This window comes from Cryobacterium sp. Hh7 (genome assembly GCF_004403155.1).
Lineage (GTDB): Bacteria > Actinomycetota > Actinomycetes > Actinomycetales > Microbacteriaceae > Cryobacterium > Cryobacterium levicorallinum.
In genome coordinates, this window is sequence record NZ_SOHG01000061.1 from 54,499 (window position 1) to 169,841 (window position 115,343).

General features: G+C 63.1%; 95 protein-coding genes and 4 pseudogenes (2 of these 99 only partly in view). 29 read left to right on the forward strand and 70 right to left on the reverse strand.

Translation table 11 applies throughout. The features are described 5' to 3' along the window. A protein-coding gene (locus E3T43_RS15855; RefSeq protein WP_134473121.1) for a hypothetical protein crosses the window boundary here: on the reverse strand, window positions 1-296 show its 5' portion. The gene continues 163 nt to the left of window position 1, outside the view; the window shows 296 of its 459 coding nt (coding positions 1-296); it begins with the start codon at window positions 294-296; its stop codon lies off the left edge, out of view. 48 nt (window positions 297-344) lie between these two features. Next, window positions 345-1,811, reverse strand: a complete 1,467-nt coding sequence (locus E3T43_RS15860) for a sugar transferase (protein ID WP_134473122.1) — start codon at window positions 1,809-1,811, stop codon at window positions 345-347. Window positions 1,812-2,005: 194 nt separating this feature from the next. On the opposite strand from E3T43_RS15860, the gene E3T43_RS15865 reads away from it, so the two are divergent. After that, window positions 2,006-3,844 carry a DUF4012 domain-containing protein gene (locus E3T43_RS15865; RefSeq protein WP_134473123.1) on the forward strand — a complete coding sequence of 613 codons (1,839 nt, stop codon included), beginning with the start codon at window positions 2,006-2,008 and terminating at the stop codon, window positions 3,842-3,844. On the opposite strand, the gene E3T43_RS15870 is transcribed toward E3T43_RS15865, so the two are convergent. From E3T43_RS15870 to E3T43_RS15895, 6 genes are all read right to left on the reverse strand, one after another. Beyond that, window positions 3,841-4,332 carry a VanZ family protein gene (locus E3T43_RS15870; protein ID WP_134473124.1) on the reverse strand — a complete coding sequence of 164 codons (492 nt, stop codon included), beginning with the start codon at window positions 4,330-4,332 and terminating at the stop codon, window positions 3,841-3,843. The genes E3T43_RS15865 and E3T43_RS15870 overlap by 4 nt on opposite strands. A 34-nt stretch (window positions 4,333-4,366) precedes the next feature. After that, window positions 4,367-5,197, reverse strand: a complete 831-nt coding sequence (locus E3T43_RS15875) for a glycosyltransferase family 1 protein (RefSeq protein WP_166791353.1) — start codon at window positions 5,195-5,197, stop codon at window positions 4,367-4,369. 139 nt (window positions 5,198-5,336) lie between these two features. Continuing rightward, window positions 5,337-6,323, reverse strand: coding sequence for a glycosyltransferase (locus E3T43_RS15880; RefSeq protein ID WP_166791354.1), 987 nt, complete (start codon window positions 6,321-6,323; stop codon window positions 5,337-5,339). Window positions 6,324-6,616: 293 nt separating this feature from the next. Then, a complete protein-coding gene (locus tag E3T43_RS15885; protein WP_134473127.1) occupies window positions 6,617-7,804 on the reverse strand; it encodes a polysaccharide biosynthesis C-terminal domain-containing protein in 1,188 nt (395 codons plus the stop codon). Window positions 7,805-7,873: 69 nt separating this feature from the next. Beyond that, entirely contained in the window at window positions 7,874-8,800 is a 927-nt protein-coding gene (locus E3T43_RS15890; RefSeq protein ID WP_134473128.1) for a glycosyltransferase, read from the reverse strand. A 53-nt stretch (window positions 8,801-8,853) separates the two neighbouring features. Next, window positions 8,854-10,110 carry a hypothetical protein gene (locus tag E3T43_RS15895; protein ID WP_134473129.1) on the reverse strand — a complete coding sequence of 419 codons (1,257 nt, stop codon included), beginning with the start codon at window positions 10,108-10,110 and terminating at the stop codon, window positions 8,854-8,856. A gap of 520 nt (window positions 10,111-10,630) precedes the next feature. Between E3T43_RS15895 and E3T43_RS15900 the strand changes: the two genes are divergently transcribed. After that, window positions 10,631-11,893, forward strand: a complete 1,263-nt coding sequence (locus tag E3T43_RS15900; protein WP_134473130.1) for a hypothetical protein — start codon at window positions 10,631-10,633, stop codon at window positions 11,891-11,893. 192 nt (window positions 11,894-12,085) lie between these two features. Then, the gene (locus E3T43_RS19800) at window positions 12,086-12,460 is read left to right on the forward strand and encodes a GtrA family protein (RefSeq protein WP_370449999.1); all 375 of its coding nucleotides are present in this window, start codon (window positions 12,086-12,088) and stop codon (window positions 12,458-12,460) included. On the opposite strand, the gene E3T43_RS15910 is transcribed toward E3T43_RS19800, so the two are convergent. From E3T43_RS15910 to E3T43_RS15935, 6 genes are all read right to left on the reverse strand, one after another. Next, window positions 12,457-13,323: a sugar phosphate isomerase/epimerase gene (locus E3T43_RS15910; protein ID WP_134473132.1), complete on the reverse strand. Its 867-nt coding sequence runs from the start codon at window positions 13,321-13,323 to the stop codon at window positions 12,457-12,459. The genes E3T43_RS19800 and E3T43_RS15910 overlap by 4 nt on opposite strands. An 8-nt stretch (window positions 13,324-13,331) precedes the next feature. Further along, window positions 13,332-14,105, reverse strand: coding sequence for a pyridine nucleotide transhydrogenase (locus tag E3T43_RS15915; RefSeq protein WP_134473133.1), 774 nt, complete (start codon window positions 14,103-14,105; stop codon window positions 13,332-13,334). A gap of 62 nt (window positions 14,106-14,167) precedes the next feature. Then, window positions 14,168-14,977 carry a glycosyltransferase family 2 protein gene (locus E3T43_RS15920; protein WP_134473134.1) on the reverse strand — a complete coding sequence of 270 codons (810 nt, stop codon included), beginning with the start codon at window positions 14,975-14,977 and terminating at the stop codon, window positions 14,168-14,170. Next, window positions 14,964-15,977, reverse strand: a complete 1,014-nt coding sequence (locus E3T43_RS15925; protein ID WP_134473135.1) for a glycosyltransferase — start codon at window positions 15,975-15,977, stop codon at window positions 14,964-14,966. The genes E3T43_RS15920 and E3T43_RS15925 overlap by 14 nt, the downstream gene beginning before the upstream one ends. Beyond that, window positions 15,970-17,073, reverse strand: coding sequence for an FAD-dependent oxidoreductase (locus E3T43_RS15930; protein WP_134473200.1), 1,104 nt, complete (start codon window positions 17,071-17,073; stop codon window positions 15,970-15,972). The genes E3T43_RS15925 and E3T43_RS15930 overlap by 8 nt, the downstream gene beginning before the upstream one ends. A gap of 489 nt (window positions 17,074-17,562) precedes the next feature. After that, on the reverse strand, window positions 17,563-18,924 hold the full coding sequence (locus E3T43_RS15935; RefSeq protein WP_134473136.1) for a hypothetical protein: 1,362 nt from the start codon (window positions 18,922-18,924) through the stop codon (window positions 17,563-17,565). A 41-nt stretch (window positions 18,925-18,965) separates the two neighbouring features. Between E3T43_RS15935 and E3T43_RS15940 the strand changes: the two genes are divergently transcribed. Both E3T43_RS15940 and istB read left to right on the forward strand, forming a co-directional pair. Next, window positions 18,966-20,384, forward strand: coding sequence for an integrase core domain-containing protein (locus E3T43_RS15940; RefSeq protein WP_241979039.1), 1,419 nt, complete (start codon window positions 18,966-18,968; stop codon window positions 20,382-20,384). Beyond that, window positions 20,381-21,145, forward strand: a complete 765-nt coding sequence (gene istB, locus E3T43_RS15945) for an IS21-like element helper ATPase IstB (protein ID WP_134472942.1) — start codon at window positions 20,381-20,383, stop codon at window positions 21,143-21,145. The genes E3T43_RS15940 and istB overlap by 4 nt, the downstream gene beginning before the upstream one ends. Window positions 21,146-22,231: 1,086 nt before the next feature. Here istB and E3T43_RS15950 read toward each other — a convergent pair. Beyond that, a complete protein-coding gene (locus E3T43_RS15950; RefSeq protein ID WP_134473137.1) occupies window positions 22,232-24,430 on the reverse strand; it encodes a glycosyl hydrolase in 2,199 nt (732 codons plus the stop codon). Window positions 24,431-25,099: 669 nt separating this feature from the next. Here E3T43_RS15950 and E3T43_RS19350 point away from each other — a divergent pair. Together E3T43_RS19350 and E3T43_RS19355 are read left to right on the forward strand one after the other, a co-directional pair. Then, window positions 25,100-26,107, forward strand: a pseudogene (locus E3T43_RS19350) (IS256 family transposase); the annotation flags it as partial. Between the two features lie 51 nt (window positions 26,108-26,158). Then, window positions 26,159-27,268 (forward strand): annotated as a pseudogene (locus tag E3T43_RS19355) (IS1380 family transposase); the annotation flags it as partial. A 246-nt stretch (window positions 27,269-27,514) separates the two neighbouring features. On the opposite strand, the gene tuf reads toward E3T43_RS19355, so the two are convergent. From tuf to E3T43_RS16050, 17 genes are all read right to left on the reverse strand, one after another. After that, window positions 27,515-28,708, reverse strand: a complete 1,194-nt coding sequence (gene tuf, locus E3T43_RS15965) for an elongation factor Tu (RefSeq protein ID WP_134473138.1) — start codon at window positions 28,706-28,708, stop codon at window positions 27,515-27,517. A gap of 134 nt (window positions 28,709-28,842) precedes the next feature. Next, on the reverse strand, window positions 28,843-30,957 hold the full coding sequence (fusA, locus tag E3T43_RS15970; RefSeq protein ID WP_092451163.1) for an elongation factor G: 2,115 nt from the start codon (window positions 30,955-30,957) through the stop codon (window positions 28,843-28,845). A gap of 134 nt (window positions 30,958-31,091) precedes the next feature. Beyond that, entirely contained in the window at window positions 31,092-31,562 is a 471-nt protein-coding gene (rpsG, locus tag E3T43_RS15975; RefSeq protein WP_092107221.1) for a 30S ribosomal protein S7, read from the reverse strand. Continuing rightward, window positions 31,562-31,936: a 30S ribosomal protein S12 gene (gene rpsL, locus E3T43_RS15980; RefSeq protein WP_035834602.1), complete on the reverse strand. Its 375-nt coding sequence runs from the start codon at window positions 31,934-31,936 to the stop codon at window positions 31,562-31,564. Before rpsL ends, rpsG begins: the two co-directional genes overlap by 1 nt. A 436-nt stretch (window positions 31,937-32,372) precedes the next feature. Beyond that, window positions 32,373-33,131 (reverse strand): spermidine/putrescine ABC transporter substrate-binding protein, encoded by a 759-nt coding sequence (locus E3T43_RS15985; RefSeq protein ID WP_134473139.1) that lies wholly within the window; start codon window positions 33,129-33,131, stop codon window positions 32,373-32,375. Between the two features lie 54 nt (window positions 33,132-33,185). Beyond that, window positions 33,186-33,686, reverse strand: a complete 501-nt coding sequence (locus tag E3T43_RS15990) for a DUF6121 family protein (RefSeq protein WP_134473140.1) — start codon at window positions 33,684-33,686, stop codon at window positions 33,186-33,188. A 221-nt stretch (window positions 33,687-33,907) separates the two neighbouring features. Beyond that, window positions 33,908-34,981 (reverse strand): hypothetical protein, encoded by a 1,074-nt coding sequence (locus E3T43_RS15995; protein ID WP_134473141.1) that lies wholly within the window; start codon window positions 34,979-34,981, stop codon window positions 33,908-33,910. Window positions 34,982-35,068: 87 nt separating this feature from the next. Next, entirely contained in the window at window positions 35,069-35,767 is a 699-nt protein-coding gene (gene pilO, locus E3T43_RS16000) for a type 4a pilus biogenesis protein PilO (protein WP_134473142.1), read from the reverse strand. A gap of 2 nt (window positions 35,768-35,769) precedes the next feature. Then, window positions 35,770-36,438: a hypothetical protein gene (locus tag E3T43_RS16005; RefSeq protein WP_134473143.1), complete on the reverse strand. Its 669-nt coding sequence runs from the start codon at window positions 36,436-36,438 to the stop codon at window positions 35,770-35,772. Further along, window positions 36,435-37,529, reverse strand: coding sequence for a type IV pilus assembly protein PilM (gene pilM, locus E3T43_RS16010; protein ID WP_134441167.1), 1,095 nt, complete (start codon window positions 37,527-37,529; stop codon window positions 36,435-36,437). The genes E3T43_RS16005 and pilM (E3T43_RS16010) overlap by 4 nt, the downstream gene beginning before the upstream one ends. 64 nt (window positions 37,530-37,593) lie before the next feature. Then, window positions 37,594-39,459, reverse strand: a complete 1,866-nt coding sequence (locus E3T43_RS16015; protein WP_241979040.1) for a hypothetical protein — start codon at window positions 39,457-39,459, stop codon at window positions 37,594-37,596. Next, entirely contained in the window at window positions 39,456-40,136 is a 681-nt protein-coding gene (locus E3T43_RS16020; RefSeq protein ID WP_134473144.1) for a type II secretion system protein J, read from the reverse strand. The genes E3T43_RS16015 and E3T43_RS16020 overlap by 4 nt, the downstream gene beginning before the upstream one ends. After that, window positions 40,133-41,503 (reverse strand): prepilin-type N-terminal cleavage/methylation domain-containing protein, encoded by a 1,371-nt coding sequence (locus tag E3T43_RS16025; protein WP_166791355.1) that lies wholly within the window; start codon window positions 41,501-41,503, stop codon window positions 40,133-40,135. Before E3T43_RS16025 ends, E3T43_RS16020 begins: the two co-directional genes overlap by 4 nt. Before the next feature lie 102 nt (window positions 41,504-41,605). Continuing rightward, window positions 41,606-42,079: a type II secretion system protein gene (locus E3T43_RS19585; RefSeq protein ID WP_134473146.1), complete on the reverse strand. Its 474-nt coding sequence runs from the start codon at window positions 42,077-42,079 to the stop codon at window positions 41,606-41,608. Between the two features lie 303 nt (window positions 42,080-42,382). Beyond that, complete coding sequence (locus E3T43_RS16035) at window positions 42,383-43,612, reverse strand: type II secretion system F family protein (RefSeq protein ID WP_134473147.1); 1,230 nt, start codon at window positions 43,610-43,612, stop codon at window positions 42,383-42,385. Continuing rightward, a complete protein-coding gene (locus E3T43_RS19365; RefSeq protein ID WP_304999041.1) occupies window positions 43,612-45,273 on the reverse strand; it encodes a type IV pilus twitching motility protein PilT in 1,662 nt (553 codons plus the stop codon). Before E3T43_RS19365 ends, E3T43_RS16035 begins: the two co-directional genes overlap by 1 nt. A gap of 732 nt (window positions 45,274-46,005) precedes the next feature. Then, a complete protein-coding gene (locus E3T43_RS16050; RefSeq protein ID WP_134473149.1) occupies window positions 46,006-46,317 on the reverse strand; it encodes a hypothetical protein in 312 nt (103 codons plus the stop codon). Window positions 46,318-46,502: 185 nt separating this feature from the next. Between E3T43_RS16050 and E3T43_RS16055 the strand changes: the two genes are divergently transcribed. Then, window positions 46,503-46,874, forward strand: coding sequence for an HNH endonuclease signature motif containing protein (locus tag E3T43_RS16055; protein WP_134473150.1), 372 nt, complete (start codon window positions 46,503-46,505; stop codon window positions 46,872-46,874). A gap of 58 nt (window positions 46,875-46,932) precedes the next feature. Here the strand turns inward: E3T43_RS16055 and E3T43_RS19000 are convergent, their stop codons facing one another. The 3 genes and pseudogenes from E3T43_RS19000 to pilM (E3T43_RS16070) form a co-directional block, all read right to left on the reverse strand. Beyond that, complete coding sequence (locus E3T43_RS19000; protein ID WP_194088241.1) at window positions 46,933-47,625, reverse strand: hypothetical protein; 693 nt, start codon at window positions 47,623-47,625, stop codon at window positions 46,933-46,935. A 44-nt stretch (window positions 47,626-47,669) separates the two neighbouring features. Next, window positions 47,670-48,329 carry a hypothetical protein gene (locus E3T43_RS16065; protein WP_134473151.1) on the reverse strand — a complete coding sequence of 220 codons (660 nt, stop codon included), beginning with the start codon at window positions 48,327-48,329 and terminating at the stop codon, window positions 47,670-47,672. Beyond that, window positions 48,326-49,183: pseudogene (gene pilM, locus E3T43_RS16070) on the reverse strand (pilus assembly protein PilM); the annotation flags it as partial. The pseudogene pilM (E3T43_RS16070) and the gene E3T43_RS16065, both read right to left, overlap by 4 nt. Here pilM (E3T43_RS16070) and E3T43_RS16075 point away from each other — a divergent pair. Beyond that, the gene (locus E3T43_RS16075) at window positions 49,142-49,405 is read left to right on the forward strand and encodes a hypothetical protein (RefSeq protein ID WP_134441176.1); all 264 of its coding nucleotides are present in this window, start codon (window positions 49,142-49,144) and stop codon (window positions 49,403-49,405) included. The pseudogene pilM (E3T43_RS16070) and the gene E3T43_RS16075 overlap by 42 nt on opposite strands. Window positions 49,406-49,438: 33 nt before the next feature. On the opposite strand, the gene E3T43_RS16080 is transcribed toward E3T43_RS16075, so the two are convergent. The 5 genes and pseudogenes from E3T43_RS16080 to E3T43_RS16105 form a co-directional block, all read right to left on the reverse strand. Further along, on the reverse strand, window positions 49,439-50,272 hold the full coding sequence (locus E3T43_RS16080; protein WP_134473153.1) for an A24 family peptidase: 834 nt from the start codon (window positions 50,270-50,272) through the stop codon (window positions 49,439-49,441). Beyond that, a complete protein-coding gene (locus E3T43_RS16085) occupies window positions 50,269-50,910 on the reverse strand; it encodes a hypothetical protein (protein ID WP_134473154.1) in 642 nt (213 codons plus the stop codon). Before E3T43_RS16085 ends, E3T43_RS16080 begins: the two co-directional genes overlap by 4 nt. Before the next feature lie 50 nt (window positions 50,911-50,960). Beyond that, window positions 50,961-51,167: pseudogene (locus tag E3T43_RS16090) on the reverse strand (ATPase, T2SS/T4P/T4SS family); the annotation flags it as partial. A 296-nt stretch (window positions 51,168-51,463) separates the two neighbouring features. Further along, complete coding sequence (locus E3T43_RS16095; protein ID WP_092453007.1) at window positions 51,464-53,185, reverse strand: GspE/PulE family protein; 1,722 nt, start codon at window positions 53,183-53,185, stop codon at window positions 51,464-51,466. 685 nt (window positions 53,186-53,870) lie between these two features. Continuing rightward, window positions 53,871-54,377 (reverse strand): OsmC family protein, encoded by a 507-nt coding sequence (locus E3T43_RS16105; protein WP_134442804.1) that lies wholly within the window; start codon window positions 54,375-54,377, stop codon window positions 53,871-53,873. 156 nt (window positions 54,378-54,533) lie between these two features. Here E3T43_RS16105 and E3T43_RS16110 point away from each other — a divergent pair, with 156 nt between their 5' ends. Together E3T43_RS16110 and E3T43_RS16115 are read left to right on the forward strand one after the other, a co-directional pair. Beyond that, window positions 54,534-55,841, forward strand: coding sequence for an O-acetylhomoserine aminocarboxypropyltransferase/cysteine synthase family protein (locus E3T43_RS16110; protein ID WP_134470637.1), 1,308 nt, complete (start codon window positions 54,534-54,536; stop codon window positions 55,839-55,841). Then, window positions 55,841-56,410 (forward strand): CoA-binding protein, encoded by a 570-nt coding sequence (locus E3T43_RS16115; protein ID WP_134442806.1) that lies wholly within the window; start codon window positions 55,841-55,843, stop codon window positions 56,408-56,410. The genes E3T43_RS16110 and E3T43_RS16115 overlap by 1 nt, the downstream gene beginning before the upstream one ends. Before the next feature lie 88 nt (window positions 56,411-56,498). Here the strand turns inward: E3T43_RS16115 and E3T43_RS16120 are convergent, their stop codons facing one another. Beyond that, window positions 56,499-57,872, reverse strand: coding sequence for an LLM class flavin-dependent oxidoreductase (locus E3T43_RS16120; protein WP_134442807.1), 1,374 nt, complete (start codon window positions 57,870-57,872; stop codon window positions 56,499-56,501). Between the two features lie 137 nt (window positions 57,873-58,009). Here E3T43_RS16120 and E3T43_RS16125 point away from each other — a divergent pair, with 137 nt between their 5' ends. Then, window positions 58,010-58,600 carry a flavin reductase family protein gene (locus tag E3T43_RS16125; RefSeq protein WP_134442808.1) on the forward strand — a complete coding sequence of 197 codons (591 nt, stop codon included), beginning with the start codon at window positions 58,010-58,012 and terminating at the stop codon, window positions 58,598-58,600. Between the two features lie 70 nt (window positions 58,601-58,670). Beyond that, window positions 58,671-60,728 carry an acetate--CoA ligase gene (acs, locus tag E3T43_RS16130; protein ID WP_134442809.1) on the forward strand — a complete coding sequence of 686 codons (2,058 nt, stop codon included), beginning with the start codon at window positions 58,671-58,673 and terminating at the stop codon, window positions 60,726-60,728. Between the two features lie 441 nt (window positions 60,729-61,169). Here acs and E3T43_RS16135 read toward each other — a convergent pair whose 3' ends face one another. The 9 genes from E3T43_RS16135 to E3T43_RS19370 all read right to left on the reverse strand — a co-directional run bounded on the left by E3T43_RS16135 (window position 61,170) and on the right by E3T43_RS19370 (window position 76,750). Then, window positions 61,170-61,820 carry a hypothetical protein gene (locus tag E3T43_RS16135; protein WP_166791356.1) on the reverse strand — a complete coding sequence of 217 codons (651 nt, stop codon included), beginning with the start codon at window positions 61,818-61,820 and terminating at the stop codon, window positions 61,170-61,172. Continuing rightward, window positions 61,807-62,661, reverse strand: coding sequence for a PP2C family serine/threonine-protein phosphatase (locus tag E3T43_RS16140; protein ID WP_134473156.1), 855 nt, complete (start codon window positions 62,659-62,661; stop codon window positions 61,807-61,809). Before E3T43_RS16140 ends, E3T43_RS16135 begins: the two co-directional genes overlap by 14 nt. A gap of 2 nt (window positions 62,662-62,663) precedes the next feature. After that, a complete protein-coding gene (locus E3T43_RS16145) occupies window positions 62,664-64,292 on the reverse strand; it encodes a DUF5684 domain-containing protein (protein WP_134442812.1) in 1,629 nt (542 codons plus the stop codon). Then, a complete protein-coding gene (locus tag E3T43_RS16150; protein WP_134473157.1) occupies window positions 64,293-66,899 on the reverse strand; it encodes a transglutaminase domain-containing protein in 2,607 nt (868 codons plus the stop codon). Further along, window positions 66,896-68,284, reverse strand: coding sequence for a DUF58 domain-containing protein (locus tag E3T43_RS16155; protein ID WP_134473158.1), 1,389 nt, complete (start codon window positions 68,282-68,284; stop codon window positions 66,896-66,898). Before E3T43_RS16155 ends, E3T43_RS16150 begins: the two co-directional genes overlap by 4 nt. Continuing rightward, the gene (locus E3T43_RS16160; protein ID WP_134473159.1) at window positions 68,281-69,246 is read right to left on the reverse strand and encodes a MoxR family ATPase; all 966 of its coding nucleotides are present in this window, start codon (window positions 69,244-69,246) and stop codon (window positions 68,281-68,283) included. The genes E3T43_RS16155 and E3T43_RS16160 overlap by 4 nt, the downstream gene beginning before the upstream one ends. Before the next feature lie 33 nt (window positions 69,247-69,279). Further along, a complete protein-coding gene (locus E3T43_RS16165) occupies window positions 69,280-75,303 on the reverse strand; it encodes an Ig-like domain-containing protein (RefSeq protein WP_134473160.1) in 6,024 nt (2,007 codons plus the stop codon). After that, entirely contained in the window at window positions 75,303-76,442 is a 1,140-nt protein-coding gene (locus E3T43_RS16170) for a serine/threonine-protein kinase (protein ID WP_134473161.1), read from the reverse strand. The genes E3T43_RS16165 and E3T43_RS16170 overlap by 1 nt, the downstream gene beginning before the upstream one ends. 167 nt (window positions 76,443-76,609) lie before the next feature. Further along, entirely contained in the window at window positions 76,610-76,750 is a 141-nt protein-coding gene (locus E3T43_RS19370) for a hypothetical protein (RefSeq protein WP_241979041.1), read from the reverse strand. Between the two features lie 477 nt (window positions 76,751-77,227). Here E3T43_RS19370 and E3T43_RS16180 point away from each other — a divergent pair, with 477 nt between their 5' ends. Genes E3T43_RS16180 through E3T43_RS16190 form a run of 3 tightly spaced genes read left to right on the forward strand, consistent with a single transcriptional unit; the run spans window position 77,228 to window position 80,337 of the window. Next, window positions 77,228-77,950 (forward strand): hypothetical protein, encoded by a 723-nt coding sequence (locus tag E3T43_RS16180; RefSeq protein WP_134473162.1) that lies wholly within the window; start codon window positions 77,228-77,230, stop codon window positions 77,948-77,950. Beyond that, window positions 77,898-79,067 (forward strand): HNH endonuclease signature motif containing protein, encoded by a 1,170-nt coding sequence (locus E3T43_RS16185; RefSeq protein ID WP_134473163.1) that lies wholly within the window; start codon window positions 77,898-77,900, stop codon window positions 79,065-79,067. The genes E3T43_RS16180 and E3T43_RS16185 overlap by 53 nt, the downstream gene beginning before the upstream one ends. Beyond that, window positions 79,051-80,337 (forward strand): IS256 family transposase, encoded by a 1,287-nt coding sequence (locus E3T43_RS16190; RefSeq protein ID WP_134442731.1) that lies wholly within the window; start codon window positions 79,051-79,053, stop codon window positions 80,335-80,337. The genes E3T43_RS16185 and E3T43_RS16190 overlap by 17 nt, the downstream gene beginning before the upstream one ends. Window positions 80,338-80,492: 155 nt before the next feature. Here the strand turns inward: E3T43_RS16190 and E3T43_RS16195 are convergent, their stop codons facing one another. Together E3T43_RS16195 and E3T43_RS16200 are read right to left on the reverse strand one after the other, a co-directional pair. Next, a complete protein-coding gene (locus E3T43_RS16195) occupies window positions 80,493-80,849 on the reverse strand; it encodes a hypothetical protein (RefSeq protein WP_134442818.1) in 357 nt (118 codons plus the stop codon). Then, entirely contained in the window at window positions 80,752-82,026 is a 1,275-nt protein-coding gene (locus tag E3T43_RS16200; RefSeq protein ID WP_166791357.1) for an FtsK/SpoIIIE domain-containing protein, read from the reverse strand. The genes E3T43_RS16195 and E3T43_RS16200 overlap by 98 nt, the downstream gene beginning before the upstream one ends. Here E3T43_RS16200 and E3T43_RS16205 point away from each other — a divergent pair. Beyond that, window positions 82,012-82,905: a PAS domain-containing protein gene (locus E3T43_RS16205; RefSeq protein ID WP_166791358.1), complete on the forward strand. Its 894-nt coding sequence runs from the start codon at window positions 82,012-82,014 to the stop codon at window positions 82,903-82,905. The genes E3T43_RS16200 and E3T43_RS16205 overlap by 15 nt on opposite strands. After that, window positions 82,902-83,261, forward strand: coding sequence for an EAL domain-containing protein (locus tag E3T43_RS16210; RefSeq protein WP_166791359.1), 360 nt, complete (start codon window positions 82,902-82,904; stop codon window positions 83,259-83,261). Before E3T43_RS16205 ends, E3T43_RS16210 begins: the two co-directional genes overlap by 4 nt. Window positions 83,262-83,271: 10 nt before the next feature. Here E3T43_RS16210 and E3T43_RS16215 read toward each other — a convergent pair whose 3' ends face one another. The 12 genes from E3T43_RS16215 to rpoB form a co-directional block, all read right to left on the reverse strand. Beyond that, complete coding sequence (locus tag E3T43_RS16215; RefSeq protein WP_134473167.1) at window positions 83,272-84,012, reverse strand: type 4a pilus biogenesis protein PilO; 741 nt, start codon at window positions 84,010-84,012, stop codon at window positions 83,272-83,274. A 2-nt stretch (window positions 84,013-84,014) separates the two neighbouring features. Then, on the reverse strand, window positions 84,015-84,680 hold the full coding sequence (locus tag E3T43_RS16220; protein ID WP_134442823.1) for a hypothetical protein: 666 nt from the start codon (window positions 84,678-84,680) through the stop codon (window positions 84,015-84,017). Then, complete coding sequence (pilM, locus tag E3T43_RS16225; RefSeq protein WP_134473168.1) at window positions 84,677-85,723, reverse strand: type IV pilus assembly protein PilM; 1,047 nt, start codon at window positions 85,721-85,723, stop codon at window positions 84,677-84,679. Before pilM (E3T43_RS16225) ends, E3T43_RS16220 begins: the two co-directional genes overlap by 4 nt. A 49-nt stretch (window positions 85,724-85,772) precedes the next feature. Then, window positions 85,773-87,191: a hypothetical protein gene (locus E3T43_RS16230; protein WP_104131539.1), complete on the reverse strand. Its 1,419-nt coding sequence runs from the start codon at window positions 87,189-87,191 to the stop codon at window positions 85,773-85,775. Then, the gene (locus E3T43_RS16235) at window positions 87,182-87,751 is read right to left on the reverse strand and encodes a hypothetical protein (protein WP_134473169.1); all 570 of its coding nucleotides are present in this window, start codon (window positions 87,749-87,751) and stop codon (window positions 87,182-87,184) included. The genes E3T43_RS16230 and E3T43_RS16235 overlap by 10 nt, the downstream gene beginning before the upstream one ends. A 1-nt stretch (window position 87,752) precedes the next feature. Next, on the reverse strand, window positions 87,753-88,169 hold the full coding sequence (locus E3T43_RS16240; RefSeq protein ID WP_134473170.1) for a hypothetical protein: 417 nt from the start codon (window positions 88,167-88,169) through the stop codon (window positions 87,753-87,755). 140 nt (window positions 88,170-88,309) lie between these two features. After that, entirely contained in the window at window positions 88,310-88,717 is a 408-nt protein-coding gene (locus E3T43_RS19590) for a type IV pilin protein (RefSeq protein WP_134442828.1), read from the reverse strand. A 121-nt stretch (window positions 88,718-88,838) separates the two neighbouring features. Next, window positions 88,839-90,068: a type II secretion system F family protein gene (locus E3T43_RS16250; RefSeq protein ID WP_104131535.1), complete on the reverse strand. Its 1,230-nt coding sequence runs from the start codon at window positions 90,066-90,068 to the stop codon at window positions 88,839-88,841. 4 nt (window positions 90,069-90,072) lie between these two features. Beyond that, window positions 90,073-91,428 (reverse strand): type IV pilus twitching motility protein PilT, encoded by a 1,356-nt coding sequence (locus tag E3T43_RS16255; RefSeq protein WP_304999043.1) that lies wholly within the window; start codon window positions 91,426-91,428, stop codon window positions 90,073-90,075. A 19-nt stretch (window positions 91,429-91,447) separates the two neighbouring features. After that, the gene (locus E3T43_RS16260; protein ID WP_134442829.1) at window positions 91,448-93,118 is read right to left on the reverse strand and encodes a GspE/PulE family protein; all 1,671 of its coding nucleotides are present in this window, start codon (window positions 93,116-93,118) and stop codon (window positions 91,448-91,450) included. Window positions 93,119-93,354: 236 nt separating this feature from the next. Next, the gene (locus tag E3T43_RS16265) at window positions 93,355-97,278 is read right to left on the reverse strand and encodes a DNA-directed RNA polymerase subunit beta' (protein ID WP_134473171.1); all 3,924 of its coding nucleotides are present in this window, start codon (window positions 97,276-97,278) and stop codon (window positions 93,355-93,357) included. 42 nt (window positions 97,279-97,320) lie between these two features. Next, a complete protein-coding gene (gene rpoB / locus E3T43_RS16270; protein WP_092451980.1) occupies window positions 97,321-100,812 on the reverse strand; it encodes a DNA-directed RNA polymerase subunit beta in 3,492 nt (1,163 codons plus the stop codon). Window positions 100,813-101,151: 339 nt separating this feature from the next. Here rpoB and E3T43_RS16275 point away from each other — a divergent pair, with 339 nt between their 5' ends. From E3T43_RS16275 to E3T43_RS16290, 4 genes are all read left to right on the forward strand, one after another. After that, window positions 101,152-102,036, forward strand: coding sequence for a spermidine synthase (locus E3T43_RS16275; protein ID WP_134442832.1), 885 nt, complete (start codon window positions 101,152-101,154; stop codon window positions 102,034-102,036). Between the two features lie 202 nt (window positions 102,037-102,238). Then, window positions 102,239-102,658, forward strand: a complete 420-nt coding sequence (locus E3T43_RS16280; RefSeq protein ID WP_241979042.1) for a hypothetical protein — start codon at window positions 102,239-102,241, stop codon at window positions 102,656-102,658. A gap of 103 nt (window positions 102,659-102,761) precedes the next feature. Then, window positions 102,762-103,928, forward strand: a complete 1,167-nt coding sequence (locus tag E3T43_RS16285; RefSeq protein WP_134473172.1) for a sorbosone dehydrogenase family protein — start codon at window positions 102,762-102,764, stop codon at window positions 103,926-103,928. A 64-nt stretch (window positions 103,929-103,992) separates the two neighbouring features. After that, on the forward strand, window positions 103,993-104,505 hold the full coding sequence (locus E3T43_RS16290; RefSeq protein ID WP_134473173.1) for a SprT-like domain-containing protein: 513 nt from the start codon (window positions 103,993-103,995) through the stop codon (window positions 104,503-104,505). Between the two features lie 60 nt (window positions 104,506-104,565). Here the strand turns inward: E3T43_RS16290 and E3T43_RS16295 are convergent, their stop codons facing one another. Then, window positions 104,566-105,831, reverse strand: a complete 1,266-nt coding sequence (locus E3T43_RS16295; protein ID WP_134473174.1) for a hypothetical protein — start codon at window positions 105,829-105,831, stop codon at window positions 104,566-104,568. 30 nt (window positions 105,832-105,861) lie between these two features. Further along, window positions 105,862-106,302 (reverse strand): EVE domain-containing protein, encoded by a 441-nt coding sequence (locus E3T43_RS16300; RefSeq protein ID WP_241979043.1) that lies wholly within the window; start codon window positions 106,300-106,302, stop codon window positions 105,862-105,864. Window positions 106,303-106,346: 44 nt separating this feature from the next. On the opposite strand from E3T43_RS16300, the gene E3T43_RS16305 reads away from it, so the two are divergent. From E3T43_RS16305 to E3T43_RS16325, 5 genes are all read left to right on the forward strand, one after another. Next, a complete protein-coding gene (locus E3T43_RS16305; RefSeq protein ID WP_174844357.1) occupies window positions 106,347-106,889 on the forward strand; it encodes a hypothetical protein in 543 nt (180 codons plus the stop codon). 64 nt (window positions 106,890-106,953) lie between these two features. Beyond that, on the forward strand, window positions 106,954-107,592 hold the full coding sequence (locus E3T43_RS16310) for a DUF1684 domain-containing protein (protein WP_134442837.1): 639 nt from the start codon (window positions 106,954-106,956) through the stop codon (window positions 107,590-107,592). A 372-nt stretch (window positions 107,593-107,964) separates the two neighbouring features. Beyond that, a complete protein-coding gene (locus tag E3T43_RS16315; protein WP_241979044.1) occupies window positions 107,965-109,590 on the forward strand; it encodes a DEAD/DEAH box helicase in 1,626 nt (541 codons plus the stop codon). A 100-nt stretch (window positions 109,591-109,690) separates the two neighbouring features. After that, window positions 109,691-110,188, forward strand: coding sequence for a GNAT family N-acetyltransferase (locus E3T43_RS16320; protein WP_134473176.1), 498 nt, complete (start codon window positions 109,691-109,693; stop codon window positions 110,186-110,188). A gap of 90 nt (window positions 110,189-110,278) precedes the next feature. After that, window positions 110,279-111,268, forward strand: a complete 990-nt coding sequence (locus E3T43_RS16325; RefSeq protein ID WP_134473177.1) for a nucleoside hydrolase — start codon at window positions 110,279-110,281, stop codon at window positions 111,266-111,268. 25 nt (window positions 111,269-111,293) lie between these two features. Here E3T43_RS16325 and E3T43_RS16330 read toward each other — a convergent pair whose 3' ends face one another. Continuing rightward, on the reverse strand, window positions 111,294-111,878 hold the full coding sequence (locus E3T43_RS16330) for an NUDIX hydrolase family protein (RefSeq protein WP_092452005.1): 585 nt from the start codon (window positions 111,876-111,878) through the stop codon (window positions 111,294-111,296). Window positions 111,879-112,178: 300 nt separating this feature from the next. On the opposite strand from E3T43_RS16330, the gene E3T43_RS16335 reads away from it, so the two are divergent. Further along, window positions 112,179-112,844, forward strand: a complete 666-nt coding sequence (locus tag E3T43_RS16335; protein WP_134473178.1) for an alpha/beta hydrolase — start codon at window positions 112,179-112,181, stop codon at window positions 112,842-112,844. A 221-nt stretch (window positions 112,845-113,065) separates the two neighbouring features. Here E3T43_RS16335 and E3T43_RS16340 read toward each other — a convergent pair whose 3' ends face one another. Then, on the reverse strand, window positions 113,066-113,506 hold the full coding sequence (locus tag E3T43_RS16340) for a DUF5997 family protein (protein ID WP_092452082.1): 441 nt from the start codon (window positions 113,504-113,506) through the stop codon (window positions 113,066-113,068). Window positions 113,507-113,573: 67 nt separating this feature from the next. On the opposite strand from E3T43_RS16340, the gene E3T43_RS16345 reads away from it, so the two are divergent. Next, window positions 113,574-114,425, forward strand: a complete 852-nt coding sequence (locus E3T43_RS16345; protein WP_370449995.1) for a LysR family substrate-binding domain-containing protein — start codon at window positions 113,574-113,576, stop codon at window positions 114,423-114,425. Window positions 114,426-114,466: 41 nt separating this feature from the next. On the opposite strand, the gene E3T43_RS16350 is transcribed toward E3T43_RS16345, so the two are convergent. Further along, a complete protein-coding gene (locus E3T43_RS16350) occupies window positions 114,467-114,859 on the reverse strand; it encodes a VOC family protein (RefSeq protein WP_134442844.1) in 393 nt (130 codons plus the stop codon). Window positions 114,860-114,896: 37 nt separating this feature from the next. Then, window positions 114,897-115,343, reverse strand: the 3' end of a protein-coding gene (locus E3T43_RS16355; protein WP_255452968.1) for an ABC transporter permease. Its footprint extends 537 nt past the window's final position; 447 of the gene's 984 nt are visible here — the last part of the coding sequence; the start codon falls outside the window, past its right edge — the gene reads right to left on this strand; it ends in the stop codon at window positions 114,897-114,899.

Here is a 115,343-nt window from a genome sequence, read left to right on the forward strand (position 1 = left end):
GCGGCGTACTCTTCGAGACTGTTGCAGACCAACACGCTGTAGACGCTGACCGTGCTCGCCACGATGTCGTCGAGAATCTGCTGTTCCGTCTTCGCAGTCGGCGAGGGAATGGGCGTCGGCGCAAGCGTCGGGGTAGGAATCGCGCTCGGGGCCGGCGCGGACGCTTCCGGCCCAACGGCCGATTGGGCAGCGGGGGCGGACCCGACCAGTCGCGGCACGATCACCACGGCGAGGATGCCGACCACCAGGATCGCGATCGCCATCAGGATGCGCATTTCAAGTTTCGATATCTGCATGAGCAGACCATAACCGGATCCTCGCAATCCTGCCCCGGGGTCGACCCGTTAAACGGCACCTTCGGGGCGGGCGACGGCCCGAAACGTGCGCCAGAGAATCTGGATATCCGCGGTCATCGACCAGTTCTCGACGTAATACAGATCAAGTCGGATGCTGTCTTCCCAGCTGAGATTGGATCGCCCACTCACCTGCCAGAGCCCGCTCATACCCGGCTTCATGATCAGACGTCGGTGCGCGGCGTCGTCGTACAGGGCGACTTCGGCAGCGCGCTGCGGGCGAGGCCCCACAAGGCTCATGTCGCCGATCAGCACGTTGAACAGCTGCGGCAGTTCGTCGAGCGAGAACTTACGAATGAACAGGCCGACAGAGGTGATGCGCGGGTCATTGGTGACCTTGAACAGCGGAGTGTCAGACGTGCCCTGGGCGTCGAGCAGGCTCTCAAGTTGGTCGTCAGCGTCTTGAACCATGGAGCGAAACTTCAACATGCCAAAGGCTTCACCGGTGCGACCGACTCGTACCTGGCGGTAGATGATATCGCCGGGGCTCGATCGCTTCACGGCTATTGCCACGCCGATGAGGACCGGAGAACTCAGCAGAATGAGCAGCGACGAAGCAACGATGTCAAAACTACGCTTGGTCCAGCGCCGCGCTCCTTCAAAAGCCGGGTAGCTCACGTGGATAAGAGGAAGGCCGGCTACGGGCCGTGCGTGGATTCGCGGGCCGGCTACGTCGGTGAGTGCTGGCGCCACGATGAGCTCGATATCACGTGCGTCGAGCTCCCACCCCACTCGGCGCATCACTTCGGGGTTGATCTCGTCGGCCCCGGTCAAAATGACCGTGTCCGCCTGGGATTCATCGACTATGCGCAGAAGATCGTCATAGCCGCCAAGAACCGGCACGCCATGAATGGGCCGCTTGGAATGACCATCAAGCTGGGTGAGTGCACCAACCAACAGCAGCCCCGGCCCCGGAGCGCGCATGATGGTCTTTGCAACGTGCGTGGCCTTCTGGCGCTCGCCCATCAGGAGCGCCCGCGACAAGTAGCCGCCGGCTTTCTGCTGCTTGCGCAGCCACTGGCGCCAACTCCATCGAGAAAGCACCAGCACAATTAGACCGACAGGAAGCGCGGTGAGAAAATACCCTCGGGCAACTTCCAGCTTGAACAAGAAGGCGATAATGGCGAATGACCCGAATAGACGAATTGTCGCGTCGGCCACTCTTTTGTACTCGAGAGTTCCGCTGCCGATAACCTTATGGTCGCGCGTGGCAAAGACGTCGAGCATCACCATCCAAGAAACTATGAGAACAACCGAAACCGCAAGGTAACTCGCGCGAAGATCAAGACCGCCCTCGGCGACCAGCTGGACCGGCGCAAAGCCAAACCACAACAGTTGTGATCCGTAAACCGCACAGGACACCACGAGAGCATCGGTGGTGAATAGTCGCACAGCAAACGCGCGTTGCCACGACTTGCGTCGTGCAGCACCTACGGTTTGCCTATCGGTCACTGCCACGCGTTTCCCCCCCGGGGTTGCAGATCATCGATTGCACAGAGCGGCGAAACCGACGTCGTTGTCCCTATCGTCTCATATGCGCCGAGTAAGGTCAGGGCCGACTCGCTCATTCAACACCCCCCATTCACGGGTCGTCAACAACGCGTCCGCGAGCGCATGACGAACTCACCGAAACCCTCGTCTAGTCTGGACCAGTGATTTCCAGAGACTCCGGGCGCGCTGCAGCGCGCACTTCCCGTGCCAAAGCCCGCAAAAAGTCCAAGCATTCGACGACGAAGCGCTGGGTGTGGATTGGCACTGGCACCGTGCTCATTCTCATTCTGGGAGCGAGCGCGTGGGTCGCCACGCGCGCTCTGGTCGTCAAAAACGAGCTCGAGAGCGCGCAGTCGCTGATTGACCGCGTGCAGACCGAAGCACAGGACTTCAATCTGGACGCATTAGCCGCGTCAAGCGCAAAATTGTCAGAGCACTCTGCCCGGGCCGTTGCCCACGCTCAGGACCCCGTTTGGCGTGCCACTGAGATGGTCCCCTATCTCGGGGACAACCTGTCTGCCGTTCGAATAGTGGCGGAAAGCATCGACGAAATTGTGCAAGATGTGGCTGCACCGGCCGTCGCGGCCGTCACCGAATTTGATCTGTCCACTCGGGACCCCGACACGGGCGGATTTGACTTAACTCCCCTGACTAGGGCTAGGGAAGTCATTGCGGCGGCCAAGCCAATATTTGCGACTTCGCTCGAAAGACTCGACGAAATCGATCAGGCCAAGACGCTCGGTCCCGTTACGGCGGCAGTGACACGCCTACAGGGTTTACTCACGACGGCAGGTGCTCCGTTGGATTCCGCTGGGGATCTACTAAACGTCGCCACCGCCGCACTGGGCGTGGAGGCACCACGCAATTACCTCCTTGCCTTTCAGAACAACGCTGAGAGTACGGCGCTCGGTGGCAGCGCTGCCTCATATACGTTGCTGTCCGTCGACAATGGCGCAGTGGCAGTTATCGGTCAGGAAGGTAGCTCTACGTTCGTTGAAGGTACCGCAGTCGATGTGGCGGTCGATCAAAGCGCGTTAGACCTCTATAGCGAATACATCCGCAGCTACGTGAACACCTCAACAAGCCGACCCGATTTTCCCACGGCCGCATCGATCATGAGTGCATTTTGGCAGAGGGACCAAGGGAGTGCCGTCGACGGCGTCATCTCGATCGACCCCTTGGCTCTAGCCCTCATTCTCAAGGCAACGGGCCCCATTGATTTGCCGTCTGGAGACATTCTGTCGAGTGAAAAAGCGGTGTCCTTGCTGGTCAATGAAGTCTATTTTCGCTTTGATAGCTTTGGCGATCCGAAACTGGCAGACGCCTTTTTCCAATCAGCGGCATCGGCAGTCTTGACGAAAATCACCAGCGGTGACTTTGATATCAAGGCCATGGTGTCGGCCCTCTCGGTAGGCATTGAACAGGGTTCCGTCATGATGTGGAGCGCGAATGAGAGCGAACAATCTCAGCTGGATGGATACCGAATCCAGGGAGTACTTCCGAAGGCAAACGATCAAAGCACCCTGATCGGCACGTACTTTCGAGACACGTCGGCGTCAAAAATCGACTACTACCTGCAAACGAGCTCCGCCACGACCAGCGATGTGTGCGATGCACCTGAGAATCCAACATTCACGACGTCGGTGACGCTCCACTCAAACCTGACGCCAGATCAGGCCGCAGCGCTGCCGCCCTACATTCAGGGGCTCAATTTCGGCGCCAGGATGTTCAGTACGCAGGTCTTCATCTATGGACCGGTTGCGGCCACCCTGACCGAGGCCAGAATCGATTCAGAGGGCGTTGAGTCTGTTGTCAATGCTGGCAACGTTGACCTCTCTCGACCGGTGGCTTCTTTTACGGTGTATCTCGCACCGGGAGAATCGAGCACTGTCACAGCGACCTTCCTCGGTGCCCCCGGGGGCTACGGCCCCCTTGAAGTACGCGGCACGCCGATGATCAACACGACGGCAGTGTCGGTGGAGCCGGCCAGCTGCGGTTAGCGAACGCGCAACTCCTGCCACAGCGCCCTGGCCACAACTTTCTGATCACGTTGATAGACGGCGGCCCGCAAGGCTACGGCCATGAGGATTCCGACAAGTGCACCCAGAGAGTTGGCCAGAACATCACTGACTGTGGCGAACCGTGACGTGAGCACTGCGGCCTGCGTGAGTTCGATGCAGATAGACAGTGCGGGGCAGATCAACAGAGCGAGCCACCACATTTTGTGCGACAGCATGAGTGCGAAAATGAACCCGAGCGGCATGAACATCACGATGTTGGTGGTGAATTCGAGCTTGTTGTAGCCATACCATTCAGGGATTCCGTTGCGGTGGAGAACTGAAAGCAAGCGGTCGATCGAACTTGCGTAGCCTTGGTCGAGCGGAGTCGGCGACAGTGTCACTCCGAGCACGACGATGAGGCTCGCTGCTAAGCCGAGCGCGCCGATCCACTCGCGAGCTCGGCTTTTAGGGGGCTGCTGGTCGCGCATTGAGAGACCTATCCGTTAATCGATGAACACTCGCCTATTGTTGTTCACAAGCGCGACTAAGCACCGCATTCACTTTATCGGCGACGGTGTCCCAGCTATATCGCTCATCCCACTCCCGCGGCATAGATAGCGGCCCGGTTAGCGACATGGTCTCGAGCTCCTCCATAGCACGAGCCCACTCGCTGGCATCCGTCGCGGAGGAGACAGCCACTCCTGTGCCATCGACTATCTCACTCACGCTCTCACAGCCCGACCAGTACGCGACTCGGGTACCACAACTCATTGCTTCGAGCGGTGGCAAGCCAAAACCCTCGAGCAAGGACGGTTGCAGGGACCCACTCGCCCCGCGGTAGAGCCGAGCCAATTCATCGTCTGGCACCGCTGTACGAACTTCGACTTGTGCGTCAAGACCGGCTCCGCGCACCATCGACGTGGCCAGATCGAAGTCGCCGGTCACTACCAGAAGCTTGTACTGGGGGCGCAGAGCAATGGCTTCGAGTAAAATTCGGAAGTTCTTGTGCGGCTTGTTCATATTGCCCACATAGAGAAACGTGGGGTGGTCAAAATTAGCGGACACTCCTTCAGCCACGAAAGCTTTGGATCGGCCACAACCAACGTTGACTATGTCGACTTTGGGCGACCGCAGCCACAAAGCGATTGCGGTTGCCGAGGCAGTGGAATCCGTCATCACGACTCCGGCATGCTTGATCGCGCTTCGCACGATCGTATTGTAATAAATTGTCTTCGCCAGAGACCGTTCAGATTCGATTTGTAAGTGAATCAAATCGTGAACATTCAAGAGTTGGCGAGCACGAGTAATACCGGCGTTGTAACCCGGGCTGTAAATGACATCCTTCGATGACAAGCGAAGCTTTTGCCTGCTCAAAATATCGCGTGGTGAAGTGTGCGAGGCGACTCCGCCTAGCGGCCTCCAGGGGAGCGTAAGGCGACTAACGACCTCCGTCGCAAATCGGCCGATACCGTGTTCACCCTTCCAACGATTATCAACGATCAGCATTGAGGTCCCTCGCGTTTGATCGTGCCACGGCGTGCGCACCCGGAGTTGCCGAGCTCCCTCCATTCAGTGCGGAACCCATCCAGGCTGAAAAGTTGATATTGAATGACTCCCGCGAGAAGCGGGCGCTCTCACGACGGCAGTCGGCCGAGCTCAGGGTGAGCGCACCGACAATCGCTTCGCCAATCCGGTCTCCTTCCAGGCCCGCAAAGTGGATGCCGGACACGCCCTCGACCACGGTTTCGGCGGAGCCTCCCAGCATATTGGCCACGACGGGTGTGCCCAAGGCCATCGCCTCGACAGGCATGATTCCAAAATCCTCTACGGGGGGAAAGACGAATACGGCTGCTGCTTGGTAGAGCGCGTAGAGCATCGCACTCGACGGATTATCGACGATGAAAACGGGCACGCTTGCAGCCTCACCCTGGGCTTCCAGACGTCGGCTTTCCGGCCCACTTCCGGCCAGGACGACAGGGATTCCCGCGTACTCACCGGCCTCGATGACCAGATCGAGTCTTTTGTAAGGGATGAATCGAGATGCTCCGAGTATGAAGTTCGTGGGCAGAGTCTCGAGCAGAGCGAGCTCCTGGCCGGAAAGTTCTGTGCGCCAGTCGCTTACGGACTGTAGAAGGGTGGTCTCAACGGGCGGATAGACGACGACGGCCGGTCGGTCCCACGTCGCTTCGATCCGCTTCTTCACGAACTCACTGATTCCAGCGACGCTTGTCGCCTCATGCGCGCGTCTTCTATCGATTGGTCGCAGCAGGGCAGAGCCGAGGCGCGCTGCGGCATGACTGCCCCGTTTGTCCATCTCGGGCGTCCAGATATACCGGGCGGGTGTGTAGGCGTAGACGAGTTTCGGCGCGTCGTGACTGGGCCCGCGCGGCTTGATGTGGTGAGCAAATAGATGCGAGCTCGCCAGAACCCAGTCGTACTTCTCGGACACCGGAACCGCTGTCCGCCAAGCGGAAGTCAAGAAAGGAACGGATGCGGCCTTTCGGCCACGCAGAGGTGACCGCGCCAACCACAGTTCTCGTACATGTCGATCCGGAAATCGTTCCGGTGCATTATTCCAGGGCGTCACCATGTCTGCATCTGGATAAAGGGCAGCAATCGCTTCCAGAACATTTTCAGATCCACCGCGTGGCTCGATCCATTCGTGCGCGATTAAGCCTGACACAATTGTCACTCTCCGAATTCGTTTCGAGTCATTAGCTTACGGGTATGTCGTTTGAGCAGGGTCCACCTATCCAACTTGGACGGACACCATCAGTCAGGCGGACGGCCAGACGATCGATAATTCAACAGCCTGCCCAGCAGGACTATTTGGGGCGCCAGGGCTACGAATTCAGCGAACACGAGCGCCCAAGCCGCACCCTGAGCACCAAAAAAACTGACCCCCAGGAATACAGCCGGAATTCCCACGGCCGCGCCAATGATTGTGAATAGTGCTAGGTTCTGGGCTCTTTCCAGCGCTAATAGGCAAACAAGGCCAGTCACCTGCGCCATGACGAGCAGAACGAGGATCAATCCAAACGCTAAAGAAAGCCCGAACGCCGGGATGATCTCTCCCGAGCTCAAGACACCGGCGAACCACGGCAATCCAACAGTGAAGACGGTGCCAGCGGTAACGGTCAGGAGAAGTCCCCCCGCGAATGCCCATCTGATCCTACGAGTGACGGCTGGGTCGTCCGTGCCGGGTACCCAACCCTGAAGAAACTGCACGACCGGCGAGAACGCGGTGGTCGAAAACCGCAAAATCTTGTCAGCGAGCGCATAAGCGGGTAAGGCAGCAGGAGCTACGAGCGCCACGATCGAGATTGGTACCGTGATGAACGCTGCCGACACTCCGGCAATGACCATGCCGTGAGATTGCCCTTTCAAAAGCGCCGAAACTCTTCGCCTGGATAACCGATTCCAGTGAGAGTTGGCCCACCCACCGACTTTGACAGTTGAGAGTACAACGCCGAGTGTGATGCCCACGAGTTGCAAGAGAGGAAAAAAGACGAGGCTTGCACCTAGGAGCAGGGCAATTGCTCCCGCAACCGTGCCGATGACTCTCGGGGCGGTATCAAGTAGGAGAAAGGAGTACGGGCGCGCGGAGCCGGTGAAAAACCAGCCAGCCAGAAGACCATTCATAGCGAAAGCCGCCGCGGTCAGGGCTGCTTCCTCGCGATACGTATCTGCGAATAAGAATGCTAGCCCAACGGCAAATACCACCCCTGGAATAGCCAGAAATGACCGCACTTGCAGAGAATCCGTGTAAATGTGAATCCGAGCGAGCCCTCTCGCCATCGCGACCTGAGTCGGACCCGTCGTGCCCCATCCAAAGCCGATCAGGACCGCGCAGCCGGTTCCAATCGCTTGGCCCAGCGCAATACTTGCCCACGCATGTGCGCCCGAATGCGAAATCATGATCGGAATCGCCACCAAAGTCACGATTGCGGTCAGCCCCACAGAAAGCCCATAGCCCAGGACTGACCCGACATGTTTAGGAATGGTGGGTCTCCCAGGCCGTCGACTCCGTCACTGCGGTCCCGCTAGGGCTAATTGTCGGCTCAGGCTGGCTTTTCCTACTTTTCCGCGCAGCCCGTCAAGCAGTCCCAGGAAAAGTGCACGTGCTTGCTTGCTCTTGGCCGGGCCGAAGAGGAGTGACAGCATTGTGGTGCGAGCCTCTACAATAATTTCACGTGCATTCCAGACCGGATCAGTCCAAAAGTACTCCCGATACAAAACCATCCTGTTGCGGGAGATGTAGTAGCGCCTCAACGGAGTGTGGTAGGAGAACTTGAGCTCGCGACCAAGCACTTTGACCTTGCGGTTGAAGATTTGCACGTCAACAGTGGTGCCGACTTCGTGACTCATACAACACCCTGCACCGATTATTACAAGAGTATCCTCCCTCAACATCCTGAGGACGAATTCTGTGTCCACACAATCGATGAAGAGTGTCTCGCTGAAAGTTCCGAAGTGGCGAAACGAACTCGTCGGAATTAGCATTCCGGACTGGGCGATCTCTAGGGACGTCTTGATTCCTCGAACCTCGCGACGCGGGCTAACCCGCCAGTCGTTGAATTGTTCCGCGCAGACGGACCCGACGGAAACGCCCGCCCTGACGGCATCTCGATACTGGCGCACCGCTCGACTCACGTAGTCATTGCAGAGGCCGGAGTCTTGATCGACCGTTAGTATGAACTCGACATTTGGATCCATGGTCAGCGCCGTCGCGATTCCTGCGTTGAGCGCAGCTGCGATTCCTAGGTTTTCTTGGCGCTGAATACTGATGCCAGCCTGACCGAGAAGGGTCGTCTCCCAGGAATTTGACTTGGATGAGCCATCGTCGACGACGATGACGGCATCCACTTGCCGGAGGAGTTCCAGAATGCGGTCCGGGAAGCTCTCGTCTGGATTGAATACCGGCACTACGGCCATAACAGCGTTACGGTCGCGCATGCAATTTCCAGTGAGGCGCGTGCAGGGCCAGAACGATTGAACTCAGTAGGTGCTTAGCGTCGAACACGTGAAGCACGAAGCAGTCTCTTTCGAAGCCAAGTAAACTGCGCCGGAAGGGCACGTTTCATGGAATTATATTCGTCTGGAAACGCATACTTCATTGCGATAGCAGCGTCTCCTGCACCAGCGCTCACACGCGAGGCCAACGACTTAATTTTCCACTTCTTGAACGCGCGCGCATCGATTGATTCAAAAGGTGAGGGGAGGTTATGGCGCTTGCCCTGCCCGATGAGGTCCTTACGGTAAGCGCGGCGGACTCTCTTACTCAGCACTTTGCCAGTGGTGTCCGCTTCGAACGCATAGCGCGGGTTGGCACCCAGCATGGAGCGTGCGTCGAGCACCCGCGCTGCATAGCGTCGGCTCAGCGAAGTCAGGGCATTGCTGCCCACGCCAGCCTCTTTCATATTGAAATTGAGCCGCACGCTGATCGCGTCCGGATCCTCTGGGTTAAATCCGCTGAAATGGAACAAGCGAAGTTGCTCGCCAGACTGTCGAAGACTCCAAGCCGAACTTTCGTCGTCAAACGACCGTTCATGCAGGTTCCACGGACCGACATTATAGCCATAGTGCCGCAGGGAATGGGCGTTGAAGAGTGTTGCGCCGATGTCCGTCCATTTTTGGTCGACGAAGATCCCCAAAAGCGGATAGATAAGGCATTCTCGTTCCAGGTGGGTCCACCACCAGTCGAGAAACGGAATGGCCTGACGCCCTACCGCACAGAAACCGAGGTTGTGGATACCAACCGTGAGGCTGTGAACCTCAGAGATGTACGCGTCACCGGGTTCGATCGGCTCCAGGAAGTGCGGTGTTAGTACAATCCCCCACTCATCGAGAAGTGGTTCAAGCTCGATGAGTGGCGAGACGACGAAAGTATCCGGATCTAGATATACAGCCTGCTCATAAGCGACCAGCAAGTATTTTAGAAATAGCGGCTTAACGGCTGTCGAGAACTCAACTACGTCGTAGATGGTCGCCAAATCACTGACCTCACGCGGTGGCAGGCCCAAAACCTCCGTAGTTGCAACGGTCAAGCGCGGTCGATCTCTAGACAGATCACTGCGATCCTCATCGATCACCAGAATAACAAAGTCCCGATCGGGTTCCATCTCTCTAATGCTGGAGTAAAGGGCCAATGCCTGGGGTAAATAGTTCTGCGCAACGATTGTGCAATATACGCCGCGCAAGGCGCCGGCAGAGTCTGCGGGGGTCGAGATGTCAGACGACAAGATCGAGCCTTTCTGTTCATCCATTTGGTTCGGTGATCAGAGCGATAGCCCGGCCGAGTGCTCAGGGACACCGCTGAATTGGGTGGTGCCTCGAATTCAGCGTAGCCGCTCGGCGCGGACTACCCTTGCGAAGGCGCACCACGGATAGAGAACGCAATTCAACGAAGAGATCGAAGCCCGAGCTCAGGGGTTCTGACATGAGCGTCCTGAAGAGTTCTATTTTGGCGTAAGTCACAGTCCTGATTCGACGACTTGAACCAACGCGACGCCAATGAACACGGCGTTTCGCGCCCTCCTGTTCGAGCCGCTCGAGTGTACGCGTTGATTCTCTCGAGAATTGAGGAGGAGTTACAGCTCCGATCCGACAAAAGGCGCATGAATCCGAGAAATCAGAACACGGCTCCACCGTCCATGTCCAGTCCTCTGGAACTTGGACAGGCCTGCGGACGATTTGCCGTACTCTTAAGTGAACTGTCCAGCGCACGTGGCACACTCTACTGCGCTGTATTTACAGTCTAATTCACCAAGCGGGGGGCGAACAATAATGCGTCTGGATTTTTTTCTAAAGCCGGTTAACGTCGTCTTGATTTCAGTAATGGCGAGTTTACTCATCTGGGCCGTACCAGGTGAATCTGCGCTACTCCGCGGTTTCGAACAGCGCAGCGCCGTGACCCTGCCTGGCTCGCTGGTCCTGGTTGGGTGGTATGCCCTGTGCATCGCGGTTATTTGGTACGGCGTGAAATTGGGATGTCGAATCCGCCCAAACGCCAGGCTTCAGGAATTTGAAACCTCACCTAAACGAGAATTGACTTTTTACTGGTTTCTCACCTGTGCAGCAACGATCGGAATCGTATTCTCCGTCATCGCGATTGCCCTTGAAGTATCCATCTGGGAAACCATCTCGACTCGCAACGCAAATATTGCTGCTGAAGCGCTGCCTAATCACGCCAGCCTAGCGACACTGAGATATGCAACGGCGGTCGCCGCGCCAATCGGAATCTACCTCTGGCAAAGGAAGTCTGCGTCACTTGCCATGGGAACTTGGAACATACTTTTGCTTCTCGCAAATGTTATTCTGGCGTCTCGAATGTCCCTGATTGTGGCAATAATTATTTACGTGTTCTTGCTCGTGAGGTCCAAGCCCGACTTTAAACTCAAACCTCTCGTGGCGCTCATTGGCATCTTCGCTCTATTCGGCGGTCTCACTTCACTCAACTATGTGCGCAATGCCAACACATACGAACAATTTGACATCACGAGCCCAATCGAAATGAATTTTTATCAAATATCTGCGTATCTTGGCGCCCCCGCTCAGGTGTCGATTGGTGTTTCAAACGCCATCGCCAATGGCGACCTCGTAGTATCCGGCAGCCCGACAACTTCGTTGGCTGCTGTCTTGCCCACTTTCCTGAATTTCGACAAAGATTCCGTCGGTGATGGAACAGTGGCAGGACGTTACGGCAACCTCGTCAGCGTCACGGAGAACTTCAATGCAAATTCGGCTTTCGCGGACGTCTACAGCGCATTCGGCTGGTGGGGACTCTTCTACACTCTCATCGTCCTTTGTGGTGCTGCTTTCCTCTTTGGGATTTTTTCCAGATATCGCTCAGTTGTTGCTGCGATCGCTGCAGTTCTTCTCTACGGATTCGCCGAATATTGGCGCGGATTCATGTTCAATCAAGGAATTCACATCTTCATGCTGCTGGTAGTTGGGTCCGGAATTGGATTCGCAATCTTGTGGCCCCGAGTCACAATGTTTATTCATCATGCCCGCACTAGAGCCAGCCAGATTCGCCAACGACAGTAGCGGCCTGATATTCGACGAGCTTAGTGTCTTCATAGTCAAGCTAATGGCGTTCCACCATCTCGTGGAAGTCAAAGTCTAACCCGCTTCCACGTAAATCAGCGGTAAGTATTATTTATAATATCTTCAATAATCGGAGTGAGTTTGCGTAGGAACCAATTTCCAGAGTTTCTGGCGTTCTTTTGGGGTTCGGCCGTGGGGCTAGGCATTGACCTACTCGGGTTCGGGATTTTCATGTGGACCGGGTTGGTTGTTTGGCAGGCCAATGCCGTCAGTTCAACCCTCTCAATTACGGCGGTCTATTTTCTGGTAACGCGATATTCTTTCAGGGCTCATTCACAGGTGTTCACATATGTGGTTTTCGTCGCCTGGTACGGATGCTCAATTGTGGCTTTCTCCGTTCTCATCCAATATGCGACGACCGCATCTGATTGGGAGCCTATGGTCTGGAAACTTTTATCCGTGCCGGTGTCGTTTGCGATAAATTATATATTTAGCCGATGGTTGTTTCGACGTGGCGGTACAGGGATAGCCTCGACCGGTCCGGTTCCTGCGCAGCTCGAACCCTAAGCAGCATATTCTTTGGTCGTGTAATGTCTGCGTGCGATCTGTACGGCATGGGTGACGTTCGCGGGTGCTGTGCCCGGTTGGCCCGGCCGCATCTCGATAGAAACGAATCCGCTGTATTTAATGTCGCGGAGGGCGTTCGCCGCCGTTTGGTGATCAACGAGCGTCTCTTCGAGCGCGCCAAGGTTAGGAGCGCTAGCGTGGAAGTGTGCGAGATGTGCGGCCGCATTGTGGATTGATTCTGTCAGCGAGTCACCCTCTAAGGTCATGCCGGCAGCGTCTAGGTGCAGACCGAAGCCTCGGTGGTCGACGGCCGTGACCAGATCGAGGCCGCCAGCCGCGGTCGTGATGAAGTTGCAGCCATAGATGCTGGGGTTAGGCTCAATACAGAACTGGGTGTTGTTGTCGGCCGCTACCTGCCCCAATTTTCCGAAAATGTCACAGGCAATGTCGCGTGCCTCAGCCGGATCCATTTCGGGCGGTACGACGCGGTTCCTGGGCGATCCGAATACTAGGATTCCCACGTCGATATTTCCCGCCAGTTCTATGAACCGTGACAGCAGGGTAACGGTCTCCGCCCTCACTCCAGTGTCACCGAAAATTTGAAGATCCGCACGACCAAACAACATCGATTGGAAGGCGACGATTGAAATATCATGATCGGCCCAGAACCGACGGTAGTCCGCCCGGTCGGTCCGGGATGTTGCTGTCGGGTCAGCGAACACCTTGGTAGGCGCGATTTCCACATTGCGCACTCCCAACGACTGCAGCATTTCGGCTACAGCGCCTTCTTCCTCGGCCGGCCAGGCAATGTTTGACACGGCAAGCGAAGATTCGCTCCCGTTGGCCGCTTCTCTGTTGCCCACCTCGGCAGTCAATTCCGCGCCTGTTCGATGTGCACAAATTCAATCAAGTCAGCCATGGTTTCATCACGGCTACGAGTGTATTCTCCCTCTCCACCGAACACCGTCGCGTGCCGGGTGCGCATGTCGTACCTACCCGGGGACGCCCCGTCGGGACGGTTGCTGAAATCGATCGCGAATGCCTCCCGGGCGAGGTCAGCCGTGCGGATGGGTGCGCTGGTGAGATTCACCAATCGCAGTTTTGCGGTCAAGGCCAAAGTGAGGTCGGCTCCGAGGTGGGCCAGGTCATAATACTGAAAGCTGCCGTCAGCGTGGATGCGCTCGAGATTGTTTTGGTGGAGCAGGTCAAAAATTATATTCTTCTTCAACCCGGGGCCAAACAGTCCAGGGAGCCGCACTATGAGTGCGGTGGGGTGCTGCCGTCGTGTGAACTCTTCCAGCTGGTATCGGTGCAGCCCGTATGGGTGAAGGCCGTCGGTAATTATCTGCGTGCGCTCATCTACTCCCACCGGATCTTTGTACACGTCAACGGTCGAAATCAGCACGAATTGTTTCGCGGTGACGCCGGCGATGAGCTGGCGAAGGTCGCTCATATGTGCGAGGTCCAAGGTCGGGTTTTGGTTGATCCTCCATTTCTCGGCTTTTGCTGCCGAGAAAACGACGAGATCGTACTCCCGCCCAAAGCTATCGCTGGCGTTTCTTGTGTTATAAAGATCGTCGAAATGGCGTTCATTCATCAGGTTGCTGCCGACGAAGCCGGTGAAGCCAAACAGGGCGCTGGACATGGGATTCCTTACGTATTTACGCGACCGAAGCGAGTGCTGTGGCCGAGAAAGCCGGTCTGACTTTAGTGCCGATAGCGTCCGACCACCGCACGAAATAGAACGGCCAAAACGTGGCTGTTTCCGCGGATTGGCGTGATCTTCGTGGGAACCTTACCGGTAATCGGGTAGGTACGCGTCACGGGAGTTTCCGTTGTGCGAAAACGGGAAGCGCGGGAACTCTCTATGGCCAAATGGTAGTGCAGCTCGTACGTGACAAAGATTGATCGGAACACGGCAATCGTTGGATCGAGAATAAGCCTCGCGCTGTAGGCGCGGAACCCGTTTGTGGTGTCGGTGTGACGTCGACGTGACGCCAGACTGATCAGCGGCGCATGCAGCATTCTTACCCCGACTAGCCGGGAAAGCGGCGTGTTGACGGCACGCCCGCCAGGAATGAACCGGGACCCCTGAACATGGTCGTACCCTTCGTCCAGAAGTCTAATGAAGTCCGGCAAAGCACGGAGGTCGTCCTTACCATTTCCATCAACGACGATCACCCCGTCGTATCCCTCGTCCATCGCGAACGCTAACCCCATGCGCATCTGCGCGCTCAGCTTGCCCGGCCCGGTCTTCGTCAGCAACGCTGTCACGCCATTTTGTCTCAGGAATTCGAGCGCCAGAGCACCATCCGTGCTGCCCCCATCCGCAACCACCACGTCGACGCCAGCTTCGTCGCCGTGCATTTGAACGATCTGAGAGCGAATCTTTTCGCCTTCGTTGATGACGAACACCAACACCACATACTGGCTGGTCCGAGCGCTGAATACATCCGCCGTGTAGGCAGGCACCTCACGCTCCGGGCCAGTGCCCGGCGGAAGGTCAGGCGCTAACATTACGGCGATGCAAGTCTGCGATGAGAGTCTCACTTTCCAGTTCTTCCATGATGACGTAGCTGGGTTCACGTCGAGTCTCCGTGAGTATGCGCCCCACATATTCCGATTGAACGGCCAGCACCACCGAAATAATGAAAAACATTAGCGACAGCTGTAATGACGTCGTTGTCCACCCCTCCATCACCCCCCCAACAAACAGCGTGAAGGCAAGGACGTACACCGCATAGAAAAGATTGAAGAGTGCAGCTAGGGCCCCAAGTGCGGTTACGACTCGCAATGGGTGTGTCGAGTAGCTTGAGATCATCTCGATTGCTTCCATTGCCCCTGACCGCACGGCCCTCTGACGGGTCGGCCCCAGCCGAGGCAGGTACTCAAAATCTACGATTCGATAACCGACATGACGCATCAAGTGACGCATATACCGATGGCTGCGCGCGGTCGCCGTCAACGAGTTCACCGCGCGCCGGGTCAGCCCAGTCAGGTGCGTTGCGCGGCTCGGGATATCGACATTTAGGTAGCGTCGATTATACCAGTAAAACAAACGCCGACCCAGGCTGCTAGACCACGAACCGCCAATAGCGACCCCGCTGATGCCTTGCACAATATCGTTCCCCCCGAGGCGGAGGATGTCGACAACTTGGGCGACGACGTCGACTGGATCGTGCTCCAAATCCACCACCACCAGGAAATCCCCGATGGCAGCTTCCAGACCGGCGAAAATGGCGCCATCCGTAGAGAACTTTCGCGACAACCGTAAGACGCGCACACAGGCGACCTGTGCCAGCACCTCTCGCAGAAGGACGAGTTCGTCCGGCCCCATACCGTTATCCACAACAAGGATCTCAAAGTTGGAATATCGCACCCGGATGTCCTCGTCAAGCTCGCGCACGAAATCCGCGACATCAGAAGTTTGGCAGCCGACCACAGCGACCACCGATACGAAGATGTCGTCCCGTCCCTTCATCGACGGTCCGAGTGCATCCACTGTTAGATCACGCATATAGTGCAGTCAACTCCTCAAGCACGTCATAAACATTGTCGATTTTTCCGCCCATGACCGTAGTGAAACCCTTCATCCCATGATCCGGGCGGAAAAGTATCGGGCGGCTGTCGTCGTCGTCACTTTTCGTCAGTACGGTCTTCACCTCCCAAATCGATTCTCGATACACCATGTCGTGCAAATCGGGGACGTACCGAACCACATCAGCGAACATCTTTGGGAAACAGGTCGACCGCCCAAGTGTGTTTGACACCTCATCCGGGTCACCCAGGCACTCAACAGCTTCACCCTCGGTCCACCGGTGATGCGGCGTGTATCGCACGTGACTGAGGGAATGTAGCCCTCGACTCGGAAAAGGCATCAGTGAAAAGAACGGCCCATCCATCACCGTCAATCCCACCTCGGTAAACGGCGGGTTCAACGCAACCAGCGCCATCTCCGCAAGCTCGTGCTGCACCGCGACGGTCGGCACCCCCGAAGCAGCGTGCACGCGATTCATCTGTGAATATGTCGCGTTAATTACACGCGGCGACCGATATACACCCGACTTGGAATGAACCCGAAGGCCATCCGGGCACTGCTCAACCCGCGACACGGCATCACCCGTACTCACACGAATGCCCCCCACAGAAGCGATCTGAGCCAGGACCAGATGTCGCAAGATGCGGGAGTCGAAAGCTGGCTCTTTCACCCGAAACGCGGTCTCGACCATGTTCGGATCGAACCAGTCGAGGACATCCGACGAAGCAAGCTCACATACAACTCCGATGCGAGAACAAAACAACTCAAATTGCCGTGCGTTCGTACGCGACAACCGATTCGCGATCGCATAATAGTGATCAAAATTGTCCACAACTGCGTCACTGTATTCCTTCAAGAAATCAGGCAGATTCACCCGAGACCGATACGCAGTGAGCAGACTACGAGGATAGTGGTACCCATTGTGGACCCGTGCCTGATTCACGAAACTGGCACGCTCCATAACCTCATCCTCCTTCTCAAGAACGAGAATGGAAGCAAAATGCAATTTCTTCCGTAGATGTAATGCCAACCGCAGACCATAAAAACCGCCGCCAACGATGACGAAATCAAGCATCTGCTTGTGCGCCGTGGTCAACTGAGCCCAGCGCCGAAGACTTGACACGACGATTGACACATTAGAGGTGATTGCATTTCCGCTTCGTTGAAACCCATATCGTCCAACATATCTGACTTCATCTCCCCCAACGCAGTCCAAAATTTAGCCTAATACTTCGTCGGACCATGTTCCTAGAAAGCCGATTTCGAGGAATTCTCACTAACGGACGTTCCGTTGAAACTGTTCTATATTCTGCCAGCCTGGTTACGGTCACAGCGACGAAGAGTTGCCTTCTGCGCATCGTCGTTTGGACTCAGCCGTTAGCCAAAAGGTATGGCAATGTGTCCAGTCTGCCCTTGGCTAGACACAGCGCCGGGACTCATTCGTGAAAAGCCCCACAAGATAGCCTAGCCCCTAGCCGGGCAAATCCATTTCATCCCGCCCCCGCCGCCCGCTTCCCGAGCGCGCTCATTTTTCACCTGTCGCGGGCTTGAATGGAACTTGGAGTCACGGGCGGTTTGAACCAACTTGGGAATTGACGGGATTACTTCCCATCAATCTCAGCGCCGCCACCTGACGCGTCACCCCTTTTGTTACTGCCCTAGTTGCCACGAAATCAAAAATCACAAAACACAGGGCCGCAATGAAGAACAAATACCAAAGCACAAAGTTTATGTGCGTATGCACGTAGGAATGCCCTTTTGCGAGTATGAACCAAGAAAGGGGAATAGCTGCGGTAACGATGATAAGCGAGAGGTCGCGCACGTATAGCGAATCACCGGAATGGAATCGCACAACTACAACTGCTGCGGTCAGTCCCAATAAGACCCATAGGGACTTGGGACCGAGAACTATTTCGAATGGCGTTCCAATTCCGACGGTCAGAACATCCGTGGTCCACGTGAATATGTAGTTCTGCAAAACTAGAAAGGGGTTTGCATTTAGAGAAGCCGCCAACTCTGGTGGAAAGTCCGCAGCCGAACCGTAGGTTCGTTTCAGAATATCCTTCGTCCAAATCGTGGCAAATCCTTCGCGGACAGATCCGGCGCCCCGAACGCTTGCATGGATGGTTAATATCACGGCAAAGGCGAGCGTCGATACCCCGAGAATTGCTGCCGACTCTGCGGTTGCGCGACGAATCATCTTTCGTAGGGGTTCAGCCGCGAAGATGGCCGCCAAAAGCGGAATGGACATCGCCATGAGGATGAAGCTTGTAATGAATTCATATCCGGAAGCAAACCGAATGCAAAATGCCGCGAATACGAGACAAAGCGCGGCGACACGGTAGATCCTGCGTTTTGCCAAAACGAAGAGTGCCGCACAACAAACCGGCAGAAGCCAAGTCCATGGAGACCAATACAAGTTTCTTCCAGCAAAGGTGATCCATGGAGATAAAGCCATGCTTAATAAGAAAATGACTGCAAAAGAACGGCAAGTCGTTGCCGCGATTAGAAACGTTAATGAAGCGAGAGTCAAGGAGAACAGTGTCGATGACAATAGGGTGAGACAATTCAAGCTTGAGCACCCGGCGGTGTAGGCGGAGTCATAGAAATAACCCATTAAGCCCAGTTGTGATGTGTAGTCGAAATAGGCGGTGCTGACGTCGTCCGACTCAACTAGATCTGTATTATCGATAGTCGTGAACGGGCCGAACATATCGGGATGAGCGACCAGCAAACCATACGAATCGACTGATGCATTTACTCTGGAACTCTCGATCTTGGTCAGGACCAGAGCGCTGGAATCTGCCTGCCAATCAGCAAACGCTTGTTGTTCAGCCGTCCCCAAAGCGTTCATCCAGAAAACGGGAATAAGAAAGATAAAGAGCAGGGCGAACGATGCCCAATTTTTCCATTTTTTACGCGCCATGTTGAGAACGTTATCAGGTGCAACGGCGACCGTTGAACCGCATGTTTAAGTCAACCAGATCAGGACTCGCACTACCTTGGAATCTCACCGTCCTTGCCATAGCAGGCATTTGGGAATTTGAATGTCCCTGTAAAATTTTTCAAAAGGGGCATCGTCTCCCGAAAATGTTAACGCCGACTGAAAACAGGGCCAAAAGCGCCAACTTAAAACAGGGCCACCAACCATTATGGAAGGTGATCAAATTGGATGATTGGGCTGAGATTCGCCACCTGCATTCGAAACGGGAGATTGCACGGCTGGTCGGGGTGTCTCGCGGGACGGTCGATCGGGCGTTGGCCGTGGACAGGTCGCCGGCGTATCAGCGGGAGCCGTCGGGGTCGAGTTTCGACGGGTTCGCCAGTCAGGTGCGGGTGCTACTCGCGGCGACGCCGACGATGCCGGCTGCGACCGCAGCTGAGCGGGTGGGCTGGTCGGGGTCTCCGTCGTTGTTTCGGGCCAAGGTCGCTGAGCTCCGACCGGAGTATGTGGTGCCGGATCCTGCGGATCGGTTGTTGCATCCTGCCGGATTCCAGATCCAGTGCGATCTCTGGTTCCCGCACGATGACCTGCCGCTGGGACATGATCAGGCTGCTGCGCCACCGGTGCTGGTGATGACGTCGACGTTCTCCGGGTTCATCCAAGCGCGTATGTTGCCGTCGCGGACGACGCCGGATCTGCTCGGCGGGATGTGGTCCTTGTTGCAGGAAGCTGAAGCAGTTCCGACGCGGTTGACGTGGGATAACGAGACCGGCATCGGCCGTGGAAAACTCACCGAGCCCGCCGCCGCTTTCGCCGGGACTCTCGGCACCCAGATCAAACTGCTCAAAGCCCGCGACCCCGAGTCCAAGGGCATGGTCGAACGAATGAATCGGTTCTTCAGGAGCCGCTTCATGTCGGGCCGCGCCTTCACCTCTCCCGATGATTTCAACGAGCAGCTCGCCGCGTGGTTACCGGTGGCGAACAATCGTCTCTCTCGGTCCCGCCGGGGTCGACCCAATGACCTCATCAGCAGGGACCGGGCCGCGATGCGCGAGCTCCCGCCGATGGCACCGGAGGTCATGTTTCGCAACAGCGTCCGACTGCCACGCGATTACTATGTTCGCGCCTTCAGTAACGACTACTCCGTCGACCCCGCCATGATCGGCCGAGTCGTCGACGTGGCGGCGAGCCTTGACCGGGTCACCGTCCACCATGACGGCGTCCTCATCGCGGCGCACCGCCGGAAGTGGGCTCGGCAGCTCACCGTCACAGACCCCGCACATGTGCTCCGCGCGGCCGAGCTGCGTGCCCTGTTCCAAGCTCAACGCGCCCGCCGTCCCCCGAGCACAGCCACCGTCGAAATAGCGTCGTTGACTCGCTACGACGAACTCTTCAACGTCGACCTTGAACCGGCGCCGACCGTGCTGGCGGTCGCGTCATGATCGGCCCGGAAGCGGCCTCGCAGATCGAGTACTACGCCCGTGCCCTCCGAGCACCCCGGATCAGCGAAGCGTTCCGCCGCCTCGGCGACCAGGCCCGCGACGCGGGGTGGTCCCACGAGGAATACCTCGCCGCCGTGCTCTCCAAAGAAGTCTCCGAACGTGAAGCCTCCGGCGCCGGGCTGCGAATCAAAGCCGCACGGTTCCCGGGGTTCAAGACCCTCGAAGACTTCAACTTTGAGCACCAGCCCTCCGCCGACCGAAACCTCATCGCGCATCTGGGCACGAGTGTGTTCCTCACTGAAGCGAAGAACGTCGTCCTGCTCGGCCCTCCCGGAACGGGGAAAACGCACCTCGCCGTCGGCATCGGGATCAAGGCCGCCAAGGCCGGCCACCGGGTCCTCTTCGATACGGCGACAGGCTGGGTCGCCCGACTTCAAGAAGCCCACTCGCGCGGCAAACTCGCCGCCGAACTAACCCGGCTACGCCGATATAGCCTGTTGATCGTCGACGAAGTCGGCTACATCCCTTTCGACCAAGACGCCGCGAACCTGTTCTTCCAACTCGTGTCCTCCCGCTACGAACACGCGTCCCTGATCATGACCAGCAACCTGCCATTCGCTCGCTGGGGCGACGTATTCGGAGACCTCACCATCGCCTCCGCCATGATCGACCGCATCGTTCACCACGCCGACGTCATCAGCCTCAAAGGCAACAGCTACCGCCTCAAGAAACACGAACCCGCCGCAACTACGGCACACTAGAACCACACGAAAGTGGCCCTGTTTTCAGTTGGCAGAAATGGCCCCATTTTCAGTTGGCGTTAACAGAAAAGAAGAAAGTGAACAAAAACAGTCCGTCTCTTCTATCTGTGCTGGCGCGAATAGGCGACGTGACTGGTGCCTGGGACGGGCTTGGCACTACCAGATGGACTGGTGCCGGTGCCCCCCGAACCCGCACACCGATCCGTTGAGTATTTGATCCCTTGAGAGCCACCCGATCGTGCGGTTCAGAGCCACCGTTCGTGCCGAAGAGAGCCCGTGGTGGTGTGGCTGGGGGCCACTGGCTCTCTTCGCCAGATTGTGAGGCGCTGGTGAGGGCCGTTTCGGAAGATGCCAACCTTTGTGAGTCAGTTTCTTTCGCCGGTCATTGAGTTCGTTCGTTCCTTTTCGGGTTCGTTGATCCAGGTCATAGTCGGGAACGTTGGTGGCTGCGGGTGATGCCGCACGAAGCGTTCCAGGTGGGCGGCATATGCCGTCGTGAGAACGCGGGCGTGGGCGTGCTGGATGGCCGGCGCGCGACACTGGTTCCTTCCAGCGCGACCGCTTGGCAGTTGCTGCGCCGTTAGGAACCTACTGGGGGTGGCGGGCCCATGTCTCCAGCTCGCTGAAGAGGGCCACGGCCACCGGTGATCTCAATCTCTGCGTCTTCCCCAAATCCACGGTCTTGGAGGGGAATCGACTGGCCTGATTCTTAGCGCTCTTTTGGCAGGAAACCAGCCGCTAACTTGGCAGGATTCCATCGCTGAAACGGCCTAAAAAGATTTGATCACACACACCAGAAAGGAAGCGGCAGGAAATCAGGGACGGTTCATGATTCCGATCCCCGAGCTCATTGCTGCATAATCAAATCAGCTGACCCGCACGGTGACGATGAATTACACCCGGCGGGACGTGACCGGAGACACGCGCTAGAAGCGGTAATGCCACTTCCGGCCGACAGGGTGCGGGATCGCAAATAGGTTGCGTCCCCCAGAGCTGAATGCGGCGAAGAATCGATACGGACAATTCGTGTAAACAAGGTCAAGGAACTCCGACCCCGGGCGAGTCATACACCATTCCTTCTTCGACTCAGTTAGGGAGCGCGACCGTGATTGCGGCGCCGGAAACGTAGACGGGAGAGCCTGTTAGGTCCAAGGGTACGACGCCATCGACGGGCTGGAACATGGTCGTGCGTCCGAGCATTGTCGTCACCTCGATGGGGCCGGATGCCGCGACCTGAACGGATTGGACTCCCCCCGACGACCACATCACTCGAACGTCTGATCCCCCACCCGAAAATTTCGAGGAGAACGCAGTATCCGTCAATGTGTCCGCACTGGCAAACTTGCGACCTTCAATCTCACGAGCCATAACTGCCTGCGCGATGGCCGCAGGTTTCGGTTCATAAGCGTTAGGAAGAACAGACGAAGTGGCTTCGAACAGGCCAAAATTCGACTCCCGATCGCCGGCCGCCAACGTCGAATTTGACGCGCTGTACCAGTAGACACGGCTCACACCATGGCCCAGGGCAATTGCCATAGTCCTAACCAAGTACTCGGCTTGTTCTTCTTCGCTGACCCAATCTGGAACACTGGCCCAGCCCATCTCTGTGAGCCAAATCGGTTTGTCGACTCCAGAATTGGCAGAGCGAATCATTTGGGCGAGCGTGTCGAGTTCGCCAGCGAGTCTTTCCGGCGCCTCAGGTTGAATATAGGGGTGCGCGCTGATGACATCGGCATATTGCAAGCCGCCGAGCGCGAAAAACTGCTCAAGCCAATCGAATTTGAAGCCCATGCCCGAATTTCCAGGCGCAGAAATAACAGCGTTCGGATTTGAGGCTTTGACCGTCTCAGCGGTGGCAGACAGCATGTCCAGATAGCACGCCGGCGATTTACCGCATTCACCGCTATTAAAAGTGTGATCGTATTCGTTGTAGACATCCAGCTCTTGCCCAAGATCGGGGAAGTGTGTCACCAGATCATTCGCGTAACGTGCGTAGGCGAACAGCCCCGAGTCCGAGCTGGGGGTCAAATTGTTGTCATAATTCGGATTTGTGTACGCGGCCACCATCAACGGCGTAATGCCCAGTTGGCCCAACTTCGACATAGTGGACTCAATGCCGGGACTGTAGGTATAGACACCTTCATTGCCCTCAATCTGATTCCACGGCATGTCCAAGCGCAGGTGGGCCGTGCCGGCGTTCGCAAGGGACCCAAGCAGGTTTTCTAAGCGCCCCTGTCCGGCCACGTTCACGTGGGCGACAACCCCAAATGGCGAGTCTTTGGACGGAGACGCCTCCATCAACGGCTCGAGAATTGCAAGCGAGATGGTTCTTTCGACAATTGTCTGCCCCAGAGTAGCCCGCACGTCGATTTCGTAGGCGCCAGGGGAAAGCTCTGCGAGGTCCACGGAAGACTTGTAATTTGAAATCAACTCATTGCCCTCGGCTAGAACCTCGTCGCTCGACGCCAGTCGTGCCGACCAGTGATACCACCCTTCGGTGGCTCGGCGTGTCTTGAGGATGAGGTTTGCATCGCTTTCGTTGAAGAGCAAGCTTGCATTCTCGAATGTCAAGTCCGCAGAACTCGATTCAAATTCAGCGTTTTGAAGGCGCTGCTCCGCCCCGTCAGGCGATGTCACAAACACCGAGTCAATCCAGGTACCCTCGGTCGGCCCATCCACAGTCAATGACACGTTCAACCTCGTTTGACCGGGCGGCACGACGTAATCAACCGTGAGGGGCATCCAGTCGAACGTACCGCCCGGAATGTCGAGTGAGGCTCCTCCGACATTGGCATCCAAGGGTATATGAACCGCGGTGGCACTGGCATTGATTGCTTTCGCCCAGAGGGCCAAAGAAACCGTCTCCCCCGGTACAACAGATACGTTTTGACGAAGTTCGGAACTGCTGCCCGCTCCTGCTTCAAGTGTGCTCACGATTGCCAAGGATTTAGCCTCCGCGTGCGCCTGATCCGAAGCAAGGAATTGAACCTCTTCAGATGGATGCGGCTCCTCCCACCAATCGAACTGATCCGACGCGTCGGCTTGAAGGCTCAGGAAAGCAGGTTCTGCGGGACCAGGCGATTGAAAGGGAATGTCCGTTTTGGTGATCGGTGGCACAGATTTGGCCCCATCCGAAACAGCCTGCTGCCACACCACGCCGATGACGAGGAGCAGGGCCGCAACCGATATCGAGCCAGTCCAAAGCAGAACAGTCTTACGGGGTAGTCGAACGTTCTTCATTTTGCGGATGCCGCCTTTGGTCCGCTCGTCATCCGACTTCTTCATGCAGTTTTTTTCTCCCCTAGTTGCAGCCAATACATGGCAATTGACTCCAGACTACGCCGCGCAAACGAATCCCAATTACAAGGAACCAGCGACGCGGGAATTGTATAGTCAGTGCATTCTTCCGAGTCCATGAACAATCCGGCTCGGGCTTCCAAGAAGTCGGAAAATGCTCCCTCGCGATGGCCAACCGCGCTGCACGTTTACTGAATGGTCGCTCGCCTTGGTCTGAAGCCGCTGGCCGTTTGCATTCTTGGCGAGTAGCGCTTGATGGTAGCGCCAGTCCAGGTAGTTGGTGTGTGCTGTCTCAGCACAGTGTTTACAGCCTGTCTCACCGCCTTGTTGACACTATGTCTCAGGACGTTGTTTACAGGATGTCTCACGACGTTGCATACACGTTGAGCAGCGGACGGAATCCTCACGTGGCCTCGGTTTTGATGGAGAGTGCCCAAATCTCTCCCACCTTCCGTCCGCCGCCAGATCATCGAATTTGATCCTCTTGCCGCCGATGGCTCCAGTATCTCCGAACTCTGCCAACGCCTGAATATCGGTTGCGTCCCCTCGAGTGGTGTAGTTCCCGGGGTTGAAATCGTTGGATTAACAACGTAGTGAACCACCGTGCGATCGTCAGTGAGTACCGATCAAAGAACTCACAGAAAGACACATCACACGATGGCTCTGGACCTGTCTGCCCTGCTCGCGCTCCTCGCGGAACTCAAACTCACCAACGTCACCGATCGAATCCGAACAGTGCCCGAAACGCTCTACCAAGAACTCATCGACGCCGAGGCCACCGCGCACATCGGCGCCGCCCGATTCGAACGCTCCGACGACCGCACCACCCAGCGCAACGGGACCCGTCCGCGCGTCTTGACGACGACGGCCGGCGACCTGAAACTCAAGATCCCCAAGCTGCGCCAGGGGCCGTTCTTCCCCGCCCTCCTCGAGCGGCGCCGGCGCGTTGACCAGTCCCTGTTCGCCGCCGTCATGGACGCCTACCTCCACGGCGTCTCGACACGGAAGGTTGATGACCTAGTCAAGGCACTCGGTGCTGATACCGGCATCTCCAAGTCCGAAGTGTCCCGGATTTGCGCCGATCTCGACGACGAAGTCGGCACATTCCGTGGCCGTGACCTCGGCGTTACCGGCTACCCCTACGTGTTCCTCGACGCCACGTATTGCAAGGCCCGCGTCAACCACCGCGTCATCTCCCAGGCGATGGTCGTCGCCATCGGCGTGGCCGCCGACGGACGCCGCGAGGTGCTCGGCTTCGACGTTGGAGACAGCGAAAACGAGGTCTTCTGGACCGAGTTCTTGCGGTCCTTGAAAGCCCGCGGTCTGGACGGTGTCAAGCTCGTCATTTCCGACGCGCACAGCGGCCTGAAGAAAGCCATCGGCACCGTTTTTCAGGGCGCTGCCTGGCAACGCTGCCGGGTCCACTTCATGAGAAATGTGCTCTCCATCGTCCCGCGCGCCAGCCAGGACATGGTCGCCGCCGTCATCCGCACGATCTTCGCCCAGCCCGACGCGACGCACATCCAAGCCCAGTTCGACGAGGTCACTCGGATGCTAGAGCGCACGCACCCGAAGGTCGCCACGATGCTGCACGATGCACGGGCCGACATCCTCGCATTCTGCGGGTTCCCGCCCAAACACTGGCGGCAGATCTGGTCGACGAACCCCATCGAGCGTCTCAACAAGGAGATCAAACGCCGCACCGACGTCGTCGGCGTGTTCCCCTGCTACGCGCCGTCGACGTTGGGGTCGTTCCTGCGCGCGTTCACGTTCGGTCACGTCCGGCAGCTCGACGCCGTCGCCTCACGCTTCGTGCGGGGCTTGGCTGCTGAGACCCCGTTGCTCGTGCACGACACGGACGGCTACATATTCCTCGACGTCGACGACACCATCATCGAAGTCCACGGCTACCAGAAGGAAGGCTCCGGCTACGGATACTCCGGAGTGCGCGGCCTCAACGCAATCCTCGCGACAGTGAAAACGGACGTTTCAGCGCCGATCATCATCAGCCAGCGACTGCGCCGTGGTGCCTGCGGATCACCGCGCGGCGCGGCCCGCCTGATCAGTGACGCCCTGGCCACGATCAAACGGCTCTGCGGAGCCGACAAAGCACGCGTGCTCTTTCGTGCCGACTCTGCCTTCTACGGTCACGCCTCAATCAGCGCGGCCCTGAAAGCCGGTGCCGACGTCTCGGTCACCGCCCGCATGGACTCCGCCATCAAACGAGCGATCGGAACGATCCCCGGCACTGCCTGGACAGCGATTGAATACACCAACGCGATCTACGACGAAGGCACCAAAACGTGGATCAGTAACGCTGAAGTCGCCGAGGTCCCGTTCACCGCGTTCACGTCCCGCAAGAAGAGCGAGCAGATCACCGGGCGCTTGGTCGTGCGGCGCATCCAGGAACTGAACAAGAAAAACCTCGACCAGCCAACCCTGTTCGACACCCACCGATTCCACGCCTTCTTCACCACCAGCACCCTGGACACCGTCACCGCCGACAAAACCCACCGCGCCCACGCGGCGATTGAACTCGTAAATTCCGACCTAAAAAGCAGCGCTCTGGCGCACCTACCCTCAGGCGTTTTCACCGCCAACGATGCCTGGCTGGTCCTGGCCGTCATGGCGTTTAACCTCACCCGCGCCGCCGCGACGATCGCGGGAAACGGTCTCGCCCTATCGACCACCGCAACGATCCGCCGGAAGCTTGTTAGCGTCCCCGCCAGAATCTCGACCTGCGCGCGGCGCATCACCCTGCACCTGCCCGAACATTGGCCCTGGGAGAAACCCTGGACGGCCATGTTCAACCAGAACTTCCGACCGAGACAACGCGCCTCACCTGACCAACCAGCCGATATCGACATAAACAGGAGCACCAGCGGAACACCCCGGGCCGCGAGAGCCGGAGCTCAACCGCGCGAAAAACCCAGAAACCCCACCAAACCGAAATCAGGATCCGCTCAGAGGCCGACCGGTGGATTCAGGCTTAGACATTGGCTGCATAGGGCACAAAAAAGGGGCCGGGCCCGAAGGCCCGACCCCTTTTAGGAGATCAGTAGGTGAAAAAGACTACTTGATGATCTTGGTCACCGTGCCGGCGCCGACGGTGCGGCCACCTTCACGGATAGCGAAACCCAGTCCGGCTTCCATGGCGATCGGCTGAATCAGCGCGACCGTCAGGTCGGTGGTGTCGCCAGGCATGACCATCTCGGTGCCCTCGGGCAACGTGATGACGCCGGTGACGTCCGTGGTGCGGAAGTAGAACTGCGGGCGGTAGTTCGCGTAGAACGGGTTGTGACGGCCACCCTCGTTCTTGCTGAGGATGTACGCGGAGCCCTCGAAGTCGGTGTGCGGCGTAACCGAACCCGGCTTGACGACAACCTGGCCGCGCTCAACGTCTTCGCGCTTGGTGCCACGAAGAAGAAGTCCACAGTTCTCGCCGGCCCACGCCTCGTCGAGCTGCTTGTGGAACATCTCAATACCGGTAACCGTGGTCTTCTGCGTCGGACGGATGCCGACGATCTCAACCTCGGAGTTGATCTTGAGCGTTCCACGCTCGGCGCGGCCCGTAACAACGGTGCCACGGCCGGTGATCGTGAAGACGTCCTCGATCGGCATCAAGAACGGCTTGTCCTTGTCGCGGATCGGGTCCGGGATGTACTCGTCAACGGCCTTCATGAGCTCAAGGATGTTGGCGGTCCACTTCTCGTCGCCCTCAAGCGCCTTGAGTGCGGAGACCTGGATAACGGGGGCGTTGTCGCCATCGAAACCCTGGCTGGAGAGAAGTTCACGAACTTCGAGCTCAACGAGCTCCATGATCTCTTCGTCGTCAACCATGTCGGCCTTGTTCAGCGCGACCATGAGGGTCGGCACGCCGACCTGCTTGGCGAGAAGAACGTGCTCACGGGTCTGAGCCATCGGGCCGTCAGTAGCGGCAACCACGAGGATTGCGCCGTCCATCTGAGCAGCACCGGTGATCATGTTCTTGATGTAGTCAGCGTGGCCGGGAGCATCGACGTGCGCATAGTGACGCTTGTCGGTCTCGTACTCAACATGCGAAATGTTGATCGTGATGCCGCGCTGGCGTTCTTCCGGAGCCGAGTCAATCGACGCAAAGTCGCGCTGAACGTTGATCTTGGACGGGAACTTATCGGCAAGAACCTTGGAGATCGCTGCAGTCAGCGTGGTCTTTCCGTGGTCAACGTGACCGATCGTTCCGATGTTTACGTGCGGCTTTGTCCGCTCGAACTTGGCCTTGGCCACTGTGGGTCCTCCTCAGGACTCGCGTGCAAATTCACGGCCGCCGTTATGAGCGGCCGGTATGCGCTGGATGTGTCTACTTATGTTACTCGGGCCAGGTGGCCGAAGCGATTCGGCCCGAAGGCCAGAATAGAGGGCTATTCGCCCTTGTTCTTGTTGATGATCTCGTCGGCAACAGCCTTCGGGACCTCCGCATAGCTCTCGAACGTCATCGAGTACACCGCACGACCGCTGGTCTTCGACCGCAGGTCACCGATGTATCCGAACATCTCCGACAGTGGAACGTGAGCGCGAATTACCTTCACGCCCTGCGCATCCTCCATGGTCTGGATCTGCCCACGACGCGAGTTGAGGTCTCCGATTACGTCACCCATGTATTCCTCAGGGGTACGAACTTCGACGGCCATCAGCGGCTCGAGCAGAACGGGGTTCGCCTTACGAACGGCTTCTTTGAAGCCCATCGATCCGGCAATCTTGAACGCCATCTCCGAGGAGTCAACGTCGTGCGCAGCGCCGTCAAGCAGGCTGGCTCGAACGCCCACCATCGGGTAGCCGGCCAGGACGCCTACGCGGAGCGCATCCTGAATTCCAGCATCCACCGAGGGGATGTACTCACGCGGGATACGGCCACCAGTGACCTTGTTCAGGAACTCGTACGACTTTTCAGCAGTGATTTCCATCGGCTCGATCGCGATCTGAATCTTCGCGAACTGGCCGGATCCACCGGTCTGCTTCTTGTGCGTGTAGTCGTGACGCTCGACGGCCTTGCGGATCGTCTCGCGGTACGCGACCTGGGGCTTGCCGACGTTCGCCTCAACGTTGAATTCACGCTTCATGCGGTCGACCAGGATGTCCAGGTGAAGTTCGCCCATTCCCTTGATTACCGTCTGGCCAGTTTCCTGGTTCTGTTCGGTACGGAAGGTGGGGTCTTCTTCGGCGAGCTTCTGAATGGCAAGGCCCAGCTTCTCCTGGTCCTGCTTGGTCTTCGGCTCGATAGCGACCTCGATAACCGGGTCAGGGAACGTCATGGACTCCAGTACGACCTGGGCGTTCGGGTCGCACAGGGTGTCGCCCGTGGTGGTGTCCTTGAGGCCGATGACCGCGTAGATGTGACCGGCGGTCACGAAGGCCACCGGGTTCTCCTTGTTGGCGTGCATCTGGAAGATCTTACCGATGCGCTCCTTCTTGCCCTTGGTCGAGTTGATGACCTGGGCTCCGGAGTCGAGGCGGCCCGAGTACACGCGAACGTAGGTGAGGCGACCGAAGAACGGGTGCACCGCAACCTTGAACGCGAGAGCCGTGAAGGGCTCCTCGGCGTCGGGGTGACGCATGATGACCTTTTCTTCGTCGCGCGGGTCGTGTGCCTCAATGGCAGGCACGTCGAGCGGCGTCGGAAGGTAATCGATGACAGCGTCGAGCATCGGCTGAACGCCGCGGTTCTTGAATGCAGAACCACAGAGAACCGGGTAGATCTCGCTGTTGATGGTGAGCTTGCGAATGGCGCCCTTGATCTCGGCAACCGTCAACTCTTCGCCGGCGAAGTAACGCTCCATGAGGTCATCGTCGGTTTCGGCAACGGTCTCGAGCAGAAGCTTGCGGTACTCGGCAGCCTTCTCGACGAGGTCGGCGGGGATCTCTTCGATGGCGTACTTCGAGCCCATCTCCACGTCACCCTTGGAGTCGCCACGCCAGGTCAGTGCGCGCATCTGAACGAGGTCAACGACACCCTCGAAGTCAGACTCTGCACCGATCGGCAGCTGGATGACCAGCGGCTTGGCGCCGAGGCGCTTGATGATGGTGTCGACCGTGAAGTAGAAGTCGGCGCCGAGCTTGTCCATCTTGTTGACGAAGCAAATGCGGGGAACGTCGTACTTGTCGGCCTGACGCCACACGGTTTCGGACTGGGGCTCAACGCCCTCCTTGCCGTCGAACACGGCAACAGCACCGTCGAGGACGCGGAGCGAACGCTCCACCTCCACGGTGAAGTCCACGTGTCCGGGGGTGTCGATGATGTTGATCTGGTTGTTGTCCCAGAAACAGGTCGTCGCAGCGGAGGTGATCGTGATGCCACGTTCCTGCTCCTGCGCCATCCAGTCCATCGTCGAGGCGCCGTCGTGGGTCTCGCCGATCTTGTGGTTGACACCCGTGTAGAACAGGATGCGCTCAGTCGTGGTGGTCTTGCCAGCATCAATGTGAGCCATGATGCCGATATTGCGGACCTTACTCAGGTCGGTGAGCACGTCAAGTGCCACGGGGGTCCTCCAGCGGGTAGGGGTGGAAATGCAGAACAGGGCCGTAAGCATCCGCTTCTCAGCTGTGTTCAGGCGCGCGCCGACTATGCCGACACGCGCCTGAATAGCTGATCAGGAATGCTCGATGGAGCTAGCTACCAGCGGTAGTGAGCGAAGGCCTTGTTCGCTTCAGCCATCTTGTGAGTGTCTTCACGACGCTTGACAGCGGCACCGAGGCCGTTGCTCGCGTCGAGGATCTCGTTGGTGAGACGCTCGGTCATGGTCTTCTCGCGACGCGCCTTGGCGTAGCTGGTCAACCAGCGAAGCGCCAGGGTGTTGGCGCGGTGCGGCTTGACCTCAACCGGAACCTGGTAGGTGGAACCACCGACGCGGCGCGAACGCACCTCGAGGGTCGGACGGACGTTGTCGAGCGCCTTCTTCAGCGTGACAACGGCATCCAGCTCGTTCTTGGCGGACACTCCGGCGAGGGCATCGTAAACGATGCGCTCGGCGAGGCCCTTTTTGCCATCGAGAAGGATCTTGTTGACGAGCTGGCTGACGATGGGTGCACCGTAAACCGGGTCGGCAATGACAGGGCGCTTGGGAGCGGGTCCTTTACGGGGCATTACTTCTTCTCCATCTTTGCGCCGTAGCGGCTACGTGCCTGCTTACGGTTCTTGACGGCCTGGGTGTCCAGTGCGCCGCGAATGATTTTGTAACGCACACCGGGGAGGTCCTTAACACGGCCTCCGCGCACGAGCACCATGGAGTGCTCCTGCAGGTTGTGGCCCTCGCCGGGAATGTAGGCGGTGACCTCGGTGCCGTTGGAAAGCTTGACGCGGGCGACCTTGCGAAGAGCCGAGTTCGGCTTCTTCGGGGTGGTGGTGTAGACGCGGGTGCAAACGCCGCGCTGCTGCGGGTTGGACTTCAGGGCGGGAGCCTTGGTCTTGGTGACCTTGGGGCTACGGCCCTTCCTGACCAACTGCTGAATGGTGGGCACTAATTACTCCTTGATATTGCTGCACGGTGACAGCTTTGTGATGGTTAGCATTCGACTTAGCTCTTGCGAGTTAGGTCGAGTTCATCTGGACCCGCTTGAACCCACACGATTGCTCGCGCGTGTTTTGGTGGGTATGCCGTGGGGGCATGGCCTTCGACCAGCCCTACATGTGTGGAATCTCGCACCTGTGCTCTCAGGAGGGCATAATTCAGGCGCACGACAAAGCGCACACCCGGTAATTCTAGCCCGGCGGGGCCTTGACGGTCAAATGGGTTGTGCCCCGCGTCGCAGGTGCCGCCGCGCACCCCTTCTCCTGCACTTCTACTTCCCGGGCCTGGGCCCGGTCGCTGGGCCCATGATCTATCGTGGGCCCGGTTTCCGGGCCCGGGCCCGGTCGGTATTTGCCCCTCGTATTAGAGCGAATGCGCGGGCTCGGCTAGGGATTGCGCGGCCAGAGCGGGGAGTCGAGGGTGCTGTCGAGGTCGGCGAGCAGGGCCTGCACCTGGGGCTCGACGTGCTCGGCGATCGCGGCGAGCAGGCGAGGCTGCTGTTGCTGGAGTTCGGCACAGACCCTGCGGCCGACCTGGGTGGCGAACTCGTCGGCGAGGCCGATTTCTACCCGGAGGGCGGCCTTTTCTTCGGGGGTGAGCGGCGGGAGGGGCTCCTGCGCTGTTTCGTCTGGGTCGTGGTCGGCCTGCGGGTTCCGGCCGGGACCTTGACCGGGTTCGGACTCGAAGTCACCGCCCGGGGCGGCAGGCTTGGGGTCCGCAGGTGGTGAACCGGGGGGTTCCAGGCCGGCGAGTTCGCTGAAGGTGAAGAGGTAGGGGGCATCCGCTGCGGGTTGCGGGTCAAGGTCGAGGCCGCGAAATTCCGGCTCGAGCCCTTCGGCCGGGCGATACGCCTGCGCGGATTGACGGCGCTCGCTCAGGTTGAGTTCGTGCGCGAGCAGCGGGAGGTTGCGCTCGGTGTATTCATCGACCGATGCATCGATGACGATCTTCATGCGCATGGAAAGGGCGTGCTGCACAACGTGGGGCACGTCGACGGCGAGTCCGGCCGACGCGATGATCGGCGAGCCGAAGCACTGACGGCAGAGCCGTGCGCGGCCGCGGTGCGTTGCGGGCCGCCACCGGGTGATCCAACGCAGCCAGTTCTCAACCTCATGGTTGACGCGCGATTCGATGGACCCTTCCATACTGCATAAGGGTACTCGACCGGCGTTACCCGCGACATGCCTCGAACGACCCCATCATCGAGGCTCGTTGTCGTCGTCCTTCTGCCAGGGCCACTCGGGGGTGCCGGATCCGTCGGGCTTGGCCAGCAGCACGACGAAGTAGAGAAACGCGATGAGCCAGCCGCAGACCGCGACGGAGATCGCGAAGGGGCTCGTCATCTCGCCGCCGATGAAGATTACCGAGCGAAAGAGTTCGCCGGCGCCGAGGCTGTAGAAGACTCCCCCGAAGACGCAATAGGCCAGGTAGGCAGCGACTCCGGCGAGGAAGATCGGCAGCGGCGGCACCTGAGTGAGGCGCTCGGGCGAGCGCAGCACTGCGGAGAGAATGACCCAGACCAGGGCGAGGACCGCGGTCGTGACCATGAGGGGGCCGAGGAGGGCACCGGCATCCGTTTCGTTGATGACGTCGCGATTGAGCAGCAGGCTGAGCACCCCGAATGACGCCACGATGAGGGCCACATAGAGGACGACCGAAAAGGCCGCCATGGTGATCGCGTACTTTCGGTATTCCCGCATGGCTCTAGCGTAGGCCCGCGGGCGCAGCGCGAGCAGCCGCACACGGTGCAGCGAAGCGGATGCCGCGGCTGGCGTGAAGACTGGGCCCCCTCTGAACCCAGGCCCAGTTTCTAAACTGGGCCCACGGTCGGGGCCCGGGCCCCGACCGTCCATCGGAGTCCCGTCTGCACAGCACGAAGCCCCGGCCACCCCTTGGGGCGGCCGGGGCCAAAAAAAGAACGTTACGGGCGGGTGGGGTGCGGGCCGTCGGCGAGCAGGCGCTCGTACTCGGTGCGGGCCTCGAGGTTGCGGGCGGTGACGCGGCGTCCGCGACGGGCGATCCAGGCGCCGGCCCAGATCGGAACCTCGCGGGCGATGAGTCCGGCGGCGATCGCGCCCGGGTTCAGCCAGAGCGAAGACACGAAGCGACTGAGGTCGGCAACACCGACCGTGTCGACCGTTCCATCGAAGACGAGGCCGAGCAGCGCCCCGCCGATGTAAGAGAAGTAGACGACGACGGCGACGATGAATCCGAACAGCACGTACGCCCACCAGCCGCCCCGGTTGACCAGAGCGATCAGTCCGACATAGGCGAGGAAGAAGAACAGGATGGGGATGTAGAAGACCGGCAGCGCAGCAAAGGTGGTGAACCCGGTCACGGTCGCGGCGACGCTGGTGCTGGTCACTCCGATGATGATGAAGGCGGCTGCAGCGTAGAGCAGGGCGAAAACCACCGTGGCGAGCAAGGCGATCAGGATGCCACCGCCCCGGTTGCTGCGGGGGCGCGGCTTGGTCGGCGCCTGCACGTAGATCGGCGACTGGGCTGCGGGCGCGGCGTAGGCCGGAGCAACGGGCGCCGGCGCGTCGACCGGCACGTCATCGACCGGCACAGTGGAAGCGGCGGCGGGCGTTCCGACAACGAGGGGAGCCGACGCGGTGACCACGGGTTCTGAATCGATGGCCGTGCTCCGGGCCGGCACGGTGGCCGCCGGAGTATAGGAGTCGGCGTAGTCGTCGGCGAGGCTCGGGGCGGCAACGTCGGCCGATGCAACCGGCTGGGCCGTCGACATCGGCGACAGGTTGCGAGAATTCGCCGAAGCGGTCGCGGCATCGGCACGTTCGGCCGCGCTCAGGTTGGCGTTGATGGCGTCATAGTCGATGACGAGGGGCTCCTGCACCGGCTCAGGCGAAGCTGCCTCCGCTGAAGGTACTACTGCAGGCTCCGGCACGGCATGCCCGCGAGCGGTCTCGTCGGGCGACGCCGTTGCATCCGTTTCAGAATTCTTCTTGCCGTCAAGTGGCGTGTTGTCGCTCATGCTGAACTCCTCGTGGCCTTCGCCGTGACTGGCCTTTAGTGTACCAAGGGCACGGCAAATGCCATGGAGACTCGGCGTGCCGCGCCGTTATCCAACGGATGTCGTCGCCGCTACCAGCGAATACACCAGTCCAGAGATGGTCGCGTCCACCAAGGTCTCTTCGCCGGAGGCCTGCGCCGTATCGATCCCGTGCACGAGGAACAATCGGCTCCCGGATTGCACACTGGCGACGAATTCAAGCACCTGGGCGTAGGTTCCCGTCACGGTGATCTGCAGCGGGAAGGCGGCAAAGTTGCTCTCCGTGATCAGCGCGACGGGCGCTGGCGTTGCAGCCTCCGCGGCCGAAGAAGCCGCCGCAGACGCGCCTTCTGAATCCGGCGCGGCCGACCCAGTAGAAGTCGCAGCCGCAGCCGCAGCCGCCGGGACCTCGGGCAGCACAGGCACATAGGCCTGCGCCTCGGTCACGGTCATTCCGGTGAGGGTGAGGCCCACCGCCTGGGCCTGGGCGTCGAGCTGGTCGACGAAGGCCGGCATGGCCGAGCCGCTCGGCACGGATTCGGCGAGCGCCTCAGCCGTCGCGGTCAGCGCGTCCAGGTCTTCGAAGTCGTGCTTGAGGCGGGCGAGCAGGGCGACGTGCCCGGCATTCGTGCTCTGCACGGCCGCCCGGCTCGCGTCGGCGGCGTTCATGCTGTCGAGCTGCGGCTGCACTCCGAGAAGCACGCCGAGAACGACGATGACGCTCGTCACCAGCATCGAACCGATGAGCCAGAGCTTGTTCTTGTCCATGGCTAGTCCTTTTTCGGCGGGTCGAAGCGGTGCGCGAACGCCACGTCATTGACGTGCATCGTGATGGTGACGGTATAGCTGCCCAAGTTCTGGTCGAGCGAGACCGAGCCCGGCAGCGCATCGGCAAAGCCGTCGAGCGTACTGAGCGCGTTCAGCCAGGCTGGAATGTCCGGCAGCACGGCGCTCGTCGCGGTGAACGACACGGTCGCCACCCGCAGTCCCTGCAGCGGTGCGGTCGCCTGGGTGTATGCCGCGAGCGGGGTCGCCGAATCCACCTGTACCGTGCCGATCGCGACGCTGCTCGGCAGGGTGCCCTGCGCTGCGTCGAGGTAGCCCTTCCAGTCAATTTCAGTCGAGGCGCCCAGCTGCTGCGCCGCCTCGCTCAGCGCGATCTGGTGTTGCAACGACCGCACGGCGAAGTACTTGCCCTGTTCGGTCAGCAGGGTTTCGGTGCGGGCCTGCTCGGTCGCGAGTTTGGTTTGGGCGCTCAGCGCGAGCGCCGTTGACGCGCCGACTCCGAGGGCGACGAGCACGGCGATGCCAGTGACGCCGAGGGCGAGGCTGCGCCGTTGCCGCTGGCCGCGCCGCTCGGCTCGCACCTCCGGCGGCAGCAGGTCGACCCGTTGGTCGCCGCCGATGACGGGCACATCGTCGTTCGAAGCGCGTCTCATGCTGCACGCCCGAGCGCGAGGCCGAGGGCCACGGTGTAGGCGGAGCCGCTCAGCCGCAGCGCTTGAGCATCGATAACGGATGCGAGACCCACCGTTGCGAGCGGATTCCCCCGGGTCACGCCGAGGCGGGTCAATTTCGAGACCGCCTCGGCCAGGCCGGGAAGCTCGGCTCCCCCACCGCTGAGTACGATGGCCGACACTGGATCGCTCGGCCGGGTGTTGGCGAAGTAGCTGAGCGTGTTGACGATGCTGCCGAGCTGGTCGTGCATGGTGTTCGCAATGATGCGGGCGGCGGCCGCCTCGATCGGGCTGGAATCCGGCACTGCGGCGTCGAACAGCACTGCGGCGGCGGACGATTCGGTCGCGGCCGGCAGACCGACGCGACGTTTCAGCTGCTCGGCGGCGGCGGCATCCGTTTGCAAACCGTCGCTGAGAGCCTGGGTGAGATCGTTGGCTCCGGTGGGGATGATGCGCACGAACTGGGGTACACCGTTACGGGTGATCACGATGCTCGTGGTCGTCGCGCCGAGGTCGATGACGGCCACGACGCCGTCGATGCCGGGGCGGGTGACCAGCAGACGGCTGACCGCGAAAGGGATCAGGTCGACGTCGATGGTTCTCAGCCCGGCCAGACGCACCGCGGAGACATTGGCGACGACGGCCGCCTTGACGGCCGCGATGAGCAGCCCGTTCACGGTTGGGCCGTGCTCGGTCGTTGACTCCGAGATGGGATAGAAGTCGAGCAGTGCGTCGGCGACCGGTACCGGCAGCAGGTCCTGCACCTCGAACGGGAGCGCCTGTCGAATGCGCGCGAGCGACATTTTGGGCACGCTCAGGTCGCGGGCCAGCACGCGCTGGTTGCCCATGCCGAGCACTACCTGGCGGGAACGGAACCCACCGCCAGACCACAGCGCTTTGAGCGCGGCGGCCACCGTGTTCGGCTCGATCACCTCGCCGGCGATGACGGCTCCAGGCGGCAGCGACACCTCGTGATAGCGCAGCAGCATTGGCCGGGGCTTGCCGGGACCCCGCACCTCGACAGCGCGCAGGTGCGCGGTGCCGATGTCTATTCCGACGATGCTCTGAGCCACGAGAAGTGCTCCTTATAAATAGGGATGGGTGAACTGACGAGTGGATGCTGGGCGCGGCCGGTCATTACGGAACCGTCGCTCCCCGCGCGGTGAACGCCGAACTCACTTCAACCAGCAGGTTCACGCTGTAGCGGGCCGACACCGGTGAGAGGAATTTGGGCGGCGCAATGTAGCGAAAGCGCGGATCGTAGGTGTAGTTCTTGCTGTACCCGTTGGCGCCGCCACTGTTGGTCATTCGCACGGAGCCGCGATATTTCTGGGCGAGCGACCCGTTGATGGTCAGCACGCCCTGATTGCCGCCGCGGTCGTAGTTCTGCACCTGAATGGTGTGGTCGAGCGAGAGCATGGCCGCGTCGATGCGCCGATTGTCAGGCAGGATGGCGCCACCTTCACCGAGGCCGACCCCCGGGCAAACCTCCCCATGCGTACTGTCGCAGTACGGGTTCCAAACCCAGATGGCATTCTGCGCGACCAGCCCGAGCACGTCGGTGGATGCATCCGAATAAATGATGTCGCCGGTGACGTAGAGAAAGTTGTCGGTGGCGATGGTCATCGTGCCGTCCAGGGTTCCCATCACGAAGGCATCTCCCTTGCGGCAGTCATAGGACCGGGCGCTTGGCGCGGTTTCATGCGTCACGGGAAAGCCGATACCGTTGCCGACGGAGCAGGTGGCCGCGCTTTGGCCGCTGGGCCAGTCGGTGCTGCTCGTATAGTTCGCATCAGTGACGACGCCCGGAACGCTCTGCACAAAGAGCAGGTTCGCGTTCAACACCGGGACGGTGGCGCCGGCCGTCGAGCCGAGCCGGCCATTGGCCGTTCCCGGCAGGCCGCAGGCCGCCGGCGTGCTGCCCGACGTCGCCGGGTCCCCGACGATGCGGGTCTTCTTGGTCCAGGGCGAACGGATGGTCATGGTGCCCGAGCTGTTCAGTACGATGCTGGTCGGGCCGGTGTAGAGGCAACCCGGAGCGTTTATACCGGCGTCCGTCCGGGTTTCCTGCTTGAGCTGCATGTTGGTAGCCGGCATCGCGATGACCGGGCTGGTCGTCGGCTGGCCGCCGTTGAAAACCTGCCCAGAGCAGTCGCTGCCGTCGGAGGCTTTCTTGAGGTAATTCGCACCGGGCGCTCCCGGATCGCCCGTCGTGATCGTGCCGTTGAACGTGGCCCCGCAGATGCGCATGGTGTCGTTGGAGTGCGCCGGACCGTTGACGAGGTCGCTGCTGCCGAAGGCGATGTCGCCGCACACGCTCGTGCCGCCGGAGGGCATCGGCCGACCGGCCCAGGCGTAGGTGTCGGCGCAGCCGGACGTCGTGATCCCGCTCTGCGCCGGGTCCTGCATCTCATACACGGTGAAGTAGAGGTAGTCGATGAAGCCGTCCTGCCGGATATTGGCGACGATGCTGCGGGTCACGGCTCCCACCCGTCCGGTGGAGCGGATGCGCAACACCCCCGACGACGCATAGGCCGCGTTGTCGACCTCGTAGCGGAAAGACGCGGTACCGCCGCTGCCGGTGACGGTGCCCCAGGCGCCGTCGGTGCCGAGGCCGAATGCCGGGTTCTCGGTGGCCGCCGAGGGCGCAGTGACTGTGCTGCCCGCGCTGAAGCTTGCCGCCGGGTTGCCGAACCGGTAGTAGGTGTTGTCGTTGGCGAGGCGGCTTTCGTAGTCGGCCACACCGGCATAGGCGGCGGCCATGGCGCCGTTCCAGTTCTGGTCGCTCGAGGCTTTGAGGCTGCCGCTGACCGAGAACGTCATCGCGGTAGCGACGAGGGTGAGCAGCAGCAGGCCGAGGCCGATCACGACGACGAGGGCGGCGCCGCGTTCGTCCGGTTCTCGGCGGATGAGGCGACGAAAGACGCTCAGCCACGCGAATCGCTTTCGGGGCGTCCAGGTGCTTCGGCGCCGGGAGGGGCGCCAGAACGGGTAGGCGCTCATGACGCCCCCGCCGCGACGGCAACGTTGGGCATGCCGACGGTATTGTGCAGGGTGACCGCGCTGCGGGCATCCGTCACGGTGGCCTGCACCGTGAGATTCACCGAAACGGATGCGACGCTGCGCAGCTCGGTGCTGGTGAGCAGCGTGCCGTCGCCCCCTGAGCCGAGCAGAGGCAGGCCGGCGGCGTCACGGTAGCCGAATAGAAATGTGCCGGGGTCGCCCGGCGCCACGGTTTCGGCGATGATGCGCGACGATTCCGGCTCGCCGGAAAACCCGAAATACCCGCCGCTGAGGGCGGTGGCGGCCCAGCGGGTCTCCACCAGTCGCCTATCGGCGTCGAGGGACAGGCGAATCTTCACCGGCTGTTGGGTGGGCATGCCGAGGTTGACGTAGGCATACAGGGTCACCGCTTCCGAGGTCGCTTCGAGGAGGGCCGGGTCGGGCAGCGGATACCCGGACACCGGGTTCTCGGTGGCCGCGCGGATGACCCGGGCGACCTCGTTCATGCCGTTGGACACCTGCCGGGTGTTGGCTGTGAGCAGCTTTGCCTGGCCGAGCGAACGGGAGGCGCTCAGATAGAGGCTCGAGATCATGGTCATGAACACGCCGAGCAGCAGCATCGCCACGAGCAGCTCGACCAGCGACAGACCGGCGTCGTTTCTCCGGGGCGGCATCATGGCGCCACCGCTCGCGGGTCGAGGGTGACGACGCCGCCGGCGGCCACGCCCCGGGTGAGCACGGCGAGGTTTGCAGCGGGCACGGGCGTCGTCGCGGAGCCGCTGGCGGCACCGGAGAAGAAGGTCCAGGAGCCGAACGGCAGGCCGAGTTGGGTCGTGGCGTCGGCGGGGAGCTGCCCGAAGTTGTAGATCGTGGCGACTGCGCAGCCCGGATCCCCGCTGCCGGCCGGCGCGGTCGTCGACTCGGCCCGCAAAAATTGCCCGGCCAGGCCGGTCACGGACAGCACACCGAGCGGCACGTTGACGGTGGCACTGCCGCCGGGAAGCGTACCGACGGACGCGGCCGCGAGGCCGATTGCCCCGTCGGCGGCCGGGGTAATCCAGGCGACCGGGTCGACCGATACGCAGCCGGGGGTGCTCGGGGTGGCCGCGATGAAACGGCCGGCGAAGACCTCATAGCCGAACGGGTACAGCCGAAAGTCCTGCACGTTCGCGTTGCTCGGGTTGACAGCTGCGTAAGGCTCGTAGGTGCTGCGAAAGGTGGTGCTCAGGTTGTTCGGCAGCAGCGTCGTGCCCTCCGAATAGTTCGTGCCGTAGCGGGCGGTGACGGTTCCGGCCAGATCGTAGGCGAAGGCGACGGATGCCGCTCCTCCGGCCGCGACGCCGACCGTCTGCGCCCCGCTGGTCGCCTGATTTTTGTCGACGAAGTTGGGGCGGGAGACGGTGACGTCATAGGTACCGGGCTGCACCTTGAGCAGATAACTGCACCCCTCGGCATCCGTTGCCGCTGGTGCCTCGCTGAGCATCGCAGCGCCGTTCGGGACGACACCCGGCGCTGCGGAGATGGCCACGCCGGCGGCGCCGCTGCCGGAGGCGGTCAGCACCGACACGAGGATGGTGCCGAGTGCCGGATCGTTGATGCGGCTGCCGGGGGCGAGTGCACTGTCGGCGCGCACGACCGGAGTCGTGGCGCGCATGCTGTCCCAGGTGACGGTGACGTTGACGCGGCGGTAACGCAGCTGGCCACCGCCGGAACCGCAGTTGCCGTCGGCACCGGTGGTGGTTTCCCAGTCGGTGGAGCGGTGCAGGGTGAAGGTCGTGCCGTTTTGTACGACCGTGCTGGTGCTTTCGAGCACGGCGAATACGTTTCCGGCCGAGCGGGCGAGGTCGATCTCCTGCGCGGCCAGGTTGACGGCCGATTCGCGGGACCGCGCGTCGTTGCCGAGATAGAGGGAGGTGACGAGTCCGTAGCCGACACCGACGGCGATGATGGCGAAGACCAGCATGGCTACGAGGACCTCGATGAGGCTGACGCCTTCGTCGTTTCGGGCGAGGTGGCCCAGGCTGAGCCGTTTTGGAGCGTGCACGCGGGCCTCCTTCGCGAGAGTCAGGTCGAGATGTTGCAGAACCGGGTGGCCGGGGCGGCCCGAAGGGCGGCCCCGGCTTTGGCCGGTGATGCGCTGGTGCCACTAGCCTGCGGCGGGGGCGAAGCAGTTCGTTGACGAAGTGGTATCGGTGTCGTCATCATCGGTGATGCCGAGAGAGTCAGTCACAAAGTATTTTGCATTTGTTGTGCTGACGGCTCCAATGCAGAAGGTCGTCGGCGTGAGCTGCTCGTAGTTGATCGTGGTTGTGTTCGGGCCTTGGGTGTAGCCATAGCTGGTCACGCCAGGCATATCCGTCTCGTTGAACCCACCGGTAGCGGGCATCGCGCCCGACTCCGTCTGCAGCGCGATGATCGCGGTCTTGGCGTTGGCGAGGTCGCTCTTGACGCTGGCGTCCTTGGCGTTGTTCTGCACGCCGAGGTACACCGGGATGGCGATGGCGGCGAGGATGCCGATGATGATCACGACGACGAGCAGCTCGATCAACGTGAACCCTTTCTGGTTCTCGGTGAAGCGTGCGCGGCGCTGGTTCAGTAAAGCGAGCAGGCGAATAATCATGGTGTGTCCATTCGGGTTGGAAGTGGGCCGTACAAAGCGAGCCGGGTAAGGGCTCGTGGTGCTGTGTTTCTTACGTGCTGTGTTTCTTGGCGACCGAGGGTGCGATCGGAGCTTCAGATTAGGGGGCTATTTTTCTTCCGCACGACCCACAAGTGAGGGTGATTTTGGGTATTACCCACCCCCACAACGGGATCGTTCGCACTCCGCGGGCACACCAAACGCCCCACAACGCGGGTCAAGAAGCCGGCACGCTTTACGCCGGCGTCTCAAGACCCGCGAGGCGGGGTCGAGGGCAGTGCTGGCTTACTTGATCATGCTGGCGATGCTGAAGATGGGCAGGTAGAGGGCGATCACCATGCCACCGATGACGACGCCGAGAAAGGCGATCAGCAGCGGTTCGATCATGGCGGTGAGCTGCTCGGTAGCAGATTGCACCTCCTGGTCGTAGAAGTCGGCGATCTTGTCGAGCATCAACTCGAGCGTTCCGGCATCCTCTCCTACGGCGATCATCTGCACGACCATGGCCGGAAAGACCGGGTGTTCGAGCAGCGGCTCCGAGACAGACTTTCCGCGCCGCACCGCCTCGCCGACCTCGGTCAGCGCATTTTCGATGGCCCAGTTGCCGCTGGTCTCCCCCACGATCTTCAGCGCCTGCAGAATGGGGACGCCGGCGCCGAGCATATTGGCAAAGTTGCGGCTGAACCGTGCCACCGCGACCTTCTTCTGCAGCAACCCGAACACCGGCAGTTTCAACCGCAACGGGTCGAGTCGGCGGCGCACGGCCTCGGTGTGTTTGTTGCGTCGCCACCAGAGGGCGAAGGCGACGCCGAGCACCGCGCCGATCGGTACAACGTAGATCATCGATTCCGAGAGGGCGACGAGCAGTTGGGTGGGCAGCGGCAGGGCGCCGCCCAGGCCGGTGAACATGTCTTGAAAGATCGGCACGATGAAGATCAGCATGATCAGAACGGCGGCGAACGACATCGCCAGCACGATCACCGGGTAGGTCATCGCCGACTTGATGGTGCCGCGCAGCTTGACCTCCTTCTCGAAGTTCTCGGCGATCGAGTTCAGCGCGCCGTCGAGAAAGCCGCCGGTCTCACCGGCGCGAACCATGTTCACCATGATCGGCGGAAAGGTCAGCGGATGCTTCGCGAGCGACTCCGAGATCGACTGCCCGGCTTCGACGTCGTCGCGGACCAGGGCGAGCACAGCGGCGAGGGGTTTGCTCTCGGTCTGCTCGGTGAGGATGCCGAGGGCGCGCAGCAGCGACAGCCCGGCCCCGATCATGGTGGCGAACTGCCGGCTCATGATGGCGAGGTCCTTCAGGCGCACTCCGCGCGAGAAGACCGACAGAGTCAGTGACCGCCCGAGCCCGGTTCCCGGCACGACCGGGGCGATCGAGATGGGGGCGATACCCAGGGCGTTCAGCCGGGACGCCACCTGGGACTCACTCAGGGCATCCAGTTGCCCCTTCACGTTCTTGCCGGCGGTGTCCCGCCCGGTGTAAGAAAAAGCGAGGGCGGTCGACATCAGCTCGCCGACCGGGCGAGGTCAGCGGTCGCAGCGGTCGGGCGGTCCGCCGGCGCCACGCCGTTCGCGACGGGCAGGCCGGCCGCCACCTCACGAAAGCTGGTCTGCCTGAAGCTGGGCTCGACAAACGGCTTCTCCGCAAATCCAGACGGCGCAAATCCAACCGGAGCAAATCCCGCCGGCGCAAGTCCAGCCGCAGCGAAACCGGCCTCTACGAAGCCCGGATCGGCGGCGAACGAGAACCCGCCGGTCTGTCCTGGCGTGTCGCTGCGACGAATGAGTTTGTCGAGTCCCACGGCGTTTTGGGCCTTCTCCAGCGCGGCCTGGCGCGTGACCTGGCCGCTGTTCACGAGTTCGGCGAGGTGCTGATCCAGGGTGTGCATGCCGCGCTCGCGCCCGGTTTGCATCATCGATTCAATCTGGTGGGTCTTGCCCTCGCGAATGAGATTGGCGATCGCCGGAGTCGTCACGAGAATCTCGGTGGCCGCCACACGCCCGATGCCGGTCGCCGACTTGACCAGGGCCTGACAGATCACGCCCTGCAGCGTCTGGGCCAGTTGCGCGCGCACCTGGTTTTGCTGGTGCGGCGGAAAAACATCCACGATGCGGTCGACGGTCTGGGCCGCGCTCTGCGTGTGCAGGGTCGCGAAGACGAGATGCCCGGTCTCGGCGGCGGTCAGCGCCACCTGAATTGTCTCGAGATCCCGCAGCTCGCCGATCAGAATCACGTCGGGATCCTGCCGCAACACGTGCTTCAAAGCGGATGCGAAACTAGCCGTATCCGCTCCCACCTCGCGCTGGGTCACCACTGACTTCTTGTGCGCGTGCAGAAACTCAATTGGATCCTCGACGGTCACGATATGGTCGGCCCGCGTGCTGTTGACGAGGTCGACGAGCGCGGCGAGGGTGGTTGACTTTCCCGAGCCGGTCGGCCCCGCCACGAGCACGAGCCCGCGGGGAAGCTGCGCGAACTCGGCCACGGACTCGGGGATACCGAGCGACTTGAGGTCTTGGATCTCGCTCGGAATCAGTCGAAAGGCAGCCCCGGGCGTTCCCCGCTGCTGGTGCACATTGACCCGAAACCGGCTGACTTTCCGGCCTGCGCCGCGCAGCGTGTAGGCGAAGTCCAGCTCGTGATCGCGGTCGAAGATGTTCTGCTGCGGGGCAGAGAGGATGCTGCGGATCGCCCGGCTCGCCTTCTCCGCCGACCAGATCGGCGCATTGTCGATCGAGCCCAGCCCCCCGTCTCGGCGGATCATCGGGGGGGACCCCACGGTGACGTGCAGGTCGGAACCGTGCTGCGCGACGACACACTCGAGCGCCGCGAGCAGGTCGGCGTCGATCGGACCGAGCGCTTTATCGGCCCGATCGAGCGGACGCACCGGCTGAGCCAGGTCGAGAGCTAGCCCCGGACGGGCCTGCTCGAACGGCTCGGCAACACTATGGCCTGGGCGCGGCTCTGGCACGGAGCCGGGCGTGGCGTCGGCGGGTGACCGGGTGCGCGCCCGGAGCGGGGGCAGCACCTGCACCTCACCGGGGCGGCTCTCGTCCCGCGCATCGCGGGCCGAAACGGGGTGCCAGTCGATGGCGTCGCTCGCCGCGGGGGTCTCGTGCCTGCCCGCATTGTCGGTCGGCGACGGGGGCATTTTCGGGTCGTCCATGGGATCCTTCTCGCAAAGCAATGGCGTCGGGTACTGATTGCCGCGAAAGACACGGCCGCGCTGGTTATTCGGGGCAAGACGACCGGTCATCGAGGGTGCGGTGACCGACGCTGGTAGGCCTGGCGCTACGAGGGTAAGTCGTGTTCGCCGAGGTCTACGTAAGCCGTAACGCTAACGACGAGACTGCCGGCTCGGTAGTCCCGCGATCTGGGGGTCTGCACCCGGTATGTCACTGTTTTCCCGATCTCTCGCTGAGCGCCGCAGCGTTCAGTGGACTCTCGCTGTGCGCCGCAGCGTTCAGTGGACTCTCGCTGTTCGCCGAGACTCTCGCCCTGCCGCCCCGCAGTGTCTGTGGGGCCCTCGTCCTGATCCATGCCCCCTCGCCGCGTTTCACACCCTGCACTTTGTTCCGGGCCCGGGCCCGATCTGCGGGCCCACGATAGATCATGGGCCCGCTTTCGCAATATGGGCCCGGCATGGCTGCACACGCTGTTTGTGGATCGACGCATCAATCGCTCTCGCCTGATCTGCATTAAATGGTGACAGAGTTTCGATAGTTATTTTTATTTGTTGCTCACGTCACCGCAACGCTTCCGATGGCACGAACCTTTCAATCGAACGGGAGTCAGGGCCTTCTAGCGCGCGGGAAGCTCCGCCAATTCGCTGTGGCACCGAAATTCGTGTAGAAATCCACCTGAGCTTCTCTCGCTTTTATGTTCGATTGGGGTAGAATCATGGGAAGGAGGCAATGGCGCCCATGTTCATGGACAACCCGAGCGAGTCCAGTTCGAACCCCACTATTGTGGCGGTGGAGCAGGCGCGGGATGCGTTGTTGGCGGCGTTGGGTGGGCTGTCCTTCGGGTCGCTCGGTGATGAAGAATCCCTGACCATGCTGCTCGCGCTGGAAAGTGTGTGGGCCGGGTCGTTGATGGGGCGCGGGTGCTGTCCACGACGGATGTGCTCCGTCGTTCCGAATACCTTGATAAGTCCGTGGCCACGACGGCGATGACCGCCGATCAGACCGACGGCCAGCACGGCCGGCACGCAGGCCGCGACGAGCAGACTGGAGCAAGCGGCGGCCAGGTGTTCAGTCCTTGCCCGCAGGAACCCGGCGACATCCGCTCGATCGGTGAGAAGCAGGCCGGGATCCTCCGCGCGGTGTTCGAAGCGGCCGCTCGACAGCCGGGAACCCCGACGATGGGCGGCGCGGCACCGGCGGCTATCAGCCCGTGTTGTTCGGCCACCAGGGTCAGGTATTGCACCTCGGCACCACCAACCGATTCTTCACCGCCAGCCAACGCCGAGCATTAGCGGCCCGTGATGGTGGCTGTGTCATCCCCGGCTGCACCGTGCCGCCGCACCTCACACAGGCTCACCACGTTATTCCCTGGAGTAAGGGCGGCCTCACGGACATCGACAACGCCGTTCTCATCTGCAACGCCGCGCATAGCAGCATCGAAACGTCCGGCTGGGACATCGACATGCGACACGGACGCCCCTGGGTGCGCGGCCCCCTCATCTTCGACCCCACCCAAACCTGGCGCCCCGCCGGCCAAAACCGTGCCGCCACCCCCGCGGAGAAACCCCTCTGGGAGAAGTGAGCGCCATCGCGATGGGCGCGACGCCCCGGTCGCGGTGTCCACCAGCGCCTGGCAGGTACTACTGGGCGAGGGCCAGGGCGCTGGGATCCAGAAGCACGTAGATCATCCCGGTGATAGCCAGCTCCGTGGTGTCTGTTCCCTGGGGGGCCTCGGTCACCAACGTGGAAATGAACACGGTTCGCTCGCCATGCTGCAGACCGGCAACGAAGTCAAAGAGATTACTCTGGGCTCCCTGAACCGACATAGTGATGGGAAGCGCGAGGTAGGCGCCGTCGCTGAACGAGTTCGCCGCGGCGTCGGCAGAGTCGTCAGAGTCGTCAGAGTCGTCAGAGTCGTCAGAGTCGTCAGAGTCGTCAGAGTCCGCATCCGGCACTGGCATCCCTGGCGGCACAGCGTCATCACCAGCACCAGCACCAGCACCAGCCGACAGCGCGGCCCCCGCCACGTGTTCATAGGCCACCGCGTCGCCGAGGGCCAACGACTCAAGGGTCACATTGTTCTGATGAGCGATGACTTCGAGCTGCCCGACGAATGCCGGAATCGCCGCGTCGGGCGGGACAGCCGTCTGCAACGTGCCCAGATAGGTGCGGAATTCTGCGATGCCGTCAAAGTCGTGTTGCAAGCTCTCGAGGGCGATCTCATACTCGGCGTTCTGCGCGTCCACGACCTCGCGGTGGGCGGTTACGGCTCGCACCTCCTCGAGCTTCGGCGCAATCCCCAGGAGCCCGCCCAGAACTACGGCGGTGCTCACGGTAGACGCCATCACTGCACCGAATAGTCGATTTCGATTCATGATCAGTTTCCCCCGCCTACGCGATTAGCACGGGCATCCGCATTGATGTTGATTTCAATGTCCACGACGTAGGTACCCGATTCTGAGCGCGTGATCGAACCGGGGCTGGCATCAGCAGACCCGGGCAGCATCTTCAGATTCGTCAGCCATTGCGGCACGGCCGGCAATGATGGACTGGTCAGGCTGAGGGTGAGAGTGGCCACGCGGGGGTTGTGCAGGGCAACGGTGCTTTGGGCGTAGTCCTCCCACGGCGAGCCGGAGTCACTCGTCACCGCATCGATGGTGACCACGCTGGGCAAAATTACGCGCACTTCAGCCAGGTAGGCTCGCCAGTCGATTTCGGTTTTGGTTCCGACCGTTCGTGCGGCCGCCGTCAGGTCGATCTGTGCCGGCACACTCCGCACCTGCGAATACTTGGCAAATTCCAGAAGCAACTCGTTGGTGCGCGCCTCAGCGTGCGCGAGATCGGCTTGGGCAACCCCGGCTTGTACGGAGACCGCCCCGATCGATGCCGCCATGAAGAAGACGACTCCAGCGGATGCGGCCAGAATGATGCGGCGCAGCATTCTGCCCTTGCGTTTGGCCTTAAGTTCAAGGGGCAGCAGGTTGGCTCGAGGTTCGCCGCCGTAAACCAGCTCCCGCCGGTTGCTGCTGTGCTTCATGCTTTGCTCCCCAGGGCCAGCCCGAGAGCTGCAACGAAAGTGCACTCCGAGTCTTGCAATACGGCCCGATCCACATCGGGCCCCAATTCCAGACCCCCGACGGGCTGAGCCGTCAGCACCGGAAAGCCGGTGACGTCGCGCAGAGCGGTTGGAAACCCACCGAGCCGAGCTCCACCGCCCATGAGCACGATGTGATCGATCGGCAGCTCCGGCCAGTTGTTGGTGAAGTACTGCACCGTATTGCGCAGACTTTCGAGCAGTTCGGCCGTGACCTCGCGGATGACCGTGGCAGCGATCGCGTCGTGCGGTGCCACCACGTCCGTCAGACCGAGCTTCATTTTGAGCACTTCAGCTGCCTCCTCGTCAATACCGAGGCGCGCACGCAATACCTTGGTCAGCTGGTTGCCGCCCGAGGGGATGACCCGCACAAACTGCGGTACACCTCCAGAGGAAATGAGCACGCTCGATGAGCCACCACCAATATCGATCTGTGCGATCACACCGGGAGCCGTGACCCCGCGGTGAATGGCCCGGCTACGCGCAAACGCCATAATGTCGACGTTGATGCTGCGCCGCCCAGCGAGTTTTGCGGCCTTGATGTGGGCCTGCACGACGTCCTTCGTCGCGGCGATCAAGAGTCCGGAAACTTGCGGCTCTGACTCGCCTTCACCGTCGACCTCCTTGATGGGGTAGAAATCGAGCAGCGCTTCGGCCGTGGGGAACGACAGCAGGTCCTGCACCTGAAACGGCAGCGACTCACGAATGCGTCGCAGCGACATTTTGGGCACGGTCAGATTTCGCACCACCATGCGGTGATAGCCCATTCCGAGCACAACGTCCTTGCTCGTGAACCCGCCGGTCGACCAGAGACGCTTGAGGGCAGCACCGACGACGGCCGGTTCGAGTACCTCGCCCCGCGGCTGACCGCGCCGAACGGCAGTGGATGCTCATGGCACCGCAGCAACACGGGATTCTCCATTTCGGCGTCGCGCACCTCGACGGCGCGCACGGCGGTGGTGCCGATGTCGATTCCGACCACACGTATCGTCATTGTTGTTCCCCCCGGTGAAATGTGAGTGTGCAAGGTGAAGGTAGTGAGGCGCGAGCGTCTAGGTGAGTCCGAACAGGGTCAGGTAGGCGGCCGCTATCGACTGACCGAACACGGCACCGAGCCAGGCGGCCAGGAGCATCCAGGGGCCAAACGGAATGCTGCTGCGCCGCCCGGCCTTGCGGGATACCAGCAGCCCGATTCCGAAGAGCCCCCCGAGCAGAAATGCCCCAAATGCGCCCACGATCAGCGGTGCCCAGCCGAGCCAGCCGAGATAGAGGCCGAGCACACCGGCGAGTTTCACGTCGCCGAGACCCATGCCGCCTGGGCTGATCAGGGCCAGCGCAAGGTAGAGGCCGAACAGGGCGACCGCACCGATCAGGGCGCTCAGCAGACGGCCCGGTTCTCCAGCGACGAGAGCGGCCGCGGTGAGCAGCACTGCGCCCACCGGATAGACCGGAAGCAGAATCTTGTTGGGCAGGGTGTGGGTATCGAGATCGATCATGGCGAGCGCGACGCTCACCGCAGCGAGGTACAGAAACGCGACGAGCACAATGATCTGAGCCGAGAGCGCGCCGGTCGACGCGAGCGAGCCCCCGTCGCCTCTCGAAAACACCCACAGCGTGACGATCGCAAAGAACACGCCGGTGCCCAGCTCCACCAATGGGTAGCGAACCGAAAAGGCGGCTCCACAGTCGCGGCATTTGCCCCGCAGCAGCAGCCACGACAGCACAGGAATGTTGTCATACGAGCGGATGCGCGCGCCGCAACTACCGCAGGCACTCGGCGGGGACACGATGGACTTACCCGCCGGAATGCGATAGATAACGACGTTGAGGAAGGACCCAATGAGCAGGCCGAATATGCCGGCGAACACCGCTAGTAGTGCCGTCATTTGTCGCCGTTTGTACGATCGCGGCTGGAAAGCAGAGTCCATCGGGAATCGTCTGGGTCAGAACCCGCGGGCATCGCGCCGTAGAAGTCCGTGCCCGGGATGCTCATCGGGACAAAGTCAACATTGCTGGTTGTGTTCACCACAAAACTTTCGGAATAGATTTGTCCCCGCCACTGGGTCCGGTTGAAGACGACGGCGCATGGCGTATACAGCATCGCCGAAATCTCGGTATCGAATTGTACGGAGCCGTTGACGGTGAAGTTGGAACTGCATTTGTTCGCTCCGAGCGCATCAACTCCCGGTGCGATGAACCATATTTTGTGGTCGTTTCCGTCACTCGCGACCACTGAGAAATCATTGACGACCACCTCGTGGAAAAGAAAAGCAATGTCAGATTTCACATTCATTTCAATGCTGCCAAAGTCAAAGGTGTCACACTGGCGAAGATCGACGATAGTCGGCTTCGTGAGGTTGCGAAGGTCCTCATAGAATTGGTGGAGCGAATCACCCGAATTGTCCTGCACCCATGATCCGAGCTGGCACTTCTTACTGCCCGGCACGACAAGCTCACTGCTGTCGGTCGAGAAGGGAACAAAACCCTCCTTCTCGAAGTCACTCCAGTCGTAAACAAACGTCACCCAACTGGCAATGTCGACGGTGCCGTTGGCGTATATGGGACTGCCCCCGGTTTGAGTGCCGCGGCGAAACTGTGCGTGTCCTGCCCGACTTCGCGCTGGCTGATCACCCACTTCTTGGACTCGTGCACGAACTCGATCGGGTCTTCCACCGTGACGATGTGGTCGGTGCGGGTGCTGTTGACAAGGTCGACGATGGCCGCGAGCGTGGTCGTCTTGCCTGAACCGGTCGGACCGGTGACCAGCACCAGGCCCCGCGGCAAATGCGCATGCTCGGAGGTGCACCGCCGGCCACGTGCAGGTCTGATCCGCCAGCATGAGCGACCAAGCGCAGGGCAGCGAGCAGGTCGGGGTCGAGATCGGTGGCCGGTGGCTCAGTTGTGGAGAGCTCCATTGCGGAGGGCTCCAGAGTCGGTGGTTCGCCTGGCTCGCGCTCGCTGGACAGGGCGCGCATCGCGTGCAGAATGCGAGCCGTTGGGGTGGGGTCTGCGGTGCTGTCGTCGATGGGCATCCGGTCGTAATCGGGTCGGCTCATGACAACTGCTCTCCCGCTGCTCTAGGAGACAACGCGGAGTACCTCATCCACCGAGGTCAGGCCGAGGGCGACCTTGGCCCAGCCGTCTTCACGCATGGTGATCATGCCCTGCTTGCGTGCGGCGGCCCCGATCTGGGCGCTCGAAGCGTGCGCGACGGTGAGGCGCTCGATCTCCTCGGACACCGTCATGACCTCGTGAATGCCGAGGCGACCGCGGTATCCCGTCTGCGAGCAGCTTGAGCATCCGGCCGACTTGTAGATCACGGTGCCGGTAGTGGTGGGGTCGATGGCCGGACCGATCTCGGGCCGGATCGTTGAGCGGTTCGAGACGTAACCCACGGTGGGGTTGACCACGAATCCCAGATAGGCGAGGTCGGTGCGGTGGTCTGGCACCTTGCAGCGGTCGCAGAGCCGACGGGCGAGTCGCTGGGCCACCACACAGTCCAGGGCCGATCCCACGAGAAACGGTTCGACTCCCATTTCGATCAGGCGGGTCATGGCACTTGGCGCATCGTTGGTGTGCAGCGTCGACAGCACGAGGTGACCGGTGAGCGAGGCCTCGATCGCGATTTTCGCGGTCTCCTGGTCGCGAATCTCACCGAGCAGCACCACGTCGGGGTCTGATCGCAGAATCGAACGCAGGGCGACGGCGAAGGTGAGGCCGGCCTTGCGGTTCACCTGCACCTGATTCACCCCGGGCATGCGGTATTCCACCGGGTCCTCGACCGTGATGACGTTGATTTCGGGCCGGGAGATGGCGTGCAGCGTCGTGTAGAGCGTGGTCGACTTGCCCGACCCGGTGGGGCCGGTAACCAGGATCATGCCGTACGGCTTGGTATACGCCATTTCGAACTCGTTGAAGTTGTCGGTGAGCAGATTGAGGCCGCTCATCTTCATCGATGAGGTGGCGTTGTCGAGAATACGCAGCACCACCTTTTCACCCCAGACCGTGGGCAGAATGGCGACGCGCAGATCGACTGTACGGCCGTTGTGGTGCACCGACATGCGACCGTCCTGCGGTTTGCGCCGCTCGGCGATGTCGAGGTCGCTCATGATCTTGATGCGCGAGGTGACGCCGCCGGCGATAGTCGATGGCGCATTCTGCATATCGTGCAGCACGCCGTCGATACGGTAGCGCACCCGCAGGCCGCCTTCGCCGGGTTCGATGTGAATATCGGAGGCCTTGTCCTGGATCGCCTGGCTGACCAGCAGGTTGACGAAGCGCACGATCGGCGCCGCGTCATCCGCTTCTGTATAAGTTGACGTCTCGTCGACATCGTCGCTCTCGGCCGTGAGGGTGGAGCTGAGGTCGATCAGTTCACTGTCGGCGCGGTGGTAGCGGGCGATGGCCGCCTGCAGGTCGGAGGGTTCAACGACGACCGGGGTGACCCGCATGCGGGCGGCTTCGCGCACGTCATCGACGGCGAACACGTCGCCGGGATTGACCATGGCCACCACGAGACGGCCGTCTTCGAAGGCGATGGGCAGCACGTTGGCGCGGCGGCAGACTGCGGCCGGCACCTTGGCCACGGCGAGCCGGTCGACGGGATAATCCAGCAACTCGACGAAGGGCAGATTCTTCTGCTCGGCGCGCGCCTGGGCGAATTGCACCTCGCTGATCGTGCCCGCGTCGACCATGCTGCGCACGGCGGCCTCATCGGCGCGGTCGCTCCGGCGCACGGTGTCGAGGTCCTCGATCGGAAGCAGGCCGTGCACGATCAGAATTTCGGTCAGGCTGGTCACGAACGCGCTCCCCCGGGATACCACGTGGGTGCCGCCACCCGGCCCGTGAATGATGCACGAAACGGATGACGGCACAAAAGTAGAACTTCAGGGTAGCCCGTGAGTAAAACAGCTGGACAGCCCCACTGTATGGGGCGCTCATTCGGGGGTGTTTCGGTCCGGTCTGCGGCAGGCTGTCGGCGGTGAATGCGCCCTTGGCGGCTCGAATGATCGTGGGTCGGGCCGCGGTCGATGCGGCCGCATTGTCGCTGGGGATATCGCGGCGCCAGGTCTATGTGCTGATCAAACGCTATCGAACGAGGTCGAGGTTAGCGACGGATTTGGCTCCCGGGCGCTCCTCTTCAGGGGGAAGGTACGTGGCGGCTGGACGCCGAAGTTGAAGACCTCGTCAGTGAGATGGTGCGGAAGCAGTTCCTGATGAATCGGAGGTAGTCGCCGTCCTGCGCCCCAACGATTCGTCCGTCCGGAGCGAAGGTCGCTTCCATCCGCCTGGGCTTCTTGTTCTTGAATCTCTGAATAACCTTGACCCGAAGACCTCTGACGAGGACCTTTTCCTCTGCTGAGTTCGGGTTCTCCAGATTCACGAGCTTGGTCAGATTACGAATCATGTCATCGGCCAGGTGCTTGTTCGCGCTTGACAGCTGTTGTACTGCTCATCCTCGATCCACCGATCGGTGGATCGATGCTAAGAGTGGACGCTGTGCGATACCGCTAATTTTGGCGGAACGGCCAGTGTCTGGAAGACGACGCAATAGCGTTCCGTCAAACGGATAAGGGTGGCGATCTGCTCCTCATCCGCCTCGGATGTTAACTCGAACCGCATCCTGATGTCCTGAAAGCCGACCGCCGTCTGCTTGTCGACGGCGAGCGTGCCGCGAAAATCGAGGTCTCCCTCGGCGTGCACCACACCGGTGACGTCGATGCCAAGCGAGGAAGCGACTGCAGCCAGAGTCACCCCCGCGCAGGCAACGAGTGCCTGGAGGAGCATATCGCCTGAGCACACGGAGAGACCGTCGCCTCCGGTGGCGGGGTGCAAACCAGCCTCCACCAGGGCCTGCCCGGTCTGCACCGAACAGCTGATACCCGCGCCCAATTCACCGTTCGCCCGAAGCGTCACCAGGGCGGCGTCGGGGTCGTCGCGGTACTGCTGCTTCAGAGGAGCTTGCACCGTGCGCAGGTCACTGATAGTCACTGGTCATCATCTCCAAGTAATTTCGAAGCGTGCGGTCGGCGACGCTTCCTCCTTTACAGTATCCGCCGGCAACTGGAGCTACCGCAGATTGCTCCCATTGTTACCGTGCATGTCCACGCAAAGTTGCCGGGGAGCACGTTCCGGTAGCGTGAAGGAATGGCAAACCACGACCGCACAGACAGGGAGTGGGGTTTTCGCACCCGTTCCATCCACGCAGGAAATGTTCCGGATGCGGTGACCGGCGCCCGAGCCATTCCCATCTACCAGACCACCGCCTTCGTGTTCGATGACACCGCTGATGCTGCGGCCCGGTTCGCCCTACAAAAGTACGGCAATATCTACTCCCGCCTCGCCAACCCGACGGTCGCCGCATTCGAGGAGCGTGTGGCAAGCCTTGAGGGTGGGCTGGGCGCTGTCGCCACCTCGAGCGGCCTGTCGGCGCAGTACATTACCTTCGCTTCGCTCGTGGGTTCCGGCGACCACATCGTCGCAGCTGCGAGCCTCTATGGCGGTTCCCTCACGCAGCTCGACATCACGCTGCGTCGGTTCGGAGTTGAGACCACTTTTGTACCGGGCACGGATGCGGCTGACTATGCCGCAGCGATTACTGACAAGACCAGACTGATCTTCGCCGAGTCCATCTCCAACCCGTCCGGCGAGATCGCCGACCTCGAGGGTCTGGCCGACGTCGCCCACGCCGCGGGTATTCCGCTCATCATCGACTCGACCTTTGCCACCCCCTACCTGAACCGGCCAATGGAATGGGGAGCAGACGTGGTCATCCACTCGGCGACGAAATTTCTCGGCGGCCACGGGACCACTCTGGGTGGTGTCGTGGTGGAGTCCGGTCGGTTCGACTGGAACAGCGGCAAGTTCCCCCTGTTCGATATTCCAGTGCCGGCGTACGGCGACCTCAATTGGTCGGGCAACTTCGGCGAGTATGCCTTTCTCACCCGTCTGCGTGCCGAGCAGCTGCGGGATATCGGACCTGTCCTGGCCCCACACTCCGCGTTCCTCCTCGCCCAAGGCGTCGAAACCCTGGCCTTTCGGATGGAAGCGCACGTCGCCAATGCCAGGATCGTCGCGGAGTGGCTCGAAGCCGATCCCCGAATTGAATTCGTCAATTGGGCCGGGCTCCCCTCGCACACGCACTTTGACCGCGCCAAGAAATACCTGCCGAAGGGACCGAGCTCGATCTTCAGCTTCGGCGTTAGGGGCGGCAGGGATGCCGGGCGCACTTTCATCGAGTCAGTGACCCTGGCCAGCCACCTCGCCAATGTCGGCGACGCGAAGACACTGGTTATTCATCCGGCGTCCACCACTCACGCGCAGCTCACCGAGCAGCAGCTTGTTGACGCGAAGGTGTTGCCGGGCCTTGTCCGCATTAGCGTGGGGATCGAAGATCCAGACGACATTATTTACGACCTCGACCAGGCGCTGAGCCTGGCAACCGGAGGCAAGTGATGAGCACGGAAGCAGTACCCTCCCCATTGGCCAACGGGCCCGCCTGCGAACTGCCGGTGAGCGTGGCCGGCGCGAACCGAGTGAAGTCCCCGCGAACCTGGATCGGTCCCAGCGCCAAGGAACGCCTCAAGATTCTGCAGAGTGCCAGGTCGGTCGCCATCGTGGGCGCATCGCCCAACGCGGCGCGGGCAAGCTACTTCGTGGGGACCTACCTGCTGCAGTCCAGCAGCTACCGGGTGTATTTCGTCAACCCGAACGCCGACGAAATTCTCGGCCACAAGACCTACCCCTCCCTTGCCGCACTGCCCGAGGTGCCCGACATCGTCGACGTGTTCCGCCGGGAAAGCGAAATCTCCTCGGTTGTCGATGACGCCGTCGCCATCGAAGCTCCGACCGTCTGGATGCAGCTTGGCATTTGGAACCAGGATGCGGCGACCTACGCGCAGAGCCAGGGTCTGACGGTAATCATGGACCGCTGCCTCAAGATTGAGCACGCCCGCTTCAACGGCGGCCTCTATCTCCTCGGCTTCAACACCGGCGTGATCTCGGCACGAAAGACGGCCCGCTGAGAGCCGACACTGCCCTCGTCATTTCACCGTGCGACGCCGCCCAGCGGCTCTCTGATCACTCGAGAGCCGCTAACCGACTGGCCGTGACCTAAGCGGATCGCACCCGGTAGGTCGCCCCCTTGTGCTCGTCGGGAAGACGGCCGCCCCGTCCGTGCAACTTATTGCGCAGCGTGCCCTCGACGTACTCCTTCGGGTAGGCACCACGAGCCTGCAGCTCGGGGATTACATAGGTGACGACATCCTCAAACGTTCCGGGGGTGATGGCATAGGCCAGGTTAAAACCGTCCACATCCGTCTCCTCCACCCACTCCTGCAGGGTGTCGGCAATCTCCGCGCCTGAACCAACGATGAACGGGCCGAGGCCGCCGATAGCCGCCAGTCTGGCTATATCGCGTACCTTCCATTCGCTGCCGTCTGCATTCGCCTCCTGATAGTTGGCCACTACGGACTGAATCGCGTTGCTCTTGACGTTACCGATGGGCTCGTCGAGGTCGTACTGCGAGAGGTCGATGCCCATCCAGCCGGACATGAAGACGAGCGCGCCCTCCTCGCTGGCATACGAGAGGTAGTCCTGGTACTTGTCCGTCGCCTTCTCCGACGTCTCGTCGGTGATGATCGTGAGGAGGGTGTAGATGCGCGCGGAATAGCGGCTGCGGCCTGCTTTTTCGAGGGCATCCCGAATTTTCGTGACGGTGGCCTTCAGCCCAGCCTTGGTCGATGACGCAACGAAGATCGCCTCTGCATTACCGGCAGCGAAGTCGATGCCGCGGGAGGATGCCCCCGCCTGGTAGATCACCGGTGTACGCTGCAGCGACGGCTCAGAGAGGTGGATACCCGGGACCGTGAAGTGCTTGCCGTGGTGGCCGATCTCGTGAACCTTGCTCGGGTCGGTGAACACCCCGGATTCGCGGTCACGGATGACGGCGTCGTCCTCCCATGATCCTTCCCACAACTTGTACAACACCTCGAGGTACTCGTCCGCGTGGTCATAACGCGCGTCGTGCTCGAGCTGGTCTTCTTGACCCATGTTTCGTGCGGCGGATGGTAGGTATCCGGTGACCACGTTCCAGCCAACCCGCCCATTGGTCAGATGGTCAAGGGTGGACATCCGTCGTGCAAACGGATACGGATGCTCGTACGCCGTACCAGCGGTCACCCCGAACCCCAGATGATCTGTCACGAGTGCCATCGCCGAGATCAGCAGCACGGGGTCATTCACGGGAACCTGCGCACCATGCCGGATCGCGGCCTCATTCGAGCCGCCGTACACGTCGTAGGTGCCCAGAACGTCAGCGATGAAGATTCCGTCGAATTTTCCGCGCTCCAATAGTTTTGCGAGCTCGGTCCAGTAGTGCAGGTCTTTGTACCGCCAGGACTGGTCATCCGGGTGCCGCCACATTCCAGAGGACTGGTGGGCGACACAGTTCATGTCAAAGGCGTTGAATCGAATCTGTCTGGGCATCTATCTATCGTGACTGTTGAGACTCGAACCGCGGCTTATGACGCAACATGGCGTCACACTACGACAGACATTCACGCTCAAAGCTCCCGACAGGGGACCCTTGATTCTGTCTCTGATTATTTTGCGAACGGAACCCGATGAGAACTCAAGAACAGGCCGCACTCGCCGGGCCGTGGCCGACCGACGGTAAGCAGGGTGCGAAACATCTCGGTGGGCTGCATCCGGACGAGTTCAAGCTGGCGTTTCGCAATCACGCCGCCGGCGTCGCGGTGATCACCGCCGATGCCGGCGACGGCCCGGTCGGCCTGACCGCCACCTCGGTGTTCTCGGTGAGTGCCGAGCCACCGCTGCTGGTGTTCTCCCTCTCGGATCACGCCTCCAGCGCTCCGACCATCCGCCGCGCCGACACTGTCGTCGTGCATCTCCTCGGAGCTGAGCAATTGAACATTGCAAAGCTCTGCGCCACCAGCGGCGTCAACCGTTTCGCCGATACTGAAATTTGGGCCAGGCTCGCTACCGGTGAACCGTATTTCCCCAGCGCACACGCCTGGATTCGTGGGCGCATCATCAACCGGATGGCCGCGGGCAGTTCCACGATCATTGCCGTGCACGCCCTCGAAGCCACGGTCGCCACCGATCAAGGCGGATCCGACCCGCTGGTATACCACAACCGCACGTGGCACAGCCTCGACGAGCACTCGGCGCTGCGGAGCGTACCGGGAGCGTGAGGAGCGCCTACATTACGCCGCCTTACCGGCTCGTGTGCGCCCCCCGGCGCGGCGCGGTAGCGTCAAAGCGATGACCCTTCCCCTCGAGACCGCTGCAGCCAACGACAGCCTCTACTATCCGCCTGCTGGCCTCGTCGACTCCGCCAACGTGGGAGCCGGCGCATGGCCCACCGCCGCCACTGACCCCGTCGCATTCTGGGAGCGGCAGGCCGACCGCCTCGACTGGGCGGAACGCTGGCACACCGCACACACGTGGGAGCCGGCCCTCGCCGACGCCAGCGGCGCGCTCGAATCGGACGGGCATCCGTTGCTTTCGATCCCCCGTGCCCAGTGGTTTCTCGGCGGTCGGTTGAACGTGGCAGTCAATTGCGTCGACCGCCACGTCGATGCCGGCCACGGCGATCGGGTCGCCATCAACTTCGAGGGAGAGCGCGGCGACCGTGAGGTGATCACCTATGCAGATCTCCAGCGCAGGGTTGCGCAGGCCGCGAACGCCCTCATCGCTTTGGGAATCGTGGCGGGCGACCGCGTGGTCGTCTACCTCCCGGTCATACCGGAGACCATTGTCATCACCCTCGCCATTGCCCGGCTCGGCGCGGTGCATTCCCTGGTGTTCGGGGGCTTCTCGGCCGCGGCGCTGCGATTTCGCCTTGAGGACACCGGGGCCAAACTGCTCGTCACCTCGGACGGCCAGTTTCGCCGCGGGGCCGCCGTAGCGGTGAAAGAGCAGGCGGATGTCGCTGTTGCGGGCATCGACGCGGTCGAACACGTGCTCGTCGTGCGGCGCACCGGAGACCTGACCCCCAACGTGCCCTGGACCGCCGGCCGGGATGTCTGGTGGCACGACGTCGTCGACACCGCCGAAAACACCCACGACGCCGAGTTCTTCGACGCCGAAACGCCCCTCTTCATTATCTACACCTCGGGTACCACGGGCACCCCCAAGGGGCTCGTGCACACGTCGGGAGGCTATCTCACCCAAGCGTCGTGGAGCCACTGGGCAATCTTCGATGCAAAAGACTCCGACGTGTACTGGTGCACGGCCGACCTCGCGTGGGTCACGGCCCACACCTACGTGCTCTACGGCCCGTTCTCCAACGGCGCGACCTCCGTCATTTACGAGGGAACCCCAAACATTCCGCACCCTGGGCGCCATTTCGAGATCATCGAACGCTACGCCGTGACAACCTATTACACCGCTCCGACCCTCGTGCGCACCCTCATGACCTGGTTCCCAGACGGCGTGCCCGCCACCTTTGACCTCTCCAGCATCCGCCTCCTCGGCTCGGTTGGCGAGGCGATAAATCCGCACGCCTGGCTGTGGTTTCGAGAGAATATCGGCGCCGGCACGGCCCCCATCGTCGACACCTGGTGGCAGTCCGAGACTGGAGCGGCAATCGTGGCCCCGCTACCCGGGGTCACGGCCCTGAAGCCGGGGTCAGCTACCCACGCGCTGCCGGGACTCACCGTGCGCGTGGTCGACGATCAGGGCACGGATACCGAGCCCGGGTCGAGCGGATCCCTCGTGGTCGACGGCACGTGGCCGGCTATCGCCCGCACTGTGTGGGGCAACCCCGAACGGTACCGCGACGCATATTGGAAGAAGTACGCCGAGCAAGGCTACTTTCTTGCCGGCGACAGCGCGAAGATCGACGCCGACGGCTACCTGTGGCTGCTCGGACGCATCGACGACGTCATCAACGTGTCCGGACACCGGCTGTCGACCATCGAGATCGAGTCGGCACTGGTCGCGCATCCCGCCGTCGGCGAGGCCGGGGTTGTTGGCGTTCATGACGAGACCACCGGGCAGGCCATCACCGCCTTCGTGATCCCCACTCGGTCGCTCTCCGCTGCGGAGGCCGCCGATCCCCGATTCTGGCGTGCCCTCGAAGCGGAACTCTCGCCGGCGCTCCGCTCCCAGGTCACCGTTCAGGTCGGAGCGATCGCTAAGCCGAGGGAGATCGTGGTGGTACCCGACCTGCCGAAGACTCGATCGGGCAAGATCATGCGTCGCCTACTCGGCGATCTCATGGACGGACGCGAACTGGGCGATACAACGTCGCTGCAGGATGACACGGTGCCGCTCCAGATCAGACAGATCCTAGACGCCAGGCGCTCACCGGGCTAACCGCGTCAACACCCGATACAGCGTCAACGGTGCGCTCAGCAACGTGCCTTTTCAGCGCGGGAAATATGCGCAGGAATCGATTGGTCAGGAACGGCACCAGCGCGGGATTTCTGTGCCGACTAGTTGCGATGAGGTAGCCACTGAAGGCAAAAATACGTAGCGACCACGACTATGAATCGGGATCCCGAGGACTCGGGGTGCTGCAGCGATGCCGGTCAACGTGAACGAGTGGCCCACCATCACAGCCAGAGCGGAGACGAGACGCAACCAGATTATTCGTCGGCTTGATGATCGCTCCCCACAATTCGCCCAAGAGGCGACGGTGCCTCTGAACGAAGTATTGCAATGAGAATGCGCTACCCGTAAGTAGACGGACTCACGACGCGAACCGGCAACGGTCTTCTGTAAGTTCACCCTGCGGGGCTGGGGGCCAGCTGAAGTTCACCAGGTGGCGAGGGCGAAGACGGTGAACGCGACGGCCGCGACCAGAGCGAGCAGGGTGCTCGCAATTATCACGACCAGAGTGATCTGACGTCGACGACGGATGCCCGCCGCGGCTCGCTGACGGATCTCGGCCGCCGCCTCGGCGAGGGCGATCCGGGCCGGATCGGGCGCGATCGGCGGCGACCCGGGTGTGGGTTGGGTTGGCGCGACGATGATTGGGACCGGTCGGGCCTGGTAGCGCACGCTCGCGCCGCTCTGCACCTGCGGCGGCTGGTAGCGACGCTGCAGATCGTCGACGACCGGGATGCGCGCCGGCGGGGTCGCCCGTCGACTGCTCAGGAGAGTGTCGCTCGCCGCGCTGCCACGGGGCGAGCGCACGGTTGCTTCGCCGTCGTCTTCAGGGTCGGCGGCGGGGTCGACGAGCGGGTCGACGGCTGGGTCGACCACTGCGTCGACAGCTGGCTCGACGGCTGGGTCGACAGCCTCGGGTCGGGCGTGCCGGGCGCGTGCCACGATGCGGGTGCGTTCGTCTGTGGCTCGCTGCACGATTACCGTGTCGTCGTTGTCCGTGCGCTGCACGATTACCGTGTCGTCGTCATCGTCACCGGTGTCGGTGTCGGCCCCATCGCGTGGATCAGCGGGCGGCATTGCGGGCCACTCGTTGAACCGGGCGGGTGTCATCGGTTTGAGTGTCGATGGTCTCGGCGTGGTCTTCCTCAATCGCGACACCGTGCCAGGAGCTGACCCCGCCGGCGACGACGTCGATGACAATCACCGAGACGTTGTCGCGCCCGCCGTGCTCGAGAGCGCCGGCGAGCAGCAGGTCCGCGGTCTGCTGGGTGCTGCCGCCGAGCGTGAGCCCGGCCTTGATGCTCTCCTCGGAGAGCTCGCCGTGGAGTCCGTCGGAGCAGACCAGCAGCCGTTCGCCGGTCACCACCGGGCGCAGCCAGTAGTCGGTCGGGCTGTTGTCGGCGCCCATGGCCCGGGTGATCACATTCTTGCGGGCGAAGGTGGCGACATCCGCTTGCAGCAGTATCCCCTCGTCGATGAGTTCCTGCGCGAGGGAATGGTCGACGGTGAGCTGGCTGAGTTCGCCGCCGGACAACCGGTAGACCCGGGAGTCGCCGACGTTCACGATGAGCCATTGCGGGGCATCATCGTGGTCGATCAGGACGAGGCCGGTGAGGGTGCTGCCGGCGCCGCGCCCGGTCGCGTCCGACACCACGCGCACCGCCGCGTGGGCGCGTTCAACGGCGGCCACGACGTCCTCGGCCAGCAGCCCGGGGCGCGCGACGCAGCTCTGGAATTCGTCGATGACGGCGGAACTGGCTCGATGGCCGGCTTCGAGGCCGCCCATGCCGTCGGCGACGATGAACACCGGGGATGCGGCCAGCAGCGAGTCTTCGTTCTGCTGACGCTTGCGACCGACATCGGAGCGAAAGCCGCACTGCAATGAGACCTGGGCACTGGTTGGCTGGAGGTGGGTCATCTTCAGGCCTCCAGGTAGATGCGGGCCGCGAGCTCCCCCAGCAAAAACCGCTCGGTCAGCGACGCGCCCGCGCCCGCATCGAGCTCGCTCTCGTCGCCGGCGCCATCGATGAGCACGATGCCGTTGGTCGATTGCAGGTCGCGAATGCCCCAGGCCCCGTCAACGAAATCGAGGCGGGCGTGGGTCTTCGACACGGTCTTGCCGGGGTCCTGCAGCAAAACCAATTGCGCATCCGGATGTGCGCTGCCACGCGCAGGGTTGCGTCCGAGCAGCACGACCGGTTTGGTGAGCGAGACTTTCAGGCCGTGCTCGGTTTCGAGGGTCCATGGTTTCATACGGCGCACGACGATCATGGTCTCGTCGAGGTCGTCGTCGTCGAGCTCGATCTCGGTCGCGGTCTCGGCGCGGTCAGCGGCGCTCACGGCGGGGAAGGGGGCTGGGACCGAGGCCGGGATTGGGGCCGGGATTGGGGCGGGCGGGGCTTCCGGTGCGGGGGCGACCGGTATCGTCGGGGCCGCCTGGACGACCGGTGCCGGCCGGGCCCACGCGTTCGTCGCGGCGGCGACGGGAGCCGGCGGGGCAGCGAGCGGCGGGGCAGCGAGGGGCGGGGCATCCGTATCGGCCGGTTGCGCGGGCGCGTTGGGGACGGCCGGCGGCGCTGAGAGAGGTGCGGACGGTGCCGGAGACGCAGCGAGTGGTGCAGCCGCTGCAAATGGAGCTGGCGGAGCAACCGGGGCCGACGGAGCCGTGGGTGCAGCGGCGACCGGGGGCTCGACCGGCGACTCGACCCGGGGCTCGACGGGGGGCTCGACGGGGGACGAAACCGGCGACCGCACGTAAAACGGCGGCGGGCCCGTGGGCAGGCCACGCACGACCGGCGGCGCGGGCGTCGTGGTCGACGGAGCAGGCAGCACGCTCGGCAGGTCCACGGCTGCGGGCGCGGCCGGCACGGAGGGTGCCGGGGGCATCGGCGGTACGGCCAGCGGCGCGGGCACCGGAACGGGAAACCCCGTCACGGCCGGGCTGGACGGTGCTGCGGGCTGGCGAACGGGTTCCGGCGCCCAAGGCGGAGCGGCCGTCACGGGCGGCACCGGTTGCACCGGCAGCACGGGTAGCACTGCGGGCACCGCGGCAGCGGGAGCCGCGGCAGACGCGGCGGGAACGGGCACCGCCGGAACCGGCATCGCATTCGGTGCGGCCGGGCCCGTCAGCGGCGGCACCGGGGTGAACGGCACATACCCGGTTGCGGCCGGTACCGGCAGCCAGCCGGTGTTGGCGGACTTGCCGAATCCGAGCACGCCGGCCCAAATGGGGAAGGCGACCAGGTAGAGCAGGGTGAATCCGCCGCCGTGGCCGAGCCGTCGGTTGACGTTGTTGACCGCCAGGATGAAGACGATCAGGGCACCGATATCGACGACCGGGATGAACAACCCCACGACCCACAGGGCCGGATACCGACCGAGCTCAAACAGGGTGATGGTGTTGACGATCGGCACCCACGCCTTCCAGGCCTGTTCGCCGAGCTTGACGAAGACCTTGCCAAGTGCGATCGACGAAAACACATACAGGCCGAGGCCGAGTAGCACGGGCACCACGACGACGGCCATGACCGCTCCAGATGAATCATCCATTTACGATTTGCGGCCGCTGGTGCGCGGTCGCTCCCCCATTCTGCTGCTGGAGCGCCGGTTTGGGCGCACTGTGGTGACGTCTAGTCGAACTGTGCCGGGGCTGTGGTGTCGAAATCTGTGGTGTTGAAAACTGCGCGATCGGCCGGCATCCGCCAGTCGAGAGAAGGAGCGCAGCGAGAGGGCGGCACGCCAGCGGTCGCGCCTGGTGCCGCTCGCGGCCAGCCCGGCGCGCTCAGCGGTGACGAGCGCCCAGAAAGCGTCACTGTCGCTGGCAACCGGGGGCACTTCGCCGAACACGGCCTGATCGGCCAGCGCCGCGAGCATCTTGCCGCCGGCCGACTGGTAGTGCCGGGCGATCTCGACCCGGGTCATGCTGCCCTGGTCGGCGAAGCCGCGGTCGACGGCGGCGTCGACGTATTCGTCCCAGCCGCCGGCGAACCGTGCCGACACGTCCGGTGCCCGCGCCCGGTCCCGGCGTCGCTTGAGCTTGGCGCCCAGAATGACCAGGAACGGTGTGCTCACCACGAGCAGGGCGGCGAGGCTGATGCCGCCGATCTTCAGGGCCGCGAACAGCCAGGCCAGGTCGGTGCGGGTGACCGGTTCTTCTTCCTGCTGGTCTTCGCCGCTGGTCGGGTTGGCCTCGGGGGCCCGCTGTTCGGTAGCTCCCTCGGGTAGCACCTCGGTGTTGTACTGCGGGTCGCGGGTGGCATCGTCGATTGGTGAGAGCGGGTTCTGAAACTGCGGGGTCGCGTCCACGGTGATCCAACTGCCGTCGACTCCCGCCACTTCGACCCAGGCCGCAAGGTTCTGGCCCGAGCAGACACCCTCGACGCAGGCCCCGGGTGCGCCAGTTACCGCGTCGGCCGCCGCGAGGCTGAATCCCAGCACCACACGGGATTCAAACCCGAGGTGCTGGGCCAGCAGCGCGGTCGCCACGGCGAACTGTTCGTCATCGCCGACGGCGGCGACCAGCTGGGAGTTCTCGGTCGAGGTGGTGTTGTTCTGCTTCTCCAGCAGGGCGGTGAACAGGGCGTCGATGCGCGCGACCGAGTGGCCGGACAGGCTCGGCGAAAACTGGTAATCACCGAGGTCAGCGGTCCAGGACTGTGCCGTTGGAGTGGTCAGTGCGTGGCTGAGATAGCCGCGCTCCCGCAGCCGGCTGACGAGTTCGGCCAGTCCGGCACCGTCACTGCTGACCTCCTGCGCGGTGACCCAATCGGCGAGGCTCGCCGGAATCAGCGACTCATCAATCAGTCTGGACGCAGCCGCCGGGCGGGCGAGACCGGCCAGATCCGTCGCATCCGCTTCGCTCGGGGCAATGATCGTGTAGCGGTCGCCGCTTTCGAGGGTATTCAGTTGAATACCGGATGCCGTCCCCGCGTTGTAGAAGAACCCGTCGCTCAGTTCCGCCGCGCGTTCGCCGGCAAAGCGGATGCTCGACAGCGCGTCGGTCCCCGGCATCCACACGCCCTGATACCCGCTGATCGCAAACGCGGTCGCCCGGCCGCCGCTGGCCGAGCCGCGGCTGTGGGGCACCCGGGCAAACGCGGTGTCCTGGTCGCTCACGCCCGATATAGGGTCGACGACCCGAAAGACCTCGCCGTCATAGTGACTGAGCACGGCCAGGCGCACCCGGCTCGCCGGGTCGCCCTCAGCAGAAGTCACCGTGAATAGCTCCTCGTCATACCGCTCGGCGCTGAAGAAACTGCGGTACTGGCTCAGCGGGCTGACGTACTCGCGCAGCTCGACGGCGGGGTCGATGCTGCTGCGCAGCACCTCGCGGGCCGGAGTCGACGCCACCGCCGACAGCCCGCCGAGCGACACTGCGACGGCGAGTGCGAGCACGCCGAAGGCGAGGGCGCCGCGGCGCACCCGCCCGCCGAGGCCGCCAGGAGTGCGGCGCACCCCGGTCGTGCGGGCCGCCAAATTGAGGGCTTCGCTGCGGGCCAGGTGGGTGCGCCAGGCCAGAAAGCCGAAGCCGAGCAGCAGTGCGGCCAGTCCGATCAGGCTCTCCCGCGGTGCCGGAACGGTGAACCCGGCGACCGAAAGCGGCGCGCTCTCGGCGCCGGACCCAAACACCAGCCCGAATAGTTGCACGGCGAAGATCAGGGGAACGGCGAGGGCGGAGCGTCGGCCGCCGCGCCAGGCGAGCGTCAGGGCCGCTGTCGTGCCGCCGAGAAACAGCACGAAGGCCGGAACCAGCAGGGTCTGGTATGACCCGACCGGCAGCGAAATGGTGACGAGTTCCTTCCAGCTGAACACCGTGGCAGCGACCAGGTCGAGCAGGCCGCCGAGCACGTTCGACGCGCTCGATAAGGCCGATGGCACCGCGAGCGGAACGCCCAGCAGCAGGTAGACGCCGAGGGTGGCCAGCAGCAGGCTGAACCAGGACCAGCCGCGGGCGCGAGCAAGCCAGGCCAGCAGTATGCCCGCCGCGATCGCTCCGGCCGCCATCACCAGATAGCTGCTGTCCTGATAGATCGGCCAGGCCGCCCAGACGGCGACCAGCAGCATCAGCACCACGAACAGGGCGTTGATTACGAGGGAACGTCGCTGACTGGGTGCGCGGCGCGGCCGACGCGGGGGCAGGGAACCGGGCGCACTCATGCGGCCCGCCGGCTCAGCAGGGAACGAAAGTCGTCGAGCACGCCGATAGTCAGCACGCTCGTGCCGGCCAGGTCGCGAAAGCTCGGCTGAACTTTCGGGTCGCACAGAACGGCAACGACCCGCACGTTGCCGTCGAATTTGAGGGTGAGCGCCTGCAGCCGCCGGGCGGTCATGGTGGAGCCGCAGACCACGAACGCGATCGACATATCGGGCACCACCTGGGCCGCGAGCAGACAGACGTCTTCAACGTTCATGGCCTGCGCGCTGGTCTCAATCGCGGTGAGGTCGTCGAGCAGGGTGCGGGTCGATACGACGCTCAAACTCCGCACCGAACGGATGCTGCTGCGCACGATATCGGGAATCTCCGTACTCGCCACGACGGCCAGGTCCCGACCGTCGCGAATCGCGCGCACGCCGAGCGAACCGGTGGCGCTGACCGCCATCTCGAACTCGTCCTCGGAAGCGTATTCCGCCTGGTTCAGGCTCAGCACGATAGCTAGGCGCGAACGCCGGCTCTCCTCGAACTGGCGCACCATGAGCTTGCCGGTCTTGGCGGTTGACTTCCAGTGGATGTGTCGCTGCCCGTCGCCCGGCGCATACTCCCGAATGGCGTGAAACGAGATATCGGAGTCGACGATGTCACTCGTCGGGTTGCCCTCGAGGTCGCGCACAAATCCGGCGCTCGTGCTCGGAATCGACACGGTCACCGGGTGCACGAACAGGCGATTCACGTCGGCCCAGGCCACTTCGCGGCCGAGCACGCCGAGCGGGTCGCTGCGCACGGTCGTGACCGGGCCCACATCGATGATGCCGCGGCGGTACGCGGGCACGCGAACGTGTTCCTCGTGCACCTGACCGGCGCGCAGCAGCGGCACGTAGACATCCGCTAGCCCCCGGCCGATCGGAACGTCGACGCGACCGGGCAGTTCGAGCCGCTTGGAGATATTGGTGACGGTGAGGGTGCCGAGCACTTCGGAACCGGCCACGACCCGATCGACCGGCAGCGTGAAGTCGACGCTGTAGGCGCGGCCACCGGCCAGAAACGGCAGTGAAATGAGGATGAGGGCGACCGCCACCCAGCCGATCACGATCAATTCGGTCCAGCCGAACGCCAGACCGAGCGGCAGCAGCACGATCGCGGCCGCGACCACGACCCAGCCGGCCGGCGTGACCGTTTCGCCAACCCAGTCGACGGATGCCCGCACACCGATTCGCACAGCGCGCGCGGCCCGCATCCAGATCACGACGGCGCCCACGAGGGTCAACGTCGTTGACCTATTCGTGCGCGTCGTGGCATACCGGGTGTGCGTTGCAGACCGGGTCTGGGTGCTGGTGCGCGCCAGATTTGATGTCTGGGAGCGCCGCGATTCGGTGTGAAAGCTCACGCCAGGTCGCTCCGACTGGGCGGCAGCACGTCGAGCAGAATCTGGCCGATAACGGCGCTCGCGGTGACGCCGTCGAACTCGGCCTCAGGGTCGAGCACCATCCGGTGGGCGAGCACCTGCTCGGCGAGCGCCTTCACGTCGTCGGGGGTGACGAAGCTGCGGCCGTGCGCGACGGCCCAGGTCTTCGCGGCCTTGGTGAGGGCGCGGGCGCCACGCACGCTGACGCCCATGCGCACCTGGCGAGCATTGCGGGTCGCCTCGATCAGGCGACCGATGTAGTCGTAGATAAGAGGGTTCACGAAGACACCGCGGGCGATGTCGCTCATGCTCACGAGCGCCTGCGGGGTGATCACCGCTGCGAGGTCGTGCCGCACATCTGCGGTGCCCTCGAGAATACGAATGGTCGCGGCGAGGTCGGGGTAGCCGAGCGAGGCCTTCATCATGAAGCGGTCGAGCTGGGCTTCGGGCAGCCGGTAGGTGCCGGCGTGCTCGATCGGGTTCTGGGTGGCGATGACGAGAAACGGCACACCGGTGGAGCGAGTGACACCGTCGATGGTGACGTTGCCCTCCTCCATCGCTTCGAGCAGCGCCGACTGGGTTTTCGGGCTGGCCCGGTTGATCTCGTCGGCGAGCACGACGTTGGCGAAGATCGGGCCGCTGTGAAACTCGAACTCGCCGGTCTTCTGGTCGTACACGGTGATGCCGGTCACGTCGCCGGGCAGCAGGTCTGGCGTGAACTGAATTCGGGTCGAGACGCCCTGCACGGTCTGGGACATGGCGCGGGCCAGCGAGGTCTTGCCGGTGCCTGGGTAGTCTTCGAGCAGCAGGTGGCCCTCGCTGACCATCGCGGTGAAGGCGAGTTCGATCACGTGGCGCTTGCCGAGGACGACGCGTTCAACGTTGTCGACCATCATCGTGAAGGTCGCGGCGAACCATTCGGACTGCTCCGGGGTGATTGTCATGGGTAGCTCTTTCAGTGTCACGGTTTATTGCTGTCACGGTGTTGTGGTGGTCGCCGCGGTGCACGCGACGGCGGTGGTCGTCGTGGTACCTGAGACGATTTCCAGACCCGAGGTTTCGGGGGCGGTCCAGCTCAGGGTCCAGTTCACGTTTCTGGTCTGGGCGGCGTCCAGGGGCACATTCTGGTCGCCGTTCACCCACATTCGGCCACCGTTGGGGGGGTTGGTGACGTCGTACTGCGCAACGGTGACCACCCCCTCGGCGAGGCCGGTGTCCGTTGCGTCGACCGCGACGGCGAGCGTACCGCCGATGACGCAGCCACTGTTGTCGAGGCCGTTCACCGCGAACCTGACCTGCCAGGCGCGCGCGGCGTCGGCTGCTTCCACCGTCGACCAATCGCTGCACAGGGTGAAATCGGCCTCGGTGCAGTACCGTACGCGAATACGCGGGTCGGCGCCGAACACCGTCGAGCCCCTGACGACGTCGAAGTTTTCGAAGTCGACCACGAAATCGCTCGGCGCGGTCGTCGACGATGTGGGAGCGGTGATGAGGTACTGGCCGTCAACCGGCGCCGCCAGGCCGTAGGTGTATTCCCCGTTGCCCGGGGCGGGCGGCTGCTCCCAGGTGGTGATCGAATCGGCAGTGGCCGTGGCGACCCCGTAGCCGTTGGAGTAGCAGACCGTCACGAAATATTCCGTGTGTTTGGTCAGACCGTCGATTTCGCGGTCTTTCGAAGTGGCTGCGGCGCCGGCCGAGGTCAGACCGGTCGCGGTGAGTCGGCAGGTCGCGCCCTCGGTGAGTGAGGCGACGTAGAGAAATTCTTCCGGCAGGGTGCTGAAGTTCTTCTCGAAGCGCGCTTGGGCCACGGTGATCGACCGGTTCTGCGAGCTCAGCACACCGGCACTGGTGATGGCGGGCGATCCGGCCACGAGCACCGTCTGCGACGTCGTCTCCTCGGTCGGGCCGGTTCCGGCGGGCTGCTCGTGGCGGCTCAGCGGGGTCACGGTGATGTTCTGGTCGCCGACCTCGAGTGCGAGGGTGAGCTCGGTCGTTCCGAGACCGGGCGAAGCGACTCGTTGTTCGACCCCGTTGACGCTGTACCGATTGGTGGACCGGTCATTGTTTTCGATGGTCACGGCCACAGCGCCGGTGCCGGCGCTCGTCACATCCTCGTCGAAGACCGGCTCAGCCGTGAGCGTTCCCATGCCGGGGGTGTCATAGGACCAGGCCGTAACGCTGACCGCACTGCGAGATTCGCCGACGGCGTTCACGGCCTTGGCCTCGTAGCGGTCCTTCAGACCGTTTTCGGTCGTTCGAATCACACCGCAGTCGCCCGAAACATCACAGCGACCGACCGAAGCCCCATTGCGGTACAGGGTGAATCCCGTGAGCTTCGGGTAGGTGGAGTTCGCGCCGCCGGGGCTGACGGACAGGGTGATCGACTCGTCGCCGTAGGCGATCTGGGTGACCGCGTTCGGCACCTTGGGGTACCCCTGCAGGTCGACCGTGATCGACCCGTTGCGGCTGCCGGCGCTGAGCTTGCCCTGCGCGTCGCGCACCACAAAACTGGCCTCGCAGACCCCGCCGGCGGTATCACCAGACCAGGAGGCCCGCACGCTGCGGGTGTTCTCCACCGCGAAGGAGACGCCGACGCAGGTGCTCGGCGCCGCGACCGACACCAGTACGAGCGACGTGTTGCGGTACAGGTTGACCTCGCCGGCCACGCCGACGACGGCGATCGAGCAGCTCGAGCCGGAGGACTGCGAACAGGTCCGTGCCACCGTACCGCCCTTGGGCAGCTCGCTCGGCGCCGGGCCGACTTTGAGCGCGAGCAGGGCCGGCTCGGCGTCGCGGTGGCTGGCGAGGCTCACCGTCACGGCCGCCTCACGGCCGGCCACGGCGTTGTCCGCGACGGAGATCGTGAGAATGGCACCGTCCTGCGTCACGGTGAACTGGTCGGAGACGATCTCGGTCGCGAAGGTCAGCGCCGGTACCGCTCCCTTACCCTGCCAGTCGACCATGTGGCTGAGGTCGTAACGAATGTCGTCGGCGCCCGGGCTTTGGGTCAGTGCCGCCGGGCGCAGGGTCGGCTGCGGGTCAAGCGGTTCAACGACGATCGGCACGACCAGCTGGGTGTAATCCTCCTGGCCGTCGATGCGCACCGGCACGGTGCACGAGTCGCTCCAGGGGGCATCAGATCCGGCCGTGTAGGTGACGCTCGTTCCGCCCTCGAAAGTGCAGCTCGCGTTCACGCGTTCCCCAGACGAACGGATGCCGGCGCGCTCCAGTTGCAGCTCGGTCCCGGCCGGAATCGACACCAGGCTGGCCAGGTCGAAGCTGACGGAGGCGTCTTCCCGAACGTTCTGCTCCACGTTGCCCTTTTTGAGCGCGAGGATGATGGCATCCGCTGAAGGAATGCGCAGGAACCCGTAGGTGGTGACTTCGACACCCTGAAAATTGAGGCCGGTCAGCGAGAACGGGGCGAGGAGTCCCTCGTCGGGAACCTCGCCGCTGATCTTCCAGCCGGAGACCGTGAGGCCGGGGTGGTCGCCCCACAGTGCGAGGGTCAGGCCCCCGACGTCGCCAGAGTTCCAGGAGACTTTGCCGGTCACGACGTCGATGCCTGTCGGGAACGAGTCGCGGTCGTCGAGAGCGACGGTCGTGTCGATGACGATGGGAAAGTCAGGAACGGAGGCGCGCACCACCTTCACAACGATGAGGCCCTGGCCGACGTCTTCGTTCTCGTTGGCGACGGAGTAGACGAAGGTGAGCAGTCCGGGCTCGTCGCCGGCGGTGAAGACCACCTGGTTGTCGCTGACCTGCTCGATGCGCTGCTGCAGGGCATCGTATTCGAGCGAGCCGGCCGTGGCGTCGGGCGTGACGCCGGTCAGGGTGAGTCGTCCGCCTCCGGGTTCCACGTCGTTGGCGGCCGGGCGCACGATCACCAGGTTGTCGGCACCGACCTGCACCTCGACGTAGTCACTGAACGTGATCGGGCTCGGGTTGGAGCGCTGGTCGAGCACACCGATGCGCACCAGGGCGATGCCGGTGGCGCCGCTGGCATCGCGCACCCGGTATTGGAATTCGATGGCGCCGTGGTAGTCGAGCGGGCTCGAATAGACAATGGCGTCGCCGGTGGCGTTGACCCCGGCGGTTCCGCGCGCCGGTTGGGTCAGTACCCGGTCGAGTACGACGGTGTCGCCATCCGGGTCGAGGCCGAAGCTGTCGAAGGGAATCTCGATGCTCTCCCCCGACAGCACGCGGCCGTAGAGGGTGTGCGGCTGTGGGGCGGTGTTGTCGCCCTCGGCGAGCACCTCGATCGAGACGACGGCCGAGTCGATCAATTCGGGGGCGCCGGCAACATAGACGCTGTAGCCGAGTTCATAGCTGCCCGGCTGGTCCGGCGCGAGGTAGCGCAGCTCGGCGCCGACCGCGAAGGCGAGACCCCGATCGCTTCTGTTCTGCACCGATTTGGCGTTGAGCATCACGATATTGCCGTCGGGCGCGACGTCGTTGGCGAGCACGGGAATGTCAATCTGCGCGCCGACCCGCACCGACACGCTGTCGTTCCTGGCGATCGGTGCCTGCGTCACTGACGCCGGAAGCAGGTAGACGGTGGCCTCGCCGCGCACGGTGTACAGCGGGTTTTCGGTGCCGTCAGAGACGGTGTAGCGCACGATGCCGAGCTTGCCCGGCTGTTCGTCGGCGGTCGAGCCGCGCACGCGCAACACGTTCTGGCCGACCACGTCGACGCTGAGCGACGCCCCGAACACGGTGTCGGGGATAGCTTCGCCGAGCAGCAGCACCCGCCCGGCCGGGTTGGAGACGGCGGTGAAGACGTCGACGCTCGTGTCCGCCTTGGGCCGCACGAAAACGGTCACCGGGGAGGTGGTGAGTGCCTGCGCATCCGCTGACACCACCGAAATGCGCACGAAAGAGACGACTTCGCTGGCGTCGTCGGCGATGGTGAGGCTGACCGTGTAGTTGCCTGGCATAGTGGCGACGAAGTCGAAGGAGGTTCCGTTGGCGGTGACGCCGACCGTGGATCCCTCGGAGCTGGTCGGGGTGGTCGCCGAATTGATGCGGTACAGGCCGGCTGCGCCGGAGACGTACTCGGCCGGGCTGACCGTGAGGCGTTCGTTCACCGAGGCGAGCAGTGCGAACGGTAGGGCCGTGAGCTGCGGGGTCGGCGTGACCGCGATCGTGAGCACCTTCTCGGCCGTGGCACCGTGAATGTCGGAGACGCTCACCAGAATGGTTGCCGATTGCGCGGTCTGGTCGGTCGCGTTGGGGTGCTTGTAGACGAGCACCCCGGCCGGCGTCACGCTGACCGAGCCGACGTCGGTCGTGTTCACAACGGATGCGACGAAAATCGGATCCCCGTCGGGATCGACCCAGCCGGGCAGCACCGGAACGGTGACCGTACCGCCGGGTTGCACCTCGGGGCTCGGCCAGTCTTGCAGGCAGCCCTCGGTGCCGCACCATACCGGCGCGGCATTCACGTCGTCGCCGTGCACGGTCAGGGTGACCGTCGTGGCCGGCGAGTTGAGTCCGTCTGCGCGGGAACCGTCGGTGACGGCGTAGCTGAACGTGGCCGAGCCGCGAGCGCCGGCGGCGACCTGCACTGCGATGGCCTGGTTCGAGTCGGTGACGCTGACGGTGCCCCAGGAAGGGTCAAGCCCGGCCACCGCGGCTGGCAGCACGGTGAGCACGTCGTCGTTGGCGTCGTGGTCGTTGAGCAGCACAGGAAGCAGGGTGAGTTGGTCGCTGCGTACCCCGAAGGCATCGGCAACCGCCACGGGAGCCTTGGGCTCGACAACCTCAGAGGCTTCCTCCACGTCGTCCTGGCGCTGCGGTTCTTCAGCCGCGGCGAGGGTCCAGTCCTGGGAACTCTCGACCAGGGCACCGCCCGGAACGGTCCACACCCATCCGCTCCGGGAGTCGTTGAGAATCATGAGGGAGTCGTTGGACCGAAACGCGGGGGCTGCGTCCCCGTTCGGTGTGGCCGTGCCGTAGCTGAGCGTCGTTTCGCCGGCGCTTTCGCTGAACAGGGTGCCGCCGGTGCCGGAGGACGGCAGCCAGGCCGCGTAGCGCTCGCCATTAAAAGGGGTCGGTACGGCCGGGACCCCGAGCACAGTCTCAAAATCGCCGACCAGTTCGGTGCGGGCACCGTCAGCCAGCGCAAAGGAAACCAGGCCGGTCTGGTCGGCCACGAGCACGCCGTCGGAACCCCGCAGGTCGTCGGTACTGCTCGGGCGCTGCAGCACGGCCAGCTCGCTCAGATTCGTCTCGACCGGTTCGTCCTGGCCGGCCAGCCAGAGTTCGTCGCCGGCCACGCTGAGCAGCGCCCAGGTATCGCCGACGACGCTCAGCTGGGTGCCTGGCTCGGTCGGACCGTCGGTGACGGTGTCATCACCCAGAATTTCGTCGTCCACTATGGAATAGCGCAGCACGCTGTTGGCCGCGCTGGAGTAGCTGTAGAGCACGCCGTCGGGGGTGATCGCGACGGCGTCGGAGACGTAGGAGCGGGCGGTTTCGCCCTCGATGACTTCGTCGTCGGCGTAGGGGTTGACCGGGCGCGGGGATTCGGCCGCGCCGACCGCCCCGGCGAACACCGCTCCGGTGGTCGTGAGGTAGCCAACCCAGGCCCCCGATGAGACGACGGTGCGGGTACCGGCCGGGGTCACGTCGTAGTCGGCGGCGTCGTCGCCGAGGTCGATCGGCGCGGCGAGGCTCACGTCGACGACTTTTTCGTTGTTCTGCGCGTAGAGCAGCACGGTCGCGTCGGTCTGCACCAATTCGCTCGGCGCCGGCACGGTTTTCACGGTGTCCAGTTCGAGCAGGTCGGTGTTGATGCGGGCGTACCGGTTGCCGTCGCCGCTCTGCAGCGCCCAGATCGAGCTCGCGTGCACCGGAGTCTGCTTTACATCGAAACCGTCGACGACGATGGCCACCGTGGCCAGCAACGCACCGATCGCGGCCACCGCCATAATGCGAATAATGCCGCGACGCTTCTTCGATATCACCGGGAATCGGCGGCGGGTGCGCGGCCCGGCCACTAGATCAGCCCAACGAGAAGCAGGGCGCCGAACGTCGCGCCACCACCGACGACGACCGCCCCGACCAGAAGCAGGGCGAGGGCCACCGGGCGCAGGCGCGTTCGGCGGGGGCCGTCAACGTCGGTCAGCGTGCCCTCCCGCGTTTGTGAGGCCGGGCGACGGGTTCCCCGGCCGGGGCGCAGCGACGCGATGACCACGTCGGAGACGACCGGGCCGCGAGCCTCCAGGTTGTTGAAATCGACGGGCATGCCAGCGGATGCCCACGCTTCGTCCGCCACTTCGAGCGCGGTGATCGGCAGCCCCAGGTCGCGCTGCACCCGCTGCAGGTCGTGCGCGCACTCGAGCAGGCTCGCCTGGCGGCTGGCCGGGTCGCGACTCATCATACGGGCGAGGATGGTTTCGAGGGCGGGGGGAACATCCGCTCGCCCGATGCTCGTGTATTTGGCCCGGCTGATGCGTTGTTTCAGTTGTGCGCGCGATCCGGCGGATCCGGCGGGCAGGTCGAACGGGGCCCGATCGGCCAGTAGAGAGTAGAGGGTGGCGCCGAACGACCAGACTTCGGTGGCGACGGTACCGGTCGTGCGCTCGTCGACAACTTCTGGGGCGCTCCACGGCAGCGACATGGCGAACAGTTCGCCCGGGCCGCCACCGGCCAGGGAAGCGGCGATACCGAAGTCACCGAGCACCGGACCGCCGAAGGTCGTGGTGAGAATGTTGGACGGTTTGATGTCTCGGTGCAGCACCTTGGAGCGGTGTGCGGTTTCGAGGGCGCAGGCGATTTTGACTGCGACGCCCAGCACCGTCGCCAGGGGCAGCGGCGCAGCGCGCTCACGCGAGGCGTATGAGCCAGGGCAGAATTCCATCACGAGATAGGGGCGGCCGTCGGCCGAGATGCTCGCGTTGTAGACGGTGAGAATAGACGGATGCGAGCTGAGCCTGGCCATGACATCGGCTTCGGCGTTGAATGAGCGCAATACGTCATCGTCGACGATGTCCCGCAGCAGCACTTTGACGGCCACGGAGCGGCGCGGCATGTTCTGTTCGAACAGAAAGACGTCGGCGAATCCGCCGGTGCCGAGCGGGCGCACGTAGCTGTATCCCGACAAAATGGGCGGAACAGAGGGAAGTCGCCTGCCCATTGCTCCCCCCGACCTGCGTTGTTTCTGTCGTGCAACCTTGTGCTGGTCTAAGGTTCAAGCTTAACCACGGCGCCCGATCCCGACACCCACAAGGGGACATGGTACACCCCCACAATGGGGGTGCAAAATGTGAGCGCGGTGGGGGCCACAGAACGCTTGACCGGGCGCTAGCCGCGGATACCGTTGCCGAGCTCGGTGTCCGCGTTGCCGCGTGCGTCGGCGGCGGCGGCGGTGAGGAACTGACTCATGCCGTCGAGGCCGTCGAGGCCGTTGACCGCGACGGGTCGCGCCCTGCGTGAACGAGTCATACGCGGTCCGGAAGGCACCCGAAGCCGAGTCCGTCACGAAGCGAGAACCGACCAGATTGTTCACGAGCGTCTGCAGCTCGGTCAGCTTGGTGATGAGGTCTTCCTTGCCGGAAATGAGTCGACCAGCGGCATCCGTCATGTCGGACTAGGTCACATTGCGATTGGCCAAGGTGTCCCCCCACTTGTTTGAGCCCGGAGGGTGCGTGTGGTCCTGACCTAATGGCAATACCCCGGACGGGTCGAATAGGGGTGCACTCACCGTCCACTGCCCGCACTGGACGCTAGCTGCACGAAGTCGGGGTGCTGGCTACCTGCGAGACCCGCCCGCTTCCGTTGGTCGAGCTTGCCGAGACCGCCATGGACTGGGCTGAGCCGGTCTCGAGAACGCGCGGTCTGCCCGAATGCATATTCGTACAGACATCCAAACATATCTGAGAAACCCTCGACTCTGGCGCATGGTTTTGGTACACTTCTTCTATGAGCCAGAGCGGCGATATTCCCCAGCCGGGCCGTGTCGATCCGTTCTTCGCGGCTCACGGCTACCCGCCGTCCACACCCGAAGAGCGCGCCGAGTTCGAGGTGTTCTGGGCGCAGTGCCAGGCCGATTGGCGGTGTGAAATTGCCGAGGGGCTCGGAGAATTCGCCCCGTACGAGGTCACCGACCCGGTCGATCTGGAACCGGTCAACCCGGCACTAGTGAGCCCGGCGCCAGTGAGCCCCGCGGTTGGCCGCCCGGAGCTGATTGATTGCCCGACCATTCCGGCCGGCCTCGATCTGACCGAGGTGTTCGCCGCGGTGCCGCCCGAGCACCTCTTCGATGAGGACCTCCGCGAGGAGTTCCTGTATACGAACTACCTCGCGGACAATTTCCTCCCGGTCGATTTCATCCCGGACGAATGCACCACTGACGGATGCACCGCTGACGAGCGGTGCACTGACCGTGCTGAGGCTGATCGCGCTGACGCTGACCCGGCTGACGCTGACCAACCCGGTCTGGACCCTGGTAGTCCCGCAGAGGTGCTGAGTCCGTTCCAGCGGCACCAGGCGCAGTTCGTCGACCGGGTGCTGTACCTCGAGAAAGTCATCGCTTGGGCGCAGGCGAGTAAGGCCGAGGTCTTGACGGAGGCGTGGGATTACACCACTAACAGTGCCGAGACCGGGCAGCCGCAAGAGCCGGGTGCTGGTCGAGTCCCGGCCTGAGACCCTGACCGCTCTCCGCACTGGGGAGATCTCCCTGCGGCACGCCCGCCAGGTGCTCGACCAGCTCGATTCCGTCCCGCAGCCCGCCCGCGCCGAGTTGGAGGCGGTGTTGCTGCCGCACGCTCGTAAACTCACTCCGGCGCAGTTCGACGGCAAGGCCCGCAAACTGCGGGAGCGGTTCCACCCTGACAGCATCACCGTTCGCCGCACCCGGTGCCTGGCCGACCGCAAGGTGCAGTTCTTCCCCGACCAGGACGGCATGGCCACCCTGTGGTTACGGGCGGCGGGCGATGACGTGCAGAGTATCTATACTCGGGTCACCGATGCGGCGATCAGTCTGCAGGGCCCGGATGAGCCCCGCACCCTCAGCCAACTCCGCGCCGACGTCGCCATTGACCTGCTCCAGCAGGGCGTCACCGGCACAGGTCTCGGCGCCGGCCTCACCGCCAACGTCAACATCACCGTCCCGGTCCTCACCCTGATGGGTGTGACTGAGGAACCCGCCGAGCTCGAAGGCTACGGCCCGATCGACCCGGAGACGGCCCGCCGGCTGGCTGGGACGGCGACGAGTTTTCTGCGCGTCCTCACTCACCCGCACACCGGCATCGTCCTCGACGTCAGCTCCACCCCGTTCCGCGTGCCCGCGGCGCTGAAGAAATACCTCCGACTACGCGATGGAACCTGCCGGTTCCCCGGCTGCAACCGCTCCGCCGGCCACGCCGACCTCGACCACACCATCGATAAACAATTCGGCGGCCCCACCACCGCCACCAACCTCCACTTCCTCTCTCCCGCCCACCACAACCTGAAGCACTTCTCCGATTGGAAAGCCGTCGCCGATCCCGACGGCACCGTCCACTGGACCAGCCCCGCCGGCAAACACTACGCCACCGACCCCGCCACCCGCATCCGTCCGCACCTGCAACAAACCGAAACGCCACCACAGGCACCATCCCCACCAGACGAACCCCTGAGTGACCCCTGGAACACCACCTGGAACGCCGCGTGGAACACCGACGACACCAACTCTCAACGGGACTGTCTCTTAAACGGTGTTTCCGGCCTGACGCGCCGGACTTGGGTCTGGCGGGAAAGGTGCCGTGATGACGACACTTGATGCTGTGACGAAGAAGACGAAATCTGAGCCCACTCGTGAGGCGGTGGCTGCGAAGGAATGGGTGCGCCTGGCCAAGGAGCAGGGCCTGGCTCTGGACGGTCCGGACGGCCTGCTGGGCCAGTTCACGAAAACGTTCCTAGAGACGGCGCTGAACGAGGAAATGACTGAGCATCTCGGTCATGAGAAAAACCGTGCCCCGGACGAGCGTGACGAATCCAACGTGCGCAACGGGACCCGGCCCAAAACGGTGATCAGCCCCTCGACGGGGCCGGTGACCATTCAGGTGCCTCGTGACCGGGACGCCACGTTCACTCCGGTGATCGTGGCGAAACGACAACGCCGTTTGACCGGGGTTGATGAGATTGTGCTGTCATTGTATGCCCGCGGCCTCACGACCGGGGAGATCAGCGCGCACTTCAACCAGATCTACGGCGCGCAGGTCTCCAAAGAGACGATCTCTCGGATCACGGACAAAGTGATCGAGGAGATGCAAACGTGGCAGTCCCGCCCGTTGAACGGCGTCTACGCGGCGATCTTCATCGACGCGATCGTGGTGAAGATCCGGGATGGGCAGGTCGCCAACCGGCCCATCTATGCGGCCATCGGCGTGACTCTGGACGGTGATAAGGACATTCTCGGGTTGTGGGCCGGCACCGGCGGTGAGGGCGCCAAGTTCTGGATGTCTGTCCTGACCGACATCAAAAACCGTGGCGTCACCGACACGTTCTTCCTGGTCTGTGACGGGTTGAAAGGGCTCCCGGAGGTTGTCGGGAACGTGTGGCCGTTGACGACGGTGCAGACGTGCATCATTCACCTCATTCGGAACACGTTCAAACTGTCCTCGAAGAAGGATTGGGATGCGATGAAACGAGCCGTGAAACCGATCTACACCGCTCCGACCGTTGACGCCGCACGAGCAGCTCTCGATGATCTATCCGAGAGCTGGGGGAAGAAATACGGTGCGATCATCCGGTTGTGGGAGTCGGCATGGGAAGAGTTCACCCCGTTCTTGTCCTACGACCCCGAGATCCGCCAGGTGATCTGCTCCACGAATGCGATCGAGTCACTCAATGCCCGGTACCGTCGTGCGGTGCGTGCTCGAGGGCATTTCCCCACGGAGCAGGCCGCTCTAAAATGCTTGTATCTGGTCACGCGAAGTCTCGATCCCACCGGTGAGGGCCGAGCTCGATGGACAATGAGGTGGAAGCCCGCTCTCAACGCCTTCGCCATCACCTTCCACGACCGCTGGCCGAACGCAGAATCCTACTAATGAAAAACGCCGGAAACACCGTTACTGAGACACACCCCTCTCAACCGTTCTAGCAGCCAGTCCCCGGAGGGGGAGGAGGAGAAGGAGTGGCGAGGGATGATTGTCAATACTGATGGTCAATACAGCATCCAAAAACCCCGGGAAGGCAATTGCCGCTATTCCACGAGCGGAAGCTGCACCCGCAGAACTTTGCCGCCGGCCACCATCATGCCGCGGCCGGGCGGAAATTCGGCCCGGTTCAGTCGCGGCAGCGGAGTGTTGAGCAGAATGTCGCCCTGGATGGTGTCGGGCTGCAGCAGCAGGCCGCGCCTGGAATACTTCATCTCGGCGAACACTGGCCAGGACGAGTTCCACGACGCGGTTTCACCATCGGCGACCAGAAAATGGTCACTGCGCATGACCTGTTTGATGAGCTCAACCAGCGCGGCATCGGCCGGGGTCTGCAGAAAGTCCGCGAGGTTTTCGACGACGAGCGCCATGCGCGGGCTGGCCAGGTCGGCGGTAAAAGCCACGTGGACGCCCAGCTGACGACCATCCGAGAGGATGCTGCGGAACACGTCGTACCAGTTCGACCGGCCACTCGCGACCTCCCAGTCTTCCCGAAAGGCCGCGAACCCGTCGATGAGCAGCAGAATGCGCGGCTCGTTGGGGCGGCTCGTTGGGGCGGCTCGCCAGCGCGCGGTACTCGGCGATCGTTGACGCGGTGGCCTCGACAAAGCGGTTGCCGCGCGCTTCAAGTTCGGCCTTGAGCAGTCCGAACAGGCGATTGATGCGTTCAATGTCGCCGCCGCCGCCGATCATGCTGCCCACGTGCGGCAGCGGTTCGAGCCTGCGGAGGCTGCCGGCGGCGAAGTCGAGGCCATAAACCGCGACGGGCCCGCCGGCGCTCGTGCGACCGGCCGCGATCGCCAGGGTGCGCAGGGTGCGCAGGGTGCGCAGGGTGCGCAGGGTGCGCAGGGTGCGCAGGGTGCGCAGGGTGCGCAGGGAGACGCTCTCCAGATCATGGCCGCGCAGGGTGACCATCGACACCGAGCGCGGCAGGTCGCTCGAGTCAGCGATGAGCGCACCGGCGTCGATGACCGGGGCCAGGCGGCGCGCGAAGTGCAGGGCCGTGGCGGAGTCGACCGACTCGACCGCGACATCCGTTATGGTCTCACCGGGGAAGGACCAGTGCTCGGGCCGTCGGGTCCACCTGAGCGGTCCGCGCTCGAGCGACTCCGTCAGCGCTTCGACGGTCGACGGCGATTCGCCGAGTCGGGCCTGCTGCTCCAGCGTGCGTTCGGTGAGCAGCTGCGCGCTCAAGGCTGCCAGACGGGTGTCGAACCGGCCGATCGAGCGCTTGACCAGACGTTGGTCCTTCGAGCGGTTCATGAAGAAGTTGCCGATGAGCATCATCGGGCTCATCAGCACGAACAGCAGCGCCGCCGGGCGGTCGAAAATGAGCCACATGCTCACACCGAGCAGCACCGGCGCCACCATGGCCAGCCAGGGAAACGGCTGGTCGTCCTTCTCGGTCGGCACCTCGGGCGGTGCGAATTCCTGACCGGCGTAGCGCCCTTCCACCCGCGGCGAGCGGTTGAAGTAGACCGGACCGTCGCGGTGTTCGCACTCGACAGGTTCGCCGCCATGGACCCGCAAACCTTTATTTGCCCGATCGTTTTGGGTCCATTCCTGATGCTTCACCGCCATCCGGACAGCCCCGTCGGCCTGCTCACGGATCGCGGAAGCACCGAAACCCTGTTGCGCTGGGCCATCCCCTTCTTCGTCAGCGGGCCGATCGTGCTCGTGCTCGGGCAGCTGTGGGGACAGCAGGCGAACCTGTACGACATTAACGTCGGTGTTGCGCTCCTCCTTATGACCATGACGATTCTCGGCTGCGGAATGAGCTGGGCCGCGGCAGTGCGGCTGCGCGACCTTGATCGACTCCGCGATTGTTCCGCTGACGACCTAACGCAATCAAACGCGACAGAGCGAACCGGCGAATTGGCTAACACCGCCACGCAGCTCTACGCGCTCGTGCGACTCGCCCCCGTTGGCATCGTCGAGCTCGACGCCAGCGGCGGTCTGCTGACGGCGAACGACCAATGGCACGCGCTCAGTGGCCTGCGACTTGACCAGTCCCTGGGTTCGGGCTGGGCGGTCACCATCCATCCCGACGACGTGGAGCGGTTGACGGCCGAGCGGGCCGTGCGCGTAGCCGAGCAGGAAGCATCCGCTACCCATGCCCGGTTTGAGGCGGCTTTCGAGTCGTCTCCCCTGGGAACGGCCATTGCGACCCTCAACGGTTACGTCGTGGAGGGTCACAATGGCTGTTCGAGCTGGCCGGGCCGGCCCACGGAGTGCTCGACCGGCCCATCGAGAATATTTTCAAGCCGGGCAAGTCAGCGGATCACGGTGCAAACGTCAGCCCGTCGGCTGACCAGTACACGCACCAGCGCTCAGAGCGGGCGCTGCGTGGCATCGGCTAGAACTGTGTCAACGTCAGCGTCGCCGAGATCCACGAGCATACCCGGGTCACCGGCCTGTTCTACCAAGCCTCCCTCGCGGCAACGACCCTCAACCAGGTGACCGTCAACGTCAACGTGTCGGCCCGTCAGTTCACCCGCGACGATTTTGGTGCCGCGGTGCGGCAAGCCCTGCAGGTATGGGGGCTTTCGCCAGCGCAACGCTGCCTGGAACTGACCGAAAGCGCACTGCTCGATGCCATTGGCCCGGCCGCCGCGACGTTTGCCGAGCTACGACAGCTCGGGGTGCGCCTCGCCGACGTGGTGCACCTCGACGTTATCGCCGAGGGGATCGAGACGGCCGGTCAACGCGACCTGCTCCGCGAGATGGGCTGCCACTACGGCCAGGGCTACTACCTCTCGCGGCCCAGCCCGCCCTGGTTTCGCCCGACTGAGAGCGGCGAATTGGGGTTGGGGTAGGGAAATCCCATTATTGGGCTGTCTGCGTCTCCGTGTTCGGATCGAGGAGAACGTAGACAAGGGCGGTAATCGTGCCCGTGACCGTGCCGCTCACTACCGCGACGTCGACGGTCGGCACCGTGGAGAGGGCGTTGATCAGGACGAGCCTCCGGCCGTGCTGAATGCCCGAAACGAAATCGAGCACACTGTCGTATCGACCGGTAACGGTGATGCTGAGCGGGATGGCAATGAAATTCGCCGGAGTGAGGCGGGGGTCAACCCCTGCGGCTGGAACCGCGCCGGCAGCAGTCGCCGCCTCGGTGGCAGCGTCGGCAGCTTCGCTCGGCGCCGGACTCGGTGTTGCCTCCGAGGTAGGCGCCGACGGGGGCGCCGCTGCTGTGGGTGCCGCCACGACGAGCAACGCCGGGTCAAATGCCTGCGCGTCGTTCTGCCTGAACGCGGAGATCACGACCTGGCTGCCCGCGGCGATCGCATTGAACTCGTCAATCAGCGCTGGAATCTCGGCAGAGCTGGGAACGGCCAGTTGAATTGCGGACAGGTCATCCGTGAGCTCGTCGATGTTCTCGAACTGCTTCTTGAGGGCAAGCACCTGTAGCTCATAAGCGGCATTTTGCGCCAGCGTCGTGTCACGATCGGCCTCCGCCAACCGAACCTCGCTCAGTTTGGGCGAAATCCCGAGAAGCCACCCGAGGCCCACGATAGCGCCGATCACCAGCAGGGCGCCGATCACCCAGAGCCTGTTCTTGTCCATGATCACTTCCCCTCCGCAGTGGCGAAGCGTCCCGAAAACGCGCCCTCATTGACGTGCAGCACGAAGTCAACGGTGTAGAGACCGGTATCCGTCCGGGTGATCGCGGCCGGCAGGGAATCCGCATAGCCGGGCAGCGTCGACATGCGCTCCAGCCACGCCGGCACGCTCGTGGCATCGGGGCTCGTGAAAAGTATCCTGATCGTCGCCACCCGGGCGTTCAGCAGGGGAGACGCCGCCTGCTCGTAGGGAACCAGGGGCGATGCTGAGTCGATCGAGAGCGTGTCAACGGTCACGGTGCTCGGCACGAGTGCCAGCACCTGGGCGAGGTAGGCCTTCCAATCAATTTCAGTGGATGCTCCGAATTGCCGCGCGACCAGTGTTGTGTCGAGAGCGGCCTGCACCTTCTGAACCTCGGAATACTTCGATTGGCTGGCCAGCAGCTCCGTGGTGCGTTCCCGCGCAGCGGCAAGTTCGGCCTGGCTCTGCAGGGCGTACCAGCTGGATGCTCCGACCCCCGCCCCAACGAGTACCAGCACCGCCAGCAAGACGCCTCCGAGGCGTCGCCGGGTAGCCTTGACCTTCTTGAGCAGACGAACTTCGGGCGGAAGCAGGTCCATGCGGGGTTCCGCCCCGAGAACGAGTTCATCCGTCGGCTTCTTGCTGGTCATGCTGTGCTCCCCAGTGCGAGGCCGAGTGCCACGGTGAAGGCACCATTCGTGAGCTGCAGGGCTGCGGGATCTATGCCTCTGGCGAGCGCAACCGACGCGAACGGATCTGCCGGCAGGATGGGCAATCGAGTCAGCGCACTGAGCGCCTGCGCGAATCCGTCCAGCTGGGAGCCACCTCCCAAGAGCACAATTCCAGTCACGGGGATGTGCGGCCTGGTGTGTGAAAAGTAGTTGACGGTATTGCGGAGGCTGTTGAGCAGGTCGCTCGTCGCCTCGGCAATGATGGTCGCCTCGACAGCGTGGTTCGTCGTGGATGCCTCGGCAAGTCCGTGCTCGCGTTTCACTAATTCTGCTGTGGGCGCGTCGACGGACAAGCCCAGCACCAGTGCCTGGGTGAGGTCTCCCCCGCCCGCTGGGATGAGCCGCACAAACTGCGGAACTCCGGCGAGCGTGATCACAATGCTCGTGGTTGCCTGACCGACATCGATGAGGGCAACCGCGCCGTCGAACGTTGTCCCCCGACACACGGCTCGGCTGACCGCGAAGGGGATGAGGTCGACTTCGACTGCGGTCAGGCCGGCCAGTTGCACAGCGGCGATATTGCCCTGCACCCCCTCCTTGACCGCAACGATCAACAGGCCGTTGATCTCGGGGCCGTTCTCACCCGCACTCTCGTTGATCGCGTAGAAATCGAGCAGGGCCTCCGCTACGGGTACGGGCAACATGTCTGCAACGAGGAAGGGCAGGGTTTCGCGGATGCGTTTCATACTCGTCTTGGGCACCGCGAGGTCTCGCGCGAGCGCGCGATGATTACCGATTCCGAGCACCACATTCTTGCTCTTAAAACCGCCCGCCGACCACAGGGTCTTCAGCGCGGCCGCTACGGTATTTGGCTCAGCGACCTCTCCGCGGTTCACTGCTCCCGCCGGCAGCGCAATCTGGTGGTAGCGCATGAGCACGGGACGGGCCTTGTCGGCGTCGCGCACCTCCACGCCGCGCAAGCCGGACGTGCCGATATCGATTCCGACGACGCTGTCCGTCATGGCTGGGCTCCTGTGCCTATTGCTGCCGCGTGTATCGCTGCCGTGTGCATCAGTCGGCCACTTCCCTGTTCGACACGACCGATCCCGGTTGCGGGTTTGTGATGGTGGGTGTCGCGCTGCCGGTTTCGAGGTCCACTCCCGGCAGACCGAGCGGCACAAAGGTGAAGGTGGGGTTGTTCTTGGCCGAGCTGTAGTTTCCCGCGATCACTTGCCCGCGCCAGCTGAAGCCATTGGCACCGTCGAAGGCGCACGGCGTGTAGAGCAGCGCCTCGACCGGACTGTTGATCGAGAAACCGTTCTTCACGGTGAAGTTTCCCTGTGTTGGCGCCGTGCAGGTGGGTTGTTCGTTGGAAAGCTGATCCGGCGTGATGAACCAGATCTTGTGCACGGCACTCGTCGACGAGGAAAACTGCAGCGCGTTGACCCCGGAGAAATCGAACTTGTTCGCGAAAATCACCACATCGCTGGTGAGCGTGACGGTGGTGTTGTGGGACGCCGTCGGTCCCAGCGCACAGTCGAGCGCATTGATGATAACCGGCTTGCCCGCACTGGTTCCGCCGAGGTTTCCGTTGGGCAGGGCGCAGGCGCCCAGGGTTCTCACCTCATAGGGTGTGCCGGTGGAATCCACCCAGGCGGCGGGGGCGTACGCCACCTCTGTCCACGGCGGCACCTCGGGAATGATCGCGGAGTGAGTGTACGTGCCGCCGACGCGAGTCCCGGGCGGGTTGGGACTCACTGTGCCAGCCGTCAGGTTGTCGCTGATCCTCCCCGAGCCGAGAGTCGCCGCGCCCGACACCCAGGCAGTCCCGTTAACCGTGCATGATCCCGTGAACGTCAGGTTTCCCGTCACGAGAACACTCCCGTTGATCACGGTGTTGTTCTTCGCGCAATCAAAGTTGCCGTTTTTGACCATGAGACCGGCCCCAGGTGATTCCGTCAAATCGAAGCTCGAGTTGGACTCCACAGTGCCGCCCCGATACAGGTAGAGCGCAACGCCGCTCGGCTCGATCCCGGGCACGAGGTACTTCAGGATCGCCTCGACCTTCGTCACGTTGCCTTCCGTGGCACCGTTGACGCCCGCAGTTTGGGCCGTTCCGAGCGAGGTGATCCGCACCTCGGTTGCCGTCACGGGCGGACACCCCGCAATCCAGGTGCTGCCCCCGAAATACTCGATTTTCGCGCTGTACCGGGGAGCCACCGCAGAAGCGTAAGTTCCCGGAACGGCTTGCCCGGCGCAGTTGCCGACGACGTAGAGACCCTGGCGTGCCGCCGCAACGCCAGCATCCGCTGCCGCACCGGACTGAACCCCGGACCGAGTAGACGAACTCACTCCATAGGCGCCCACAACAGCGGCCGTGATGAGCGAGGCGAACAGCAAACCAACCGCCATCACACCCAGCACGGAGGCCAGCGCAGCCCCGCGCTCCGGACAGCCGCGCAGCGAGGCGACGCCGCGATCTAGAAACATGTCAGGCCCCCCGATGCTCCGGCCCGACTGGTTGCGGAGCTTGAGATCACGACCGACGGGTGGTCACCGGCGAGGCTCGCGAAATTCACGGTGAGCTGCTGTCCGCTTGCAGAAAAAATATTCGTCCCAGCTACGGGTGCGATCCCTTCCTGCACGAGCGTCCAATCCTGGAGTTCAATCGGCGTGGGCAGGAGAATGGCAACACTGGATCGCTTGGAATAGATGCTGCCATTGCCGGCCGCCGAGTAATACCAAGCGACGCAATGCCACGACAAGGTTGAGTCTCGATTCACGGTGCGGGCGACGAGGAATTGGTCGGTACCCGCCGGGGTCGTCAAGAGAAAATCGGTGGAATTGCGCACGTTGGTCTCGATTGAATCCGCCACCACTTGCCCCGATGTGGTCGCAGCCGTCACGGTTTGCACGCGCTCGGTTGCGGTCAGACCGCTGACGAACAGTCCGGCGACGACGGCGACGACGACGATCAGCAGACTGCTGTAGACGATCAGTTCGACGAGCGTGTAGCCCCGCTCCGGATCGTCGTCTTGTTCGAGGAACATGTCATTTCACCGCCACAAAAATCAAGGTCTTGGCCGACGCCAGCACGACACCGGTATCGGTTCGCACGACCGTGACAGCCATGGGAGCCGTTATCGGGTACGAAGACGCCGAGGCAGGACAGGCACCGCCGACCGTCCGAGCTACCTGAAGAGTCACGCCACGCGGATCGACCACGGAGAAGGTGGCTGCGGTCAGGGCGGTGCAGGTGGTTTGGGCCCGCGCGTTCTCCATCTCCTTGTTCAGGAGTTGGGTGGCCGCCGCGAGCGTTCCGTTAGCCGCTGACTGAGTGACGCCCTGCACCAGGAACGGCAACAGGGCCACGGCCAGTAGCCCGAGCAGGAACATGGAGACTGCAATCTCGATGAGGCCGAAACCCGCTTCCGTTGCCCGGGGAGTCTCCCGCTGGCGGTCGTTCATGGCCCCTCCTTTGGAACGACGTTTCAGAGATCGGAGAATGAAACGGTGGGGCGTCGCGTTCGCGATGCCCCACCGTTCTTGGCGCCCCCACCGTACTCAACTTCGGCCGGGGCAACAGCTCGGCGGCACTCCGTTGCACCCTAGGGGGCGCAAGCACCTGCGACGACACCACCGGCATTGGTGATGCTGAAGATCTTGGTTGAGGCGCTCGTAGCCTGGATACAGAAGTTCGTGCCGCCGACCGGGATGGAGACGCTCGCGGGAATTGTCGGGGTAAAGCCATAAGGGGTGAGCGCGCCAATGGTCGTAGTTCCGGCGGGAGTGTCGATCAACAAACTCACGTAGGCAACTTTGGCATTGCCAAGGTCTGATTTGGCGGCGGAATCCTTGGCCTGGTTCTGCTGGCTCAGAAAGATCGGAATGGCGATTGCGGCCAGAATTCCGATGATGATGACTACCACGAGGAGTTCGATGAGGGTGAACCCGTGGTCTTCTTTGTTCAGGGCTGCTCGCTTGCGGGCAAGTGGTCCGGTAAGGCTGTTGATCATGATGGGTCCTTCTCTGAGCACTGGCGAGGAAGGCCTTCGCAAGCTTGATTTGAGCCTACGTGGATTGCGCAAAAAAAAGTAAAAAATCTGAATTATCAATCCCCAGTTCAGGGGCGAAATGTCACTTGATATATTCAAAAATTGAAAACATGGGCATGTACAGCGCCACGATCATGCCGCCGATCACAATTCCGATGAACGCGATCATCAGCGGCTCGATCAGTGCCGTCAACTGTTCGGCCGTGGACTGCACTTCCTGGTCGTAAAAGTCCGCGATCTTTCCGAGCATGGTCTGCAGGGCTCCGGCATCTTCGCCTACCGCGATCATCTGCACGACCATAGGGGGAAAAACCGGTTCCAGCGAGAGCGGCCCCGCGATCGACATGCCCTGCCGCACGGACTCCTGAACCTTACGGAGCGCCGATTCCACCACCCAGTTGCCGGAGGTTTCCCCCACGATATTCAGCGACTGCAGAATGGGCACGCCGGCGCCGATCATGGTCGAGAAGTTGCGACTGAAGCGTGCGATCGCGAGCTTGGTCATGAGCGGCCCGAAAACAGGCACCTTGAGCTTGATCGGGTCAATAATTTTGCGCACGGTCTCGGTGTTTTTGTTCTTGCGCCACCACACCGAAAAGACGATTCCCCCCACGACGAGTAGCGGCAGCAGCCACACCATGACTTGGGAGAGCACGACGAGAATCTGGGTCGGGAGGGGAAGCTGGCCACCGAACCCGGCGAACATCTTCTCGAACACCGGCACGATGAAGGTGAGCATGCCGACAACGGCCACGACCGCCATAACGAGCACGATCGTGGGGTAGGCCATCGCCGACTTAATCGTGTCGCGCAGCTTGCCCTCCGATTCAAAGTTTTCTGCTACCGAGTTGAGGGAATTTTCAAGGAATCCACCGGTCTCTCCCGCCCTGATCAGATTGATCATGATGGGAGGGAACACGTTCGCGTGTTTGATCATGGCTTCCGACAGGGAGACGCCCGTTTCCACATCGTTACGAACGCTCGTGAGGATCTTTGCGAGTTCCTTGTTCTCGGTCTGCATCGACAAGATATTGAGCGTGCGCAACAGGGAAAGCCCGGCGGAGGTCATGGTGGCCATCTGGCGGCTCATCACGGCAAGGTCTTTGAGCCCCGGATGCTTGGCGAACCCGGGAATACTGATCTCTCGACTCAGTCCGGTGCCAACCACGACCTCGGCGACGGAGATCGGGGAGACTCCCATGTTGCGCAAGCGAGTCATGGCGACGCTCTCCGAGGCGGCATCGATTCGCCCCTTCACGACCTTTCCGGCAGCGTTACGCCCCTTGTAGGCATACGCGAGGGTGGTGGGCATGGCGCTACTTCTTTCGGGGTGAGAACGAGTCGCCGAAGTCGATTCCCCCGGCCGACATGGTCGTATCGAGCGAACTGCTGCCGCCACCGGAATGCGCGATGAGCTGAGCCAGGCCCTCGAAGTCCTGGGCTTTTTCTTCCGCGGACTGCCGGGTAATGCTGCCGGCATTGACGAGGGCGGCCAGGTGCTGGTCCATCGTGTGCATACCGAGCGCCCGCCCCGCCTGCATGGCAGAGGAGATCTGGTAGGTCTTGCCCTCTCGAATGAGGTTTGCGATGGCTGAGGTCGCCACGAGCACCTCCGTGGCCACCACGCGACCACCACCGACCTTTTTTACGAGGGTCTGGCAGATGACTCCCTGCAGGGTGGCCGCGAGCTGGGCCCGCACCTGTCCTTGCTGATAGGGCGGGAAGACGTCGATCACCCGGTCGATGGTCTGCGCGGCGTCCTGTGTGTGCAGCGTTGCAAACACCAGGTGTCCCGTCTCGGCCGCCGTCAGGGCGACCGACACGGTTTCCAGGTCACGCAGTTCTCCGATCAGGATCACGTCTGGGTCCTGCCTCAGTACATGCTTGAGCGCGGCGGCGAAGCTGTGCGTGTCGTGACCGACTTCGCGCTGATTCACGAGCGACTTTTGGTGCCGGTGCAGAAACTCGATCGGGTCTTCGACCGTGACGATGTGGTCGGCACGCGTGCGATTGACGAGGTCGATCAGGGCGGCGAGCGTCGTGGATTTGCCGGATCCAGTCGGTCCGGTCACGAGCACGAGTCCGCGCGGCAACTGAGCGAATTTCGCGACGGACTCGGGCACCCCAAGTTCGGACAGCTGCTTGATTTCCCGCGGAATGAGGCGGAAGGCCCCTCCCACCGAATTGCGCTGCTGGTAGTAATTCACCCGAAATCTCGCGCCGCCCGCCGTGAAGGCGAAGTCGAGTTCAAGCTCCCGTTCGAACTCTTCGCGCTGCGTTGGCGTCAGCAGGCTGAAGAGCGCGGACGTCACCTTGTCCCGCAACCACTTTGTAGAGCCTGCGACCGGGCGTAGCCCGCCGTCGACGCGAATGCACGGCTGCGCCCCCACCGTGATGTGAAGGTCGGAGGCATTGAGGTCGAGCACGGTCATGAGCGCGTTCAGGAGATCCGGATCGGGTTCCTGCCCTGCTACCCCGCGCGTGAGCGCGGCGGAATCACCGGCGTCAACAAAGACTCCCTCGGTGGACACGATCGGAGCGGTCAGGTAGTCCGGCTCGGCCAAGCCAGCGGGACCAGGGGTGCCAGCGGACTGATCGGCATCCGCTCGGCTCATTGCCGTTGGACCAAAGCCGGGAGCCGCCACCGGAATCTCATAGATCGGATTATTCATGCTGCCAGTCCTTTACGTTCTAAGCCACCACTCGGAGAATTTCCTCAATCGACGTGAGGCCCAGCAACACCTTGGCCCAACCGTCTTCTCGCAGGGTGATCATGCCCTGCTCTTTCGCCTCTCTTAAGATCTCCGCGCTCGATGCACGGCCCACCGTGAGTCGTTCGATCTCTTCGGACACCGTCATGACCTCGTGAACGGCAATGCGCCCCCGGTACCCCGTCTTGGAACAACTGGCACAGCCGACGGGCCGGAAGATCACCGGTGCCGGCAAATCAGGATCGACGGCGAAGTTCAGCAACACCAGCTCTTCCACCTCGCGGTTGTCGGGCAGCTTGCAGCGGTCACACAGCCTGCGCGCGAGCCGCTGGGCGACGACACAATCCAGTGCGGAACCGACAAGGAACGGCTCAATGCCCATCTCGGTGAGCCGCGTGATCGCACTCGGCGCACTATTGGTATGCAGGGTCGATAACACGAGGTGGCCGGTGAGTGCCGCCTCGATCGCGATAAGCGCGGTCTCGTGGTCCCGGATCTCACCGATCAGAACGACGTCGGGGTCGGAGCGCAGGATGGACCGCAGCGCACTGGCGAAGGTGAGCCCGGCTTTTGGGTTCACCTGCACCTGGTTGATGCCCTCCATCCGGTATTCGACCGGGTCTTCGACGGTGATCACGTTGATCTCGGTGCGGGCGACAGAATTCAGGGTCGTGTACAGCGTGGTGGACTTGCCTGAACCGGTCGGCCCGGTCACGAGGATCATGCCGTAGGGCTTGGAGTATGCCGTCTTATAGGCGTTGAAGTTTCCCTCGAGCAAGTTAAGGTCGCGCAGGCTCAGCTTGGTGCTGGAGTTGTCGAGAATTCGCATGACGATCTTCTCGCCCCAGACCGTGGGGAGCGTGGCAACCCGCAGGTCGATCTTGCGGCCGCCGTGGCTCACGGACATGCGTCCGTCCTGCGGTTTGCGGCGCTCCGAGATATCAATGTCGCTCATGATCTTGAGCCGGGAGATAACACCGTTCTGAATGCTTTTGGGTGCACGCTGCATCGCGTGCAGCACTCCGTCGATGCGGTACCGCACGCCGAGGCTGTGCTCTGCGGGTTCGATGTGGATATCCGATGCCCGGTCCTGGATGGCCTGGCTGACGAGCAGGTTGACGAAACGAACAATTGGGGCGTCATCATCGAGGGAATCCGAGACACCGAACGCGGCGGACTCCGTGGGCGCGTTCTCCTCCTCGAGGGTCGTCGTCAGATTGGTGAGCTCGTCGTCGGCCCGGTGGTAACGGCCAATGGCGGCAAGCAAATCCGCACGTTCCGCGACGACCTGCTTGACCTGCATCCGTGAAGCATCACGCACATCGTCGAGGGCAAAGACGTTACCGGGGTCGACCATCGCGAGTAGGAGACGGCCCTCGATAATCGCGATCGGCAGCACGTCATGGCGTCGGCAGATCGACGGCGTGACGAGCGCAACCGCCAAGCGATCAACGGGGTAATCAAGAAGTTCAACGAACGGCAGGTTGGCCTGCTCGGCCCGCGCCTTGGCGAACTGCAGCTCGGTGATGACGCCGCGCTCGACCAGCGCCCGGACCGCGCTCTCATCTGCCGGGTCCCCGGCCATGAGCGTGTCAAGCACTTCGATAGGGAGCAGCCCGTGGAGAATCAGAATTTCGGTCAAGGTTGCCACACGGACCTCCCCCGAAGTGGTTACTTTTAGTCTAGAACCCGAGTATACGTCCCCGCCCCGGAATCCCGTTACGTTGCAGGTAGCCTCCTTCTTCCTGTTCGGCGCCCGGGCCCGGAGTCACACGGTGGACTTGGTGGCGCTGCGGCCAGCCCACTGCATCCACTTGTCTGGTCTTGCACCTTAACGACGGATGGCCCCTGCCGAAGCAGGGGCCATCCGTTGAGAGCTACCGGATACTAGTTGTACGTACCAGGAGTGAGGTCATCCGACGAGAAGCTGTCGAAGTCGACGAAGCTCAGGTCACCCTCGTTGAACGTGGCATCTTCGGTGAAGATGCGGTTCGGGTAACGCTCAGCCTTGGCTTCTTCCGTTGCCTCGACGGTGACGTCGCGGTAACGAGGAAGGCCGGTGCCGGCGGGGATCAACTTACCGATGATGACGTTCTCCTTGAGACCCATCAGCGGGTCGCTCTTGCCTTCCATGGCCGCCTGGGTCAGAACCCGGGTGGTCTCCTGGAAGGAAGCGGCCGACAGCCAGGACTCCGTCGCGAGGGAAGCCTTGGTGATACCCATGACCTCCTGGCGAGCGGATGCCGTCTTCTTGCCCTCGGTCAGCGCGGTGCGGTTGAGGTCGTTGTACTTCAACCGGTCAACGAGCTCGCCCGGGAGCAGTCCGGTGTCGCCGTGTTCGACGACGGTCACCTTGCGAAGCATCTGACGAACGATGACCTCGATGTGCTTGTCGTGAATCGGTACACCCTGCGAACGGTAGACCTCCTGCACACCGGAGACGAGGTGCTTCTGCACCGCGCGAACACCCTTGACGCGAAGAACTTCCTTCGGGTCGACGGCACCGATGATGATCTGCTGCCCCAGCTCAACGTGCTGGCCATCCTCAACGAGGAGGGTTGAACGCTTGAGCACCGGGTAGGCGATTGCTTCGTCGCCACTGTCGGGGGTCAGGATGACCTTGCGGCCCTTGTCCGAATCCTCGATGGTGATGCGTCCGGCGGAGTCGACGATGGGCGACGCACCCTTGGGGGTACGCGCTTCGAACAGCTCCTGAACACGCGGCAGACCCTGGGTGATGTCGTCAGCGGATGCCGACCCACCCGTGTGGAAGGTACGCATGGTCAGCTGGGTGCCGGGCTCACCGATGGACTGTGCGGCGATGATACCGACGGCCTCACCGATGTCGACGAGCTGGCCCGTGGCGAGCGACCGGCCGTAGCAGACAGCACAGACACCGACGGCAGACTCACAGGTCAGCACGGAACGCACCTTGATGGTTTCGACACCACCGGCGATGAGCTTCGCGATGAGCACGTCTCCGACGTCGTCTCCGGCGTCGGCGATGACCTCACCGGCAGCGTTGACCGCGGCTGCGGCCAGGCTGCGAGCGTAGACCGCGTTCTCGACGTTGAAGTCGACCAGGAGGCCGCCGTCTTCGCCCCGCAGGAGCGCACCGGTCGTTGCATCGGTTCCGGCGATGGGCAGGTCAAGGCCCTTCGTCGTTCCACAGTTGTCTTCACGGATGATGACGTCCTGCGAGACGTCCACCAGACGACGGGTGAGGTACCCCGAGTCGGCGGTACGCAGAGCCGTGTCGGCCAGACCCTTACGAGCACCGTGAGTAGCAATAAAGTACTCGGCGACGGACAGGCCTTCGCGGTAGCTCGAGATGATCGGGCGAGGGATGATCTCACCCTTCGGGTTGTTCACGAGGCCTCGCATGCCGGCGATGTTACGCACCTGCAGCCAGTTACCACGAGCACCAGAGGTCACCATGCGGTTGATGGTGTTGTCGGCCGGGAAGTTCGCCTGCATCGCTGCGGCGACATCTTCCGTGGCACGAGTCCAGATCTGGATGAGCTCCTGGCGACGCTCGAGGTCGGTCGTCAGACCCTTGTCGAACTGGCCCTGAACCTTGGCAGCCTGCTTCTCGTAGCCAGCGACGATCTCCTTCTTGTTCGGAGGCGTCAGAATGTCGCTGAGCGCTACGGTCACACCGCTTCGGGTTGCCCAGTAGAAACCGGCATCCTTGATCCGGTCTAGGGTTGCAGCAACCTCAACCTTGACGTACCGCTCCGCGAGGTCGTTGACAATGGTCGACATGGTGACCTTGTTGGCAACGTCTTCGAAGTACGGGTAGTCGGCCGGAAGCGCCTCGTTGAAGATGGCGCGACCGAGGCTCGTGGTGACGAGAACGGTGCCGACAGCCTGACCGTTGACGAGCTCGACGCCTTCGGGCTGGGTGCCCTCGGTGAAGTACTTGTCGGTCAAGCGGATGCGCACCTTGGCGTTCAGGTCGAGCGTCTTCTGGTCGAACGCGAGAATCGCCTCTGACACGGTGGAGAATGCGCGGCCTTCTCCGACCACACCTTCCTTCATCGTGGTGAGGTGGTGCAGACCGATGATCATGTCCTGGGTGGGCAGGGTCACCGGGCGACCGTCGGACGGCTTGAGGATGTTGTTCGAGGCGAGCATCAGGATGCGAGCCTCGGCCTGGGCCTCAACCGACAGCGGCAGGTGCACGGCCATCTGGTCGCCGTCGAAGTCGGCGTTGAACGCCGCGCAAACGAGCGGGTGCAGCTGGATTGCCTTACCTTCAACGAGCTGAGGCTCGAAGGCCTGGATGCCAAGGCGGTGCAGGGTGGGTGCACGGTTGAGCATGACGGGGCGCTCGCGGATGATCTCCTCGAGCACGTCCCAGACCTGCGGACGCGAACGCTCGACCATGCGCTTGGCAGCCTTGATGTTCTGAGCGTGGCTCAGGTCGATCAGGCGCTTGATCACGAACGGCTTGAACAGCTCGAGTGCCATCTGCTTGGGCAGACCACACTGGTGCAGCTTGAGCTGCGGGCCGACCACGATGACCGAACGGCCGGAGTAGTCCACGCGCTTGCCGAGCAGGTTCTGGCGGAAACGACCCTGCTTTCCCTTGAGCATGTCGCTCAGGGACTTCAGGGCACGGTTACCGGTTCCGGTGACCGGGCGACCACGGCGACCGTTGTCGAACAGTGCGTCGACGGCCTCCTGCAGCATCCGCTTCTCGTTGTTGACAATGATCTCCGGAGCACCGAGGTCAAGCAGACGACGCAGGCGGTTGTTGCGGTTGATCACACGACGGTAGAGGTCGTTGAGGTCGCTGGTCGCGAAGCGGCCACCGTCGAGCTGCACCATCGGGCGGAGTTCCGGCGGGAGCACTGGAACGACGTCGAGCACCATTCCGGCCGGCGAGTTGCCGGTCATGATGAACGCGTTGACCACGCGCAGACGCTTAATGGCGCGGATCTTCTTCTGACCCTTGCCCTCAGCGATCTGCAGGTGCAGGTTTTCGCTCTCGGTGACCAGGTCGAAGGCCTCAAGGCGCTTCTTGATGGCTTCGGCGCCCATGTAGGCCTCGAAGTACATGCCGAAACGGTCCTGGAGCTCGTGGAAGACGGAGTCTTCCGGCTTCAGGTCGCCGACCTTGAGGGTGCGGAAGTCTTCCCACACGCGCTCGAGGTGAGCAACCTGCTCGTCCAGAGACTTGCGAATCTGGCCCATTTCCTTTTCGGCGGCGTCCTTGGTGCGCTTCTTCTGGTCGCTCTTGGCGCCTTCGGCCTCCAGTGCTGCGAGGTCGGTTTCAAGGCGCTGTAGGCGATCGGCGATGCGCGAGTCGCGGCTGGACTCAATGGTCTTCAGTTCGAGACGCAGCTCGTTCTCGAGTCCGGGCATGTCCTGGTGGCGACCGTCTTCGTCCACCGTGATGACCATGTAGGCGGCGAAGTAGATGACCTTTTCGAGGTCCTTCGGAGCCATGTCCAGCAGGTAACCGAGGCGCGAGGGCACACCCTTGAAGTACCAGATGTGCGTGACCGGGGCAGCGAGTTCGATGTGGCCCATGCGCTCACGGCGCACCGACGACTTCGTGACCTCTACACCGCAACGCTCGCAGACGATGCCTTTGAAGCGAACACGCTTGTACTTGCCACATGAGCATTCCCAGTCCCGTGAGGGTCCGAAGATCTGCTCGCCGAACAGGCCGTCTTTTTCCGGCTTGAGCGTGCGGTAGTTGATAGTTTCGGGCTTCTTGACCTCACCGTGCGACCAACGACGGATGTCGTCTGCGGTAGCCAGGCCAATACGAAGCTCGTCAAATGTTGTTACGTCGAGCAATTTCTCTCCTTGGAAAGTTTTCGAAGTTTCTTTGGACCGGGCTTAGATGTCGTCGATGGACGACGACTCAAACCGGGTGGAAATGTTGATGCCGAGTTCTTCCGCAGCACGGAACACCTCGTCATCCGTGTCGCGCAGGCTGACTGCGGTGCCATCGGCCGAAAGTACTTCGACGTTCAAGCAGAGCGACTGCATTTCCTTGATAAGAACCTTGAAGCTCTCGGGAATGCCGGGTTCCTGGATGTTCTCACCCTTGACGATGGCCTCGTACACCTTGACGCGGCCGAGGATATCGTCGCTCTTGATGGTCAGGAGTTCCTGCAGGGCGTAAGCGGCTCCATATGCTTCGAGCGCCCACACCTCCATCTCACCGAAACGCTGTCCACCGAACTGCGCCTTACCACCCAGCGGCTGCTGCGTGATCATGGAGTACGGGCCGGTCGAGCGAGCGTGGATCTTGTCGTCGACGAGGTGGTGGAGCTTCAGGATGTACATGTATCCAACGGACACCGGCATCGGGAACGGTTCGCCGGAGCGGCCGTCGAAGAGCTGGGTCTTGCCCGAGGAACCGATGAGGCGTTCGCCGTCGCGGGTCAGGGTCGTGGAGTCCAGAAGACCCTCGATCTCGATCTCGAGCGCACCGTCGAATACCGGGGTGGCGACCTTCGTGCCGGGTGCGGCGCTGAAGGCGTGCTCCGGAAGACGAGCAGCCCACTTCGGCTTGCCCTCGACGTTCCAGCCCTGCTTCGCAATCCAGCCGAGGTGGGTTTCGAGCACCTGGCCGAAGTTCATGCGACCGGGGATACCGAGCGGGTTGAGGATGATGTCAACCGGGGTTCCGTCGGCGAGGAACGGCATGTCCTCGATCGGCAGAATGCGGGAGATAACACCCTTGTTGCCGTGACGGCCGGCGAGCTTGTCACCCTCGGTGATCTTGCGCTTCTGGGCGATGAACACGACCACGCGCTGGTTGACGCCGCTGCCAAGCTCGTCGTCGCCGTCCTGCGAGTCGAATACCTTGACACCGATGATGGTGCCGCGCTCACCGTGGGGAACCTTCAAGCTCGTGTCGCGAACTTCGCGGCTCTTCTCGTTGAAGATGGCGCGCAGCAGGCGCTCCTCGGCAGACAGCTCAGTCTCGCCCTTGGGCGTGACCTTGCCGACGAGGATATCGCCGGGGCGAACCTCGGCTCCGATGCGAATGATGCCACGCTCGTCGAGGTCGGCGAGGAAGTCCGGCGACACGTTGGGAAGGTCGCGAGTGATCTCTTCCTTACCCAGCTTGGTGTCGCGGGCATCCACTTCGTACTCTTCGATGTGAATCGAGGAGAGGGTGTCGTCCTTGACCAGGTTCTGGCTCAGGATGATCGCGTCCTCGAAGTTGTAGCCTTCCCACGGCATGAATGCCACGAGCAGGTTCTTTCCGAGGGCGAGTTCTCCCTGGTCGGTGGCGGGTCCGTCGGCGATAACCTCGCCGGCTTCGATCCGCTCACCGGCGTTGACGATCACGCGGTGGTTGAAGCTCGTGCCCTGGTTGGAGCGGCTGAACTTGCGCAGGTAGTAGTCCTGCGTGCCGCCCTCATCGAGCTGGATGGTGACGACATCAGCCGACACCTCGGAGACCACACCGGGCTTCAGCGCGGTGAGCACGTCACCGGCGTCGATGGCCGTGTAGACCTCCATGCCGGTTCCGACGAGCGGGCTGTCGCTGAGCAGCAGCGGCACCGCCTGACGCTGCATGTTGGCACCCATGAGTGCGCGGTTTGCATCGTCGTGCTCGAGGAACGGGATGAGGCTGGTCGCGACCGACACCATCTGGCGCGGCGAGACATCCATGTAGCCGATGTCTTCAGCGGGAACGAGGTCGACCTCGCCACCCTTCTTACGGGCGAGCACGCGGGCCTCGGCGAAGTGCGAGTCCTTGGTGAGCGGCGCGTTGGCCTGGGCGACGATGAAGTCGTCCTCTTCGCTCGCGGTGAGGTAGTCGATCGTCTCGGTGACCTTGTTGTTCAGCACCCGACGGTACGGCGTCTCAATGAAACCGAACGCATTGATCTGCGCGAACGAGGCGAGCGAACCGATCAGGCCGATGTTCGGGCCCTCAGGGGTCTCAATGGGGCACATGCGGCCGTAGTGCGAGGGGTGAACGTCTCGCACCTCGACGCCGGCGCGGTCACGGGACAGACCACCCGGGCCCAGCGCGGACAGGCGACGCTTGTGCGTCAGGCCTGCGAGCGGGTTGTTCTGGTCCATGAACTGCGACAACTGCGACGTACCGAAGAACTCCTTGATCGCGGCGACGACAGGGCGCACGTTGATCAGGGTCTGCGGGGTGATCGCTTCGATGTCCTGCGTGGTCATGCGCTCGCGAACAACGCGCTCCATGCGGGACAGGCCGGTGCGCACCTGGTTCTGGATGAGCTCGCCGACCGCACGGATACGACGGTTACCGAAGTGGTCGATGTCGTCGATGTCGATGTTGATGTCGGTCATCTTGCCGTCGCGCAGACCCGGAAGGGTGGTCTGGTTGTCGTGCAGGGCGACGAGGTACTTGATGGTGGCCAGGATGTCCGCCAGCGTCAGTACGGAGTCACTCAGCGGAGCTTCGAGGCCGAGCTTGCGGTTGATCTTGTAACGACCAACCTTGGCCAGGTCGTAGCGCTTGGAGTTGAAGAAGAAGTTGTCGAGGAGCGCACGCGCAGCCTCGGCGGCAACCTGCTCGCCGGGGCGAAGCTTGCGGTAGATGTCCTTGAGGGCTTCTTCCTTGGTGAGGATGTTGTCCTTCTCGAGGGTGAGCTCGATGGACGCGTAGCCCTTGAACTCTTCGAGGATCTGCTCGCTGGTGAGGCCGAGGGCCTTCAGGAACACGGTCACGGACTGCTTGCGCTTGCGGTCGATGCGCACGCCAACCTGGTCGCGCTTGTCGATCTCGAATTCAAGCCATGCACCACGGCTCGGGATGACACGGGCGGAGTAGATGTCCTTGTCAGACGTTTTCTCCTGCTCGCGGTTAAAATACACGCCCGGGGAGCGCACCAGCTGCGACACGACGACACGCTCGGTGCCGTTGATCACGAAGGTGCCCTTGGGGGTCATCAACGGGAAGTCACCCATGAACACGGTCTGAGTCTTGATCTCACCGGTGAGGTGGTTCATGAACTCAGCGTTCACGTAGAGGGGTGCGGAGTAGGTCTTACCCTTTTCCTTGCACTCGTCAATGGTGTACTTCTCCGGCTCGAGCTCCGGGTTGGTGAAGGACAGCTGCATCGTTTCGCCGAGGTCCTCGATGGGAGAGATCTCCTCGAAGATCTCATCGAGCCCGGTGCGATTCGGCAGGTCCTGGCGTCCGGCAGCCTGGGCTTCGGCGACGCGAGCCTTCCAGATGTCGTTGCCGACGAGCCAGTCGAAGCTCTCGGTCTGCAAAGCAAGCAGATCCGGAACGTTCAAGTGGTCGCTGATCTTTGCGAACGACAGACGCTCGTGCGAGCGGCCGTTCTTGGGTGAGTTGGTGGTTGCGTTGCGCGCAGCAGCCAAGGAAATAACCTCCGTGGACCCCGTCAGGTCTAGTTACTGTTATTGGTGATGACTCCGCAGACCCTCATAAGAGGTGTGCCTCAAGGTGGCTTGAACACGCAAAGCCGACCGCAATATGAAGGCATAGTTTGTCTGGGAGCGCAAGGATCAACTATATGCCCCCATTCGCGTCATGTCCACCTTATTGTTGCAAATCTGCAAACTCTCAGGTATAACACCCTCCGTCTTCTCGCGAGAGCGCAAAAAGTGCCCGTTTGACACCCTCAATCGGGCACTTTTTGCGCTCTCGCGAAGCGGATGCTGCGGCGCGGGCACGTGGAGAGGGCGCAGACTAGGGCCATGAGTACTGGGCGTAAGGGTGAGGTGACGGAGGGGCATCCGTCTGTCGTGTTGAAGTTGAGCGGACACACCGCGGTGATCGAACCCGACCGTTTCACCCCCGGCAGCTTTCAGCTCGTGGTCGACGGTACCCCGCAGTCGCACGTGAACATCGATCACCCGGATGAGCTGTTCTTCGAGTACATCCAGCGCATCGGGCACGTCATCGACCTGCTCGGCGACCCGCACGAGCCGATCACCGCCGTGCACCTCGGGGCCGGCGCGCTCACCCTGCCACGCTACGTCGAGGCTACCCGGCCGGGCTCGCGCCAGCAGGTGGTCGAGATCGAGAGCGATTTGATCGACCTGGTGCGGGAGGTGCTGCCGTGGGACAAACGCGCCCAGCTGCGCGTGCGCCATGGCGATGCCCGCGAGGTGCTCGGCAAGCTTCCCGCCGGGCTGCAAGGCGCCGTCGACCTCGTCGTGGTCGACATTTTCTCCGGGGCGCGCACCCCGAAGCACGTCACGAGCCGCGAGTTTTTCGCGCTCGCCGCCCCGCTGCTGTCGTCACGCGGCGTACTCGCCGTCAACGTAGCGGATGGCCCCGGCCTCGCGTTCGCGCGCGGCCAGGCCGCAACCCTCTCGGCGGTGTTTCCGCACGTGATCGGATTCGCCGAGACGCAGGTGCTCAAGGGGCGCCGGTTCGGCAACATCGTGTTCATCGCAGCGCACACGCCGATCGACCTCAACTGGATTCCGCGGCTGCTGGCCAACGGTCCGCACCCGGCAAAAGTGATCGAGGGAACCGAACTCAAGCAGTTCATGGCCGGTTCGCTCGTGGCGACCGACGAGACGTCGACGCAGTCGCCGCTGCCCGGCCGCACGGTCTTCCAGATCGGGCACTAGTCGGCGACCGGATGCCCGCGGGCGGCGGTACTCTGGGGGCACCCGTCATTTCTCCGCGCGGCCGCGTCCGCCTTCGTCATTACAGGAACACACCCTGAGTTTCATCATCGGTTACGACCCCATCACCCTGCGCGAAAAAGTAGACCTTCAGGCCGCCGGTGAGCGGCTTGAAGAACTCGGTACCCTGCGCAGCCTGGCCGCGTTGAACGAAAAGGTCGCTCTGCTGCGCCTCGTCGGCCGGCTCGATGAAGCCTGGGAAGTGGCCAACGAGGCCGTGCGCCAGTCGCGCTTCACCGGCAACCGGGAGCAGGCGGTGGCCAGTCGCATCCGTCGGGCGCAGGTCCTGCAATTTCAGGGCAAGCTCGTCGAGGCCGCGAGCGAGTTGACGCATTGCATACTCGACTCCGAGGTGCACGAGTGGAGCCGCCTCGCCGCCTATGCCCGCCAGCACCGCGGCAAGGTGTACTTCGACCAGGACAACCTCGAAGGCGCCCTCGCCGACTTCACCGCCGCCGTGTTTCTGCGCGAGAAAGACGGCGCCGACGCCGACGAACTCGACAGCTCGTTGCTGGCCGTTGCCGTCGTCGAGCAGCACATTGCTGCTCGCAGCGCCCAGGCCTGACCCCACCTGCAGTCCCGCCGCGAGTGAACGGGCCCGGGGTCAGCTACTGGCCGCCGCACGCGTTAAGCGGCATGCTGTGTTCACGACGAAGGCGAGGTGACCGGTGACCGATCCGACCGAGCGGCGGCTGCGGCGTGCGGTGGGCACGGCCGTGCTCGTGATTCTCACCCTGACCGCGTGCAGCGCTGCGGACCCGCGCGCCACTCCGACGACCACGACACCGGCCCAACCGACGCCGAGCGCAACGGATGCCGGTGCTGACCCGCTCTCACCGGTGCATCCGGTCGGCGAACCGGTCGTGATCGCGTCGGGGCTTCAGGCTCCGTGGTCGATTCTGCGACTGCCCGACGGCGCCACGCTCATCAGCGAACGCGACACCACCCGGCTTCGCGAGCTGCTCGCCGACGGCAGTCTGCGCGACGCCGGCACCGTCGCGGCGGCGCGCCCGAGCGGTGAGGGCGGGCTGCTCGGCCTCGCCTTTCTCGCCGACCGGGCGGCCCCGGGCGGCACTGGCTGGGTGTACGCCTACTACTCAACGGCGGCCGACAACCGCATCGAACGGATGCCATTGGCCGGCTCCCCCGGCAGCCACACCCTCGGGGCACCCACCCTCGTGCTCGACTCCATCCCCCGAGCCGGCAATCACAACGGTGGCCGCCTCGCGTTCGGCCCCGACGGACTGCTCTACGCCACGGTCGGGGACGCCGGAGACACCGTCCATTCCCAGGACCTGGACTCGCTCGGCGGCAAGATTTTGCGAATGACACCGACCGGTGCTGTGCCAGCGGACAACCCGTTCGGCACGCTGGTGTACTCATTCGGGCATCGGAATCCACAGGGCCTGGCCTGGGATTCGCGCGGCCAGCTGTGGGCGAGCGAGTTCGGGCAGAACACCTGGGACGAACTCAACCGCATCGTTCCCGGCGGCAACTACGGCTGGCCGCTGGTCGAGGGCCAGGCCGGCGACCCGGCATATCTCGACCCGGAACGTCAGTGGTCGACGGACGTAGCGAGCCCGAGCGGCATCGCCATCGTGAACGACACCATCTTCATGGCGAGCCTGCGCGGGCAACGGTTGTGGAGCATCCCGATTCTGAGCACATCCTCCACCGACACCCCCACCGAGTGGTTTGTCAACGGATACGGCCGGTTGCGCGACGTGGTGTCAGGGCCAGCTGGCACACTGTGGTTTGTGAGTAATAACACGGATGGCCGGGGTTCCCCGGCGGCTGAAGACGACCGGCTCCTGCAAGTGGCGGTGGCGCCCTGATGTCTTTCCCGACGTCTGATCTCGCTCAGACCCCCGCTTGCCTCGTGGAAACGGCGGCGCCCTGATGGCCGATCTCGCCCAGGTACGACGCTGGGCCGACGCGCTCATCGTGCTGCACCTCGACCCCAGCTGGACCTTCGGCTTCGACAACGCGAAAAAACGTGCCGGCCTGTGCAATTTCAGCGCGAAGCACATCACGGTGTCGCGCTACCTCGCCTCCCGCTATGCCGACGACGACGTGCACCAGATCCTGCTGCACGAATTCGCGCACGCCCTGGCCGGGCCGCGTGCCGGGCATGGTCCGCGCTGGAAGAAGGTGGCCTTCGACCTTGGCTACGACGGCAAGCGCACCCACGACGGCGAGATCGCCGACGAACTCGCCCCCTGGGTGGGCACCTGCCCCGCCGGACACACCCATTTTCGGTATCGGCAGCCCACCCGGCCGCTGGCCTGTGGGCTCTGCGCCCGCCGATTCGATCAGGCCCACGCCATCAGCTGGTTACGCCGCGAAATCACGCTGGCGATCCGGCGTCGGGCCGCGGCCTCGGCCGGCCCTCGGCTCCCGCCGGTCGACTGAGTTCAGCGCCCAGGGTCAGCGCCCAGACGTTCAGGGCGCACCAGGTCGGCGCGCACGCGTTCAGTGCACGTCGTAGCGGGCGAGGGCGTCGGCATCCGTGGCGTGCATCATCGCTCGACGAGCGGTATCCAGCGCGGTCACCGGGTCGGCCTCGGCCACGGCGAGCGCGAGCTGCCGTTCAGCCTCGGCCAAACGGGTGCGCGCGGCGGCCTGCACCCGACCGCGATGGGCGGACACGAAGTCGCGGGTGATCGTAATCTGGCTGCGGGCGGTGAGCAGCGCGCCGGCCAGGGCGGTGCGGGCGTTCTCGAGCCGCAACTGCCGATTGCGTGCCTCCGAACGGATGCTGTCCAACCCGTTCATCGCCGCCTCCAGCTTCACGACATCCGAGGATGGGTCGCTGAGCCTCCCGGGCTCCCGCAATTGCGCCTGCACGGCTGCCGCCGCGGTGATGACGAGGTTCAGGGACGCGCTCGTATCGGATTCTTCGTGACCGTCGCGCAGGGCTCGCGCCTGCGCGAGTTCCGAGCCGGCAGCATCCAGTGCCTGCTGCAAGTTCGCGAAACCGCGGTGCAGCAAGTCCTCGCCGGTTTCAATCGCGTCGAGCAGTTGTGTCGCCTGAAACAGGGAGTGCTCGGCGGACTGCAGCTGCTCCCCCACCGGTTCGGACGACGCGGCCTCGAGGCGCGCAGCGGCAGCATCGGCGGCGGCGGCGGCCAGGTCGAGTGCGGTCTGCGCCCGCAAAACGTTGCCGCTGATCGCAGCGAGCGCCGGCGGCGAATAACTCAAACCGAGCCGGGCGAGCGTGTTCGCTCCGCCGGTGACCCGGTCGGACACGCGATCGAGGCGTCGGCGCAGTTCGTCGAGTTGCTGCGGGGCGTTGCGTTCCACGCCGCGCCTGGCGGTGAAATTACGCGCCTGACCGGTCAGCCGGCCGGTGGCCTCGTCGGCGAGCTGGATGATCTGCTGGTTCCAGCGGGTGCGTTCGGCAGCGGTGTCCGGCACGGCGTCGTCGAGCTTTTGCTGCAGTGCGAAAGCATCACTGAGCTGGCGTTTCGACGTGCTGAGCGCCGTGGCGAATTCCCGCGTCGAAGACTCGCCGAACTGGGCGATGGCAAACCCGAGCTCGTCGGTCGCGTCTTGCACCAGATCGTCGGCGCGAACCAGACTGATCGCCGCGCTGCGGGCGAGAAGAGCCGCCTCAGCGTTCACCTGCCCGATCCGAGCCCGGGTGCGCCGCCGCGAGGCTGCCACCAGCGCCCAGACTCCGGCCAACACGAGGCCAATAACGATGACCGAGGGTACCCACCAGAGATCGCCATTCATAGCCGTGAGTCTAATGAGGGTTACTGGGCGCTACCGGTCGTCGGCAGAGGGCCGCCGCATCTGCTGCCGAATCATCTCGAAGTCGTGCCGCGAAATCTCGAGCACGCCGCGGCGCAGCTGGAAGCCCCAGTCCGGGTTTCCGCGGGTGAGCTGTAGCACGGGCAACAGCGGGCGGATGCTGGTCGGCCAGGCATCCAGATCGTAGTCGGCCCGGCGTCGCCAGGGCCGAAACTCGTTCGCGGGGTCGCCCACCTGGTAGGCATAGGCATCCGCTATTCGGCCGATAGCCGTGAATTCCTTGAGCGGATCGCCCTCGATCGCAGTTTTCGGGGAGTAGTAGACGATGCCGTCGGACTCGCCCATCTGCGCGATCAGATCCCCGGCGCCACGATTGGCGCGGGCGATGCCCAAATCGACACCGCGCAGCACGTGCTCGCGGTGCACAACGCCGAGCCAGAACCGAATTGCCACATTCCTAGTTGTACCGCATGCCACGCACACACCAAACTAGTCAGATGCGAGTACTCCTGAAAGAGATTCTGGACTGCACACCGGATGCTGCCTGGCACGCCATCCACAGCCCCGCCGTTTTTCGCGAGGTGAGCAGCCCGTTCATGGCGGTCGAGTCTCTCGAACCCGACGGGTTTCCCACCCGGTGGGAACCGGGCGAACACCCCGCCGTGTTCTCCATGCTCGGCCTGGTGCCGATGGGAACCCAGATCATTCGCCTTGCCAACTCCACGCACCGGCCCGACGGCGTGCGCATTCTGCGCGATACCGGTCGCGGCGTCTCCGGCGCGCTGAGTGCGGTCACGCTCTGGGATCACCGCATGGCGATCGCGCCCGACCCGGCCGGCACCGGCAAAACCCTCTACCGGGACCAGCTCATTTTTCGCGGCCGCCCGGCCACGATCGCCCTCTGGCCGACGTTTTGGGCGTTCTGGCAGTGGCGGATGCTGCGCCTCAAGGCCCTCGCCCCCACCTGGCAGCACGACGTGGGCATCGACGCCCCCAACTTTGTGCCGCTGTCGCAGCGGGAGTCCGACGACGGCAACTAGCGCTTCCGCAGTTTCCCCGCGCCATCTCCTATGCACCGGGCCGACCGGCGGTAGCGTAGCCATCATGAGTTCTTCCCTGGGGGCCTTGCAGATCGCGGACTGGCGTCGGCGTGTGACCGGTTTGTATGCGGGGGTGCGCCAGCTCAGTGTGAGCAGCCCGAAAAGCGGCCACGAATTGTGGCGGTCGGGGCGGGATGAACTGTTTGCGGGGCATCCGTCGTCGCCGTTATTGCCCGACGACCGTTCGGCCTTCACCGGGCTTCCCATTGCCGCGTACGACCCGGACTGGCGGTTTGAAGTCGAGGTGCACCGCTCCGAGCAGTCCTATCGCATGAACGTGGAAACTGGCACGGACGGCACCGTGCCCTTCGACCTGGTCGGTACCGTGCGCCTGCCCTACCTTGGTTCGCTCGACGTGTGGCGGCTCGCAAGCTACGGCGGCGGCCTGTTCCTGCCGCTGAAAGATGCCCTGGCCGGCAAAAGCGGCGGAACTTACGGCGGCGGACGCTACCTGCTCGACACCATCAAGGGTGCCGACCTCGGCCCCGGTGTCGACGACGACACCCTCATTCTCGATTTCAATTTTGCCTACAATCCTTCCTGCGCGTACGACCCGATGTGGGCCTGCCCGCTGCCGCAGAGCGGCAATATCATCGACGTCGACGTGCCCGTCGGCGAGCTCTACCACGGCGACCACTCGTAGCTACCCGGGTGCCCGTTCACACCTGCGGAGAATTTCGTCGATTCGCCCGCTCCGCGCGTGAGATGCCCCGAATCTCGAAAAATTCGGTACAGCGCCCCGGATCCCAAGATCACTATCGGTGCGGGTGGGCCGATTTGACAGCATCCGCTAGAGTAGGAGAACTTGCGAGTGCGTAGTTGCGCTTGCTGCGTCGTAGAACGCCCTCTTCTCTATCTGGCGGCCCACCAGGGCTGACCTGATTTTTCGAATGAAACATTCTTACGGCGAACGGATGTGCCCTTCGGCACCTTCGCCATGTGAATCCTCCTGGTTTGCTTATCGCTGCGCGATAATTCGAACGGGCGAGGAGACTGATGCCCGAAAGGCACCATTTTGTCTACAGATTTGTCCACAACGTTCAGCACGCTCGGCGTGCCGGCTCCCCTGGTAAAGGTTCTCTCTTCCCAGGGAATCGACACCGCCTTCCCGATTCAGGTCGACACCCTTCCGGACACCCTGAATGGCCGCGACGTGCTCGGCCGCGGCAAGACCGGCTCGGGCAAGACCCTGGCCTTCTCCATTCCGATGGTCTCGCGCCTCGGCGGCACCCTGGCCGGCGGCAAGCGTCGCCCGGGTCGCCCGCTCGGCCTCATCCTCGCGCCGACCCGCGAGCTCGCCACGCAGATCACCAACGCCATCACCCCGCTCGCCGAGGCCTACGGCCTCAACACCACCACGATCTTCGGTGGCGTCTCGCAGGGCCGCCAGGTCACCGCGCTCAAGGCCGGCGTCGACATCGTCGTGGCCTGCCCCGGTCGCCTCGAAGACCTCATGAAGCAGGGCTTCGTGAACCTCGACTCGGTTGAGATCACCGTGCTCGACGAGGCCGACCACATGGCCGACCTCGGCTTTCTGCCGGTCGTCACCCGCATCCTCGACAAGACTCCCGGCAACGGCCAGCGCATGCTGTTCTCCGCCACCCTCGATAACGGCGTGGACAAGATCGTCAAGCGCTTCCTGCACGACCCGGTGATGCACTCCGTCGACGAGGCCAACAGCCACGTCTCGGCCATGACCCACCACGTGTTCGAGGTCGCCGGCGTCGATGCCAAGAAGGACCTCGTGCAGAAGCTGGCGAGCGGCTCTGGCCGTCGCATCCTCTTCATGCGCACCAAGCACCAGGCCAAGAAGCTCGCCAAGAGCCTCACCGACGCTGGCATCCCGTCCGTCGACCTGCACGGAAACCTCTCGCAGGTGGCCCGTGACCGCAACCTCGCCGCGTTCAGCGCCGGCACGGTCAAGGTTCTCGTCGCAACGGACGTCGCCGCTCGCGGCGTGCACGTCGACGACATCGAACTCGTCATCCACGTCGACCCGCCGGCCGAGCACAAGGCGTACCTGCACCGTTCGGGCCGTACCGCCCGCGCCGGCAGCGCCGGTGACGTCGTCACCGTCGTGCTGCCCGAGCAGAAGCGCGACACCGACGCTCTGCTGCGCAAGGCCGCCATCAAGGTGACCCCGCAGCGCGTGGATGCTTCCTCCCCCGCCGTCGACGCCCTCGTCGGCGATGTTGCTGCTTATGTCAAGCCGGCTCCCCGCGTCGAAGCGCCGCAGCAGCAGCGCCAGTCGCAGGGCGGACGTTCACAGGGCGGTCGTTCACAGGGTGGTCGTTCACAGGGTGGCCGTTCCGAAGGCGGTCGCTCACAGGGTGGCCGTTCAGAGGGCGGCCGTTCAGAGGGCGGCCGCGATGCCGGCGCCGGCCGCTCCGGCGCAAGCCAGGGCGGTGCCCGCACCGACCGTAACGACGGCGGCCGCAGCCGCGACTCGGCTCCCGCCGGTGGCGCTCGTCGCGAGCGCACCGGCCGTCCGGCCGGCGCTGCCTCCAGCGCTCCCCGCTCGGGTTCGGCCGCTGGCCGCTCGGGCGGCGCTCGCGTCGGCAGCCTCCAGGTCGGCGGACTCGTTCGCGGACCCGGCTCGGGTGGAGCAGGCCGCTCGGCTCCCCGCCGCTCGCAGGGCTAAACGGCCAGCAGTATCCGCTTGAAACAATTGGGCCGGTCTCTTCGGAGGCCGGCCCATTCGTGTGTCCGGGACCGCCCGCAAAGACGGATAGTGTCGAATCATGAACACCACAGTTGTCGTTCGACCCGTAGAAGAAGCGGATGCCGAAAGCCTGGGCCGCGTACACGCCGCCTGCTGGCATGAAACCTATGATCACCTACTCAGCCAGGCCGCGTTGTCCCACCTGCGACCGGAGCGTCTCGCCACGATGTGGCACGGCATCACCAAGCTTGGTCACGAGTACCAACAGGTCGTCGCCGTCGACGGCAGCGGCGAGATCATCGGTTTCGCTGCGAGCGCCCCGGGTCAGGAAGACGACCTGCCGGCATCCACTCGCGAATTGAAGGTCATGTACCTGCTCAATGCGCACCACGGCGTCGGCGTCGGCCGACTGCTGTTCGACGCCGTCGTCGATGCCGGCCCGTCGGTGCTTTGGGTGGCCGCCGATAACCCGCGCGCCCACGCCTTCTACGCGCGCAACGGCTACACGGCTGACGGTCGGGAGAAGACCGAAGAGGTTCTCGGCGAAATGCTGCACGAGGTGCGTCTGGTTCGCTGAGGGTCTGCGCAGAAGTGCAGAATGAGCCGATAAGGGGCGCAAACCCACCTGCGGGGATCTGGGGCACACCAGACCCAATAGGGTGATCTGATGACTAATTCCACGGCGGCAATCCCCGTCATCCTCGACGTTGATACCGGCGTTGACGACGCCCTGGCCATCCTGTTCGCGGTCAAGCACCCCGGCATCAACGTGCTCGGCATCAGTTGCGTGGCCGGAAACGCCTCACTCGACCGCGTCGTCGAGAACACCCTGCGCGTGCTCGACGTCGCCGACGCGCCGTCCATTCCGGTCGCGGCCGGCGCCCGCCGCCCCCTACTGGAACCGGCCAGATCGGCCGCGCACGTGCACGGCGAGAGCGGCCTCGGCACACTGCAGTTGCCGCCGACCGACCGCACGGCCGAGTCCATCAGCTCGATCGAGCTCATGCGCCGGCTCATTCTGGCCAGCCCGCGCCCGGTCACCCTGGTCGGGCTCGCCCCGCAAACCAACCTCGCCCTGCTGCTGCGCCAGTATCCCGAGTGTGCCGACAACATTGAGCGCATCGTCTTCATGGGCGGTTCAGCCACGGTCGGCAACGCGACAGCGGTCGCCGAATTCAACGTCTGGCACGACCCGGAAGCCGCAGCGATCGTGCTCGATTCCGGCGTGCCCAACTTCATGTACGGACTCGACGTGTTCAACCAGGTCGTGATCGGCGAGCAGATCGCTCTCGAGCTCCTGCACAGCGAGTCGAATCTGGCCCAGGTCGTCGGCCGACTGCTGAGCAACCGGATCGCTCTCGGCGCGAGCCGCAACTCCGAATACACCGGACTCATCGGCGACGCTGGGGCGCTGTGTGCCCTCGTCGACCCGGACGGCGTGTCCACCGAGATGCTGCCCCTGCGCGTGCAGCTGTCCGGCTACGGTCGCGGCCAGACCCTGGTCGACCGGCGCACGCATCCCGGTGAGGACATCGTGCACGGTCTGGCCAGCGAGTGGGAGGTCGCCGAGGTCGCGCTCGACGTCGACGTCGACCGCTACGCGCGCCTGTTCCTCACCACGCTCGGGCTTGGTTCGGCGTTGCCGCAGCCCGCCTAGCGGTGAGCGGATGCTGCCGCCCGGCTCAGTAGAGCAGGCCGACCGACGCCATCGCGGCGCGCAGCAGGGCGCCGCGGCCGCCTTCCATCTCGGCGGACACTCCCGGTGACACGGCCTCGGTCGGCGTCATCCAGGTGAGTTCGAGGGCATCCTGTCGCGGGTCGCAGGTACCTGTGACGGGAACGACGTAGGCCAGCGAGACGGCGTGCTGGCGGTCATCCGTGTAGGCGGTAATGCCCGGCAGCGGAAAGTACTCGGCGACGGTGAACGGCACCGGGCTGACCGGAAGCTGCGGGAAGGCCATCGGGCCGAGGTCCTTCTCGAGGTGACGAAAAAGCGCATCGCGCAAGGTCTCGCCATAGAGCACCCGGCCGGAGACGAGGGTGCGGGTCATCTCGCCGGTTGAACGGGCACGGAGCAGCACACCGACCTCGACGACCTGGCCGAGACCGTCAACCCGCACGGGCACGGCCTCAATGTAGAGAATCGGCAGGCGACGACGAATCTCCGCCAGTTCAACGTCCTTCAGCCAGCCCGGATTCGTGTTCGGGGCTCCCGCGGGGGGCTTCGGCGTCCAGTCCGGGTCTGGGTCAGGGGTTCGCACGCTCATGATGCCATTCTCTCCTACGTGGGCTCCGCGCGCGCACTCGCGTGCCGCTCCGCCCGGACTGCCGTCGGCCGGTCCCCTCCCTCACCACGCGCATAACTCCTGCAATTCGCGCGGTGCTCGGCCGCCTCTCCAATGATTTGCTGTCATCTGGTCGCGCACGTCAATTTTCTGCAGGAGTTATGCCGAGCAACCGGCTGACATAGTTCGAGATGATCATCGACGCGGCACGTCTGGACCGCACGGCAATGGAAGTATGGGAGTGCGCGGCGTCCACGAGTCGCGAGCTATTTGGAGGAAGCTATGACCACCATCGATAACGCCGCCGTTCTCTGGTCGGCCACCGGCGCCGACCAGGCTGACCGCCCCTTGTTGCTGATCCTGCACGGCTACGGCTCGCACGAGGGCGACCTGTTCTCCCTCGCACCGCACCTGCCGCTTGAGCCGGTGATCGCGGCCCTGCGCGCGCCCCTGCAGGCACCGGCCCCGGTCACCGACGGCTGGGCCTGGTTTCCGATCGCGGAGCCGGGCAGCCCCGACCCGGCCCCCGTCGCGGCGGCCGTAACCGCGGTGCTCGACTGGCTCGACGCCCTGCCGCAGCAGCCGCCGTCGATCGGTCTGCTCGGGTTCTCGCAGGGGGGAGCAATGGCGCTCGAGCTGCTGCGCGCCGCGCCCGACCGCTTCAGCTTCGCGGTGAACCTCTCCGGATTCGTCGCCAGCGGACCGCAGCACAGCGACGCCGAGCTGGCCGAGCGGCCGGTTCCCGTGTTCTGGGGTCGCGGAACCGCCGACACCGTGATTCCGACCAGCGCGATCGAACGCACCCAGGCCTGGCTGCCCGGGCACAGCACGCTGACCGAGCGCATCTACGAGGGTCTGCCGCACTCGATCTCGCAGGTCGAGCTCGGCGACGTCGTCAACTTTCTGCGCACACAGTACTCCGACGCCGCGTCCAGGCCGGCCGCCTAGAAACGCTCAGCCGAGTGGATGCCGCAGCGCGGCATCCACTCTCAGTCACGACAGCAGGCGGTCACCGCCGCGCCGCACCTGGGCTGGGCACACGCAGCCGAACGGGACGACCAGCATGGCTAGCCAGCCTCTGACCGTCGAGCTACTTTTTACGCCAGAGCGCTGGACTCACGCCAGTGCGCGGGATTTGCGCCTCCCGCGCAGCGTAAAACGGATGAGAACTATGAGCGGTCGCGCTTGGCCTGCTCCTGCGAAGCCTGGCGCTCGACGTGCGCCTTCTTAGCCGCGCGGTGGGCGTCGCGGTCTTTCACCGCGATCTGGTCGGCGCGCACGCCGGCCTGGGTGGAACGCTCCAGCACGAGCCAGGCCGGCGGCTGCTGAAGCAGGGCGGAAATCTCGGCGGTGGTCAGCGGGTCGGTGATCTCGCTGCGGGCCAGGCCGGAAATCGAGACGCCGAGCTTGGCGGCGACGACCTGGCGCGGGTGCGGGCCGTTGGTGCGCAGCAGCGCCAGCCACTCCGGCGGGTTCGCCATGAGCTCGGCGAGCTCGGTGCGGCTGACAAATTCGGTCTGGAACTCGGCCGGTGCCGCGTCGAGCAGAATCCCGAGTTTCTGGGCCGCCGTGGCGGGCTTCATGGTCTGGGGCTTCTTCTCGGAACTCATTGTTCAAGCGTATAGCCTGAGAGGGCCCTCATTTGGGCAAATAGCCCCTCAACTACTGCGAGAAAGGATGCCGGTGAGCTTTTCCATCGCCTTCGTCGCCGGTGTCACCCCCACCAAATGGACCCGGATCTGGGGCGACCGCCGCCCCGACGTGCCCCTCACCGTGTTTCGCACCGAAACTGACGAGCAAATTTCGGTGCTGCACGACGGTCGGGCCGAGGTCAGCCTGGTGCGCCTGCCCATCGATGAAACCAATCTGAGCGTCATCAACCTGTACAACGAGATCCCGGTCGTAGTCGCGTCGAAGGATCACGCACTCGAGCAGGCCGAGACCGTGCTGCTGGCCGATCTGGCCGGGGAGCATCTGCTGCAGAACCCCGACGACGTGCCCGAGTGGCGCGACCTCGCCGACGAGGTGCGCGACGGCACCCGCCGGCCCCTGCCGCCGATGCGCGACCTCGACGAAACCATGGAGCAGGTTGCCGCCGGCGTCGGCATCATCATTGTGCCGCACTCGATCGCCCGGCTGTACGGCCGCAAGGACGTCGTGTCCCGCCCGGTTACCGGGGTCGCCGACACGCAGATCGCCCTCGCCTGGATCACCCGCGAAACCACCGAGGACATCGAGGAATTCATCGGCATCGTGCGCGGCCGCTCAAAGGCGAGTTCACGAACGGATGCCGGTGCCGCCGACGCAGCCGCTCTCGCAGACGAAGCGCAGCCCGAGCTTCGCAGCGACGGGCGCCCGGCCAAGCCGCCACGCAAACCCAAGAAGACCGACAAAGCCAAGGCCGCCGCCAAAGCCATCCGGGTCGCCGCAGCGAAAGCCAAACCGGCCGTGCGCAAGAGAACCGAGAGCGCCCCCGGCCGCACCCGTCCGACCAAGAACCCCAACAAGGGCAAAGGTCGCGGGCACTAGAACGGATGCCCAGACCGGTTGCGTTGGGCGCGACCTCGTTGCTACGGGTTCTTCAACACCGACAAAATATTGCCGGACGGGTCGGTGAACCAGGCGATATCCGGCCCCTGCCCGCCGCCAGCGGCAATCCCCTTGTCGTTCTGCTCGAAGCCGTCGTAGCGGAGAAACTCCACGCCGCGCTCGGTGAGCTCATCGACGGTGGCATCGAGGTCGGTCACCGCGAAGTTCAGAATCGTGTACGTGGCCGGCACGAAATCGGGCTTGGGGTACACGATCACGGTGGCGCCATCGGGCAGTGAAATGCGCAGCATCCCCATCTCGCCCACCGTGACCTCGAGGCCCAGCGTCTCGGCGTAGAAGGTTCGCGCGGCGTCGAGATCTTCGACCGCGAATCCGCTGAAGCCGGCGACAATACCTACGGCATGTTCGGTCATGGGTAACTCCCTCTCGAGTGGTGCGGGTTTGGCCGGGTCAGCGGGAGCTGATCGACGCGAACTTACGGATGCACAGGGGCACGAACACGAGCAGCATCACGGTAATGCCGATCAACACGGTCAGGACCGGGTTTTGCATGGTCCAGATATCGGGAACCGGCGCCGTGCCGAGGTTGCCGAACAGCTGCCGCACGGCCTGCACGAGCGAGGACACCGGGTTCCACTCGGCGAAGACGCGCAGCGCGGTCGGCAGAGTTTCACTCGGCACGAACGCGTTCGAGACGAAGGTCAGCGGGAACAGAATCAGAAACGACGCATTGTTGATGACCTCAGGGCTCTTCACGCTCATGCCGAGCAGCGCCATCACCCAGCTGAACGCGTAGCCGAACAGCAGCAGCAGCCCGACTCCCGCCAGAAATTCGGGCGGGGAGGTGTTGACCCGCCAGCCGACCGCGAGCCCGGTGGCCATCATGATCACCATGGA

What these genes read in the sequence shown, in the direction of transcription:
- E3T43_RS15870 (WP_134473124.1), bottom strand. Translation starts at nt 4,332, where the DNA reads ATGCGCGACCAGCAGCCCCCTAAAAGCCGAGCTCGCGAGTGGATCGGC.
- E3T43_RS15890 (WP_134473128.1), bottom strand. Translation starts at nt 8,800, where the DNA reads ATGCGCGACCGTAACGCTGTTATGGCCGTAGTGCCGGTATTCAATCCA.
- E3T43_RS15895 (WP_134473129.1), bottom strand. Translation starts at nt 10,110, where the DNA reads ATGGATGAACAGAAAGGCTCGATCTTGTCGTCTGACATCTCGACCCCC.
- E3T43_RS15900 (WP_134473130.1), top strand. Translation starts at nt 10,631, where the DNA reads ATGCGTCTGGATTTTTTTCTAAAGCCGGTTAACGTCGTCTTGATTTCA.
- E3T43_RS15915 (WP_134473133.1), bottom strand. Translation starts at nt 14,105, where the DNA reads ATGTCCAGCGCCCTGTTTGGCTTCACCGGCTTCGTCGGCAGCAACCTG.
- E3T43_RS15920 (WP_134473134.1), bottom strand. Translation starts at nt 14,977, where the DNA reads ATGTTAGCGCCTGACCTTCCGCCGGGCACTGGCCCGGAGCGTGAGGTG.
- E3T43_RS15925 (WP_134473135.1), bottom strand. Translation starts at nt 15,977, where the DNA reads ATGCGTGATCTAACAGTGGATGCACTCGGACCGTCGATGAAGGGACGG.
- E3T43_RS15930 (WP_134473200.1), bottom strand. Translation starts at nt 17,073, where the DNA reads ATGCTTGATTTCGTCATCGTTGGCGGCGGTTTTTATGGTCTGCGGTTG.
- E3T43_RS15935 (WP_134473136.1), bottom strand. Translation starts at nt 18,924, where the DNA reads ATGGCGCGTAAAAAATGGAAAAATTGGGCATCGTTCGCCCTGCTCTTT.
- E3T43_RS15940 (WP_241979039.1), top strand. Translation starts at nt 18,966, where the DNA reads ATGTTTAAGTCAACCAGATCAGGACTCGCACTACCTTGGAATCTCACC.
- istB (WP_134472942.1), top strand. Translation starts at nt 20,381, where the DNA reads ATGATCGGCCCGGAAGCGGCCTCGCAGATCGAGTACTACGCCCGTGCC.
- E3T43_RS15950 (WP_134473137.1), bottom strand. Translation starts at nt 24,430, where the DNA reads ATGAAGAAGTCGGATGACGAGCGGACCAAAGGCGGCATCCGCAAAATG.
- rpsG (WP_092107221.1), bottom strand. Translation starts at nt 31,562, where the DNA reads ATGCCCCGTAAAGGACCCGCTCCCAAGCGCCCTGTCATTGCCGACCCG.
- E3T43_RS15985 (WP_134473139.1), bottom strand. Translation starts at nt 33,131, where the DNA reads ATGGAAGGGTCCATCGAATCGCGCGTCAACCATGAGGTTGAGAACTGG.
- E3T43_RS15990 (WP_134473140.1), bottom strand. Translation starts at nt 33,686, where the DNA reads ATGCGGGAATACCGAAAGTACGCGATCACCATGGCGGCCTTTTCGGTC.
- E3T43_RS15995 (WP_134473141.1), bottom strand. Translation starts at nt 34,981, where the DNA reads ATGAGCGACAACACGCCACTTGACGGCAAGAAGAATTCTGAAACGGAT.
- pilO (WP_134473142.1), bottom strand. Translation starts at nt 35,767, where the DNA reads ATGGACAAGAACAAGCTCTGGCTCATCGGTTCGATGCTGGTGACGAGC.
- E3T43_RS16005 (WP_134473143.1), bottom strand. Translation starts at nt 36,438, where the DNA reads ATGAGACGCGCTTCGAACGACGATGTGCCCGTCATCGGCGGCGACCAA.
- E3T43_RS16015 (WP_241979040.1), bottom strand. Translation starts at nt 39,459, where the DNA reads ATGAGCGCCTACCCGTTCTGGCGCCCCTCCCGGCGCCGAAGCACCTGG.
- E3T43_RS16020 (WP_134473144.1), bottom strand. Translation starts at nt 40,136, where the DNA reads ATGATGCCGCCCCGGAGAAACGACGCCGGTCTGTCGCTGGTCGAGCTG.
- E3T43_RS19585 (WP_134473146.1), bottom strand. Translation starts at nt 42,079, where the DNA reads ATGATTATTCGCCTGCTCGCTTTACTGAACCAGCGCCGCGCACGCTTC.
- E3T43_RS16035 (WP_134473147.1), bottom strand. Translation starts at nt 43,612, where the DNA reads ATGTCGACCGCCCTCGCTTTTTCTTACACCGGGCGGGACACCGCCGGC.
- E3T43_RS19365 (WP_304999041.1), bottom strand. Translation starts at nt 45,273, where the DNA reads ATGGACGACCCGAAAATGCCCCCGTCGCCGACCGACAATGCGGGCAGG.
- E3T43_RS16065 (WP_134473151.1), bottom strand. Translation starts at nt 48,329, where the DNA reads ATGAAGCACAGCAGCAACCGGCGGGAGCTGGTTTACGGCGGCGAACCT.
- E3T43_RS16080 (WP_134473153.1), bottom strand. Translation starts at nt 50,272, where the DNA reads ATGACGGCACTACTAGCGGTGTTCGCCGGCATATTCGGCCTGCTCATT.
- E3T43_RS16110 (WP_134470637.1), top strand. Translation starts at nt 54,534, where the DNA reads ATGGCAAACCACGACCGCACAGACAGGGAGTGGGGTTTTCGCACCCGT.
- E3T43_RS16115 (WP_134442806.1), top strand. Translation starts at nt 55,841, where the DNA reads ATGAGCACGGAAGCAGTACCCTCCCCATTGGCCAACGGGCCCGCCTGC.
- E3T43_RS16120 (WP_134442807.1), bottom strand. Translation starts at nt 57,872, where the DNA reads ATGCCCAGACAGATTCGATTCAACGCCTTTGACATGAACTGTGTCGCC.
- E3T43_RS16125 (WP_134442808.1), top strand. Translation starts at nt 58,010, where the DNA reads ATGAGAACTCAAGAACAGGCCGCACTCGCCGGGCCGTGGCCGACCGAC.
- acs (WP_134442809.1), top strand. Translation starts at nt 58,671, where the DNA reads ATGACCCTTCCCCTCGAGACCGCTGCAGCCAACGACAGCCTCTACTAT.
- E3T43_RS16135 (WP_166791356.1), bottom strand. Translation starts at nt 61,820, where the DNA reads ATGCCGCCCGCTGATCCACGCGATGGGGCCGACACCGACACCGGTGAC.
- E3T43_RS16140 (WP_134473156.1), bottom strand. Translation starts at nt 62,661, where the DNA reads ATGACCCACCTCCAGCCAACCAGTGCCCAGGTCTCATTGCAGTGCGGC.
- E3T43_RS16145 (WP_134442812.1), bottom strand. Translation starts at nt 64,292, where the DNA reads ATGGATGATTCATCTGGAGCGGTCATGGCCGTCGTCGTGGTGCCCGTG.
- E3T43_RS16150 (WP_134473157.1), bottom strand. Translation starts at nt 66,899, where the DNA reads ATGAGTGCGCCCGGTTCCCTGCCCCCGCGTCGGCCGCGCCGCGCACCC.
- E3T43_RS16160 (WP_134473159.1), bottom strand. Translation starts at nt 69,246, where the DNA reads ATGACAATCACCCCGGAGCAGTCCGAATGGTTCGCCGCGACCTTCACG.
- E3T43_RS16170 (WP_134473161.1), bottom strand. Translation starts at nt 76,442, where the DNA reads ATGGGCAGGCGACTTCCCTCTGTTCCGCCCATTTTGTCGGGATACAGC.
- E3T43_RS19370 (WP_241979041.1), bottom strand. Translation starts at nt 76,750, where the DNA reads ATGACTCGTTCACGCAGGGCGCGACCCGTCGCGGTCAACGGCCTCGAC.
- E3T43_RS16180 (WP_134473162.1), top strand. Translation starts at nt 77,228, where the DNA reads ATGAGCCAGAGCGGCGATATTCCCCAGCCGGGCCGTGTCGATCCGTTC.
- E3T43_RS16205 (WP_166791358.1), top strand. Translation starts at nt 82,012, where the DNA reads ATGCTTCACCGCCATCCGGACAGCCCCGTCGGCCTGCTCACGGATCGC.
- E3T43_RS16200 (WP_166791357.1), bottom strand. Translation starts at nt 82,026, where the DNA reads ATGGCGGTGAAGCATCAGGAATGGACCCAAAACGATCGGGCAAATAAA.
- E3T43_RS16215 (WP_134473167.1), bottom strand. Translation starts at nt 84,012, where the DNA reads ATGGACAAGAACAGGCTCTGGGTGATCGGCGCCCTGCTGGTGATCGGC.
- E3T43_RS16220 (WP_134442823.1), bottom strand. Translation starts at nt 84,680, where the DNA reads ATGACCAGCAAGAAGCCGACGGATGAACTCGTTCTCGGGGCGGAACCC.
- pilM (WP_134473168.1), bottom strand. Translation starts at nt 85,723, where the DNA reads ATGACGGACAGCGTCGTCGGAATCGATATCGGCACGTCCGGCTTGCGC.
- E3T43_RS16230 (WP_104131539.1), bottom strand. Translation starts at nt 87,191, where the DNA reads ATGTTTCTAGATCGCGGCGTCGCCTCGCTGCGCGGCTGTCCGGAGCGC.
- E3T43_RS16235 (WP_134473169.1), bottom strand. Translation starts at nt 87,751, where the DNA reads ATGTTCCTCGAACAAGACGACGATCCGGAGCGGGGCTACACGCTCGTC.
- E3T43_RS16240 (WP_134473170.1), bottom strand. Translation starts at nt 88,169, where the DNA reads ATGAACGACCGCCAGCGGGAGACTCCCCGGGCAACGGAAGCGGGTTTC.
- E3T43_RS19590 (WP_134442828.1), bottom strand. Translation starts at nt 88,717, where the DNA reads ATGATCAACAGCCTTACCGGACCACTTGCCCGCAAGCGAGCAGCCCTG.
- E3T43_RS16250 (WP_104131535.1), bottom strand. Translation starts at nt 90,068, where the DNA reads ATGCCCACCACCCTCGCGTATGCCTACAAGGGGCGTAACGCTGCCGGA.
- E3T43_RS16255 (WP_304999043.1), bottom strand. Translation starts at nt 91,428, where the DNA reads ATGAATAATCCGATCTATGAGATTCCGGTGGCGGCTCCCGGCTTTGGT.
- E3T43_RS16275 (WP_134442832.1), top strand. Translation starts at nt 101,152, where the DNA reads ATGAGTACTGGGCGTAAGGGTGAGGTGACGGAGGGGCATCCGTCTGTC.
- E3T43_RS16290 (WP_134473173.1), top strand. Translation starts at nt 103,993, where the DNA reads ATGGCCGATCTCGCCCAGGTACGACGCTGGGCCGACGCGCTCATCGTG.
- E3T43_RS16295 (WP_134473174.1), bottom strand. Translation starts at nt 105,831, where the DNA reads ATGAATGGCGATCTCTGGTGGGTACCCTCGGTCATCGTTATTGGCCTC.
- E3T43_RS16305 (WP_174844357.1), top strand. Translation starts at nt 106,347, where the DNA reads ATGCGAGTACTCCTGAAAGAGATTCTGGACTGCACACCGGATGCTGCC.
- E3T43_RS16310 (WP_134442837.1), top strand. Translation starts at nt 106,954, where the DNA reads ATGAGTTCTTCCCTGGGGGCCTTGCAGATCGCGGACTGGCGTCGGCGT.
- E3T43_RS16320 (WP_134473176.1), top strand. Translation starts at nt 109,691, where the DNA reads ATGAACACCACAGTTGTCGTTCGACCCGTAGAAGAAGCGGATGCCGAA.
- E3T43_RS16325 (WP_134473177.1), top strand. Translation starts at nt 110,279, where the DNA reads ATGACTAATTCCACGGCGGCAATCCCCGTCATCCTCGACGTTGATACC.
- E3T43_RS16330 (WP_092452005.1), bottom strand. Translation starts at nt 111,878, where the DNA reads ATGAGCGTGCGAACCCCTGACCCAGACCCGGACTGGACGCCGAAGCCC.
- E3T43_RS16335 (WP_134473178.1), top strand. Translation starts at nt 112,179, where the DNA reads ATGACCACCATCGATAACGCCGCCGTTCTCTGGTCGGCCACCGGCGCC.
- E3T43_RS16340 (WP_092452082.1), bottom strand. Translation starts at nt 113,506, where the DNA reads ATGAGTTCCGAGAAGAAGCCCCAGACCATGAAGCCCGCCACGGCGGCC.
- E3T43_RS16345 (WP_370449995.1), top strand. Translation starts at nt 113,574, where the DNA reads ATGCCGGTGAGCTTTTCCATCGCCTTCGTCGCCGGTGTCACCCCCACC.
- E3T43_RS16350 (WP_134442844.1), bottom strand. Translation starts at nt 114,859, where the DNA reads ATGACCGAACATGCCGTAGGTATTGTCGCCGGCTTCAGCGGATTCGCG.